The organism is Streptomyces sp. NPDC005784 (assembly GCF_042871525.1).
Classification (GTDB): Bacteria; Actinomycetota; Actinomycetes; order Streptomycetales; family Streptomycetaceae; genus Streptomyces.
Genome location: NZ_JBIAIQ010000024.1, coordinates 1 through 112,771 on the forward strand (window position 1 = coordinate 1; position 112,771 = coordinate 112,771).

Consider the following 112,771-nt stretch of genomic DNA (forward strand, 5'->3'; position numbering starts at 1 on the left):
AAACGCCCGGTTACATTCCGAACCCGGAAGCTAAGCCTCACAGCGCCGATGGTACTGCAGGGGGGACCCTGTGGGAGAGTAGGACGCCGCCGAACTAAAATTAGAGCTCCGGCTCTTGGGAATTATTTCCCGAGAGCCGGAGCTTTTTTGTTTTCTACCAATTTTTCTGATGGCGTCCCTCCCTTGCCTCCCCCTCTGCGCTGTGGTGCCGGGGCTGCGGGTATGGTCAGGGGGCATCGTTGGCTCGTTTCCCACAGGAGGCCCCCGGGTGGAGGTCCAGGAGACCCGTGTTCAGACGGACCGGGTCCTCACCATCCCGAACATCCTCAGCATGGCGCGTCTCCTCGGCGTACCCATCTTCCTGTGGTTGATCCTCAGGCCGGAGTTCGGCGGTCCCAAGAGTGACGGCTGGGCGCTGCTCGTCCTCATGCTGAGCGGTATCACCGACTATCTGGACGGGAAGCTCGCCCGGCGCTGGAACCAGATCAGCAGCCTCGGCCGGCTGCTGGATCCCGCGGCCGACCGGCTCTACATCCTGTCGACGCTTGTCGGACTCACCTGGCGCGAGATTCTTCCGATCTGGCTGACGGCGGCGCTTCTCGCACGCGAGCTGGTTCTGCTGGTCATGGTGTGGATCCTCCGACGTCACGGCTATCCGCCCCCGCAGGTGAACTTCCTCGGGAAGGCAGCCACCTTCAACCTGATGTATGCCTTCCCGTTGTTGCTGCTCAGCGACGCGAGCGGCTGGATCGCGACAGTGGGCGCTATTTTCGGATGGGCGTTCGCCGGATGGGGTACAACCCTGTATTGGTGGGCAGGAGTCCTCTACGTGGTGCAGGTCCGCCGGTTGGTCCGGGCGGACACCATGGCCGATTGAGCTCGGCCCGATTGGGCGGCTGTTGTGCCCCGATGGCCCGCGCTCGAAATCTGCGGGACAATCAGGACGGGTGAAGTCGGCTGCACCGTCGTCTCTTCAAGGAGGACGCTTCCGACATGAAGGCCGTCGTGATGGCCGGAGGCGAAGGCACACGCCTTCGCCCAATGACCTCAAGCATGCCCAAGCCGCTCCTGCCGGTGGTGAACCGCCCGATCATGGAGCATGTGCTCAGGCTGCTCAAAAGGCATGGGCTCAACGAGACCGTCGTCACTGTCCAGTTCCTGGCCTCGATGGTCAAGAACTACTTCGGTGACGGTGAAGAGCTCGGCATGGAGCTCACCTATGCCAATGAGGAGAAGCCACTCGGTACCGCCGGGAGCGTCAAGAACGCCGAAGAGGCGTTGAAGGACGATGCTTTCCTCGTGATCTCCGGTGATGCTCTCACCGACTTCGATCTCACCGAACTCATCAACTTCCACAAGGAGAAGGGCGCGCTCGTCACCGTCTGTCTGACGCGCGTCCCCAATCCGCTGGAATTCGGCATCACCATCGTGGACGAAGAGGGCAAGGTCGAGCGCTTCCTGGAGAAGCCGACCTGGGGCCAGGTCTTCTCGGACACCGTGAACACCGGTATCTACGTCATGGAGCCCGAGGTCTTCGACTATGTCGAGGCCGATGTCTCCGTCGACTGGTCCGGCGACGTCTTCCCCCAGCTGATGAAGGAAGGCAAGCCCATCTACGGCTATATCGCCGAGGGCTACTGGGAGGACGTCGGCACTCACGAGAGTTATGTGAAGGCCCAGGCCGACGTCCTCGAGGGCAAGGTCGACGTCGAACTCGACGGGTTCGAGATCTCCCCGGGCGTCTGGGTGGCCGAGGGTGCGGAAGTGCATCCCGACGCCGTACTGCGCGGGCCGCTTTACATCGGTGACTACGCCAAGGTCGAGGCGAACGCCGAGATCCGCGAACACACCGTCGTCGGCTCCAACGTCGTCGTCAAGAACGGCGCGTTCCTCCACCGGGCCGTCGTGCACGACAACGTGTACATCGGTCAGCACAGCAATCTGCGCGGCTGCGTGGTCGGAAAGAACACCGACATCATGCGCGCCGCTCGCATCGAGGACGGCGCGGTGATCGGCGACGAATGCCTCGTCGGTGAAGAATCGATCATTCAGGGCAACGTCCGCGTCTATCCGTTCAAGACCATCGAGGCCGGCGCCTTCGTCAACACCTCGGTGATCTGGGAGTCGCGCGGTCAGGCCCACCTCTTCGGCGCCCGTGGTGTCTCCGGGATCCTGAACGTCGAGATCACCCCGGAACTGGTCGTGCGCCTGGCGGGGGCCTATGCGACGACCCTCAAGAAGGGTTCCACCGTCACCACGGCCCGCGACCACTCCCGAGGTGCCCGCGCGTTGAAGCGAGCGGTGATCTCTGCGTTGCAGACCAGCGCCATCGACGTACGCGACCTGGAGAACGTACCGCTGCCCGTGGCCCGGCAGCAGACGGCTCGGGGCAGTGCGGGCGGAATCATGATCCGGACGACACCCGGAGTGCCCGACTCCGTCGACATCATGTTCTTCGACGGGCAGGGTGCCGACCTGTCGCAGGGCGGGCAGCGGAAGCTGGACCGGGTCTTCGCGCGGCAGGAGTACCGGCGCGCGTTCCCCGGCGAGATCGGGGACCTGCACTTCCCCGCCAGCGTCTTCGACTCGTACACGGGATCGCTGCTGCGGAACGTCGACACCACCGGGATCGCGGATTCCGGGCTCAAGGTGGTCGTCGACGCCTCCAACGGCAGTGCCGGACTGGTGCTGCCCAGCCTGCTGGGCAAGCTCGGTGTGGACTCCCTGGTCATCAACCCCGGTCTCGACGAGTCCAGGCCGACCGAGACGGCGGAGACGCGGCGGGCCGGCCTGGTGAGGCTGGGCGAGATCGTCGCGTCCGCGCGGGCCGCGTTCGGAGTGCGCTTCGACCCGGTGGGCGAGCGGCTCTCGCTCGTCGACGAGAAGGGGCGGATCGTCGAGGACGACCGGGCCCTTCTCGTCATGCTCGACCTGGTGGCCGCCGAGCGGCGCAGTGGGCGAGTGGCGCTGCCGGTCACCACCACACGGATCGCCGAGCAGGTGGCGGCGTACCACGGCACGCAGGTGGAGTGGACGACGACGTCGCCGGACGACCTGACGCGGGTCGGCCGCGAGGAGACGACGATCTTCGGCGGCGACGCACGCGGCGGCTTCATCATTCCCGAGTTCAGCGGCGTCTTCGACGGCGCGGCCGCGTTCGTACGGCTCATCGGTCTCGTCGCGCGGACGCAGCTCACGCTCAGCCAGATTGACGCACGGATTCCGCGGGCGCATGTCCTCAAGCGGGACCTCGCCACTCCGTGGGCGGTGAAGGGGCTGGTGATGCGCCGGGTCGTGGAGGAGGCGGGAGACCGCTTCGTGGACACGACGGACGGCGTACGGGTCGTGGAGACGGACGGGCGTTGGGTGATGGTGCTCCCGGACCCCGCCGAGGCCGTCACCCATCTGTGGGCGGAGGGCCCGGACGACGCCTCCGCGGAGGCTCTGCTCGACGAGTGGGCGGCCGTGGTGGACAGCGCCGGCCGCTGAAACGATCTTCACCCGTGCGTGTCGGACAAGTGTCCCCAAGGGGGCCTGTCCGGCACGTTGGTGGGGCCATTCGGAGGTAGCACCCGCGACGTGCGACGATGTGCGGCATGCCGCAGCAGCCCCCCGTTCGGAGCAGCGCTCCGCGCCCCCCGCGCCCGGACGCCTCCATGTCGCTGCTCACCAACGTCATGGATCACAGCCTCGACGAGGGGTACGCCGAGGCTGCCGCCCGCAGGGAGGCAGACGGCGTCGGCGGCATGCCGAAGACGGTCCGGGCCAAGCTGGGTCTTGCCGCGGGTCTGGTGCTCGCCGCGCTCGTGGTCACCGTGGGAGCGGCGAACGCTCGGCTGGCGGCCCCCGTCGTCGCCAAGGAGCGCCAGGAGCTCATCGACCGCATCGAGCGCGAGACGACGGCCGCGGACAAGCTGGAGACCGGCGTCGACACCCTGCGCGCCGATGTGAGCGCCCGCCAGCGTGTGGCGCTGAAGAAGGACGGCGGCGGTGAGCAGGCCGACCTGGTGAGCATTCTGTCGGGTGCCACCGATGTGCACGGACCGGGCGTGAAGCTCGTCGTGAACGACGCGAAGGAAGCCAGCACGGGCGGTGACGGCACCAATCCGCGGGAGACCTCGGGATTCTCCGACACCGGGCGGGTGCGGGACCGTGACATGCAGCGCGTGGTCAACGGCCTGTGGGAGTCGGGCGCCGAGGCCATCTCCGTCAATGGACAGCGGCTGACCGCTCTGTCGGCCATCAGGGCCGCGGGTGACGCGATACTGGTCGACAACAAGCCGCTGGTGCCGCCGTACACGGTGCTCGCGGTGGGGGACGGCCAGCGGCTCAGCACCAGGTTCCAGAACAGCGCCGACGGGCTCTATCTGCATGCCCTCCAGGAGAACTACGGCATCAGGACGAGCATTTCCGCCGAGGGCGACGTCCGGTTGTCCGCCGCACCGAGTGTGATCGTACGTACAGCAGAGCCGAGCACAGAGAAGGGCACACCGTGATCGCCGTACTGGGCCTCGTCGTGGGAGTCGTGGCTGGATTGTTGGTCCGGCCCGAGGTTCCGGCGGTTGTCGAGCCTTACCTTCCGATCGCCGTCGTGGCGGCGCTCGACGCCGTGTTCGGCGGTCTGCGCGCGATGCTCGACGGCATCTTCGACGACAAGGTCTTCGTGGTCTCGTTCCTGTCGAACGTGGTCGTCGCCGCGCTGATCGTTTTCCTGGGTGACAAGTTGGGTGTGGGTGCCCAGCTGTCCACGGGTGTCGTGGTCGTCCTCGGCATCCGGATCTTCTCCAATGCCGCGGCGATCCGTCGGCACGTGTTCCGGGCGTGAGGCCGATGAGCAACGAGAACGAAGAAGAAGCGCCCGAGAACCCGCTGCGCGAAGAGCTGCCGGAAGAGGTCCCCGCGGCCGCGCGGGAGCCCGAACCGGAGACGGCCGACGAGAACGTCGAGACGCCGCCGTCCGGCCGTCAGAGGCTGGTCAAGGGGTTGTGGCCGCCGCGGGTGTCGCGTGCCCAATTCATCGTCGCGGTGCTGCTGTTCGGCCTCGGCTTCGGCCTGGCCGTACAGGTGGCGTCCAACAGCGACGGCGACAGCGCGCTGCGCGGCGCGCGTCAGGAAGATCTCGTGCGCATTCTCGATGAACTCGACAGCCGGACTCAGCGTCTTGAGGACGAGAAGCAGGGTCTCGAGGATCAGCGCACCGAGCTGGAGAACAGTTCGAACCAGGCCGAGGAGGCCCGCAAGCAGACGGTCGAGAAGGAGAAGCAACTCGGCATTCTGGCGGGCACCGTGGCCGCTCAGGGCCCCGGCATCACCCTGACGATCGACGACGCGAAGGGGACGGTCAAGGCGGACATGCTGCTCGACGCGATCCAGGAGCTGCGCGCCGCCGGCGCGGAGGCGATCCAGGTGAACGGCGTGCGCGTGGTCGCCGGGACGTATCTGGCCGACTCCGGAAGCGGAGTGAAGGTCGACGGGAACAAGATCACCCAGCCTTATCGTTTCAAAGTCATCGGCAAGCCGCAGGACCTGGAGCCGGCGCTGAACATTCCGGGAGGCGTGGTGCAGACACTGGAGAAGGAGCAGGCCACCGTCACGGTGGACCGCTCGACGAAGATCGTCGTCGATGCCTTGCGACCGGCGGAGCGGCCTGACTACGCTCAGTCGTCCTCCCGGTGAACGGCAGTCGCATGGGGGTCGCCGGGCGAGGGCAGGAGGTTGCGGGGGGTCGGCGCACCGAATGGGTGGTGCGTGGTGGAAACTGTCTGGTGGATACGGACGTTGTGAGGATGTCCGGGTCGACCGGTGTGTTCAATCAGGGTTCGTCCTGCCCCACGGGCGGGTCTGTTTCGGTCAAGGGGAATCGCCCGTGAAGTTGTTTGCGAAGTTGTTCGGCAAGAGCACGCGAGAGGACAGTGGCGACAACGCGACTGCCCGTCACCGTGCACCGCGCCAGGGAGACGCGGAGGCCCAGAGCGGCGACCGCCCGCTGTTCCGGGACCAGGTCACCGGTCCCGGTGGTCAGGGCGCGTCGTCTGTTGACCCTGCCCAGCCGGGCCGCATAGGTTTCGGGGAACCGTCAGCCTCAAGCACGGGTGGAGGGTTCGCCTCCGATCCGTATGCGTCCCATGCCCCTGGTGGGCAGCCGCGGCAGGAGGATCCGTCCATGTCGGCCCAGGTGTGTACGAGGTGCGGGAACCGCAACGCGGAGAACAGCCGGTTCTGTTCCAACTGCGGTGCGCCGCTGCGGGGCGGACCGGAGCGTCCGTCGGAGCAGACGTCCACGATCTCCATCTCCGGCATCGAGGCGTACGACGCCGAGGTGACGGGTCAGACGCCCTCGCCGATGCTCTCCCCGGAGGCTCAGGCGGCGGTCGACGCGCTGCCGGTCGGCTCGGCGCTCCTGGTGGTGCGACGTGGCCCCAACTCGGGCAGCCGCTTCCTGCTGGACGGTGAGCTGACCACGGCCGGGCGTCATCCGCAGAGCGACATCTTCCTCGACGACGTGACGGTGTCGCGTCGGCACGTGGAGTTCCGTCGTGTCGCGGACGGTTCGTTCACGGTCGCGGATGTCGGCAGCCTGAACGGCACGTACGTCAACCGGGAGCGGATCGACCAGGTCCCGCTGTCGAACGGTGACGAGGTGCAGATCGGCAAGTACCGGCTGGTGTTCTACGCGAGCCAGCAGGGCATCTGACCCTCCCCCAACTCCGTCCGGGGGGACACCGAGGGAATGTCCATGCTTCAAACACCGAGCGGCGGTGCCGGCGGCGGTACCGCCGCCGCGGACAGTGGGCTGATGAGCATCGGCGCGGTGCTGAGCGTGCTGCGCGACGAGTTCCCCGAAGTCACCATCTCCAAGATCAGGTTCCTGGAGTCGGAGGGGCTCGTCGAGCCGCTGCGGACCCCTTCGGGGTACCGCAAGTTCAGCGCGAACGATGTCGAACGCCTCGGCCACGTCCTGAGGATGCAGCGTGACCACTACCTCCCGCTGAAGGTGATCCGCGAGCACCTGGACGCCCTGGCGCGCGGTGAGCAGGTGCGGCTGCCCTCCGTGGGCCGCCAGCGCGACGCGGGTGAGGGAGAACCCCTCGGGGGGCTCTACGGCGAGCCCGAGGGGCCCACGGCGGCCCGGGTGGGCCGCGCCGAGCTGCTGGCCGCCGCGGAGATCGGTGAGCAGCAGCTCCAGGAGTGGGAGTCGTACGGACTGATCGGCCCGTTGCCCGACGGTGTCTACGACGCCGAGGCGGTGACCGTCGCCGCGCTCGTCGTCGAGCTGGGACGCTTCGGGATCGAGCCGCGCCATCTGCGGGCGATGAAGGCCGCGGCGGAGCGTGACGCGGGACTGGTGGACCAGGTGGTCGCCCCGCTGCGGCGCCACCGCAATCCGCAGACCCGGGCGCACGCGGAGGCACGCACGAAGGAACTCGCGGGCCTCACGGTGAAGCTGCACGCGGCGCTCGTACAGACCGCGCTGGGAGTGCGGCTGCGCTGATCCCGAGTACCGGCGCAGGCTGTGGATCGTCCACCCGTTCTGTGCCCGACTACCCAAACGTCCCGGGCACGGCCTAGGGTTGCTGTGTGAACGAGCTCGATGTCGTAGGTGTCCGGGTCGAGATGCCCTCCAACCAACCGATCGTGCTTCTGCGTGAAGTGGGAGGCGACCGCTACCTCCCCATCTGGATCGGACCGGGGGAGGCGACGGCGATCGCCTTCGCCCAGCAGGGCATGGCCCCCGCACGACCGCTGACCCACGACCTGTTCAAGGACGTGCTGGAGGCCGTCGGCCAGGAGCTCACCGAAGTGCGCATCACGGACCTGCGCGAGGGCGTCTTCTACGCCGAGCTCGTCTTCGCCAGCGGGGTCGAGGTGAGTGCCAGGCCGTCCGACGCCATAGCGCTGGCCCTGCGCACCGGAACGCCGATCTACGGCAGTGACGGGGTGCTCGACGACGCGGGTATCGCGATCCCGGACGAGCAGGAGGACGAGGTGGAGAAGTTCCGCGAGTTCCTCGACCAGATCTCGCCGGAGGACTTCGGCACCAACAGCCAGTGACGCGGGCGGAGGGCCGCTCCGGGCGGCATTTGCCTGCGGCGAGTGTGGTGTGCCGCGGCCCGCGCCGAGAGCATTCGGCTAGCCTTTCCCCGCGGTAGGGCACGGGAAACCACCCTTAGGGTGATTATCACTCGGCGTGCCGAGTGTGGCGATCGTTGACGCGCCCCTGGTGACTGCCTACCGTCGAGAAGGCAGGTCAAGGACGGAGGTCGGCGTGAGAAGCAGCGGCGACGGTACGGCTGGGGGTGCTCCCGGACGCGGTCCGGGGGAGAGTGGCCCGTACCCTCCCCCAAGCTCTCGGCTCGGCTCGAGCGGGGGGTACCCCCAGCATGGCGGCGCGGCCGAGCACGTTGCGCGGCGGCCGACAGCAGTGCCCGGTGAGGGAGGGGCTGTTCCCGAAGAGGTCGGTTACCGAGGGCCCACGGCGTGCGCCGCCGCGGGCATCACCTACCGGCAGCTGGACTACTGGGCGCGGACCGGACTGGTCGAGCCCAGTGTGCGTCCCGCCTACGGGTCGGGGACGCAGCGCCTGTACAGCTTCAGGGACGTGGTGGTCCTGAAGATCGTCAAGCGGTTCCTCGACACCGGGGTGTCGCTGCAGAACATCCGCACCACGGTCCAGCACCTGAAGGAGCGCGGCTTCCAGGACCTGGGGCGCATGACGCTGATGAGCGACGGCGCGACGGTCTACGAGTGCACCTCGCCCGACGAGGTGCACGCGCTGCTGCAGGGCGGCCAGGGTGTCTTCGGCATCGCCGTGGGCGTGGTGTGGCGGGACGTCGAGGGCGCCCTGTCGCAGTTGCACGGAGAGCGCGTGGACACCGGTGAGACGCTCCTCGGGCACAATCCCGCCGACGAGCTGGCGCGCAGGCGCAACCGCGCGGTGTGACGCGCGGCTTTCGATGACGTGATGCCCCGGCGTGCCGGGGCATTGTCAGTGGCGTAGGGCAGCATCGGAGATGTGAGAACCGCGCCCACGATCCTGCATCTCGACATGGATGCCTTCTTCGCCTCGGCGGAGCAGGCGTCCAAGCCGAGCCTGCGCGGGAAAGCCGTCGTCGTGGGCGGACTCGGACCCCGTGGAGTGGTCGCCACCGCTTCGTACGAGGCGCGCGTCTTCGGGGTGAACTCGGCGATGCCCATGGCCCAGGCCCGCAGGCGCGCACCGAACGCCGCCTATCTCGTGCCCCGCTTCGGGCTCTACCGTGAGGTCAGCGAGCAGGTGATGGGGCTGCTGAAGGCCCTGTCGCCGCTGGTGGAGCCGCTGAGCCTGGACGAGGCGTTCGTGGACCTGGAGGCGGGCGGGACGGCCTGGGACGACGCCTCGGCGCGGCTGGCCGGCGCCAAGCTGCGCGCGGACATCCGGGCGGTCACGGGGCTCACGGGGTCGGTGGGGCTCGCCGCCTCCAAGATGCTGGCGAAGATCGCCTCGGAGCAGGCCAAGCCCGACGGTCTCGTACTGATCGAGCCGGGCACCGAGCGTGCGCTGCTGGGGCCGATGCCGGTGCGGACGCTGCCGGGTGTGGGACCGGCCACCGGCGACCATCTGCGGCGGGCCGGCATCACCACGGTCGAGGAGCTCGCCGAGGCGGGCGAGGACGAGCTCGTACGGCTGCTGGGGAACGCTCATGGGCGCGCGCTGTTCGCGATGGCGCTGGCCCACGACGAGCGGCCCGTGGTGGCCGAGCGGGAGACCAAGTCGGTGTCGGTCGAGGACACGTACGACGTGGACATCCACGACCGCGTCCGGGTGGAGCTGGAGGTGCAGCGGCTCGCGGACCGGTGTGTGCGGCGGCTGCGCCGGGCCGGGCTGTCGGGGCGGACCATCGTGCTGAAGGTGCGCAGGTACGACTTCTCGACGCTGACCCGGTCCGAGACGCTGCGCGGGCCCACGGACGATCCCGGCGTCGTCCGGGAGGCCGCAGCCCGGCTCCTGGAGGGCGTGGACACGACCGGAGGCGTGCGCCTGCTGGGGGTCGGCGTCTCCGGGCTCGCCGACTACACGCAGGAGGACCTGTTCGCGCAGGCGCAGGCCGCTGCCGTGGGGGAGCCGGCGGCCGAGGAGCGTTCCGCGGACGAGCCGGCCGAAGAGGCCGCCCCGGAGACACCGCCCGCGGAGCGGCGGTGGCCCTCCGGGCACGACGTGCGGCATGCCGAGTTCGGGCACGGATGGGTGCAGGGGAGCGGGCTGGGACGGGTCACGGTGCGGTTCGAGACGCCCTGGTCCGACCCCGGCCGGGTGCGGACCTTCCGGACGGACGATCCGCAGCTGGAACCGGCGGACCCGCTGCCCCTGGTGGAGCGAAGACCCGAGGACGCCGACGCGTTCCCGGCGGGTCCCGGGCCGTCGGGGTCACAAACCGCGACGCAGGGTCCGCGCGTGGGTCCGGACCCACGCGCGGGCGGGGACCCGGAAACGGGCCGAGACCTGGACACGAGTGCCGGCCCGGACCGGGACGTGGGCCCGGACCGGGACGTGGGCCTGGGCCCGGACGCGGGTGCAGGGGCTGAACCGGCCGTCCGGGAAGCTCAGGTGTCCTCCGTGCCCGCGAGCCGGCCGAAGTCCCGGTCCGGCGGCGGCGGAGGGGACGCCACGTCGAGACCGTAGTGGTGGTAGAGCTGGAGTTCCTGTTCGGGGGAAAGGTGACGCCCGACGCCGAAGTCGGGGGCGTCCTTGATCAGCGCCCGGTCGAAGGGGATGCGCAGGGTCCCCTCGACGATCTCGCTGGGCTCCAGGGGCACGAAGGCATCCCTGCTGAACAGCCCCGTGCGTATGGCCGCCCACTCCGGGACACCGGTGGCGTCGTCGAGATAGACCTCGTCGATCGTGCCGATCTTGGTGCCGTTGCTGTCGAACGCCTTGCGGCCGATCAGGTTGCGCGGATCGATGTCGGTCTGCACGGTCCCTCCAGTGGTCGCAAACTCATCCGTAAGTACTACAAAAGAGCACATTTGTGAAGGCGGCCACTCGAAGGCTGATGTCTTGTCCTCGCTGGTAGGCTGGCAGACGGCTGCTGATCCCGTGCGGGAGAGTCCTCCAGATTTCACCGGAGGCGCCGAAGGAGCAAATCCTCCCCGGAATCTCTCAGGCTCACGTACCGCACGGACGAGGTCACTCTGGAAAGCAGGGCGGGTGCCGTTGGCCTCCGCTCTCACCGACGGTGAAAGCCGGACCGTCCGTTGACGATCCGGTGAAACTCTCAGGTTGAGATGACAGAGGGGGAGGCCGTCGGGGTACCCGTGCCGGGGTGCCCCTCGAAGGTCGCGTCAGACCAGGAGGCCTCCGCCATGACAGCCCCTCGTATTCCGCTTTCCGAGCTCGAACAGGGCATTCCCTTCGAGCAGCGCCACATCGGGCCCGACTCCGAAGCGCGGGCCAAGATGCTCGCGCAGGTCGGATACGGCTCGCTCGACGAGCTGACGGCCGCCGCGGTGCCGGACGTGATCAAGAACGCCGAGGCCCTGAAGCTGCCGGCCGCGCGCACCGAGGCCGAGGTACTGGCCGAGCTCCGCTCCCTCGCGGACCGCAACGAGGTGCTCGGCTCGATGATCGGCCTCGGTTACTACGGCACGTTCACGCCGCCGGTGATCCTGCGCAACGTCATGGAGAACCCGGCCTGGTACACCGCGTACACGCCGTACCAGCCGGAGATCTCGCAGGGCCGTCTCGAGGCGCTGCTGAACTTCCAGACCGTCGTCGCCGAGCTGACCGGACTGCCGACCTCCGGCGCCTCCCTCCTCGACGAGGGCACCGCCGCCGCCGAGGCGATGGCGCTGTCCCGCCGCATGGGCAAGAACAAGAAGGGCCTCTTCCTGGTCGACGCGGACGCGCTGCCGCAGACGATCGCCGTCATAGAGACCCGCGCCGAGCCGACCGGTGTCGAGATCGTCGTCGCCGACCTCGCCGAAGGCATCCCGGCCGATCTCGCCGGGCGCGAGATCAATGGCGTGCTGATCCAGTACCCGGGCGCCTCCGGTGCCGTACGCGACATCAAGCCGATCGTCGAGCAGGCGCACGAGCTGGGCGCGGTCGTCACCGTCGCCGCCGACCTGCTCGCCCTGACCCTGCTGACCTCGCCCGGCGAGCTCGACGCGGACATCGCGGTCGGTACGACGCAGCGCTTCGGTGTGCCGATGGGCTTCGGCGGCCCGCACGCCGGTTACATGGCGGTGCGCGAGAAGTTCGCGCGCAGCCTCCCCGGCCGGCTGGTCGGTGTGTCCGTGGACGCCGACGGGCACAAGGCGTACCGCCTCGCCCTGCAGACGCGTGAGCAGCACATCCGCCGTGAGAAGGCGACCAGCAACATCTGCACCGCTCAGGTGCTGCTCGCCGTGATGGCCGGCATGTACGCCGTCTACCACGGTCCGGACGGCCTGCGGACCATCGCACGGCGTACCCACCGCTACGCCACCGTCCTGGCCGCGGGTCTCACCGCCGGCGGCGTCGAGGTCGTGCACGGCGCGTACTTCGACACGCTCACCGTGCGGGTCCCGGGCCGTGCCGCCGCGATCGTGGCCGCCGCCCGCGACAACGGCGTCAACCTCCACCCCGTCGACGCCGACCAGGTGTCGATCTCGTGCGACGAGACGACCACGCGCGAGCAGCTCGCCGCCGTGTGGACCGCGTTCGGTGTCGAGGGCGACGTCGAGGCGCTGGACGCGAGTGCCGAGGACACCCTGCCGGCCGCGCTGCTGCGCACCGACGAGTACCTCACGCACCCCGTCTTCCACCAGCACCGCTCCGAGACCGCGATGCTGCGCTACCTGCGCAAGCTCTCCGACCGCGACTACGCGCTCGACCGCGGCATGATCCCGCTGGGCTCCTGCACCATGAAGCTCAACGCGACCACCGAGATGGAGCCGGTCACCTGGCCCGAGTTCGGGCAGATGCACCCCTTCGCGCCCGCCGAGCAGGCGCGGGGCTATCTGACGCTCATCCATGAGTTGGAGGACCAGCTCGCCGAGGTCACCGGCTACGACAAGGTGTCGCTCCAGCCCAACGCCGGTTCGCAGGGCGAGCTGGCCGGTCTGCTGGCCGTCCGCGGCTACCACCGCGCCAACGGTGACGACCAGCGCACCGTCTGCCTCATCCCGTCCTCCGCGCACGGCACCAACGCCGCCAGCGCCGTGATGGCCGGCATGAAGGTCGTCGTGGTGAAGACCGCGGACGACGGCGAGATCGACGTCGCGGACCTGCGCGCCAAGATCGAGCAGTACCGCGACGAACTGTCGGTGCTGATGATCACGTACCCCTCGACGCACGGTGTGTTCGAGGAGCACGTCGCCGACATCTGCGCCCAGGTGCACGAGGCAGGCGGCCAGGTCTACGTCGACGGTGCCAACCTCAACGCCCTGGTGGGCCTCGCCAAGCCGGGTCACTTCGGCGGCGACGTCTCGCACCTCAACCTGCACAAGACCTTCTGCATCCCGCACGGCGGCGGCGGCCCCGGCGTCGGCCCGGTCGGTGTGCGCGCACACCTGGCGCCGTACCTGCCGAACCACCCGCTCCAGCCCGAGGCCGGTCCCGAGACCGGTGTCGGCCCGATATCGGCCGCTCCCTGGGGCTCCGCGGGCATCCTGCCCATCTCCTGGTCGTACGTCCGGCTGATGGGCGGCGAGGGCCTCAAGCGCGCCACGCAGGTGGCCGTGCTCTCCGCCAACTACATCGCCAAGCGCCTGGAGCCGCACTACCCGGTGCTGTACACCGGACCCGGCGGCCTGGTCGCGCACGAGTGCATCATCGACCTGCGCCCGCTCACCAAGGCGACCGGCGTGAGCGTCGACGACATCGCCAAGCGGCTCATCGACTACGGCTTCCACGCGCCGACGATGTCGTTCCCGGTGGCCGGCACGCTGATGATCGAGCCGACCGAGTCCGAGGACCTCGGGGAGATCGACCGGTTCTGCGACGCGATGATCGCGATCCGCGCGGAGATCGAGAAGGTCGGCAGCGGCGAGTGGTCGGTGGACGACAACCCGCTGCGCGGGGCGCCGCACACGGCCGCCGCGCTCGGCGGCGACTGGGAGCACCCGTACAGCCGCGAGGAGGCCGTCTTCCCGGCCGGTGTCTCGGCCGCCGACAAGTACTGGCCGCCGGTGCGCCGCATCGACCAGGCGTACGGCGACCGGAACCTCGTCTGCTCCTGCCCGCCGCTGGACGCCTACGAGGACTGATCAGCGCTCGGCACGTGGACGCCTACGGGGAGTGATCACCCTGGGACATGCGTCGGGGCCGGTTCGGAGAGTACGTCTCCGGGCCGGCCCCTCGTGTGTCTGGGCGGCCTGTCACGGCCGCCCGGGTCGTGCGGCTCAGGCGGCCGTCATCACCGGCGCGCCGCCCAACGGGCGGTGCGGGGCGATGATCTGGCCGTCCGGCAGGAGCTCACCGGTGTCCTCGAAGAGCAGAACGCCGTTGCACAGCAGGCTCCATCCCTGCTCCGGGTGGTGCGCCACAAGGCGGGCGGACTCCCGGTCGGCTGATTCGGCTGACGGACACGGTGGCTGGTGCTGGCACATGGATGGGATCTTTCGCTGGGTCGAGATGTGAGTGATGGGTGTGGTGTCTGTCTTGCGGCTTGAAGCACTCATGGCCGCCCCCCGTTGATGTGTGGTCTGGAACCCAGTGTTGCCCCACGGGCGCCAATCCGCAGGGATTTGAGGGCACCACTTCTCACAGGTTGATGACGCATCACCCGCGCGGAGGGTTCACCCCAACTGCGCCGTCCTTTCGGGTGGTTCGAGGTGGCCGAATGGGGCTAGTCAGGTCGGGCCCGGAGCGCGTTTCCCCTCGTACGAGCGCTGCATGGCCCTAACGAGCGAGCTGCTCTCCAGGTCGGCGAAAGCGCCGTGCCCCGCGGCCGGGGGCACGGCTGCGGGGCACGACTACGAGGCGCGGACGCGGAGGATCAGGCGGGTGAGCCGAGAAGTGGTGCCGGGGTGACCCGGTGGGTGAGGACCGGCAGCAATTCGGCGACACGGTACGGACGGTGCGCGGCGATGCCGGGCGGTGCGGGTGCGAGCGGGACCAGGAGGTCGGTGGCGGCCGGATGGCCGGTGGCGCCGTCCGCCGTGCAGTCGCCGTGCAGCCATAGGGTCAGCATGTAGAGCTCGGGCACGGACAACAGGCGTGCCTGGTAAGGCTGTTGCATATTCTCGGCCTGCCGCAGGGCGCGTTCCGTCGCGGTGATGTAGGGGCCCTCGAAGAAGCGTGAGAAGGCCCACCCGTCCGGGGTCAGCATGGTGTCGGCGGCGGCCACGGCACGGTCGCCGCAACGGATCAGGAAACGCCACCCGGCGAGCCGGGTGGCGGAGGCGCCCGCGGGAGTGATGCGATCCAGGACGTGGACGGGCAGCGGGAGTTCGGGGGTGGCAGGACCCTGCGCCAGGCGCAGGGACGGGGTACGGGCTTCGCGGACAGCGGTGGGGGAACCGAGTGCCGTGAGAACGGTGCGCAGGGCGGGCGCGGGAGCCGGGGGTACGTGCAGCGGCATGGTGGGTCGCCTCTCATTCGACAGGCACAGTGGCGCGAGGGCGGGGGCGGACGGCGCTGTCAGCTCTCGGGTCAGAGGGGCGAGGGGTCTGGATCTGCCGACAGGGTGTCGCCTGCCGTCGTCACCGTGACGACAGGACCTAGGACCGCGAGCGCCAACTCTCTGCCTCGGTAGCGGAGTTTATACGACGCGTGTTCAGGCTTTGTTTCGTCTAGTCGTCCCGAATACGAAGAACAAGGCGCTATTCGGTCGATGAAACGAGGGATTCATCCCGGTTCTGCGCGGTCGAACCGCGGTGACCTCGGAATACTTCGCCGGAGCGGTCGGCCGATTCTCGTCGGCATTTTTCACGAGATCATGTCGGGCGCCAAACTTGCTCAATGCTCCATGCCCGGTGAATGTGCCCGGGGCCGATGTCCAGACTAGCGGTCGAAGAGCGCGCGCGGGACGTTATGGATCGCGTTGCCTGGGCATCATCCACCGTGACCCGGGACGCCAGGGCCGGAGCGTCGGCCTGCCCATCCGAGGAGGGACACTTCGATGGGGGAGAAGGTCGTGGCAGGGACGTTCGGCCTGTCCGATCGGCAGCGCTACCGCGACAAGCTCCGACAGTGTCTGACGGGGCTGGAGCGACTGCTGGAGGAGAAGCGGTTCGACCGCCCGAAGAACCTGATGGGGCTGGAGATCGAATTGAATCTCGCAGGGCCCGACGGCATGCCCAGAATGATGAATGGGCAAGTACTCGAAAGGATTGCGAGCCGCGATTTCCAAACAGAACTCGCCATGTTCAACCTGGAAGTCAACATCGCCCCACACCGATTGGGCGGCCGGGTATTCGACCGGCTCGCCGAGGAGATCCGCACCTCGCTCGCGTATGCCCATCGGAAAGCCAGCGAGGTCGACGCCGGAATCGTGATGATCGGCATCCTGCCGACGCTCGCCCAGGACGATCTGGTGTCCTCGAATCTCTCGGACGTCGACCGCTACACGCTGCTCAACGATCAGATCGTGGCCGCGCGCGGAGAGGATTTCGAACTCGACATCGACGGTGTGGAGCGTTTGGTCTGCAGGTCGGGATCCATCGCGCCCGAAGCCGCCTGCACCTCCGTGCAGTTGCACCTCCAGGTCACACCGGGCCGGTTCGCGGATGTGTGGAACGCGGCGCAGGCGGTCGTCGCCCCGCAGATCGCGGTCGGGGCCAACTCGCCGTTCCTGTTCGGACATGAGCTCTGGAGGGAGTCGCGGCCCCCGCTGTTCCAGCAGTCCACCGACACACGGCCGCCGGAGCTGCAGGCGCAAGGAGTCCGACCGCGCACCTGGTTCGGCGAGCGGTGGATCTCCTCGGCGTACGACCTCTTCGAGGAGAACCTGCGGTTCTTCCCGCCCCTGCTCCCCATCTGCGACGAGGAGGACCCGCTCGGAGTCCTCGACGCCGGGGGCGTACCCAAGCTCGCCGAGCTGGTGCTGCACAACGGCACGGTGTACCGCTGGAACCGGCCCGTGTACGGCATCGCCGACGGCGTCCCGCATCTGCGCGTCGAGAACCGGGTGCTGCCCGCCGGCCCGACCGTCACCGATGTCATCGCCAACGCCGCCTTCTACTACGGGCTGATCCGCGCGCTCGCCGAGGAGCCGCGTCCCGTGTGGACGCGGCTGTCCTTCGAGGCGGCCGCCGCCAACTTCGACGCGGCCTGCCGGTACGGCATCGACGCACGCCTGGAGTGGCCGCGGCGCGGCCGCTACGGCGGGACCACGCAGGTCGACGCCGCGAACCTGGTCCGCGACGAGCTGCTGCCGCTCGCCGCCGCCGGGCTGGACGCGTGGGGCGTCGAGCCCGCCGACCGGGACCTCTACCTGGGCGTGATCGAGGACCGGTGCCGGCTGCGCGTCAACGGCGCGACCTGGCAGGCGGCCACCTTCCACCGGGCCCTGGAGAAGGGACTCGGCCGCGATGCCGCGCTGGCCGCGACGACGAGGCGCTACGGCGAGCTGATGCATCTCGGGGAGCCGGTGCACACCTGGCCGGTGGGACTGCCGGAGCCGGTTCCGCTGGGGTGACGCCCGGCGGTTACGGTCAGTTCGGGTTGACCGCGCCTGCGGCTGTGATCGCCTTGAGCATCGCCGCGTGGATCTGTGAGGGCTCGTTGACCCGCTGGCCGGAGCCGCCGGTCGCCCTGGCGATCTGATCGACCTCCCGTCGGTCGCTGTCGGGGCCCACCGCGATGGCGATCAGGGGCACCGGGCGTTCCGGGTCGGCCAGTTTCTGCAGCTCGGCGACGAGATCGGACCGGGAGATGCTGCCGGGGTCCTGGTTGACTCCGTCCGTGAGGACGACCAGCGCGTTGAACCGGCCCTTCGCGTAGGAGGCGACGGCCGCCTTGTACGCGGCGAGTGTGGTGTCGTACAGACCGGTTTCCCCGTGCGGGACCGGCTTCAGGGATCGGAAGGCCGCGGACAGCTTCTCGCGCTGGGTGCGGGAGCCCTTGGCGTTGCCGAGCCGCTCGGTCGGTACGAGGACGCGGTAGTCCTTGTCGCCGTCGAGTTTCGTGGAGAACTTCCACAGCCCGATCTCGTCCTCCGGGGTGAACGTGGCGAGCGCCTGGAGCAGCGACTTCTTGGTGACGTCCATGCGGGACTGATCGCTGCCCGGCAGCGTCTCGGCCATGGAGGAGGAGGCGTCGACGACGGTGGTGATCCGGGCGCTCTCCACCGTGATCGTCCACATGCCGAGGGCTTCCTGGACCGCTTCCTTCGACGTGTGGTCGACCAGGATGCGCGCGTACGGCTGCGGGGCCCTCCCGCCGGCCTCGGTGACCAGCGCGGCCGACGGGCTCTCGGCGTCCGTGCGGAAACCGAACACCCGCAGGAACTGCCGGGGTGCCGCCTCTCCGAGCAACGTCATGAACCGCAGGGCCGCACGGCTCTTGTCCGTGCCCAGCCCCGGCGCGTCGACCAGCGTGTACGGGTAGTCGAGCAGCGGCGCGCCGTCCTTGGGGTAGAAGAGGTCGAGGTCGTTACCGCCGTCCGCCGAGGTGTTGTGGGCGAACGCAGCCTGCTCGGAGAGGATCAGGGCCTGATTGCGCCCGGGGTTGTCCTGCCCGGATCCGGAGAAGTCGGGGGGCAGGGTGTCCAGGAGCTGGGTGTCGCTGTCGGAGGTGCGCCGCGAGAGCGCCTTGGCCATGGCGGCCGCCCGGACGTCACCGTCCTTGACCCGGGAGGCGGCCGCGCTGATCCGGGCGAGCGCGAGCAGTCCCGTCGAGCTGCGGGCGGGATCGACCGCGCCCAGCTCGATCTTCTTGTCCCGTATCGCCTCCCCGGCCAACTCGGTCCAGGTGTACGTCTTCCCGGGCCAGCCCAGCGCTTTGGCGGCCGACGGGACCACGGCGACGCCGACCGGCGAGGAGGCGACGTTGCCCAGGCTGGTGACCTGCGTGGCGGTGGTGGTCTCGCCGACCCGCTCCACCCATGCGTCCGAGTCCGGCACCCACACCTGCACGTCGGACTTGCTGCCCGACCGGAGCGCGGCGGCGACCTGGTACGACTCGCGCGCGGTCACGCTGACGTCGAGGCAGCGGCCGTCGGAGGTGACGTTCTTCGCGCGGGCGTCCTCGGCGGCGGCCCTGAGCGCGGGCGCGATGTCCGGCGAGGCGGCCACCTCGATGTGGACGGCGTCGTCCTGGCACGAGCCTTCGAAGGAGAGCAGGCCTCCACGGAGGGCGGCGGCGGTGCCTCCGGCCACGGTGAGGACGAGTGCCGTCGCGAGGGCCAGATTGCGGCGGCGTGCGCGGAGCCGGGGGTCGGCGGAGCCCGCCCGTGGCGCGTCGGGCAAGCTGTGACGTCCCATGACGGTGAGGTCCTCCCAGGTGAGCCCGAGCCGTGAGACAGCCGTAGAACAGGCAAAGGGGGAGGTGCGCCCCGTATGGCGCCCGCCCCCCGACGGCCTGTCGCGCACGATCTTCGTAACTTCTTTCGAGACCCTAGCGGGGCGGCGACGGGGATGCGGCGGGATTACCCAACTGGAGGCGGGAGTGCAGGTGGAGGCGGGATCGGTGGCCGATTCCTTTCCGAAGGAGAGGCTGACACGACGGATTCTCCGGGACGAGACGCTGCTCGTCCTGGCGCTGTCGCTCGGCGCGAGCGGAGTGTCCGCGCTGATCAGTTTTGTCGGATCGGTGACGAAACCGGGTGGTCTCAAGGACCAGGCGGCCACCCTGAACGCCTCGGCGGCGCCGGGCCGGCCCTGGCTCGATCTGGCCTGGCAGCTCTTCGGTATCGCGTCGGCTCTGGTGCCTGTCGCGCTCGTCGCGCACTTGCTGATGCGCGAGGGCAAGGGGATGCGTGTGATCGGTTTCGACCGTACGCGTCCCTGGCCGGACCTCGGACGCGGGGCCATGGTCGCGGCGGTGATCGGCAGTACGGGAATCGCCTTCTACCTGGCGGCGCGTGCGTTCGGCGCCAACCTCACGGTGGTGCCCGAGGCGTTGCCGGACGTCTGGTGGAAGTTCCCGGTGCTGATCCTCTCGGCCGTACAGAACGCGGTGCTGGAGGAGGTCATCGTCGTCGGGTATCTGCTGCGCCGACTCGGGCAGTTGGGCTGGACGCCGGGGACCGCGCTGGTGGCGAGTGCGGTGCTGCGCGGCTCGTACCACCTCTACCAGGGCATCGGTGGCTTCGTCGGCAACATGGTGATGGGCGTGGTCTTCGTCTATCTGTACCGGCGTTGGGGCCGCGTCGGGCCGCTCGTGGTCGCGCACTCGCTGCTCGACATCGGGGCTTTCGTGGGGTACGCGCTGCTCGCCGGGAAGGTGGGATGGCTCCCGACGGCGTGAGTGGCGCTCGCGACCACTGAACGGCGCGGGCTGACGATGAAGGGGCGTACGACCATCTCGTACGCCCCTTTCGCGTGCTGCCGTGCGAGTCCGTGGTCTTCCTTACGTGAGCAGTTCGCCCTCGATGACCGTGACCGCGTGCCCCGAGAGAAGGGTGCGGTCGCCGCGCACCTCGGTGCGGACCAGGCCGGAGCGAGGGGAGGCCTGCAGGCCGGTGAGGGCGGGGCGGCCGAGGCGCTCGGACCAGAACGGTGCGAGGGCCGTGTGGGCGCTGCCGGTGACCGGGTCCTCGTCGATGCCGACGTTCGGGAAGAAGCAGCGGGAGACGAAGTCGTAGCCCCGGGTGGGATCTTCGGCGCGGGCTGTCGCGATGATGCCGCGCTCGGAGTAGCGGGCGAGCGCCCTGTGGTCCGGGGCGAGACCGCGGACCGTCTTCTCGTCGGCGACCTCGACCAGCAGGTCGCCGGTGTTCGGGCCGGTGTCGAGAGTGGAGAGCGGCTCGGCGCCGAGTGCCTCGGCGACACCGTCGGGGGTCTCGACCGGGGTGAGCGGCGCTGTCGGGAAGTCCAGGGTGATCGAGCCGTCGGCGGTGGGGGTGGCGATGAGGACTCCGCTGCGCGTGGCGAAGCGCACCGGACCCTTGTGGGCGCCCGTGCTGCGCAGGACGTGCGCTGCCGCGAGGGTCGCGTGACCGCACAGGGCGACCTCGGTGGCGGGGGTGAACCAGCGCAGCGCCCAGTCGGCCTCGCCGTCTTCGGGAAGACGGTGGGTGAACGCCGTTTCCGCGTGGTTGACCTCCATGGCCACGTTCTGGAGCCAGGCATCGTCCGGGAAGGAGTCGAGGAGGAGGACCCCTGCCGGGTTGCCGGCGAAGGGGCGGTCGGTGAAGGCGTCGACGATACGAATGCGCATGCCCCGACGCTAGCGGTCCCGGGAAGCCACGGGCCAAGGCCAATCCGGGGGATCTGGCCCCTTGTCGGCGCGGGCGGGCGGCACGGGCGCCACGGGTGCCCCCTACGTCTCCCGCTGTATCCGGCGGTACGGGTGGCGCGGCGGGACGGGGGCCGGATCGTGGGAGCGGGGGAGTGGGTCGCCTTCTCGAAGAGGGTTGTCAAGCGAGTGCTTCCGATATATCGTTGACGCATCGCGACCGATCAACGATGGAATGGAGTGATTGCGATGCGTTCCCGTGGAGAAGACTTCGGATACGAGCACGAACACGGACATGGACACCACGGCGGACCCGGCCATCGAGGTCGGGGCGGCTTCGAGGGGCTGCGGGGGGCTTTCGGGCCCTTCGGGCCGGGTGGTCCCGGCGGCCCCGGCTTCGGTGGACCCGGCTTCGGCCCGGGTCCCTGGGGCGGGCGCGGCGGCCGGGGCGGACCGCGGGGGAGGGCGCGGCGCGGTGACGTGCGTGCGTCGATCCTCGCGCTGCTCAAGGACCGGCCCATGCATGGTTACGAGATGATCCAGGAGATCGCCGAGCGCAGCGGCGGGGCATGGAAGCCCAGTCCGGGTTCGGTGTACCCGACCCTTCAGCTGCTGGAGGACGAGGGCCTGATCGCCAGCGAGGCCGAGGGCGGCAAGAAGCTGTTCTCGCTCACCGAGTCCGGCCGCAGCGCGGCCGACGAGGGTCCCGACGCGCCTTGGGAAGAGGCCGGGCGCGGGGTCGACTGGGAGTCGCTGCAGGAGATCCGGCAGGCCGGATTCGGTCTCATGGAGGCCTTCGGCCAGGTCTGGAAGACCGGCAGCAAGGGCCAGCGCGACAAGGCGCTGGCGGTCATCAACGAAGCCCGCAAGAAGCTGTACCTGATCCTCGCCGACGAGGACTGACGGCGTGCTGTGGTATCTGCCGGCGCCTCGCGGAAGTGTTTCCGCGGGGCGCCTTTCCGCATACGGAGCGCCGGGCGCCGCCTCGTGCGACGCGGGGACGCGCGGGGCTCAGACCACCAGCCCGGCCAGCTTGCGCAGCGACTCGTCGAGGGCGGCCGTCGCCGAGTCCTTCAGCTTGCCGGCCATCAACGAGACGGCCGCACCCGTGAACTCCCCGTCGATGCGCACCGATGTGGCGTCGCCGTCGGGGGTGAGTGTGTAGCGCGTGGAGACGATCACCGACATCGGGCCCTTGCCGCGGATGGCCAGGGTGCGGCCGGACTCCAGTTCCTCGATGGTCCAGGTGACCTCGGCCGGGAAGCCCATGAGCTTCATGTTCTCCGCGAAGGTGCCGCCCACTTCGAGCTTCTCCGGGCCGCCCTTCGGGAAGTTGGCGTGCGTCGCGTTCCACTCGCCGTAGGCGGACCAGTCCGTGAGCTGGGTCCAGATCTTCTCCGCGGGCGCCTCGATACGTGCTTCCGCGCTGACTTCGGCCATGCGACCACCCCTTCGTGTCGGGCGCTGCGCCCGGCGCAGCTACGGTGTCGCGGAACGTAGCCCCAGGCTCTGGAACATTCAATACTGATGAACCGTCAGGAATTGTGGAGGGGGCTGACGGGGGTGAGCACCGGGACGGGGAACGGGTCGCGCGCAGCCGCGGGGGTCCGAGGGGCGGCCGCGCGCCGAGGTTCGACGGGCAGTCGCGCGCCGAGGTCCGACGGGCGGGCGCCGGCGCGGTGCGGTCGGCCGAGGGGGCGCGAGGCAAGGCGGCGCGCGCCTCAGGGGGAAATCGGCGCGAAGTCATCCGTAAGGAGGAGAACCCGCACAGGGATGCCCACCCTGTGTCGGACCTGAAGATGCTGCCCGCCGTGGATGACCCGGCGCCACGAGGCTGATGGGGTGGAGGTTGTGCCATCCCGTATCCCCCAGCAGTCCGGTGCCGTGAGCGGCCCGAACCATCCAGGCATCGATGCCGGACTCAGCGCAGAACTCGCCTCGGTGGTCTCCGGTGCGCGCCGAAGAGCGCTGCGCGACGGGGACCGGCAGATCGACACGGCCCATCTGCTGCACTCCCTGCTGGAGTCCGACCCCGAGGTGCGCGCCGTCTTCGACGGCGGACCGCAGGTCGCCCGGCTGCTCGGCTACCTCGTGCAGCGCAGCATCGGTTACGGACTCCGCTGGCAGAGCGCCGTCGAGGACTCGGGCGCCGGGCCGGTGGTGGCCGGCGGGAGATGGTCCCCGGTGGCGGCCGGTGCCATGGAGGAGGCGTACGAGCGCGCCGTGCTGCGGGGCGACGAGCGGGCCTGTGGTCTCGACCTGCTCGCGGCGCTCGTCGCCGATCCCCGGTCGCGGGCCGTCGAGGTCCTCGGACGCGCCGGTGTCGAGCTCCCGCCGCTGCTGGAGCGGATCGAGAGCGGCTGCGAGGAGTGCGTGAGCGGCGGCGACGCGGGCTGCTGACGTCCCGGAGGGTGCCCTGGAGCAGGCGTGCCGGAGCGGGAGCGGACGTGCCGGAGGGGTGCGCGGACGCCTGGACGCCGTGTTCCGTTGTGCGGTCCGGCGGTCGTTGTCGAGGGCAGGTGCCGGAGTCCAGTCGTTGAGACAGGTGTCATCGGGGGTGACGGTCATGTCGTCGCCTGTCATCATGTGCCGGTGCATACGTCTCAGGGGAGTCAGGGCAACCACGGAAGAGGCGTCGGGCTGGGCCTGGCGCTCGTGTCGGCGGTCGCCTTCGGTGGATCGGGTGTCGCGGCCAAGCCGCTGATCGAGGCGGGGCTCGACCCGCTCCACGTGGTGTGGCTGCGGGTCGCGGGCGCCGCCCTCGTCATGCTGCCGCTCGCCGTGCGGCACCGGGCGCTGGTGAAGCGACGCCCCGCGCTGCTCGCCGGGTTCGGACTCCTCGGTGTGGCCGGTGTCCAGGCCTTCTACTTCGCCGCGATCTCCCGCATCCCCGTCGGCGTCGCCCTCCTCGTGGAATACCTCGCCCCCGCGCTGGTGCTCGGCTGGGTGCGCTTCGTGCAGCGCCGGCCCGTCTCGCGCGGCGCGGCCCTCGGTGTCGTCCTCGCGGTCGGCGGACTCGCCTGCGTGGTGGAGGTGTGGTCGGGGCTGAGCTTCGATGTAGTCGGACTCCTGCTCGCGCTGGGGGCCGCCTGCTGCCAGGTCGGCTACTTCGTCCTGTCCGACCAGGGCAGTGACGCGGGGGACGAGGCGCCCGACCCGCTGGGCGTGATCGCGTACGGGCTGCTCGTCGGCACCCTCGTGCTGACCGCGGTCGCGCGCCCCTGGACCATGGACTGGTCCGTCCTCGGCGGCAGCGCGGACATGAACGGAACGTCCGTGCCCGCCTCGCTGCTCCTCGGTTGGATCGTCCTCATCGCCACCGTCGTCGCGTACGTCACCGGAGTGCTCTCCGTGCGCAGGCTCTCCCCGCCGGTCGCGGGCGTCGTGGCCTGTCTCGAAGCGGTGATCGCCACCGTCCTGGCCTGGGTGCTGCTGGGCGAACACCTCTCGGCGCCGCAGATCGTCGGCGGCGCGGTGGTCCTGTTCGGTGCGTTCATCGCGCAGTCGTCGGCCCCGGCGAAGCCCTCGCAGGAGCCGGTCGCGAGTGGGTCGAACGACGCCGAAAGGGAGTTGTCGGCCCGCGGAACGGCCGTCTAAGGTGCTGATCATGCCTGTGACGCTCGTTCTTCCGCCTCCGGCCGCCTGAGGCGGGCGTACCGGAACACCGGCCCGGCCCCAGCGCCGGGCGGAACGGCGCTGCCCGCAGAAGAAGTCCGAGGACCTTCCCGTACGCCCCTGCCCTCGTGCACGGGCTGCGACGCGGTCCCTTCCTGAACTTCTGACTTCTGCGGATCTGCGGAGAGAACACGTGTCGAACACCGCTGTCGGCCTGCCCGTCGGGCGAGGCCTGCTCTATCTGATCGTCGCGGGTGCCGCCTGGGGCACCGCGGGCGCCGCCGCGTCACTGGTCTACCGGGCCAGTGACATGGGACCGATCGCCCTGTCCTTCTGGCGCTGCGCGGGCGGACTCGCCCTGCTCCTCGCCATACGCCTGCGCCTCGCCGTACGCCTGCGCCCTCGCCCGAGCCTTCGGCCCGGCCGGCGCGCGGGCCGCCCCGCCGTGCGGGAGCCGCTCGGCCACAAAGCCCTGCGGATCGGTCTGACCGGCCTCGGGCTGGCTCTTTTCCAGACCGCCTACTTCGCGGCGGTCGAGGCGACCGGCCTCGCGGTGGCGACCGTCGTCACCCTGGGCGCCGGGCCGGTGCTCATCGCGCTCGGCGCCCGGCTGGCCATGGGGGAGCGGCTCGGCCGGGGCGGGAGCGCCGCCGTCGTCGGGGCGCTTACCGGACTCGGCGTGCTGGTCCTGGGCGGCGAGGGTGCCACCGTGCGCCCCTGGGGTGTCGTGCTCGCGGTCCTCTCCGCGGCCGGATACTCCGCGATGGCGCTGCTCACCCGCTGGTGGGGGCGCGACGGCCGCGTGGACGGGTCCGGTACGACGGTGTGGACGTTCGCCGTCACCACCGTCTGCCTGCTGCCGTTCGGGCTCGCCGAGGGGCTGATCCCGCACGCCGCGCAACCGTCCCATGTGCTGGCCCTGCTGGCGTACATCGCCGCCGTCCCCACAGCGCTGGCCTACGCCCTCTTCTTCGCCGGCGCCGCCGTCGTCCGCTCCGCGACCGTGTCCGTGATCATGCTCCTGGAGCCGGTCAGCGCGGCCGCGCTCGCCGTCGGCCTGCTCGGCGAGCGGCTCACCCTGCCGACGCTCGCCGGCACCCTGCTCATGCTCGGCTCGGTCGCCGGCCTCGCGGTGGCGGAGGCACGTGCCGCGGGGGCCGAACGGCGCGCGGCGCCCGAGGAGGCGCTTCTCGTGTGAGGCGGTAGGGAGTGGCGGTGCTCGGGTGGGTGCGACCCAAGAGGGCGGTGGCGCTCGGGTGGCGAAGCACCGGCGCCGGTCCGAGCAGGGGCCGGTGCTCGTCCGGGGTGCCGGTACGTGGCCGTGCCGGCCGGGTGCGGGTCCGTGCGGACCCGCAACCGGTTCATCCGCTCGCGGCCTGGTCCAAGTCCCGGTCCAAGCCCCGGTCCACGCCCTGGTCCACGGTCAGGTCCGGGCAAAGGTCGGCTCGGGCTCTCACCGCGACGTCAGGTAGCCGGGGAGTTCGATGCCCGGGGCCAGGTCCTCCGCCGGGACCGGGGCGCCGTGTCCCTTGGTCAGGGGGACCACGCCGGTCCAGTGGGGGAGGGCGAGATCCTCGGGTTCGTCGTTCGGGCCGCCGGTGCGCAGCTTCGCGGAGACCTCGTCCAGATCCAGGCTGATCACGGCGGTGGCCGCGAGTTCCTTGGCGTTGGCGGGGCGGGAGTCGCCCGATCGGCCGGGGACGACCTGGTCGACCAGCGCGTCCAGTGCCAGGCGCTTCTCGTCGGGGTCCGTCACCTGGTGGGCGATGCCGTGCACGACCACGGAGCGGTAGTTCATCGAGTGGTGGAAGGCCGAGCGGGCCAGCACCAGTCCGTCGACATGGGTGACGGTCAGGCACACGGCCAGCCCGGGATCGGCCTGGCCGGTCATCCGCAGCGGGCGCGAACCCGTCGAGCCGTGCACGTAGAGCCGCTCGCCGACCCGTGCGTAGAGCGTGGGCAGAACGATCGGCGCGCCGTCGCGGACGAAGCCGAGGTGGCAGACGTACCCCTCGTCGAGTATCGAGTGCACCAGCTCGTGGTCGTACGCGGCGCGTTCCTTGGAGCGGGTGGGAACAGTGCGGTCGGTCGGGGTGTAGGCAGCGGACCCCGTCGTCCTCGGCTGGGTGCTCGTCTCCGGCATTGCCTTCTCCATTGCACTAGTGCATAATCTCTTTTGTGCTAGGAGAGTATCGGATCGAAGGGCGTCGCGCAGCCGACATTGCCGCCAGCGTCGAGCGGGCGGTGGGGTCGGGGGACCTGGAGCCAGGTCAACTGCTGCCGCCGATGCGGGAGTTGGCCGAAGAGCTCGGGGTCAACGCGAATACGGTCGCGGCCGCCTATCGCACCCTGCGCGAGCGCGGGGTCATCGAGACCGCCGGCCGACGGGGCAGCCGGGTGCGCCCCAAGCCGGCCACCACGGGGCGTGAGTACCTTCGCGTCGAGGTGCCCGAGGGCGTGCAGGACATGGGCGAGGGCAATCCCGATCCCGCCCTGCTGCCCGCACTCTCCGACGCCTTCGCGGCAGCGGCCCGGCAGTCCGACCGGCATCCCGTGCAGTACGGGGAGGACGCCGTCGAACCGGAGCTGGAGCGCCTCGCCCGCGCCGGCCTCGACGCGGACGGAGTTCCCGAGGGGCCCGTCGTCGTCACCTCCGGATCACTCGACGCCATCGAGCGCGTCCTGATGGTGCATCTCAGACCCGGCGACGCGGTGGCCGTCGAGGACCCCGGCTGGGGCAGCCTGTTCGACCTCGTCCCGGCGCTCGGGCTGCGGACGGTCGGGGTCGGTGTCGACGACGAGGGTCCGCTTCCCGCGGACGTACGGCGGGCGCTGGCGGCCGGGGCGCGGGCCCTGATCGTCACCGACCGGGCGCAGAATCCCACCGGTGCCGCGGTCACGGCCCCGCGCGCGCGTGCCCTGCGTTCCGTGCTGCGGGAGTACCCGGGGACCCTGCTCATCGAGGACGACCACGGCCACCAGATCGTCGACCTGCCCCTGCATCCCCTCGCCGGCGTCACGCACAGCTGGGCCTTCGTGCGCTCCGTCGCCAAGGCGTACGGGCCCGATCTCCGGCTCGCCGTGCTCACCGGCGACCCCGTCACCGTCGACCGCGTGCACGGGCGGCAGCGGCTCGGGCCCGGCTGGGTGAGCCGCCTGCTCCAGAAGGCAGTGGTCCACCTGTGGGCCTCCGGCACGGTCGACGTCGGTGCCGTCGCGGCCGCGTACGGGGCGCGCCGTGACGCGCTGATCGACGCCTTGAAGGCGCGCGGTGTCGACGCGTACGGGCGCAGCGGGATGAACGTGTGGATCCCCGTCCCGGACGAAACCGGTGCTGTCTCCCGGCTGTTGCACGCCGGCTGGGCGGTCGCGCCCGGCGCCCGCTTCAGGATGAACGCGCCCCCGGGCATCCGGATCACCGTCTCGACGCTTCGGCCCGAGGACACCGAGCCGCTCGCGGACGCCGTTGCTTCAGCCGTGGGACCGGCGCCCGCACGCCGCTACGTCTGAGGTGCCGCCGCCGTCGGAGCCCGGACGGCGGCTGTCGTGGGGCCCGTACGGCGGATGGCGTGCGGGCCTGTCGGCGGGTGTCGTGCGGGCCGGGACGGCTGGTGCCGTCGGCGTCAGCGGCGCGGCTTCGCCTGGGTGAGGGCCGCGCCCGCGAGGACGATCACCGCGCCGACCGGCGTCGACCAGGCCAGCGACTCGCCGAGAATCGCGACTCCGGCGGCGGTGGCGATGACCGGGATGAAGTACGTGACCATCTGGGCCGTCGTCGGGCCGACCTCGGCGACGATGCCGTACTGGACGAGCATGGCCAGACCGGTGCCGAGGGCCCCCAGGGCGGCGATCGCGAGCAGCGGCACCCACGCGACATGGCTCGGAAACGTGGTGAACAGCGGGGTGACGAGAGCCAGTTGGGCGGTGGCCAGGAGCAGTTGGGCGCCGGTCATCGACAGATGCGAGTGGCCGGTGCCGGCCAGGGTCCGGCGGACGTATATCCAGCCGACCGGGTAGCTCAGCGAGGCCAGCAGGGCCATCGCCGTGCCCGTGGCGTCCAGGCCGTGGAAGCCCTGCCAGACACCGAGGACCGTCAGGACGCCGAGGAAGCCGAGGCCGAGGCCGGCCACTCTGAGCCGGGTCGGCCGGTCCTCGGAGAGGGCGACCAGGGACAGGGCCATGCCCCACAGTGGTGACGTCGCGTTGCAGATGCCCGCGAGCGTGGAGGGGATGGTCAGCTCGGAGTAGGCGAAAAGGGAGAAGGGCAGCGCGTTCAGCAGGAAGGCCGCGACCGCGAGGTGTCCCCACGTCCGCGCGCCGCGCGGCAGCCGCTCCCGCTTCACCGCCATCGCCGCCGCGAGCACCGCGGTCCCGAACAGCAGGCGCCCGAAGGTGACCTGGAACGGCGCGTAGCCCTCCGTGCCGACCTTGATGAGCAGGAAGCTGAAGCCCCAGATCAGTGAGAGGACGCCGAAGCGGATCCGCCAGTCGAGGGCGGTGCGGCGGCGGGGTGCGACGCCGGTCGGCGTGACGGGGCGTGGGGAGGCGACGGTGGTCATGGGGTCAAGAATGAGGCAGAACAATCTCGTAGCACAAGCGAGAATATTCAAGCGATATCTCGTAGCATTGCTTACATGTTGAATCTGGAGCGGCTGCGCACCCTCGACGCCCTGGCCCGGCACGGCTCGGTGAGCGGCGCGGCCGAAGGACTGCACGTGACCACCTCGGCCGTCTCCCAGCAGATGTCGAAGCTGGAGCGCGAGGTGGGACAGCAGCTGCTGGCCAAGAACGGCAGGGGAGTGCGTCTGACCGACGCCGGGCAGCTCCTCGCCGAGCACGCGGCGCGGATCCTGTCCCAGGTCGAGCTCGCTCAGTCCGACCTGGAGGCCCAGCGCGGTCAGGTGGTCGGCGAGCTGCGGTTGTCCGCGTTCCCGACCGCGGCGCGCGGACTGTTTCCGGCGGCGCTCGCCGAGCTGCGCGCCGACCACCCCGGACTGCGGGTGCGCTCCAGTGAGCTGGAGCCGGAGGCCGGGGTCGCGGGAGTGGTGCGCGGGGACCTGGACCTGGCGGTCGTGCTCGACTGGTACAACAAGCCGATGCCGCTGCCCGACGGTCTGGTGAAGGCGTCGATCCTCGACGACCCGGCCGATGTGGCGATGCCGGCCGGCCATCGGCTCGCGGGCCGCGCCGAGGTGGACCTTGGGGACTTCGCCGACGACGAGTGGATCACCTGGGGCGAGGGCGAGTTCTGCCACGAGTGGCTGATGTTCACGCTGCGCTCCCAGGGCGTCGAACCGCACATCGGGCACCGTGCCGGAGAGACGCACACCCAGCTCGGACTCGTCGCCGCCGGGCTCGGCGTGTGCGTGGCCCCGCTCCTCGGCCGCCGTCCGATGCCCGAAGGAGTTGTCACGGTTCCGGTCCATCAGCGTGTGCGCCGCCATGTCTACGTCGTGTGGCGGGCCGACGCCGACCGCCGGCCGTCGATCAGGGCGGCGGTGGACGCCTTGCGCAGGGCCGGTGAGGCCGTCGAGTAAGGGGCCGGGAAGGGCGTGCCGCACCCCGCGTGTCCGCCGTGATCGACCGAACAGGTCCTACATCGGGGGGAGCTTGCGGAAGTCCCACGAGGCGATCGCGTCCGGTGTCAGCCGCATCCAGGCGTGCCGGCCGTCGTGCGGCATCTCCTCCAGGCCGAAGTTCTTGCGGGCGAACAGGGTCTCCGGGACGTCGAGTTCGGCGCACAGTTCCCCGGTGCGCGGGAACTCGCCGACGAACTCCACCGTGCCGGACAGCTCGACGCCCCGCAACTCCCCGTACTCCTCACCGGAGTCGATCACCACCGCGACCCGCGGGTCGTTCCGCAGCTGCACCCAGCGCTTGCTGCGCACCACCGAGTACAACCACAGCGAGGTGCCGTCCCAGGTGAACCAGAGAGCACTCACATGCGGGACTCCGTCCTTCGACACGGAGGCGACGCGGCAGGTGCGCTGGGTGGTGAGGAACTCGTCCAGCTCACCGGGGGTCATCATGATCTTCCGGCCTCTGCGCTGAGTGACGGCCATACGGGCCCCTCTTCTTCTGTGTATCGGCTCTGTCCGTGCCGAGCTGTGTCGGCGGCCCGCCCCGGGCCGCTCCTCGTGCCGGCCGTGTCCAGGGCCGGCACGCGAGGCCGGTCCGTTCCGTACCCGGCCAAGGGTTCCTGTAAAGGTTTCTGACGTTCCGTCAGGAAAGCATGAGGCGTCTTCCGTCCTCACGCAATGGTCGTTACGCTCGCCCGTCCGACCCGCGACGACAAGGAGAGCCATGCCGTCGTTCGAGCAACTCAGTGAACTCCTCGACCCCGTCGGCACGGTACTGCTCACCGTGGAGTGCCAACAGGGCGTCGTGGGCCAGGACAGCGCGCTGCCCGAACTCGCCAAGGAAGCACGGTCGTCCGGAGCGCTCACCCGTGTCGCCCGGCTGGTCGCCGCCGCGCACGAGAGCGGGGTGCAGGTGATCCACGCGGTCGCCGAGCGCCGCCCGGACGGCCGAGGTGCGAACCACAACGCCCGGCTGTTCCGGGCGGCCGAACGGCTGCCCGTGCAGCAGCTGACCGGGACGACGGCGGTGCGGATCGCGCCGCCCATCGAGGTCGCCGAGGAGGACTTCGTCGTACGCCGGCTGCACGGTCTGTCGCCGATCGCGGGCACCGACGTCGACCCGCTGCTGCGCAACCTGGGCTGCCGCACCCTCGTCGTGACCGGAGTCTCGGCCAACATCGCCATCCCCAACGCCGTGTTCGACGCCGTTAACCGCGGCTACACCGTCGTCGTGCCCGCGGACGCCATCGCGGGGGTGCCCTCCGAGTACACCCCCGCGATGGTCCGCAACACGCTCGCGCTGGTCGCCACGATCACGACCACCGACGACGTGCTCGCCTGCTTCAAGCGACGACGACGCTGACGCTCCGAGCGGTCAGCGGTCAGGCGAGCTTGATCGAGTCCCCGTCGACGGTGATCTTGGCGGCGGCCAGCGCGCTCGTCGCGGGCCCCTTCTTCACACTTCCGTCGGTCGCGGAGAACTGGCTGTTGTGGCAGGGACAGGTGATGACACCGTTCGAGATGTCCTTGACCGCACAGCCCTGGTGGGTGCACTTGGACGAGAAGGCCTTGAAGGTGCCCGCCGTCGGCTGGGTCACCACGACGCCCTTGTCGGCGAAGACCTTGCCACCGCCCTCCGGGATGTCGCCGGTCTTGGCGAGTTCCGTGCCGGCCGCGTTCCCGGCGGCGCCGTTGTCACCGCCGCCCGAGGTCCCGCCGCTCGCGCCGTTGCCGGAGCCCACGGTGTTGGAGGCCTTGTCGTCCGCCCCGCACGCGGTCAGCGCGACGGCGAGCCCTGTCGCGCCGACCGCCGCCACGACGGTGCGCCGGGCCGGTGCCTGTGCGGGGTGAAGCGATTCGCTGGTCATGCTGGCTTTCCCTTCAGCGGACATGATCTGGATCTGCTCAGAGGTACGGTCCGGCCGTGCGCGCTGTTCAGGGAATGGAGACTTCTTGACCGGATCGACAGCGTTCCGACAGCCGAGCCGCCGCGATCACGATCCGCCGCGGCCGCAGATCCCGGGGAACGCTCCGGCCGCCGCCCCCGGGTTGCGTCCGTCGGGCGGGACCATCCCAGTAACCTGGGGCGATGCTCAAGGAAGTGAACGCCACCCGCTACATCACGCCCTTGCGTGAGGGCGGCTCGCTGCCGGGACTCGTCGAGGCCGACGACCTCGGGACGTACGTCATGAAGTTCACCGGCGCCGGACAGGGGCGCAAGACGCTCGTCGCGGAGGTCGTCTGCGGTGAACTCGCCCGCCGGCTCGGCCTGCGGGTGCCCGGCCTGGTGACGATCGGCCTCGACCCGGTCCTCGGGCTCGGCGAACCGGACCAGGAGGTCCAGGACCTGCTGAAGTCGAGCGGCGGCCCGAACCTCGGGATGGACTTCCTCTCCCGCGCCATCGGCTTCGACCCGCTCGCCTTCGAGGTGAGCGCCGAGGACGCCGGCCGGATCGTCTGGTTCGACGCGCTGGTCAACAACGTCGACCGCTCCTGGCGCAACCCCAACCTGCTGATGTGGCAGGGCGACCTGTGGCTCATCGACCACGGCGCCACGATGATCTGGCATCACCACTGGCCCGGCGCGGAAGCTTCCGCCGCCAAGCCGTACGACATCTCCGACCACGCGCTCGCCCCCTTCGGGCCGGACATCGCCTCGGCCGCCGCCGAGCTGGCCCCACTGGTCACCGAGGACCTGCTTGCCGAGGTCACCGCCGAGATCCCCGAGGCCTGGCTGGCGGGCGAGCCCGGCTTCGACTCGGTGGAGGCGCTGCGGCGCGCCTACGCACGGCCGCTGCTGGCACGCGCCGGCGTCATCCACGAGCGGATCAAGGGCCTCGACGGCATCGACGGCATCAAGGGGGACAGGTGAGCGAGCGGGACGTCTTCGAGTACGCGCTGCTGCGCGTGGTGCCGCGGGTCGAGCGCGGCGAGTGCTTCAACGCGGGCGTGCTGGTGTACTGCCGCGCCCACTCGTTCGTCGCGGCCCGTACCCAGCTGGACGAGAACAAGCTGTTCGCGCTCGACCCGGACGCGGACGTGGTGGGCGTACGGGCCGCGCTGCGCGCTGTCGAAGGTGTCTGCGCCGGAGGAAATGCCGCTGGTCAAGCGGCGAACGACGACGCCGGACGACGTTTTCGCTGGCTGATCGCGCCGCGCTCGACGGTGGTCCAGCCGGGTCCCGTGCACACCGGCCTGACCGCCGATCCGCAGGCCGAGACGGAGCGGTTGCTCCAGCTCCTGGTCAGGTAATGGATCACATGCGCGCGGTGTGCCGTTGACACCGGGTGCCAGGGCTTCTAGCGTCACGTCTGCTGAAGGTACTAAGCGGTCGCTCACTGGACGGGCGTACCGTGTGAGCCGCGGGTCTTCCGGGACCTCCGAAGACTCCGCAAGGGTGTCGAGACAGCTTGGCCGGGCTTGGGCCGGCTTTTCCAAGGGCGAGGAGAACCAGCAATGTCCACCACTGAGCAGCGTGTCGCCGTAGTCACCGGTGCCGCGCGCGGCATCGGCGCCGCGACCGCCGTACGACTGGCCGCGGAGGGCCGCGCCGTCGCGGTGATCGACCTCGACGAGGCCGCGTGCAAGGACACCGTGGAGAAGATCACCGCGGCCGGCGGCAGGGCCCTCGCGGTCGGCTGCGACGTCTCCGACGAGGCCCAGGTGGAGGCCGCCGTCGCACGGATCGCCGAGGAGCTGGGCGCGCCGACCATCCTGGTGAACAACGCGGGCGTCCTCCGCGACAACCTGCTGTTCAAGATGAGCGCGTCCGACTGGGACACCGTCATGAACGTGCACCTGCGCGGCGCCTTCCTGATGGCGAAGGCCTGCCAGAAGCACATGGTCGACGCCAAGTTCGGCCGTATCGTCAACCTGTCCTCGTCCTCGGCGCTGGGCAACCGCGGCCAGGCCAACTACTCCACCGCCAAGGCCGGTCTCCAGGGCCTCACCAAGACCCTGGCCATCGAGCTCGGCAAGTTCGGCGTGACCGCGAACGCCGTGGCGCCCGGCTTCATCGTCACCGACATGACCGCCGCCACCGCCGCCCGCGTCGGGATGGACTTCGACGACTTCCAGGCCGCGGCCGCCACCCAGATCCCCGTGCAGCGCGTCGGCAACCCCGACGACATCGCCAACAGCATCGCCTTCTTCACCGGCGAGGCCGCCGGATTCGTCTCCGGCCAGGTGCTGTACGTGGCCGGCGGACCGCTCAACTAGGCACGGGGGAAACGCACATGACAACGCTCCCCGAACTCTCGGGCAAGGTCGCGCTCATCACGGGCGCGAGCCGCGGCATCGGCTACGGCGTCGCGGAGGCCCTGGTCGCCCGCGGCGACCGGGTCTGCATCACCGGCCGCAACGAGGACGCCCTCAAGGAGGCCGTCGAGACGCTCGGCGCCGACCGCGTCATCGCCGTGGCCGGCAAGGCTCACGACGAGGCCCACCAGGCCGTCGCCGTGGAGCGCACGATGGAGGCCTTCGGCCGCGTCGACTTCCTGGTCAACAACGCCGGTACGAACCCGGTGTTCGGGCCGATCGCCGAGCTGGACCTCAATGTCGCGCGCAAGGTCTTCGAGACCAACGTCGTCTCCGCGCTCGGCTTCGCCCAGCAGACCTGGAAGGCCTGGCAGAGCGAGAACGGCGGCGCGATCGTCAACATCGCCTCGGTCGCCGGCCTCGCGCCCTCGCCGTTCATCGGCGCCTACGGCATCAGCAAGGCCGCGATGATCAACCTGACCGTGCAGCTGGCGCACGAGTTCGCGCCCAAGGTGCGGGTCAACGCCATCGCGCCCGCCGTGGTGAAGACGAGGTTTGCGGCCGCACTCTACGAGGGCCGTGAGGCGGAGGCCGCCGCGGCCTACCCGCTCGGCCGGCTCGGCGTGCCCTCCGACATCGGCGGAGCCGCCGCGTTCCTGACCTCGCGGCAGTCGGACTGGGTCACCGGTCAGACGCTCGTGGTCGACGGCGGGATGTTCCTCAACGCCGGAGTCGAATGACATGAGGGCCGGTCGGACGTTCCCCGCGCGCGGGGAACGTCCGACCGGCCTTTTGTCGGTAGTCGACAAGCAGCCTGCCCGCGCCGAGCGACGCGGGGTCGGATTTTCGGAGCGTCGACGCTTTCACAGAACTCTGACAACGTAGTCACAAACGTGCTGATCAAGTGCCCTGCCGGGAACACGGTTCCCCCGGCGGGGCACTGCGGTATGGTCTCCCGACCCTTGGTACGGCGGATCGAGGAGCGTGCGCGTGTTCAACCGGAACCGATGCCTGCGACAGTTGGCGGCGATCACGTCCATAACCCTGGTGGCCGGGTGCGGCGTTCTCTCCTCGGGATCGCCGGCCGACAAGGGGCCGATCGTGGTGGGCACCACGAGCGCCCCCAGCACCCTGGACCCGGCCGCTTCCTGGGACGGCTCGTGGGAGTTGTTCCGCAACATCTACCAGACGCTGCTGGGCTATCCGACCGGCTCGGTCACGCCGCAGCCCGACGCCGCCGAGAAGTGCAGGTTCACGGATGGAACCAATCGCGCCTACCGCTGCGAACTGCGTCCGGACATGAAGTTCTCCGACGGGGACCCCCTCGACGCGTCGGCCGTCAAGTACTCCATCGACCGGATCAGGAGGATCGGGGTACGCGGCGGCCCGGCCGGTCTGCTCGGCAGCCTCGACCGGGTCCAGGTGCTGGGCAGGCGCGAGATCGTCTTCCACCTCAACAAGCCGGACGCCACCTTCCCGTTCGTCCTGGCCACGCCGGCGATGTCGATCGTCGACCCCGACGACTACCCCGCCGACGCCCTGCGCAAGGACACCAAGGTCTTCGGCTCCGGGCCCTACAGCCTGCGCTCCTACACGGAGGGCAAGCAGGCCGAACTCGTCAGGAACGACCACTACGACGGCTTCGCAGAGCGCAAGAACAGCGCGGTGACGATCCGTTACTTCCAGGACTCGGCCCAGCTGGTCGGGGCCCTGAAGGACAAGAAGATCGACGTCACCTACCGCGGCCTCGCCGCCTCGGACATCGTCGCCCTCCAGGGTCACGGGACCCAGAAGGACATCCAGCTCATCGACGGCGCGGGCACGGAGATCAGTTACCTGGTCTTCAACCCGAAGGACCCGTGGGCCGGGAAGCCCGCCGTCCGCAAGGCGATCGCCCAGATCGTCGACCGGTCGGCCATCGCGCACAAGGTCTACCGGGACACCGTCGACCCGCTCTACTCGATGGTCCCCGCGGGCCTGACCGGGCACACCACCGACTACTTCGACCAGTACGGCAGCCCCAGCCCGTCCAAGGCCCGCAAGATCCTGCTCGACGCGGGCATCAACGGGCGTGTCCCGCTCACCCTTTGGTACACGACCGACCGCTACGGCTCCGAGACCGCCCCGGAGTTCCGCGAACTCAAGAGCCAGCTCGACGGCTCCGGCCTGTTCGACGTCACGCTCAAGAGCCGCCCCTGGAAGACGTACGAAGCGGGCTACCGCGGCGGCGAGTACCCGGTGTTCGGCCGCGGCTGGTTCCCCGACTTCCCTGACGCCGACAACTTCATCGCACCCTTCGTGGGCGAGCAGAACGCTCTCGGGACGCCCTATCCGGCCCCGCGGATCACCGACAACCTGCTGCCCGAGTCGCGCAGTGTGAGCGATCGCGGGGCGGTGGTCAAGGAGTTCGAGGAGGCCCAGCAGATCCTCGTCGACGACGCCCGGCTGCTGCCCCTGTGGCAGGGCAGGCAGTTCGTGGCCGCGAACGAGGAGATCTCCGGCGGCGAGCGGGCACTGGACCCGTCGACGATCATGACGATGTGGGAGCTGGACCGCAAACCGAGCTGGTAGCGGGCCCGGTACCGGCTGCCGCAAGAACCCCGGTCGCCGGTCGGCGGCGCGCCGTGGGGGCACACGGTACCGGGCATACGGCCTCGACGCGGGCCACGAACCGATTGTCAGTGGTCGACGGTAGGTTCTGTGGTCTGGAAGTCATCGCACATCGAAGGAAGTTGACGTGACCGATATCGCCATGCTGCCCGAGTCCTGGCGCGGCGTCCTGGGCGAGGAGCTGCAGCAGCCCTACTTCAAGGAACTCACCGAGTTCGTCGAGGAGGAGCGCGCGAAGGGTCCCGTCTACCCTCCGCGGGAGGAGGTCTTCGCCGCGCTCGACGCCACGCCGTACGAGCGGGTGAAGGTACTGGTTCTCGGTCAGGACCCGTACCACGGCGAGGGGCAGGGGCACGGTCTGTGCTTCTCGGTCCGTCCCGGAGTGAAGACCCCGCCGTCACTGCGGAACATCTACAAGGAGATGAAGGAGGAGCTGGGCACCCCGATCCCGGACAACGGCTATCTGATGCCGTGGGCCGAGCAGGGCGTGCTGCTGCTCAACGCGGTGCTGACCGTGCGCTCCGGCGAGGCGAACTCGCACAAGGGCAAGGGCTGGGAGAAGTTCACGGACGCGGTCATCCGCGCGGTGGCCGACCGCCCCGACCCGGCGGTCTTCGTGCTGTGGGGCAACTACGCGCAGAAGAAGCTTCCGCTGATCGACGAGGAGCGGCATGTGGTGGTGAAGGGGGCGCACCCCTCGCCGCTGTCCGCGAAGAAGTTCTTCGGCTCGCGTCCGTTCACGCAGATCAACGAGGCCGTGGCGGCCCAGGGCCATGAGCCGATCGACTGGCGCATCCCGGACCTGGGCTGAGCGCCGAGCCGCTGGGCGGGACCGTCACCGGCCTGGCCCAGCGGCGTTCGGGGGCGCCTGAGCGGGATTGTCAGTGGCTCCGGTTAGCGTCGTGAGGGACAGCGACGATCCTGGAGGACGCGGTGGCGGAGCAACAGGAGCAGGCGGCGCCGGACGCCATGATGACCCGGATCGGACAGGCCGTCATGCTGCACCACGCCGGTGACCGCGAGGAGGCCCGCGGCCGCTTCCTGGGTCTGTGGGGGGAGATCGGCGAAGGCGGCGACGCCCTGCACCGCTGCACGCTGGCGCACTACATGGCCGACACCCAGGACGACCCCGCGGACGAACTCGCCTGGGACCTGCGGGCTCTGGCGGCGGCCGAGGAGCTCACCGGCGGCCGGGTCGCCGAGTCCCATCAGTCCCTTGCGGTACGCGCGTTCTACCCCTCGCTGCATCTGAACCTCGCCGCCGACTACGCGAAGCTCGGCCGCTCGGAGGCCGCCCGCACTCATCTGCGCCGGGCCCGCGGCGCGGTCGGCGCCCTCGCGGACGACAGATACGGGGACGGTGTCCGCGCGGCGATCGGCCGCCTGGAGCTGAGGCTCCAGGAGACCGGCACCTCGGCGGAGGCCGGCCGCCCCGACCGCTTCGGCGGCCCCGGGGGCGAGACACTGGGACCGCCCAGACAGCGGCCCTGATCTCCTGTCTCGCCGGGGCGGCAGGTGGCGGGGCCTTGAGCCTTGTCCCGCCGGGGTGGCAGTTGGTGCGGTCCTGGGCCTCGTCCCGCCGGGGCGGCATGTGGTGCGGCCTTGAGCGTTGTCCCGCCGGGCGGTAGTTGGTGCCGTCCTGGGCCCCGACTTGCCGGGCACGGGGCGCGGTCCCGAGCCCTGTCGTGCCGGGCGCGCGACACGGGGCGCCGGGTCCCCGGTGTGCGTGCGCCCCGAGCCGGGGCGCACCGCGCCGTCAGTTTCCGTACGCCTTCCCACAGATGACCGACTCCGGGCTGCCCACGTTCCAGCCCCCGTACTGCCTGCCGAGGGCGCACAAGTCCGAACGCTTCGGCATGGCGGGGGCGCCGGGCGGGCCGGCGACACGGGGTTTCGCGTGCCGCGGTTCTGGATGCGGGGCCGGGCGGTAGTGCCGCGGAGGGGCCGGGGGTGCCACCGCCCGCGGTGGGGGAGCCGACCGGTGCCGGGTCGCCGTGTCGGGTGAGGGCTGGTGCGAGGCACCTACGCGCTCCAGCGCCTCCCTGGCCGGTGCCTGCACGATCTGGGACCCCCCTTTGCTGTCCGGATGCGGCGCGGCGCGCCCGGACGGGGCGGAAGGGGAGCCGGAGGCGGGCGGCCGCTGGACGGTCACACAGCCGGAGAGGGCGGTGACTGCCACGGCGACCAGGAGCGTTGCGGTCGTCGTCGTTCGATACACCCGCGCAACTCTGCTGGTTCCGGAAGGCTATTGGGGAGCGGAGAAGTTCAAGATGCCCCGCACGGGTGATCCTTCCGCTCCTCCGGCGGGCACGAACATCGGTGAGCTGACACGCTGCCGGGTGCGCCGGGTGCGCCGGGTGCGCCGGGTGCGCCGGGTGCGCCGGGTGCGCCGGGTGCGCCGGGTACGTCGGGTACGTCGGGTACGTCGGGTACGCCGGGTACGCCGGGTACGCCGGGTACGCCGGGTACGCCGGGTACGCCGGGTACGCCGGGTACGCCGGGTACATCGTTCCGGCCGGGGTGGCGGCCTGCCTCCGCGGGGGTGGCCCACCACACCCAACCGGCACGGGCCGCCGACCAGGCCGCCCACTCGGGGGACCGGGGACCCCGGACAAGGCGCCCCATCGCCCGTAAGGCCCTCTGGGGCGGCCCGGACGAACGGAAGAGCGACCGCGCCGTGATCGCCCTGAGCGGCACGGCGATCACGGCCTTGTCCGAGGCGGGGCCGGCGCTTTTCCCGCGGAGCTCCGACGGAATCGCCGAGGGGCGGCCGCCGCAGCGGCCGTATGCTTCCGACGGGACCCGCGTCGGCGACTGAAGGAGACCCTTGTGAAGGTCGGCTGCATCGGACTCGGCGACATCGCGCAGAAGGCGTATCTGCCGGTGCTCGGAGTGCGGCCCGAGATCGAACTGCATCTGCAGACGCGGACGCCCGCCACGCTCGACCGGGTCGCCGACAGCCTTCACCTGCCTCGGGCCCAGCGGCACACCGACCTGGCGGACCTGCTGGCCCAGGACCTCGACGCGGCGTTCGTGCACGCGGCCACCGTCGCCCACCCGGAGATCGTCGCGCGTCTGCTGGAGGCGGGCGTACCGACGTACGTCGACAAGCCGCTCGCGTACGAGCTGGCCGAATCGGAGCGGCTGGTCCGGCTCGCGGAGGAGCGGAACGTCAGCCTCGCGGTCGGCTTCAACCGGCGTCTCGCGCCCGGATACGCACAGTGCATCGAACATCCGCGCGAGCTGATCCTGATGCAGAAGAACCGCACAGGGCTGCCCGAGGAACCCCGCACCATGGTCCTCGACGACTTCATCCACGTCGTCGACACCCTGCGCTTCCTGGTGCCGGGTCCGGTCGACGACGTGACGGTGCGGGCCCGTGCCGAGGACGGGCTGCTGCACCATGTAGTGCTCCAGCTCGCCGGAGACGGATTCACGGCACTCGGTGTGATGAACCGGCTGAGCGGCTCGAACGAGGAGATCCTCGAAGTCTCGGGCCAGGACACCAAGCGTCAGGTGGTCAATCTCGCCGAGGTGATCGACCACAAGGGGCAGCCGACCGTGCGACGGCGCGGCGACTGGGTGCCGGTGGCCAGACAGCGCGGTATCGAGCAGGCGGTCCTCGCGTTCCTCGACGCCGTGCGCGCGGGAAAGGTGCTCAGCGCCCGGGACGCGCTGGCGACTCACGAGTTGTGCGAGCGGGTGGTGCGAGCGGTCGAGGAGCGGTCCGCCGCAGTCTGAAGGTGCGCGCGCCCTCCGTCACGCAGAGCGCCGCCATCACCAGCAGCGCGCCGTGCACCGGCCAGTCGCCGAACCGGACGTACGGCGTGACACCCCGGGCCAGCGGCACCTCGTAGACCATCGCGCTGCTCGCGTCGGTGCCGAGCCAGGAGCCGATGCGCTCGCCGCTCGGGCCGTAGACGGCGGATACGCCGGTGAGGGTCGCGTGCACCATGGAGCGGCCGGTCTCGGCGGCGCGCAGCGCGGCGAGAGAGGCATGCTGCTCGGGCGCCCAGCTGTGCTGGAACGTCGACGTCGAGGACTGGGCCACCAGCACTTCGGCGCCGTCCTGGGCGAGGTGGCGGCTCATGTCGGGGAACGCCGTCTCGAAGCAGATCATGGGGCCGACGCGCAGCCCGTGCCCGACGTTCATCACCACCTGCTCGGTGCCCCGACGGCGGTCCTCGCCCGCGGCCTTGCCGACGGAGGTGGCCCAGCCGAGCAGGGAGCGCGCGGGAACGTACTCGCCGAAGGGGACCAGCCGCATCTTGTCGTAGCGGTCGCCGGTCGGACCGTGCGGCCCCACCAGGACCGAGCTCTTGTAGATGCCGGGCCGGTCGGAGCGGTGCGCGTCGACGTTGACCAGGATGTCGGCGCCGACCTCGTGGGACAGCGTCGCGATGCGGTGCGCCAGATCGGGCCGGTCGGCCAGGTCGAAGCCGACACTGCTCTCGCCCCAGACGACCAGGTCGGCGCCCTGCCCCGCGAGTTCCCGGGTCAGCGCCTCCTCGCGCGCGAAGCGCTTGTCGCCGCTCGTGCTGCCGTCCACGACACCGGGCTGCACGACCGCGATCCGCACCCGGCCGTCGACCTCCGGGCGCGGCGACCACGCCCAGGCCGCCGAGGTGGCGGCGGCCGTCGCGACCAGTCCGGCCACTGCGGGCATTCGGGATTCACGCACCGAGACCAGCACGGCGACCGCGACGTTGACCGCCACCACCAGGAAGCTGAGCAGCCACACCCCGCCGACCGAGGCCAGCCGCAGCGCGGGCTCCACCTGCCACTGGCTCGATCCGAGTAGACCCCAGGGACCGCCCAAGCCCTGCCAGGACCGGACGAGTTCGACCATCAGCCACCCCGACGGCAGGACGAGGAGGGCGGCGCCGACCTGGCCCGGTGACGGCACCCCGGCCAGGAACCGCCGGACGAGCCAGCCCCACGGGGCCCACAGCGCGCCGAGCAGTGCCGCTATGACCACCGTGAAGACATTCAGGCTCGGCAGCAGCCAGTGGTGTACGGCCAGTATGAAACCGAACCCGCCGAGCCAGCCGTCGTACGCGGCACGCCTGCCCGTGGGGGCCGAGCGGGCCAGCAGGATCCAGGGCACCAGCGCCACGTACGCGAACCACCACCAGGACGGGGCGGGGAAGGCGAACACGGGCAGCGCGCCCGCCAGCGCGGCGACGACACCGCGCCGCCAGGGGGAGACCAGCCATGGGCCGAACGCACGGTCGGGCCTTTTCATCCTTCGCCTCCCTGCCCCGAGGTCTCTCCAGTGTGCGCGTCGGCGGCGATCTCCGACAGGGGGCACGGAGATCGGGAGGGGGCGCGTCGGCAGGGAAGCGCCCCAAGTCCTGGAGGTGGTTCCGGAACGGTCCCGGAGGCGGTTCCGGAACGCGCCGGATCGGTGGGGGAGTCGACCGGGTGGCTCAGGGGTTCGCGGGCGCGTGCCGGGGCTGTGCCATCCGGCGCCACTTCTCCTCGACGACGACCTGGCGCAGCCGCCAGCCGTCGGCGGTTCGCAGCAGGCCGAAGGCGTATCGACCGCCGCACACGAGGTCGGGCGTGGTGGAATCGCCGTCCTGCCCGGCGAACCGCATCGGATTGATGTAGTCCGCCTGTACCTCGGCCGTGTCGCCGGTGTCCTGATCCAGGACGCCGAACCGCACACGACGGTTGACGATCAGATGCTGGCGCATCGCGAACAGTTCCAGACTCTGCGAAAGCCACCCGGCGACGTTGTCGGCGTCGCCCTCGACGCCGCCGGCCGAGCGGTAGTCGGCGCGGCCTTTCGGCGTGAACAGCCCCCGGTACGCCTCCCAGTCGCCGTCGTCCACTGCCACCGCGTACGCGGTGACGATCTCGTCCACGGCGAACCGGTCCAGCACGGTCGCGAGCTCCACACGCTGCGTCATCGGCTCAGTGTTGGCCACAGCGCTTGCCACGCCAAGAGGCTGTGCGGGGATATTCGGTGTCCGGCAGGGTTCGATTCGGCATCGGTCAGCACGGTCCGGGCGGTCCGGGCGGTCCGGGCGGTCTCGTGGGGTGAGGCGGAACCCGTACGCGGGCGAGCCGCTCTTGGAAGTCCGAGACGTCATGCCGAGGCCGGCGCGGATCTGAGATCGTTGGGGATCCATGATCGACCGTGGACGACCTGTCCACGGGGATCCGATCGGGAGGGGTTCCCACCCCTGTCGATCACCCCCGCTCATGCGTCGGTGACCCGTCCGCCACTCCAGGAGGCTCTTATGGCGCGCCCTGTCACGATCGTCACGGGTGGCAGCCGGGGGATCGGCGCCGCGACCTGTACACGCCTGGCGGCGGACGGGCACGACGTCGTCGTCGGTTACGTGAGCGACGGCGAGGCCGCAGAGCGGACCGCGACCGCCGTCCGCGCTGCCGGGGCACGCTGCGCCACGGTACGGGTGGACACCTCCGACGAGACCGACGTCGAGCGGCTCTTCGACACGGCCGCGGACCTGTTGGGGCAGGTGACGGGGCTGGTGAACAACGCCGGGGTGACCGGACCGCTCGGGCGGCTCGCGGACGCCGACCCCGCGGATCTGCGACGCGTGATCGAAGTCAACCTGCTCGGCACGCTCCTGTGTTCGCGTCGCGCCGCCCGGTCCATGGCCGCCCTGGGAGGCGGCGCCATCGTGAATGTGTCCTCGGCGGCCGCCACGCTCGGCAGTCCCGGCGAATTCGTGCACTACGCGGCGAGCAAGGCGGCCGTCGACGCGCTGACCACGGGACTGGCCAAGGAACTCGGCCCCGACGGCATCCGGGTCAACGCCGTCGCGCCCGGCATGATCGACACCGAGATGCACGCGACCATGGGTGACCCGGGCCGCGCCGAACGTGCCGCCTCGTCGATTCCACTGCGCCGCGTCGGCGGCGCGAAGGAAATTGCCGCGGCCATCGCGTGGTTGATGTCGCCCGAAGCGTCGTACACGACGGGGGCGGTGCTACGGGTGTCCGGCGGGCGGTGAGCCGGTGCGCGCCGGAATCGCGAACGGTCCTACGCCGCCTCGATGATCTCGCCGCGTATCGCCTCGGCCCACTTCACCACCAACAACTCGTACTCCGCCCGCTCCTGTGCGGACAGGGAGCCGCCTGTCCGCGTCCACAGGGAGCGGATCTGTTCGTTCAGCGCGGCGGCAGACCGCACGGAACCAGGCGGAGTGACATCGGGGGACATGCGCACCAGCCTAGGCGCAAGGACTGACACTGCGCTACCGGGCCGCTACTCAAGCCGTATGCGCTTCGTCACGCGAATCCGGCCGATGCTCAGTTGCGCGCCGAACTCCCTTTCCAGCGGCCTCAGTTGTCGTGGACGGCGCCGCATCGACCGGATGGACGGAAACGCTCACGGGACTGGCGCGAGCTGCGCGGAACGGATGGGGAACACCTTGGCCGAACCGGCGGGCCCCGTTCTGCGAGAACGTCCCGGGAGGTGCACCCGCCGAGTGGATCGGCGGGCGTGATCACTGGCCCGACGCCGTCGCCTTCGTCCCGCTTTCGTCCAGCCTTCGAAGGCCGCCGGAGGAAGCCGCCGGAGGAAGCCGACGAAGGAGAGGGCCGAGGGTGGGTCGCACCGCTCGGTCTGCCGGACCCGCTTGCCGTGGATGACCGCGGACGTGTCGGACCGGGCACCTCCCGGAGTCGTGGTCGAGCGGATCCTCGGGCGGCGAAGCGATGGGGAACCGCGCGGACCCGTCCCTGTCCGCAACCATGCGAGACAGCGTCGAGCGCACACTCGAAAGCCCCCGGGAGCGCTCCGGGGGCTGAGGTTCTGTCGCGGGCTCAACCGTTCGGCCCGCGCGGCTCCGCCCTCTCCGCCCAGACCCGCGCCGCGAGCGCATCAGCCTCGTCCTGCGGGATACCCGCCTTCACGAGGATGATCCCGCGGCTGCCGTCGGGAAACTTCACACTGCGCGCTTCAGTGCCCAAGCGACCCAGCATCGGCTCCTTCGGCATGCTCCACCTCCAGTCGGGGAGACCACGCTAAGACGCCCCGGCGCAGTCCGCAGAAGTGTTCGGCCAGACGGCCTACGGCGCCTTCGATCCCCGCTCGTCGAAATCCGCTTGGTCGATCCCGGCTCCGGCGGGAAGGTCCGCGTCATCCCGGGCGACGAGGACCGGCCCGACGGAGACCGCGAACGGGCCACCGCCACGCGAGAGGAGACGACGTGAGCAGCCGTCCGACCGCAGCCGACGTGTTCGGCCCGCCGGATCCGCACGCTGACGTCCTCGCCCGCCATGCGACCCGAAGCGCCCACTCCGTGCCGCTGGTGTCGACCTCCACGTACATGTGCCGTGTGCGTACGACCACGGTGCCCGTCTTGGTGCCCGGCGTCGTTGCCCCAGGTGATCGTCCAACCGTGGTGGTCGGTCGCCGGCCCGATTCCGATCCGGGCTCGGTCCCGGTCAGGTCCAGGCTCGGCCCGATTCCGATCCAGGCTCGGCCCGGCCCAGATCCGAGCTCGGGCAGGGGCAGGGGCAGGGGCAGGGGCAGGCGCAGATCCGGGTCCGGTCACGGGCAGGTGTGATCCGGGTCCGTTCAGGGACCGGGTGCGATCCGGTTTCGGGCAGGGACCGGGTGCCGTCCAGGTTCGGTCGAGGTGCGATGTCGCCTGATGGCACGGTGACCGGGGTGTTGACCGGCCGCCCGGCCGCCGCTTACGTTGCAGCGGCAGGGAAAGCGCTTGCTGCCACCGTTCGCGTCCGTTCGGCGATACGCGTCCGTCCGGTGGAGCCATGCGCTGGCCGACGTCTGACATCACGTCCGATGGAGCGCTGATCAGGTAGATGACCCTGTCCCGTACCGCAACAGCCCCCCAGGCCGCTACGAGCCGCGCCGCGAACACCCCTCTCGACGGTCGTCGCATCAGAGTCGCCGTCGTCGGCGCGGGCGCCATCGCGCGCGGGAGTCATCACCCCGCACTCGCCCGGCTCGCGGAGGAGGGCGAGACGGAGATCGTCGCCGCGGTGGACATCGCCGAGGGCGCGGTCCGGGAGTTCTGCGCCGAGGCGGGCATTCCACACGCGTACACCGATCTGGACCGGATGCTCGGGGAACAGCGGCCCGATCTGGTCGCCGTCTGCACCCCGCCCACCCTCCACCGGGAGCAGTCCGTCGCCGCGTTGCGGGCGGGCGCGTGGGTGTGGTGCGAGAAGCCGCCCGTGCCGACGCTCGCCGACTTCGACGCCGTCGAGGCCGCTGAGGGCACGGACGGCGGGCCGTACGCCGCGATCGTCTTCCAGCACCGCTTCGGCTCGGGCGCCCGGCATGTTCGGCGCCTGATCGCGGAGCGGGCGATGGGCCGGCCGCTCGTCGCGCACTGCCAGACCACCTGGTACCGCAACGCCGACTACTACGCCGTCCCCTGGCGCGGCCGCTGGGCGACCGAGGGCGGCGGGCCCGCGATGGGACACGGCATCCACCAGATGGATCTGCTGTTGGACCTGCTGGGGCCGTGGACCGAGGTGCGCGCGATGACCGGTCGTCTGGTGCACGACGTGGAGACGGAGGACGTCTCGACCGCCCTGGTCCGCTTCGCGAACGGCGCCCTGGCGACCGTCGTCAACAGTGTGCTGAGTCCCGACGAGGTCAGCCGCATCCGCGTCGACTGCGAGCGCGCCACCGTCGAGCTGACCCATCTGTACGGCCACAGCAACGACGACTGGCGGATCACTCCCGTGCCCGATGTCCCGGAGGCGGACGTCGCGGCCTGGCGGGATTTCGGCGCGGACGTGCCCAGTTCGCACCTCGCGCAGCTACGGGAGCTCGTCGCGAGCATGCGGGCGGGCGAACGGCCGCGCAGCAGCGGTGCCGACGGGCGGACCAGCCTGGAACTGATCACCGCGCTCTACAAGTCGGCGTTCACGGACACGACCGTCCGCGCGGGGGAGATCGGTCCGGGAGACCCGTACTACACGGCACTGCACGGCGGCGCGCCCGGCTGGGCACCCGCCGGGCCCGAGTCGGCGGCGCCCGAGGTGCCCGAGGTGCCCGAGGTGCCCGAGGCGCCCGCAGCGGCAGGTGCGGAGGTCCGGGCATGAGCGAGCAGCCGGAGTCCGGCCTGCGGATCGTCCACACGCACGGGGAGCGCATCGCGATCAATGAAGTCTCCACCGGCGTCGAGCTGTTGAACTACGTCTACCGACCCGAGGCCGCCTGGGAGTCACCGAAGCCGTATCTGCATCCGCTGCGGACGCTGGCCGGCAACGTCGTCACGGACTACCGCCCGAACGACCACCGCTGGCACAAGGGCCTCCAGATGACGGCCTCGCATCTCTCCGGACAGAACCTGTGGGGCGGCAACACCTACGTCCACGGACAGGGATATCTCGAACTCCCGGAGCGTGTCGGGTCGATGGCGCACGTCGCCTTCGACGAGGTCGCCGCGGACGGCGGTGGCGCGGTCATCGCCGAACGGCTCACCTGGCATCCGTACGACGGCGAGCTGTGGGCCGACGAGCGGCGCCGCGTCGAGGTCCACGACGTCGATCCCGGGGCGGGCTCCTGGGAGCTGACCTGGAGCTCCGCGATCACCAACCGCCGCGAGGAGCCCCTGCGCTTCGGCAGTCCGATGACCGCGGGGCGCGAGATGGCCGGCTATACGGGCCTGTTCTGGCGCGGACCGCGCGCCTTCCGGGACGGGCTGGTCATCGGACCTGACTCCGAAGGACCCGGGCTGATGGGGCGCCAGGCACCCTGGCTCGCGTACTCGGCTGAGCACGACGGCTCCGACGGTCACGCCACCCTCGTCTTCGCGCACGCGCCCGAGAACGACCACACCGGGTCGCGGGGCGCCCACCCGGCCCACTGGTTCGTACGCAACGAACCCTTCGCCGCTGTCGCCCCGTCCCTGGCCTTCTTCGACGAACTGGAACTCGCGCCCGGCGACACCCTCACCCGCCGCTACCGGGTCGTCGTCGCCGAAGGGGCCTGGGAACGCGAGGACGTCGTCAAGTATCTGGCGGAGCACCCCTGGTGAGTGCAGCGACTCCTGGCTTCCCCGGGCTCCCGGGAGCCGTCGCCGTGTCGCATCTGCGGGTGTACGACTGGCCCGCAGCTGATGGTGTGTGCGGCGGAACTCCCCATCTCCACCTGACCTGTTCGGAGGCGTACGTCGTCACCGGCGGACGCGGCTCGGTCCAGACGCTCACGGCATCGGGGTACGAGGTGACGCCGCTCGTGCCCGGCACGGTCGCCTGGTTCACCCCGGGCACGATCCACCGCCTCGTCAACGGGCAGGATCTGCGCATCACCGTGCTCATGCAGAACAGCGGCCTGCCGGAGGCGGGCGACGCGGTCATCACCCTGCCCCCGGAGTACCTGACCGATCCAGGGACCTACGCGGCGGCCACCGTCGTCCCGGCGGACGCCCCCGAGGGGGAGCAGGCGCGCTTCGCCCGTGCCCGGCGCGATCTCGCCCTGGAGGGGTATCGCGCGTTGCGCGACGCGGACGGACCCGCGCCGCTCGCGGCGTTCCACCGGGCCGCCGCGGCCCTGGTGCGGCCACGCCTCACGGAGTGGCGCGAACGGTGGCGGCGCGGCGCCGAGGCCGCCGCCGCGGCGACGGGGGACCAGCTCGACCGGCTGGAGCGGGGAGACGGGTCACATCTCGCCGCCGCCGTCGTGCGAGCCGAACGGCCTTCCGCGCGGGGCCGGTTCGGAATGTGCGGACGGCTCGATGTCTACGAGACGGCCGACTAGGTCGTACCATCGCCTGCCGCCTGCCGCCTGCCGCCTGCCGCCTGCCGCCTGCCGCCTGCCGCCTGCCGCCTGCCGCCTGCCGCCTGCGGCCTGCGGCCTGCCGCCTGCCGCCTGCCGCCTGCCGCCTGCCGCCTGCCGCCTGCGGCGCCCGTCTCCGCGTCCGCGTCCGCGTCCCCGTGTCGGCGATTACGCCGCCACGGGTCCCGTCACCGTCCAGCCCGGGGCCTGGGGGTGGGCGGTGAGGGCCTCGTGTTCGACTTGCTCTCCGCATTCCTGGCAGACCACCTGGGGGACCAGCTCGTGGCCACAGGTGTGCTCCAGCACCATGGGCCGGAAGCCGCCCTCCTGGAGGTGCCGGTCGCCCCAGGCCATGAGCGTCAGCAGGACGGGTTGCAGCTCCAGACCTGCCTGCGTGGGCCGGTACTCGTAGCGCTTGGGGCGGTCGCTGTACTCCGCCTTCTCCAGCAGCCCGGCGTCGACGAGGCGCTTCAGCCGGGTCGTCAGCACGTCGCGAGGGGCGCCGGTGTTGCGTACGAGCTGGTCGAAGCGTGTGGCGCCGAGCGACACCTCGCGCAGGACCAGCAGGGAGTACTTCTCGCCGACGAGGGCGAGTGTCGCGGCGATCGAGCAGGGGCGGGGGTCCTTCATGCCGTCAGTCTACGAGGGTGGGTTGGATGTTCCAACTCACTGGGTTACTCTTGGGTCACTTGGTGGGTTGGGAAATCAAACTCACTGGGTTCGAAGGCCGGACCCGCCCGGTCGCCGGTTCCCCGACCTCAGAGACCTGAGAGGCATCCCATGCGTGACGCCGTGATCGTCGAAGCCGTACGCACCCCCGTGGGCAAGGGCAAGCCGAACGGCTCCCTCGCCCACGTCCACCCCGTGGAACTCCTCGCCCACACGCTCCGCGCGCTCGTCGAGCGCTCTGGGATCGACCCGGCGCTGATCGACGACGTCATCGGCGGCACCGTCGACCAGGTCGGCGAGCAGGCCATGAACACCACCCGGTACGCCGTGCTCTCCGCGGGTTTCCCCGAGGCGGTCCCGGCGACCACGGTGGACCGCCAGTGCGGCTCCTCGCAGCAGGCCGTGCACTTCGCCGCGCAGGGCGTCATGTCGGGGGCGTACGACATGGTCGTGGCCTGCGGTGTGGAATCGATGAGTCGGGTGCCGATGTGGTCCAACGTGCCGGCGGGCGCGGACCCCTTCGGGCCAGGGGTCGCCGAGCGCTACCCGGAGGGTCTGGTGCCGCAGGGCATCAGTGCCGAGCTCATCGCCGCCAAGTGGGGCATCACCCGCGAGCGGATGGACACCTTCGCCGTCGGCTCGCACCAGAAGGCGGCACTGGCGTGGAGCGGCGGTCTGTTCGACGCCGAGGTCGCGCCCCCGGAGGGCGTCAGCCGGGACGAGAGCGTCCGCCCGGGCAGCACCCCCGAGATACTCGCCGGGCTGAAGCCCGCGTACTACGACCCGGGCTTCGCCGAGCGCTTCCCGCAGATCGACTGGTCGGTCACGGCCGGGAACGCGAGCCCGGTCAACGACGGCGCGTCCGCCGTGCTCATCACGTCGAGCGAGACCGCCGCCCGCCTCGGACTGCGGCCCATCGCCCGGCTGCACAGCTTCGCGGTCACCGGATCCGACCCGCTGCTGATGCTCACAGGCGTCATCCCCGCCACCGAGAAGGTGCTGCGCAAGGCCGGGCTGGACCTCGGCGACATCGACCTCTTCGAGGTGAACGAGGCCTTCGCCGCCGTCGTCCTGGCCTGGCAGCAGGAGACGGGCGCCGACCTGGCCAAGGTCAACGTGCACGGCGGGGCCATCGCGATAGGCCACCCGCTGGGCGCGAGCGGCACCCGGCTCACCACGACCCTCGTCCACGCGATGCGCGCCCGCGGGGCCCGCTACGCGCTGCAGACGATGTGCGAGGCGGGCGGACTGGCCAACGCGATGATCCTGGAGGCCGTGCGCCCGTAGCGGCCGCACCATTCTGGAGGCGTGCGTCCGTGGCGCCCGCAGATCTTGGAGGCCGTGCGTCCGTGGCGGCCGCGGATCCCGGAAGCCTCGCGTCTGTAGCGGCCGGAGATCCTGGGCTGTGCGGCCGTGGCGCTGCCGGGCCTCAGTGACCGCGCAGGTGGTGGCGCTTGCGCCAGGCCACCACCGTTCCGACCACGGCGGGGACCGTGATCAAGGCCATCGCGATCAGGAAGGCCGGGGACGTTGGGGAAGACGCGCGGGCCCCGGCGACGGCGTACGCGGCGGTGTTCGGGATCGAGCCGAGCGCCGTCGCGACCAGGAAGGGCAGCCAGCCCATGCGGGAGACGGCCGCGCAGTAGTTGGCGGCCCAGAACGGCACGCCGGGGAACAGCCGGGCCACCATCATCGAGCGGAAGCCGTGCCGGCTGAGCTGACCGTCCGCCGCCTTCAGCCAGCGGGCCCGCAGCAGCGACCGCAGCGCGGCCTGTCCGAGGATCCGGCCGAGCCCGAAGGCGACACCGGCGCCGAGCACCGTGCCCACCAGCGCGGTGCCCAGGCCCAGTTGAGAGCCGAACAGGGCGCCGGCCGCCAGGTTGAGCAGGGGTCGGGGCATGAAGGCGACCGTGCACAGCCCGTACGCCACGGCGAACGCGACGGCCGCCGCGGCGCCGCCGAGCTGGGGTGGCCAGCCGTCGGCGAGCAGCCGCTGCGGGTCGAAGAGCAGCACGCTCGACGCGGCGGCCGCGAGCAGCACGACCAGCAGGGAGAGCCGCGACCACGGCGAGAGCAGCGCTCTCAGGCAGCGGGCGCCCGGGCCGGTGCGTGCGGCGGTCGGGACCGCGGGTGCGGCGACGGTGATCTCCGAGGCGACGACCAGGTCGGTGGCGACGGTGAGCTCCGTGGCGGCGGCCTGGGGAGTGGCCGTGGCGGTGCCCCCAGAGCGGGTGGTGGCATCGAGCATCCGGTGACACTAGCCGACGCATGTGTGTGATCGCCGTATGGTTCGTCTCATGGGCGTCACAGCTTCCGGAACGTCAGGTGCGCGGTTCGAGGTGCCGGACAGCGTCCTCGCGGACACCGTTCTGGAACGGCTCACGACCGTCTACCCGGCGGCCGCCGACCCTCACCGGGCCGCGTCGATGCGCGCGTACATGAAGGACATCGCCCCGTTCCTCGGACTGACGACCCCCGAGCGCCGCGCCCTGTCCCGCACCGTGCTCCTGGACACCGCCCGTCCCGAGGAGGCGGACTGCACGGCGCTCGCGCTGCGCTGCTGGCGGCTGCCGGAACGCGAGTACCAGTACTTCGCCGTCGACTACCTGCGCCGCCACGTGGCGCGCCTGTCGTCGGGGTTCCTGCCGGTCGCCCGGCACCTGGTCTCCACCGTCTCCTGGTGGGACACGGTCGACGCGCTCGCCGCGCATGTGGTGGGAGGCCTGGTGGCCGCCGACCCGCGACTGCGCACCGCCATGGACGCCTGGATCGAGGACGACGATCTGTGGGTCGCCCGTACGGCGCTGCTCCATCAGCTCCGCCACAAGGAGGCCACCGACACAGGGCGCCTCTTCGCGTACTGCGTGCGCCAGTCGGGCCATCCCGATTTCTTCATCCGCAAGGCCATCGGATGGTGTCTGCGCGAATACGCCAAGACCGACCCGCGGGCGGTACGGGACTTCGTCGCCGCGGAGCGGGCGAGGCTCGCGCCGCTGTCCGTGCGCGAGGCCCTCAAGAACATCAGCCCCTGAGCCCCTGAGCCCCTGAGCCCCTGAGCCCCTGAGCCCCTGAGCCCCTGAGCCCCTGAGCCCCTGAGCCCCTGAGGCCCTGAGGCCTGCGACCCTGAGACCACGGACGCCCCCGGACCCTGCGGGCTCCCGACGCGCCGCTCGCACTGACTGCACCACGCGCACCACGCGCACCACCCGCACTACCCCCACCACCCGCACCACACCGGTCCACAGGGCACCGAAAACCATTCGACGTGGGCAGACGCGTCGGCAATGATCTCCTCATGTTCCGGTACGCCTTCCTCCTCGCAGCATCCGCAGTCGCGGGTGCGCCGAAGGCTGCCGTCCCGATCATCACGGCAGCCGTCGACGGCGCCCGAAGCTGACCCTTCCCGGATTGTCCGGCGGACCCCGCAGGGGGAGGGTCGGTAACTCCTGGGGGTCCCCGTCCCGGCCCGTACGCGCCGGGGCCATCACTCAGCTCCGCTGACACTGAAGAGGCTTCGAGGTACAGCCATGCCCAAGACGGCTTACGTGCGCACCAAACCGCACCTGAACATCGGCACCATGGGTCACGTCGACCACGGCAAGACCACCCTGACCGCAGCCATCACCAAGGTCCTCGCCGAGCGCGGCTCCGGCACCTTCGTCCCGTTCGACCGGATCGACCGCGCGCCGGAGGAGGCCGCCCGCGGCATCACCATCAACATCGCGCACGTCGAGTACGAGACCGACACCCGGCACTACGCGCACGTGGACATGCCGGGCCACGCCGACTACGTCAAGAACATGGTCACGGGCGCGGCCCAGCTCGACGGGGCGATCCTCGTCGTGTCCGCGCTGGACGGGATCATGCCGCAGACCGCCGAACACGTGCTGCTCGCCCGGCAGGTGGGCGTCGACCACATCGTCGTCGCCCTCAACAAGGCCGACGCGGGGGACGAGGAGCTCGCCGACCTCGTGGAGTTGGAGGTCCGCGAGCTGCTCTCCGCGCAGGGCTACGGGGGCGACTCGGTTCCCGTCGTGCGGGTGTCCGGCCTCAAGGCCCTTGAGGGGGACCCCCGGTGGACGGCGGCGATCGACGCGCTGCTCGACGCGGTGGACACCTACGTGCCGATGCCCGAGCGCTATCTCGACGCGCCGTTCCTTATGCCCGTCGAGAACGTGCTCACCATCACCGGACGCGGAACGGTCGTCACCGGTGCCGTGGAGCGCGGCACGATCCACGTCGGCGACCGCGTCGAGGTGCTCGGCGCCGGCGTCGACACGGTGGTCACCGGCCTGGAGACCTTCGGCAAGCCCATGGAGGAGGCGCAGGCCGGCGACAACGTGGCGCTTCTGCTGCGCGGTGTGCCCCGCGACGCGGTCCGTCGCGGGCACATCGTCGCCGCGCCCGGCAGTGTCGTACCCAGCAGCCGTTTCACGGCGCAGGTGTACGTCCTGTCGACGCGCGAGGGCGGCCGTACGACAGCGGTCTCCACCGGGTACCGGCCGCAGTTCTACATCCGCACCGCGGACGTGGTCGGCGACGTCGACCTCGGCGAGCGGGCGGTCGCCCGGCCCGGCGACACCGTCACCATGACGGTCGAGCTCGGCCGGGAGGTGCCGCTGGAGCCGGGCCTCGGCTTCGCGATCCGCGAGGGCGGCCGGACGGTCGGCGCCGGGACGGTGACGTCGGTCGGCTGACCTCCGGCCCGATAGGCAGGCCGGCTGTCCTCCGGCCCGGTCAGCTGGTCGGCTGTCCTCCGGCCGGTACAGCGACGCGGGCGCCTGCCATGACATGGTGGGCGCCCGTTCGCGTCGTCGCCGGTGCCGCACAATGGAGCCGTGGACGAGCCGATACCCGTGACGCGGGCCGTGGATCACGGGACCGCCAAGCTGATGCCCGACGTGGACCGCGAGCGGGCGTGGCTGCTGACGGTGGACGGGGCACCCCAGTCGTACGTCGACCTGGACGAGCCGACGCATCTGGAGTTCGAGTACACGCGGCGCCTCGGGCATGTGCTGGACACGGTCACGGAACCGGGGCGCGCCCTGGACGTGCTGCACCTCGGCGGCGGGGCGCTGACTCTGCCCCGCTACGTCGCGGCCACCCGGCCCGGTTCGCGGCAGGACGTGGTGGAGGCGGACCAGGGTCTGCTGGCCATGATCGGCGAGTGTCTGCCGGTGCCCGGCGGCGTCGGCATCGAGCTGCACTGTGCCGACGCCCGCACCTGGATCGAAGCCGCCGCCCCCGACTCCGCGGACATCCTGATCGCGGACGTCTTCGGCGGCTCGCGCGTACCGGCGCATCTGACATCCACCACCTACGCGAGCGCCGCCGAGCGCGTGCTGCGCCCCGACGGCGTTTACCTCGCCAACCTCGCGGACGCCGCGCCCTTCGCCTTTCTCCGCTCCCAACTCGCCACGTTCTCCGCGGTGTTCGAGGAAATCGCCCTGATCGCCGAACCCGGCGTGCTGCGCGGCCGACGCTTCGGCAACGCGGTGCTCGTGGCCTCCCACCGCCCGCTCGACACGGCCGCCCTGGCCCGTCGCACCGCCGCCGACGCCTTTCCCGCGCGCGTCGAACACGGCCCCGGGCTGCGGGACTTCATCGGCGGTGCCGCTCCGGTGCGCGACGAGAACGCGGTTCCGTCACCCGAGCCGCCCGGCGGGTCCTTCGGCATCGGGTGACGCGGTTTCCGCTTCTTCCTCGGAGTGCGGGTTCTTCAGGTCTGGCAGCCGCAGCCCGACGCGGACTTGGCCTCCGCGACGGTGACACGGGGGTCGGCGGAGGTTTCGGCCGGTGTGCAGCAGGCGCCGACGCCGCAGCACGCGTCTGCCGACCCGGTCGCGGGGGATGTCCGCGCCTCGGTCCGGGGTTTGGTGGCGCGGACGATGGCGGAGTGCATGCCGTCGGCCACGGGGTGCGTGGGGGTGATCTCGACGTTCACGAACCCTGCCGCCTCAAGGCCTTCGCGGTACTCGGCGAAGGACAGGGCGCCGGCGATGCAGCCGACGTGGTCGCCGCGCTCCGCGCGCTGCCGGGGTGTCAGGTCGTCGTCGGCGACCACGTCCGAGACGCCGATCCGGCCGCCCGGCGTCAGGACGCGGAACGTCTCCGCGAACACCGCCGTCTTGTCGGTCGACAGGTTGATCACACAGTTGGAGATCACCACGTCGATGGTGGCGGCGGGGAGCGGGATGGCCTCGATGGTGCCCTTGAGGAACTCGACGTTGGTCGCGCCCGCCTTCCTGGTGTTGGACAGGGCGAGTTCGAGCATCTCCTCGGTCATGTCGAGGCCGTACGCCTTGCCCGTGGGGCCGACGCGGCGGGCGGGCAGCAGGACGTCGATGCCACCGCCGGAGCCGAGATCGAGGACACGCTCGCCCTCGTGGAGATCGGCCACGGCGGTCGGGTTGCCGCAGCCCAGTGAGGCGGCGACGGCCTCGGCGGGCAGGGCGTCGCGCTCGTCGGACGCGTAGAGGGTCGAACCGAAGTTCTCGTCCACCTCGACCGGCTGCGGCCCGCAACACGCGGTGCCACCCTCGGTCACCTTCATGGCCGCGGCGGCATACCACCGGCGAACGGTCTCGCGCAGTTCTGTGGACTGATCACTCATGACTCACTCCTCAAGCACGGGGCACGTCAGGCCCCGGACCGGCTTGTATTGACGTTCATTGATGTAAGCTTGCGCCTTGGATCGAAGAACGTCAACATAGAGGCATGTCGAAACAAAAACTTGAGGTGATCGGCCAGGAGGCGGACGGCGCCTGCTGCACGGGACTGGCCTCCGCCCCGCTGGCCGAAGATCAGGCCGTCGAACTGGCGGAAGGCGTTCAAGGCGCTCGGCGACCCGGTACGGCTGCGGCTGCTCTCGATGATCGCTTCGCGGGAGGGCGGCGAGGTGTGCGTGTGTGAGCTGACACCCGCGTTCGAGCTGTCGCAGCCGACGATCTCCCACCATCTCAAGCAGCTCCGCCAGGCCGGACTCATCGACTGCGAGCGGCGTGGCACCTGGGTCTACTAACTGGGCGCTGCCTGGCGCCCTGGACAGGCTGGGCGCGTTCCTGACCACTCCTGAGCCCGTCGCGGTGGCCGCGTGAACGCTTCACTCGGACGGCGGGCCGCGGCCGAGCTGGTGGGGACGGCCGCACTGGTCGCGGTTGTGGTCGGCTCCGGCATCCAGGCGACGCTGCTGTCACAGGACGTCGGCGTGCAGCTGCTCGCCAACTCGCTCGCCACCGTCTTCGGCCTGGCCGTGCTGATCACGTTGCTCGGTCCGGTCTCCGGGGCCCACTTCAACCCGGCCGTCACCCTGGCCGCCTGGTTCACCGGGCGCAACAGCGGCGACGGAATGACCGCACGTGAAGCAGCCGCGTACGTCCCTGCTCAGATCGTCGGCGCGATCGTCGGCGCGGTCCTGGCCGACGCGATGTTCGCCCAACCGCTCGTGAAGTGGTCCACGCGCGACCGCTCCGCCGGTCACCTGTGGCTCGGCGAGATCGTGGCGACGGCCGGGCTCATCCTCCTGGTCTTCGGCCTGACCCGTACCGATCGCGCCCGCCTCGCATCAGCGGCGGTGGCCTCCTACATCGGGGCCGCGTACTGGTTCACGTCCTCCACGTCGTTCGCGAACCCGGCGGTGACCATCGGCCGGACCTTCACCGACACGTTCGCGGGCATCGCCCCGGCCTCCGTCGCTCCGTTCATCGTCGCGCAGCTGGTCGGTGCCGCTGTCGGCGTGGCCCTGCTGGCTGCCGTGTTCGGCCGCCCCGCATCCGCTCGGACGGACGCAGACCGCCCCCACGACGAGGCCGAACTCGCCCCGTCCGCACCCTGAACCCACCTTCTCCCCGGAAGAAAAGACACCTGCCATGAGCACCGCCACCCTGCGCCCGTCCGTGCTGTTCGTCTGCGTCCACAACGCCGGGCGGTCCCAGATGGCCGCCGCGTTCCTCACCCACCTCGCCGGCGAGCGGGTCGAAGTCCGCTCGGCGGGCTCCGCACCCGCCGACACGGTCAACCCGGCGGTCGTCGACGCGATGAAGGAAGCCGGCATCGACATCTCCGCCGAGACGCCGAAGGTGCTGACCACGGAAGTCGTACAGGCATCCGACGTCGTGATCACCATGGGGTGCGGCGACACGTGCCCGGTCTTCCCGGGCAAGCGGTACCTCGACTGGCAACTCGACGACCCGGCCGGACAGGGCGTCGCCGCGGTCCGGCCGATCCGGGACGAGATCGAGCGGCGCATCCGCGCTCTGGTGACCGAACTGGCCGAACTGCCCGAACTGACCGACTGAGCGATCCGCCCTACCGAGCCACGCCGACCGCTGCTCCACCCCGTCGGGGCCTCCGAACCGCCCCGTCGGGGCCTCGGGCCCCTGCTCACCCGGCCTGGAAGGTCTCCAGGAGGCCGGAGCCCCGCGCCTCGGTCCCGGGCTCAGGAACCCGTCGGGTCGCCATGCAGTCGTACCGTGCTGAGGATCCTTTGCACGGTCGCGTCCTGGATCTCGCCCGAGACGCCCTTCGCGCTGTAGAGCGTCCAGGACACGAAGTCGCCCGCCGAGTTCTTGAAGGCGAACGTGGTCGCCTTGCCGTCGGAGTCGCACTTGCCCTTCTTGACGACGCCCGAGGAATACGTCGTCGCGACGCTGCCCTTGACGCCAGAGGCCGTGGTGTACGCCTGGGGCTTGCCGATCTTCAGCAGTTTCTTCGAGGCGTCCTTCTGGTCGGTGTAGCCGCCGAAGACCCACCACGCCGAATCATTGCGCGCCACGTCGTCGGCGTTCTTGGCACCGCTCTGGCCCTTGGTGCCCGCGGCGGCCAGTGCCGAGTCGCTCGTGTGGCCGTCCTTGTCGTCGTCCGACGTGCACCACTTCTCCTTGAGGAACGCGGGCGCGGACATGCCGATGAGCACGGCGCCGTCGCCCTTCTTGTCGTCCTCGAAGCCGATGAAGGTGCCGGGCGTCTTGACATCCCAGTCCGCCGGTACGTCGAAGGCGGTGCCCCACTTGGGGTTCACCACCACCTTCCAGCCGGCGATCGTCGCCTTCTCCTCGTCGCCGCCGCGCGGGTTGTCGTCACTCCCGCTCCCGCTCGCGCTCGGCGCCGCAGAGGCGGACGCCTTCGGGGACTTGGACGTGTCGGCGCCGGCCTTGTCGTCCTTGTCGCCACCGCCCAGGACGAGGAATCCGGTGACTCCGGCGGCGATCACGACCACCAAGGCCGCGACGATCGCGGTGATCTTCGTCTTGTTGCCGCCACCCCCACCGCCGCCGGGCGCCTGGGGCGCGCCGAGGGCATCCGACGGGGCTCCCCACGGCTGCTGTCCCGGCTGCGGTCCGTACGGGCCCGGCTGCTGCGGATACCCCGGCTGCTGGTATCCGGGCTGCTGGTACGGATTCGGCTGCTGGTACCCCGGCTGCTGGTACCCCGGCTGCTGGTACGGGTTCTGGTCCTGCGGGTTCTGCTCGCCCCCGGGCGGCTGCTGTCCTGGCCACATGGCCGTTAACGATAGAGGGGCTTGTGACCCGAGTGCCACGGCGGTCCCCGAAACGACCGTGCCGCCAAACCACTTGCCCCATTGATCCCGGCTCGGGGCGGCCCCGCATGATCCCGGCTCGGAATCCAACTGCCCCTGACTCAGGCCCCCGTCGGGTCACCGTGCAGACGTACGGTGCTCAGGATCTTCAGGATGGTCGCGTCGGGGATCTCGTCCTGCACGCCGGTGGCTCCGTAGAGGTTCCACGCCACATAGTCGCCCACGGAGTTCTTGAACCCGAACGTGACGGCCTTGCCGTCGCTCGCGCACTTCCCCTTCTGGGGAGTGTTCTTGGACCTGGCCCAGGCGATGCTGCCCGTGACGCCCGACTTCGTGGTGTACGGCTTGGCCTTCTTGTCGAAGGTGAGGCTCTTCTTGTCCGGCTGGGTGTAGCCGCCGAACACCCACCAGGGGACCTGGTTCACGGCGACCTCGTCGGTGCTCTTCGCTCCGCTCGCGCCCTTGGTGCCCGCGGCGCCGAGCGCGGTGTCCTCGGTACGGCCGTCCCTGTTGTCGTCGGACGAGCACCACTTGGACTTGAAGTAGGCGGGTGCCGACATCACGATCAGCGGCTTGTCGTCGGCCTTCGCGTTCTTCTTCTCGAACCCGACCGACGTGCCCGGCGAGGCCACCTCCCAGTCCGCGGGGACGTCGAAGGCCGTGCCCCACCTGGGATTGACGACGACCTTCCAGCCGGCGATCGTCGGCTGCTCGCCCGCACCGCCGCGCGGGTCGCCGTCGGAGGGCGACGCGCTCGGGTCCTTCGGCGCGCTCGTGGTGGGGTTCGCGTCCTTGCCCTTGTCGCCGCCGTCGGCCTTGTCGTCCTTGCCGCCGCCGAGCAGGAGGGCACCGGTCACCCCGGCGGCCACGACCACGGCGCCGGCCGCCACGATCGCGATCACCTTGGTCCGGGTGCCGTTCCCGCGCGGCGGCTCGGGCGCGCCCGCGGGAGCCGGCGCACCCCACGGCTGCTGTCCCGGCTGCGGTCCGTACGGGCCCGGCTGCTGCGGATACCCCGGCTGCTGATAGGGGTTCGGCTGCTGGTACCCCGGCTGCTGGTAGGGGTTCTGGTCCTGCGGGTTCTGCTCGCCTCCGGGCGGCTGCTGTCCTGGCCACATGGGCAGTCACGTTAGTGGCGCCCGTGAAACGTTTCTGTCACCGCGTCTCGTCAGGCCTGTACCGGAGTGTGGCTCCGCCCGCACCGCTGATCGACTTCGGCGCCGGGCACCGGGGCTGGTCAAGACTTGCTACCCATGGGTAACATCGCGCTATGAGCGCAGACCAGATGACGATCGGCGAGATGCTCGCCGCGACCGTGCCGATGGCCCGGACCCTGAACCTCGAGTTCGTGGAGACCACTCCGGAGAAGGCCGTCGTGGCGCTCCCGGACCAGGGCGACTTCCACAACCACGTCGGCGGACCGCACGCCGGGGCCATGTTCACGCTGGGGGAGTCGGCGAGCGGGGCGATCGTTCTCGCCGCCTTCGGGGACCAGCTCTCCCGGGCCGTGCCGCTCGCGGTCAGCGCCGAGATCGCGTACAAGAAGCTCGCCATGGGCCCCGTCACGGCCACCGCGACGCTCGGGCGGCCTGCCGCCGACGTCGTCGCCGAACTCGACGCCGGCCGGCGTCCCGAGTTCCCGGTCGCCATTGCGATCCAGCGTGCTGACGGTGCCGTGACCGGCGAGATGACCGTTGTCTGGACGCTCCGCCCGAACGGCTGAGACCCGCCTCGCGCGTAGGGCCCTGACGGGGGAGTACGACCCGATCGGGGCCCTCGGCCGCTACGCCGGGGCCCGCGCCGATGCCGGCCTCCCGACCCGCCCCGGCCTTGGTGCCGAGCCGGGTGCCCACCCGACCCGCGCCCCGCCCCTGCTCCCGCCCTCGCCCTCGCCCTCGCCCTCGCCCCGACCTTGGCGTCGAGCCGGGCGGCGACCTCTGCCCCGACCGGGCGGCGACGCATGCCGCGACCGGGCGGCGACGCATGCCGCGACCGGGTGCCCACCCGTGCCGAGGCCGGGGCCGACCCGTGCCGCGGCCGGGTGCCGTCCCGCGCCCCGGCCCCGGTCAGCCGCGCGGCACCCGTACGCTCACCGTCTGTGTGACCCGGGTGCAGAGCTGTTGCCGGTCGTCCTCGATGTCGCACTCCACGACCGCCGTGTCGCGCCCCACCCGCAGCACGCGGGCCTTCGCGTACGCGGCTCCCTCGCGCACGGGCCGCAGGAAATGGGTGGTTGAGGTGGTGGTGGCGGGAACGGCGCCCGCGGGGCCGTTCAGCGCGGCGCACACCGCCGAGGCGACGTCGGCCAGGCCCATCAGCGCGCCCCCGTGCAACCCGCCGCCCACGGTGGACAGTTCGTGCACGAAGTCGAGTTCGGCGTGCACTCCCTCGGCCGACAGGGCGGTGAAGCGCACGCCCAGCGTCCTGGCGTAGGGGGCCATGGCGTAGATGTCTTCGGCGGTGACGGTCACAGCAAGCTCCTTGTGGGAGAGGTGGGGCGGAAGTCGATGATCCGTTCTATCAACTCCCTTGACGGCAAGGGGAGTTCCAGGACCGGAGAGCGTGTATGCGATCCCGGTCGTTCGCCCCGGAATCGGGGGCCGCGCCCCGGGCCACCACGCAGGACGCCAATCGTGCGGCGAACACAATGAGTCGTTCAGCTCACTGCCACTGCCCGGCCATGGCAGGTCAGCACCGTGCCCCCTGACCCCAATCTTGCTCACCTGGAGGGCACATGAGCACGGCAGGACAGCAGAACGGGCCGGGCAGACGGGCGTTGCTGCGCGCCGCGGTCGCCGTACCGGCGGCCGGCGCGGCGACAGCGGCATTCGAGACGACCCCGGCGCGGGCCGCGACCACAGGTCAGGGAGGCCGGTTCGACACCGAGAGCCCGCGCTTCGCGCTGGCCGTCCTTCCCGACACGCAGTACCTCTTCGACGCCGACAGCGCGGACCCGGCCCCGCTGCGCGAGACCTTCCGCTACCTCGTGGCGGAGCGGGCCGAGGCGAACATCGCGTTCATGACGCACCTCGGCGATGTCACCGAACACGGCACCGAGGACGAGATCGGACGCGCCGCCGACACCTTCCGCACCCTCCACGGCAAGGTTCCCTACAGCGTCCTGGCCGGCAACCACGACATCCCGTCCTCGACGGACGACCAGCGGGGACACACGGCCTACCTCGCCGCGTTCGGCCCCGAGCGCTACGCCTCCATGCCCACCTTCCGCGGCGCCTCTCCCGACGGCTACAACAGCTACCACGTGCTGCGCGCGGGCGGCCGGGAGTGGCTGGTGCTCGCCCTGGACTGGCGGGTGTCGGACAAGGGGCTGCGCTGGGCGCAGGGCGTCCTGGACGCCCACCCCACGCTTCCCGCCGTGCTCACCACGCACGACATCGCGTGGTCGGACGACGACGGCAAGGCCCAGCTCTCGGACAACGGCAAGCGCCTGTGGGACGGTCTCGTCCGGGGCAACGACCAGATCTTCCTCGCCCTCGGCGGCCACTACTGGCCGCCCGGGTGCACGGTCCTGTCCAACGACGCAGACAACGATGTCCACGTCCACATCACCAACTACCAGGACCGCTACTACGGCGGCGCCGGGATGATCCGCACCTACTCCTTCGACCTGGTCCGGGGCGTCATCGACGTCGAGACGTTCGCGCCGTGGTTCCTCGCCCGCGACCCCGAGAAGCGGTCGCCGCTGGAGGCCGAGACCATCGAACTGACCGGCCCCGTCGACCGGTTCAGCCTGAGCGTCGACTTCGACGAACGCTTCAAGGGCTTCGCGCCCGTCGTCCCGCCGAAGCCGCGCCCCGCCTCCGCCGCGATGCCGCGGGGCACGGTGGCGTACTGGCGTTTCGACGGCTCCGGGACGGCCCCGGGCGCTTCCGTCGCGGACGGCACAGTCGTACGGGACCTCACGGGCCACGGGAACGACCTGACCGTGAGCCGGCTGCACGCGAGCGGCCCGGCCGTCCTCACCTGGTCGGGGGACCACCATCCCGGTCAACCCGCCCACGCCAGCCTCCACTTCGACGGCGGCAAGAGCCCCGACCGCGGCGCCATCCTGACGACGGGCGCCCAAGCCGCCCTGAACAGTGCGAAGTTCACCCGCGGCTACACCATCGAGACGTTCATCAGGCTGCCCGACCCCTTCGAGGGCGACCACGCCTGGATGGGCATCCTGAGCTGGGAGGGCCGCAACGGCGACGCGGGCAAGACGACCGGCTGGTCCACGCTGGAGCCCACCTGCAGCCTCAATCTGTCGCCGGAGCGGTTCCTGCAGTTCGTCGTCTATCCGTCACAGCAGGACGCCGACCCGACCTCTTGGAGCCACGCCCTCCCTGTGGGCCGCTGGACCCATGTAGCCGTCGTCAACGACGGTCGCCGCACCGTGCTGTACGTCGACGGTTCGAAGATCGCCCGCAATCCCACGCAGCCGTCCACGGGGATCGCGACGCTCGGCAAGCCCTTCGTCATCGGTGCCACCCAGTTCGACGAGAACTTCGGGCAGGGCTTCTACGGCTGGATCGGCGACACCCGCATCGTCGACCACGCCCTGCCCGTACGGGACTTCCTCACGCCCTTCGCCTAGGCACCGGCCCCCGATCAGGGTCTCTGGCCAAGGCGCCCGGCCGGTCCGGCAGTTCGGGCCGGACCGGCCGGGCGTCCGGGGGAGTACCCCTTGGCATGGGGGAGCGCACGGGCACCCCTGGCGACTGCCCGGGGGGACCGGAGCCGGGTCAGTACTTGAGCTTGAGGAGGATGCGGGCCAGCTCTTCCAGTTCGGCCGGCTCCAGCTTCTCCGTCAGGGCGGGTGCGAGGGCCTCGCGGCGGGCCCGGTCCGCACGTTCGAAGAGGTCCCGGCCCTCCTCGGTGATGGTCACCTCGACGGACCGGGCGTCGGTGGCCGAGGGGGCGCGGGTGACCAGGCCCCGCGACTGGAGCGCGTCGATGACCCGGGAGACCTGGCTGCGGCTGATCAGCGCGCAGGAACCCAGATCGGTGGCCGACAGGGGGCCGTCCTGGTGGTAGAGCCAGAGCAGCACCTCGAACCAGGACGCCGGCAGCCGGAAATCGTGTTCCAGGCGGGCGTTCGCCCGTGCGGTGAGGGCGGTGCCCACTCCCACGATGCGGTAGTACGCCTGGTCCTCTACCGCCAGCTCCGCCTGCTTCAGCCTGATCTCCGTCACGACACGAGTCTACCCAGTTGCGTGCGTGCACACGCAACTCTAATATGTGTGTGTACACGCAATCATGGAGGCCTTGTCATGAAGATCGCCCTTGTCACCGGTACGTCCACCGGCATCGGTCTGGAGACCGCCGTCCTCGCCGAACAGGCCGGCTACACGGTCGTCGCGACCATGCGGGACACCGGCAAGGCCGGCCCGCTGCGCGAGCGGCTGCCCGGTGTCGACGTCCGGCAGCTCGACGTCACCGACCCCGACTCGGTCGCCGACTGTGTCGAAGCGGTGATCGCCGAGTACGGACGGCTGGACGCCCTGATCAACAACGCGGGCGCCGGGCACGTCGGCACCATCGAGCTGGAGAGCGTCGACGATGTCCGTGACGTGATGGAGGTCAACTTCTTCGGCGTCGTCCAGGTGACCAAGGCCGCGCTGCCGCATCTGCGCGCCTCCCAGGGCTGTCTGATCACGGTCACGAGCGTCGGCGGTGTGGTCGGCCAGCCGTTCAACGAGGCCTACTGCGCCGCCAAGTTCGCCGTCGAGGGCTGGATGGAAAGCCTCGCCCCGGTCGTCGGCAGGCTCGGCGTCGCGGTCAGCGTGATCGAGCCCGGCGCGGTGGCCACCGAGTTCGTCGCCAACGTCCGCGCCGACCGCGACATCGAGGCACTCGTCGCCGGCGCGGGTGTCTACCGGCCGGTGATCGGCGCCTATCTCGACCGCACCGCGAAGTCGTTCTCCGCGGCCCAGAGCGCACGCGAATGCGCGGAGGTCGTCGTCGCGGCCCTGACGGCCGACGCGCCCCGGTTCCGCTATCAGAGCTCCGAGTGGGCGGCAGGCTTCACGGGCGTCAAGCTCGCCGACGCCGACGGCTCGGCCGTGCAGGACCTCACCACGTCCTGGCTGGCGGAGTGACCACCTGTTCCCTTCCGGCCCTCCATGCCCGACCCTGACCTACGGGTGGTGCGCGCGCACCGCCTGTAGGACACGGCCAGGCGCCGGGACCGGGACCGAGGAGTGCGAGCGTGGGCGTACGCGGGCGGAGCGCCGTTCTGGTGACCGGTGGCAGCGGGTTCGTCGGGAGCCACCTGGTGAGGCGGCTGCTGGAGCGGGGCTACCGGGTCCACACCACCGTACGAACGACCGCGAACGCGGCGAAGGTGCGGCCGCTCCGGGAGATGCGGGAGGCGTTTCCCGGCAGGCTTGAGCTGTTCGAGGCGGATCTGCTGGCCGACGGGTCCTTCGACGCGGCGATGAGCGGCTGCGGCGTGGTCTTCCACGTGGCGTCGCCGTTCCTGATGCCGGAGAAGATCAAGGACGGGCGCCGGGACATGGTCGACCCGGCCCTGCTCGGCACCCGCAACGTGCTCGCGGGTGTGGAACGGACACCGACGGTCGAGAAGGTCGTCCTCACCTCCACCGTCGGCGCCATCTTCGGCGACTACATCGACGTCCGGAGCATGGACGGCGGTGTCCTGTCGGAGAAGTACTTCAACACCACCAGCACCGTCGAGAACAACCCGTACCACTACGCGAAGACGCTCGCGGAACGCGCGGCGTGGGAGGCGGAGGCGGCCCAGGACCGCTGGCGTCTGGTGTCCGTCAACCCCGGCCTGATCCTCGGCCCGTCCCTCACCCCCGCGTCGGAATCCGGCAGCCTCTTCCTGCTGGAGGAACTGTTCAAGGGCTACTTCTTCTACGGCGCACCCGATTTCAGCTTCACCACGGCGGACGTCCGCGAGGTCGCCGACGCGCACATCGCGGCGGCGGAGCACAGCGGCGCCAAGGGCCGCTACATCGTCGCGGCCGAGACGATGACGTCCTTCCACGACATGGCGCGCGTCATCCGCGGCCGGTATCCCCGCTCCCTCCGGCTGCCCCGCACCGCGCTCCCGCACTGGCCGGTCCGCATCCTGGGTCCGGCGTTCGGACTGACCCAGGACTACATCCGCAAACACCTCGGCATCCGGTTCCCCGTGGACAACAGCCGGAGCGTGCGGGAACTGGGGATCACCTACCGCCCGGTGGAGGAGACCCTCCTCGACCACTACGAGACCTGGCGTCGCCGGACGTGACAAGCCGCACGTCCCGGCCGCCGTTCAGGGTGACCGGGTAGGCTTCCCGGCGGGCGCCCCGGGGAAACGCATCCCGGATGATCACGCGAAACACGGTCGCCCGGTCACACACACCGAAACGGGAGGAACCGGCGTTGCACGTCCAGGACTGGCTCGAGACGGTGCCCGCGGTCAGTATCTACGCGCTCGTGGCCCTGGTCATCGGCCTCGAGAGCCTGGGCATCCCGTTGCCCGGAGAGATCGTCCTGGTCTCGGCGGCGCTGCTGTCCTCGCAGCACGGCGGCATCAACCCGGTCGTCCTCGGCGCGTGCGCCAGCCTCGGAGCGATCGTCGGCGACTCCATCGGATACGCCATCGGCCGCAAGGGCGGACGCCCGCTGCTCGCCTGGCTCGGCGCGAAGTTCCCCAGACACTTCGGCGAAGCCCATGTCGCCACGGCCGAGCGCTCCTTCCAGAAGTGGGGCATGTGGGCCGTCTTCTTCGGCCGCTTCATCGCCCTGCTGCGGATCTTCGCGGGCCCGCTCGCCGGTGTGCTGCGGATGCCGTACTGGAAGTTCCTGATCGCCAACGTCCTCGGCGGCATCATCTGGGCCGGCGGCACCACCGCGGTCATCTACTACGTCGGTGTCGTCGCCGAGTCCTGGCTGAAGCGCTTCTCGTGGCTCGGCCTGGTCGCCGCAGTGCTCATCGGTGTCGCCTCGATGCTGATCGTCCGCCGCAAGGCGAAGAAGACGGCGACGGAGCACGGCGCGGCGGAGCCGGAGCCGGTCCCCGCCGCCGAGTAGAGCGGCTGCTCGGACCTACTCGTGGATCTCGCGGTGCGCCTTCGCCAGTTCCACGTAGAAGACGCCGTTCAGTGAAAGACCCTCGCGCTCCTCGTCGGTCAGCGGACGCTTGACCTTCGCGGGGACACCCGCGACGAGTGAGCCCGGCGGGACCGTCATCCCCTGGGGCACCAGCGCCTGCGCGGCCACCAGCGAGCCGGCCCCGATCACGGCCCCGTTGAGCACCGTGGCACCCATGCCGATCAGACAGTCGTCCTCCACGGTGGCGCCGTGCAGGACGGCGTTGTGGCCGATCGAGACGCGCTCCCCGACGGTGATGGGGAAACCGGGGTCCACATGCAGGGTGCAGTTGTCCTGCACATTGCTGCCGGCGCCGATGACGATCGGGCCGGCGTCGGCGCGCAGCACCGCGCCGTACCAGACACTCGCGCCGGCGTGCAGCGTGACGTCCCCGATGACCACGGAGGTGGGCGACACGAACGCCTCCTGGTCCACCTGCGGATCCTTGCCGCCGATCCCCTTGATCAGCGCCTGCTGAGTCGTCACCGTGTCACCGTCTCGTCTTCTCGTGGTCCGGTCCTTCTGAGTACACCGGCACCGTATGCCATCGCTCCGCGCCCCCGGTGGGGCGAAGATCACAGCAGTGCGGCCGCATCGGCGTGGTCCGCTCTGAGTAACGTGAGCGGGTGTCCAGGAGCAAGAACACGTTCTCATCATGGCGGCGACGCCTCGCGCAGCGCGCCGTCCACGCGGGCTGGGCCTGGGTTCAGCGCGCGGGCGCGGTCTCGGCCGAGCGGCCGGGACGGTTCCGCTTCGGTGCCATGGGAGAGAACACCAGACTGGCCTTCCCGCTGGGCACGGTCTTCGGTGAACCCTGGATCCACCTCGGCTCGTACTGCATCGTCGCCGAGCAGGTCACGCTGACCGCGGGCCTGATGCCCGATCTCGACCTCGGTGCCGACCCGATCCTGCGCATCGGGGACGGCGTCGTGCTCGGCCGCGGCAGCCATGTCATCGCCGACACGACGGTCACGATCGGCAACGACTGCTACTTCGGGCCCTATGTGTATGTCACGTCCACCAACCACTCGTACGACGATCCGCACGAGCCCATCGGCAAGCAGTGGCCGCGGATGGAGCCCGTGGAGATCGGGCCCGGCTGCTGGATCGGGACCGGAGCGGTGATCCTTCCCGGCGCGCGGATCGGACGGAACGTCGTGGTCGCCGCCGGTGCGGTGGTACGCGGTTCGGTGCCGGACCACTCCGTCGTCGCCGGGGCGCCCGCGCGGGTCGTCCGGCGCTGGGACCCGGTGGACGGCTGGCAGCCGCCGCTGCGCACACCGCCGCCGGTGCCGATTCCCGACGGGGTGACCCCGGAGCAGTTGCTGGCGCTGTCGGAACTGGACGAGGAGACGGTCGCGCGGCTCGCGGAGCTGGACCTCGACGCGCGCGACGCCGCCGAGGACGTACACGCGCCGTCGGGGGACATCCGCGCCGAGTCCTGAACCGAGCCGGACCCGGGCCTTCGGCCGCGGGCGGGTGGTCTGTCGCCGGGGTGGGACGGGCTCGGGCCTTCGCCCCGGGGTGGGCGGTTCGTCGTTCGGGGTGGGCCGGGTCCGTCCTCCGGGGTGGGCCGGTCCGTCGGCCGGAGCCGGCTGAGCCGGTCGCCAGCAGCACCGTGCCGACCAGTGCCAGCGCCGCTCCGGCGGCCCGCACCGCGCGCAGCTGAGCCGGCTCAGCCGGTCGCCAGCAGAACTGTGCCGACCAGCGCCAGCGCCGCTCCGGCGGCCTGCACCGCGCGCAGCCGTTCCCTGAGGACACCGCGTGCGGCCAGGGCGGTGACCACCGGGTAGAGCGAGGCGAGGACGGCGGCGACGGTGACCGGGCCGTGCTGGGCGGCGACAGAGTAGGTGCCGTTGGCCGCGACGTCGGCGAGACCGACGAAGGCGAGCGCGGGCAGGGAGACCCAGGGGAAGCCGCCCTCGGGAAGGGCCGGGGCGCCGCGCCGAACGGAGACGGCCAGGGCCGCGCCACCGGTGACGACATTGGTCACGCGCTGCACGAACAGCGCCAGGAAGAGTCCGGTGACCGACGACGACGCCTCCGCGATCAGCGCGAACACCGTGCCGAAGCCGGCGGCCGCGATGAGCGTCAGGAGGATCGCCTGCCGCTGCACGGGGGCGCCCCGCAGCTGGGGTCCGCCCGCGAGGACGACACCCGCCACGGCGACCGCGATGCCCGCGATCTGCAGCAGCCCCGGGCGCTCCCCGAGGAACAGACCGACGCCGATGGGGACGGCCACGGCCAGCGAGCCGAGGGGGGAGACCACGCCCATCGGTCCGAGCGCGAGCGCCTTGTAGAAGGAGAGCAGCGCGACCGGACCCACCAGTCCCGCGGCGACCGCGAACCACAGCTGCGGCCCCGCCGCGCTCCAGCCGCCGGTGGCCAGCACGATCGCGCCGAGGACCACCGCCGCGATCGACTGGGAGGCGACGACCACCGTGAGGGCGGGCGCGCGCCGGGTCAGCAGACCTCCGCCGAAGTCGGCCAGGCCCCACAGGAGGCTGGTGGCCAGGGCGAAGAGTGCTGTCACGGGGTGCCTCGCAGTACAGTTCGGTGGACGATCAGGTGCACCATACGATAGTTCACCTGATTGAACTCTGTCATTCAAAATATTGGACGGAATGTGTCGGATCTCGACCTGCTGACTCAATCCCTGGCGCGCAATGTGAAGCGCTGGCGCACCGAGCGCGGCTTCACCCTGGAGGCGCTCGCCGCTCGCGCCGGAGTCAGCCGCGGCATGCTCATCCAGATCGAGCAGGCCAGGACCAATCCCAGCCTGGGTACCGTCGTCAAGATCGGCGACGCGCTGGGCGTCAGCATCACCACCCTCCTCGACTACGAGCAGGGGCCCAAGGTCCGGATCGTCCCCGCAGACCAGGCCGTACGGCTGTGGCACACCGAAGCGGGCAGCTACAACCGGCTGCTGGCCGGCACCGAGGCGCCCGGCCCGCTGGAGATGTGGGACTGGCGGCTCATGCCCGGCGAAGGCAGCCCCTCCGACCCGCATCCGACCGGCACCGTCGAACTCGTGCACGTCATCGCGGGCGACATGACCCTCACCGTCGACGGCGTCGAGCACCTCGTCCCCGAGGGGGCGAGCGCGTCGTTCGAGGCCAACACCCCCCACACGTACGCCAACAAGGGCGAGGTCCCGGTCGAGATGGTCATGGCCGTGTCGGTCCCGCTCGTGCACTGAAGCCCCTGGCGGGCCGGTCCCGATCCGTGCGCTGAAGTCCTTGGCGGGCCGGTCCCGATTCCTGCACCGAAGTGCGTGGCGAGGGCCCGTCCGGATTCGTGCGGCGAAGCCCGCCGGCCGGCCGGTCCGGAATCGTGTGCCGACGGCCTTCGGCGGGTCGATTCCGCCGTGCGTGGAAGACCCCGGCGGGGTGGGTCCGCACGGCTGTTAGCGTGCCGTCATGCGCGCACCCATCGGACACTTCGACCACGCCGTCCCCGCCCCCGACTGCCTGGACGAACTCACCCGCCCCGTCGCCGACGCCGTGCGCGGCTGGCGCGGCGGCACCCCCGTCGAGCAGATCGTCTACGTCGAGACGAACCCCGAGTGGGCCGACACCGCCACCTTCGTCGAGCACTACGGCAAGGAACTGCTCGACCAGTCCGCCAACTGCGTGGTCGTCGCGGCCAAGCGCGGCGGCCGGACCACGCTCGCCGCGTGCATCGTCCTGTCCACCACGCGCGTCGACGTGAACGGTGCCGTACGACGTCAACTGGATGCCAGAAAGGCCTCGTTCGCCCCGATGGACACCGCGACCGGCGAGACCGGCATGGAGTACGGCGGCATCACCCCCGTCGGACTCCCGGACGACTGGCCGGTGTTGGTGGACGCGGCCGTCGTCGAGCTGCCGTACGTGCTCGTGGGCAGTGGCCGTCGGCGCGGCAAACTCCTCGTACCGGGCAAGGCGTTCGCGGAACTGCCGAACGCGGTGGTGATGGAGGGGCTGGGCATCGCCTGACGTTCCACGCCGGTCGTGAACCGTCCGCCCTCCACGGGATCCGTTCTCGTCGACGGGTCGGAGTCCGACGGGGATTCGTTCCTGCCGGGGGTCGGTGGCCTGTTCAGGCGGCGGCGTGATGCGCGAGCGTCCGGTGCGGATCCGCCTCGCCGGCTGCCGGCGCCGGATCGGCGTGGACCAGGGCGGCGGTCAGCTTCGGGACGGCGTGCAGCAGGGCGTGTTCGGCCTCCACCGCGATGTCGTGGGCCCGGCGCACGGTCGCCTCGCCGTCCACCACGACCGCCACCTCCGCGCGCAACCGGTGCCCGATCCAGCGCATCCGCAGTTCGCCCACGTCACGCACCCCCGCGACCTCCCGCAACGCGCGCTCGGCGCGGTCGACCAACTCCGGCTCCACGGCGTCCATCACGCGCCGGAAGACCTCCCGGGCGGCATCCCGCAGCACCAGCACGATCGCGGCGGTGATCGCCAACCCGACCAGCGGGTCGGCCAGTTGCCATCCGAGGGCCGCGCCGCCCGCGCCCACCAGCACCGCGAGTGAGGTGAATCCGTCGGTACGGGCGTGGAGTCCGTCCGCGACCAGTGCGGCGGAGCCGATCTCACGCCCTACGCGGATGCGGTGCCGGGCGACCCACTCGTTGCCGGCGAAGCCGATGAGCGCGGCGACCGCGACTGCGGGGAGGTGCCGCACAGGCTGCGGATCGAGCAGCCGGCCGACCGCCACCCAGGCAGCGAAGGCGGCGGACGCGGCGATCGTCAGCACGATCACGATGCCCGCGAGGTCCTCCGCCCGCCCGTAGCCGTAGGTGAAGCGCCGGGTCGCCGCACGGCGGCCCAGCACGAAGGCGACCCCGAGCGGCAGGGCCGTCAGCGCGTCGGCCGCGTTGTGCACGGTGTCGCCGAGCAGCGCGACCGACCCCGACAGCAGGACAACGGCCGCCTGCGCCAGGGCCGTTGTGCCGAGGACCGCCAGGGAGACCCACAGCGCCCGCATGCCCCGGGCCGACGACTCCAGCGCGGAGTCGAGCTTGTCGGCCGTTTCGTGGGAGTGGGGGGTGAGGAGATGACGCAGTCGGCTCCCGAGGCCGCGCGGATGGCTGTGACCCCGCGGATGGGAACCGGGGTGAGGGTGCGGCCGACCGGGGGAGTGGGCGTGAGGGTGCGCTTGTGTGTGCCCGTGCCCGTGCCGGTCCCCGTGTTCTTCGTGCCCGTGGCCGGGACCGTTGTGGTGACCGTGCCGAGCGCCGTCTTCGTCCCTGTTCCCGTCCGCGTCCGCGTCTGCGTCCCTGTCCCTGTTCCCGTGCCAGTGCCCGTTTCCGTGCCCGTTTCCGTGCCCGGGACCGTTCCCGTTCCCGTCCCTGTGCCCGGGATCGTGGCCGACTTCGTGCTCGTGGCCCAGCCCGTCGGCGTGCTCGCGCCCATGGCCCGGTCGGTCGGTGCCCTCTTGCCGGTCGTTCACGTTCGTCCCCTTCCGTGCGCGGGAGTGGACGCGCGGGTGTCCACGACGCCATTATGTGCGTATGAGCGCACGCATGCACCTATCACCTGCACATGATGCGCACCCGCGCACCCCCGGCGAGGAACAGTTCGCGCTCGCCGCCGAACTCCTCGCCCTCCTCGGTGATCGCACCCGCCTCGCGCTGCTGCATGCCCTGACCGGCGGCGAGGCCGATGTCACGACGCTGACCGAGGTTTGCGGGGCGGCCCGTCCGGCCGTCAGCCAGCACCTGGCCCGGCTCCGTCTCGCCGGGCTCGTGAACACGAGGAAGGAAGGGCGCAGGGTGATCTACTCGCTCGGGGACGGGCATCTGCGCCGGGTGGTCGACGAGGCGCTGAGCCTGGCCGACCACCGGTTGTCGGACCGCCCGACGCACGACTGAGGCCACCGTGCGGGGGCTCCGGGCGGGTGCTGGAGCCGATGTGCGGGCGAGCCCCCGCCACCTGGGGGCGACATGCAGTCGAGTCCGTGTGCACCCGGGTCGGCATGCGGTCGAGCCCGTGTGTCCCTGGGGCGACATGCGGTCGACTCCGCGTGCACCCGGATTGGGTGTGCGGTCACTCCGCGTGCACCTGGTGTGCGCGGTCGGTCCGTGTGTCCCCGGGTTGGCGTGCGGTCGAGTCCGCGTGCGTCCGGGGTGACGTGCGGTCGAGCCGGTGCCGTGGGCGACGCTGTCAGTGCGCGGCCACGCGGTCGCCCGTGGGTGCCGCGTCGTCCTCGCTCTCCTCACCCTCTTCCAGCAGGTTCGCCGCCGCGCCCACGATGCTCGGGTCGGGGCTGCCGACGACCTCCTCGTCCTTGTCGGCGTAGGCGAAGCGGGCCAGGACGCTGCGCATGGCCTCGACGCGGGCCCGCTTCTTGTCGTTGCTCTTCACCACGGTCCAGGGCGCCTGCTCGGTGTCCGTCTCGCGGAACATGGCGACCTTGGCCGCCGTGTAGTCGTCCCAGAGGTCCAGCGAGGCCAGGTCCATGGGGCTCAGTTTCCACTGCCGTACCGGGTCGACCTGGCGGATCGTGAAGCGGGTGCGTTGCTCACTCTGGGAGACCGAGAACCAGAACTTGATCAGGTCCACGCCGTCGTCGACGAGCATCCGCTCGAACGCGGGCGCCTGCCGCATGAAGCGCCGGTACTCGTCGTCCGTGCAGAAGCCCATCACGCGCTCCACCCCGGCGCGGTTGTACCAGGACCGGTCGAACATCACGATCTCGCCCGCGGTCGGTAGATGCTCCACGTACCGCTGGAAGTACCACTGCCCGCGCTCCCGTTCGGTCGGCTTCTCCAGCGCCACCACACGGGCGCCGCGCGGGTTGAGATGTTCGGTGAACCGCTTGATCGTGCCGCCCTTGCCGGCCGCGTCGCGCTCCTCGAAGACGACGACGAGCCGACGTCCGGTCACCTTGATCCAGCTCTGCAGCTTCAGCAGCTCGATCTGCTGGAGCCGCTTGTGCCACTCGTACTCCTTGCGCTCCATGCGCTGCTCGTACGGGTAGTTCTCCCGCCAGGTGTCCACCGGGCTGCCGTCCGGCCGGATCAGTACGGGGTCGTCGTGGTCGGAGTAGTCCACCCGCATACCTGCCAGCAGTTCCGTCATCCGGCCCTCCTTTTCCCGTGCTCCGATTGTCCGTCGATCGGCCTGTTCCCGCCGTTTCAGTGGAATTGCGGCACGATCAGATAGATGCCGTACGCCACCACGGCCGCGCAGCCGAGGAAGCAGAGCGTGGCCTGGGCGAACCCCAGGGTGTCGCCGCCGGTGCCGTCGTCCCGCGCGGCCTCGACGCGGGCGAGGCCCAGCACGCCGAGGGCGAAGACGACGACCGCTGCCACGGTGACTCCGACGCTGACCGCGGCGACCTCGCCGAGTGCTGTCCAGTCGAGATGCATCTTCGGAACCCTCCTTCGCTCAGGCGGCCGTGCCGACGCCGGCCGGCGTCGCGGTACGGACGGTGACCTCGTGGTGCTCGTTGACGTTCGAGGCGTGCACCGGGTTGCGGCGCGAGGCGGCGACGATGAACGAGGCGACAGCCATCGCGACGAGCGCGATCACCACGGTGCCGAAGGTCCCGCCGTGCTTCACCACGCTCGCCGACACCCCGCCGACCAGCGCGGCGGCCGGCAGCGTGACAAGCCAGGCGACCGCCATACGGCCCGCGGTTCCCCAGCGCACCTCGGCCAGTTTCCTGCCCAGTCCTGCGCCGAGGATGCCGCCCGAGCAGACCTGCGTGGTGGAGAGCGCGAACCCCCGGTGGGCGGAGGTGAGAATCACCGTCGTGGCGGCCGCTTCGGCCGCGAAGCCCTGCGGCGACCGGATGTCGGTGAGCCCCTTGCCCATGGTCCGGATGATCCGCCAGCCACCCAGATAGGTGCCGAGCCCGATGGCGAGCCCCGCCGACGCGATGACCCACACCGGCGGACCGGCGTCATGGCCGAGCGCGCCCGCCGAGATCAGCGTCAGCGTGATGACGCCCATCGTCTTCTGCGCGTCGTTCGTGCCGTGCGCCAGCGACACCAGGGAGGCCGAGGCGATCTGCCCGAGCCGGAAGCCCTTGGTCACCGACTTCTCGCGGGCGCGGGCGGTGATCCGGTACGCGAGATAGGTGGCCAGCAGCGCGGCGACACCGGCCACGATCGGCGAGGCCACCGCCGGGATCAGGATCTTCTCGGCCACCTTGTCGAAGTGCACGCCCTGCTCACCGGCGCCGACCCACACCGCGCCGATGAGTCCGCCGAACAGGGCGTGCGAAGAACTGGAGGGTAGCCCGAGCAGCCAGGTCAGCAGGTTCCACAGGATCGCCCCGATCAGGCCCGCGAAGATCATGCCCGGAGTGACGAGCGTGTCGTCGACGATTCCGCCGGAGATCGTCTTGGCGACCTCGGTGGACAGGAACGCACCGCCCACGTTCAGAACACCGCTGATGAGGACCGCAGTTCGCGGTTTGAGGGCCCCGGTCGCGATGGACGTGGCCATCGCGTTCGCCGTGTCGTGGAAGCCGTTGGTGAAATCGAAGGCCAGAGCCGTGACGATGACGACCGCCACGAGGAACGTGATGTGGTCCATCTCCCGATGGAAGCAATCGGAGGCGTACGGCGGGAGAACCGGAGACGAAGGCGACGCGTGCCCGAGTCGAGCTGAACACCCGTTTACGTGCGTATCGGACAACCTCCCGTCGACATACATCATTTGATGATCCGTCAAACCGCTTGCCCGTACGGTGCCGTGCGGATGACGATGGCGATCGTGCCGACTTTCGCCGCCGCCGACGGGAACCGACTCGCCCATCACACGAGGGGTGAGGGCGAACCGCTCCTCTGCCTGCCCGGCGGACCGATGCGCGCCTCCGCCTACCTCGGAGACCTCGGCGGGCTGACGCGACACCGCCGGCTGTGCGTGCTCGATCTGCGGGGCACCGGCGACTCGGCGCTCCCGGCCGACACTGCGACGTATCGCTGCGACCGGCAGGTCGACGACGTCGAGGCGTTCCGCGCGCACCTCCGGCTCGACCGGGTCGATCTCCTCGCCCATTCGGCGGGCGGCGACCTCGCGCTCCTCTACGCCGTCCGCCACCCGCGGCGCGTCCGCACCCTCACCCTGGTCACCGGACGGGCGCGGGCCCTCGGCGTCGACTTCACCGCGGAGCACCGCGCGGAGGGTGCGGCGCGGCGCGCGGCGGAACCGTGGTTCGAGAGCGCGCACGAGGCGTACGGGCGGATCTGGGCCGGCACCGCGTCCGACGCCGACTTCGACGTGGCCACGCCGTTCTTCTACGGGCGTTGGGACGCGGCGGCGATGGCGCATGCCGCGACCGACGTGGAGCAGACCAACGAGAAGGCCGCCGATCGCTACGCGGCCCCCGATGCCTTCAGGCCCGCCGAGGCCCGTGCGGTCGCGGCCGCCTGGGACACGCGCGTTCTGCTCGTCGCGGGCGAGCTGGACAGCGGCCCGCTGCCACGTGTCGCCGCCGCCGTCGCGGACCTGTTCCCCCGGGCCGAACTGGCCGTCCTGCCGGGCTGCGGCCACTTCCCCTGGCTCGACGCCCCCAAGGCCTTCCGGGAGACGGTCGCGGGCTTTCTCGACCGGGCGGACAGCCGGGAAGACGACCGGCGGGACGACGCGGAGGATCCCCCGTGGGACGGCGGGGAAGACGATCGGCGGGACGACGGGGAGGCTGACCGGCGGGACGGTTCGGATGACGACCGGCGGGACGATGCCGAGGATCCCCCGTGGGACGGCGGGGAAGACGACCGGCGGGACGACGGGGAGGCTGACCGGCGGGACGGCCGGGAAGGGGATGGGCGGGACCGGCCGAGGGCTTGACGGTTCGGACCGATCGTCGGGGTTCCGCCCGAGTTCACTTCAGTCTCAGGTCGATGTATTCCGCGGTCTCTCCTGGAAGGACGTAGCGCTCGATCTCCACGAAGCCGTGTCGCCGGGCGAAGCGCAGTCCGTCCTCGTTGGCCGCGAGGACGACCGTCTCGATCACCTCGGCGCCCAACGCGCGTGCCTGCTCCAGACCGCGCGCGTACAGCTCCTCGCCGAAGCCCTGTCCGCGGTGTTCGGCGAGCACTCGCGCGATCACGGTCGCCGTCGCGCCGTCGTCGGTGGGCGGACGCACGGTCGTGCAGCCCACCAGGACGTCGCCGAGATAGGCGACCTCCAGGCGGTTGCGCCGGACGCGCTCGCGCACGTCGTCGAGCGACATGGCGGCGGGGGGCACGATCACGTTGTGCACGTGCCGCCAGTCCGCGAGGCGGGCCTCGTCGTCCGGCGCTTCGATGCGAAGGATGGACACCGGAGCAGCAAACCCGTACGGGCCCACGGCGTCAACAGCCTGTGCCCGGGCCCCTCTTGAGCCGGGCCCCTCTTGAGCCGGGCCCCTCTTGAGCCGGGCCCCTCTTGAGCCGGGCCCCTCTTGAGCCGGGCCGCCGGACCGGGTCGGTTGGCGCAGCCCGCAGCCCGCAGCCCGCAGCCCGCAGCCCGCAGCCCGCAGCTCGCAGCCCGCAGCCCGCAGGCCTGGACGCTCGGAGGTCCGGGCGGCGCAGACCCGTCGCTTCAGCCGAGTCGCGGGATCTCGATGGCCGGGCAGCGGTCCATCACCATGTCGAGCCCGGCGGCGCGCGTCCGGTCGTACGCGGCCTCGTCGATGACGTCGAGCTGGAACCAGACGGCCTTGGCGCCGACCGCGACGGCCTCGTCCGCGACCGCCCCGGCGAGGTCGCTGTTGACGAAGACGTCGACGACATCGACGTCGAAGGGGATGTCCGCGAGGGACGCGTACCCCTGCTCGCTGTGGACCGTCTCGGCCTTCGGGTGCACCGGCACGATCCGCTTGCCGTAGCGCTGGAGGACGTCGGCGACGCCGTGGGCCGCGCGGCGCTCGTTCGACGAGAGTCCGACGATCGCCCAGGTGTCACCCCGCTCGGTGAGGATCTTGCGGATCGTCTCTGAGTCGCCGTACACGCTCGGCCTCCATGGGAATCAGTCGGTGCCTGTCATGCGCAACAACAGTGGGCGGAGCGCGGTGATTCCTCTCGGCCGCCGTTGACTCCGTCGCAGTCGACTCAGTCGCCGTCGACGACGAAGGGCGGTGGTCAATGGTCGAGTGCCCGCTCCGCCGCCCGGTCCGGCGCGCGGTCCGCCGCCCGCTCCGCCGCGTTGCCGGGGGAGGTGTTCGCCGTGGTGCCGTGCTTCCCGTGTGCTCGCAGGTGGTCGAGCAGCAGACGGTTCAGCGTCTCGGGTGCCTCCTCGGGGATCCAGTGGCTGACGCCCGGGAGGATCTCGAACCGGTACGGCCCGTTCACCCACCGCCCGGTGTCCTGCGCGGGAGCCGGGCCGAACGCGGTGTCCTCGGTGCTCCAGGCGTACAGAGTGGGGACCTCGATGACGCCGATCGCGCCGTCGGGGCGGCCGGACCGGTACCAGTTCAGTGCCGCGGTGAGGGCGCCCGGCCGGGACAGGTGCCGGACGTAGGCGTCGGCGCCGGCCTGCGGCACCTTTCCCGCGTAGAGCTTGCGAAGCAGCTCGGCATCGTCGGCCAGCATGCGATCCTCGGTCGCGGGCGTCTCGCGCCAGTCGCGCATGTAGTGGGACCGCGCGCGCTGATCCTCGTCGGTGCGCAGAGCGTCGGCGAGAGCGCCGGGGTGCGGGGTCGAGACGACCGTCAGGGTGCGGACGCGGCCCGGATGGGCGGCGGCGGTCCACCATGCCACCGCGCCTCCCCAGTCGTGACCGACCAGGTCGAACGTCGACCAGCCCAGTGCCTCCGTGATCGCGACGACATCGTCGACCAGGATGCTGATGCGGTAGTCCTCGGGCCGCTCCGGGCGCACCCGAGGGGAGTATCCACGCTGGTCGGGCGCCACCACGCGGTAGCCCTGCGCGGCCAACGCCGTGATCTGCCGTCGCCATACCAGCCCGGTCTGGGGGAAACCGTGCAGCAGCAGGACCGGGCGGCCCTCGGGCGGACCTGCCGCGATGGCGTCGAACACGCCCGCGGCGGTGGAGATGCTCAGCTGGGCCACGATCCACTCCCTCAAACCGACTGGTCGGTCAGCCTTCAGGCAGCGGAAGGGGGTTGTCAAGGTCGCGCTGTTCACGTACCCCGGCCCGGGCTTCGCTCCGCTGCCCGGCGCCCCGGCCGCGGTGACCGGGCCGGCTACGCGGTGATTCCCAGCAGCTCGGCGTTGCGGTCGCCCGGACCGCCAGCCCACCCCTCCTGGACGCCGGCCCGCATGCCCTCGGCGAGCCCGGGAGCGTTGTAGGCCAGCTCCCGGTACAGCGAGGCGAGACCGGTCGCCGACAGGTCGGAGAAGTCGGCGGAGGTGCGGTGCGGGGCGGCGGACTCGACGAGGGTGGTGAACAGGGACACCGTCCCGTCGCCGTTGTCGGCGAGTTCGAGCAGGCGGGCGTGGTGCGGATAGTCCACGTGGGAGGCGGTGTTGACCTCCCAGAAGGAGCGGGCGGGTGTCGGGTGCGCGTGCGGGGCGACGCGGTTGACGTGGCTGTGGCCGTTGACCCAGGCCACCACGTTCGGGAAGCGGGAGAGCAGGGCGATGACCTCGGCTCCGTCGTGACGCGGTTCGTCGGTGCGCGCGGCGTCGGGGCGGCGGGTCATGCTCGGACTGTGGTGGTGGCTGAACACCAGGATGTGGGCGTCGTCGGCGCCGGGATCGCGCACGAGGCGGCCGTCGGCGTCGTAGGACCGCGAACTGTGTGCGCTCAGGGTCCGCTCCAGCCACCGGAGTTGTTCGGTGCCGAGCGAGCCCTCGTAGTGGCCGCTGCGGTACGTCGTGTCGATGCTGACGCCGACGACGTTCTCCGCGATCCGGAAGGAGTAGTACAAGCGGTCGCCGTCCAGATGGTCCGGCGAGTAACCGTGTCCGACCGGGCCCGCACCCGTGTACGCGGGGTCGAGATGGGCGGCCAGGTAGTCGTGCGGGGTGCACAGCCGGCGTCGCTCGTCGGGGGTCACGTGCCGTGCCCCTGCCGCGTGCCGGCGCAGGATGGCGGTGAGGACCGCGCTCTTGGGGTCGTCCCCGGTCCGCAGCGCGTTCGCGTAGGCGGCCGCGTCCGCGTCCGGCACCGAGAGAAGCTTGCGGGAGCCGACGGCGATGTCGCCGAGCGCGGGCGAGAGACAGCCGCCGGGCAGGGCGTCGTGGTTGCCGGCCGTGGAGTACCAGGGGATCCGCAGCCCCGGGCTGGTCACCGGCCGGGTCGCGGCGGCGAGGAAGCCGGGGATCACGGGCAGGCCGCGCCGCTTGTCCAGATCGCGAACGGTCGCGTCGCCGGGGTGCCAGAAGAGGGGCAGGCCGGAGTTCTGGACGCCTTCGTACGCGGTCGGGTCACCGGTGTTCGGTGTGATCCGGCCGCCGCTCATCAGCGTCAGGAACCACTCCAGCTCGATCGCCGCGTTGTTGTCGAGGTTGTCGCCGGTCGTCATCACGAACGCCGGCGGCAGTCCGGTGTGCGGGCCCGTGCGGAGCGCGTTCACCTGCTCCACGAGCGACACCGCGCCCGCGACCGTCAGGGCTTCCTGCGGCCGCCATGCGGTCGCCGACCGCGCCCGCAGGAACTCGGTGCGCAGCGGGTTCTGCACGTCGGCGAGGTGCAGATCGGCGAACTGGACGAAGCAGGCGAGCGGGGTGCGCCGGTCCTCGCGCCCGGGGCGGGCGGCCGCCAGCTCCTCGCGTACGACGACCGGCCAGCCGGGACCGGAGAGCAGCCGCCGGTAGCTGCCGGGGCGGGCGGGGCCGCCGAGACGGGCGGTCGTCTCCAGCGTGGTGACCGCAGTGCGCGTTGCGGCTGGGCGGGCGGCCCGGGCGGGGCGCGGTTCGGACGCGTGATGCCGCTGGCGGGGCAACAACGCCCCCGCCGTGCCCGCTACGCCGGCCGCGACGGCGGCGCCCGAGGCGAGCAGAAGACGACGACGGCCGATGGCGGACGTGGGTTCGGTCCCGGTCATGGGGCAGCCCTCCGGTGCCTCCGAGTGACTCACTGAGCGGAACCACTCATTCAGGCCTCGGTGGCCCACCGTGTGGCGCGGCCGTGAACGCCGCGTGATGACTTGCGGAAGCCGGTGGGAGTCCGTGCTCGGCGCCGGGGTCAACCTGCCGGGCGCGTGGCCCCCGCAGACTCGGACAGGCATCCCGAAGCGCGGGCGCATGTCCGGAACGGCCCCCACCTCCCCACACCCGGCCGTACGTCCGCCTAGGCTCACCTCGTGCTCCGTATCCTCGACGCCCGCACGGGCGAACCCATCGACGCAGCCCTCGCCCGCCGCGGCCTGGTCCGCGTCCACGCGCACCTGCCCGGGTTCGACATCACGGGCCTGCGGGTGCTCGTGGTCGCCGACGTCCTGGTGCGCGCCCTGGAGATCGGCGGCAACCCCGTCTGGGCGACGCTGACTTCGGCGCCCGACCCGGCGGACACTGTGGACAGGGCGGATCCCGAGAACCGGACAGCCCCATCGGACGCATCGGCCCCATCGCATCCGGCAGACCCTTGGGGTGAGGCGGGACTCCGGGCGCGTGCCACCGAACTCGGAATCCGGCCGTTCGAGGTTCACCGCGAGACGGAGCCGGGACCGGCGGCGACGCGGACCGTCGACGTCCTCGTTCCGGGGGCCGCGGGGACGGACGGGCCGCGCGTCGAGGTGGCGCCCGTCGACACCGGGAGCGGTCCCGCGGCCCTTCCCGGGGATCCCACCGCGCTGCGGCTGGCTCTGCTGGCGCGGCGCCGGGACCTGCCCCTGCGCCTCGACGCGGACGCCCTGGCGGAGGCCGAGGGCACGCTCAAGGGCTGGCGCGCCGCCGTCGCCGGATGGGCCACCCGACCCTCCAAGCCGGTCCCCGAGGACGTACGCCTGCGGTTGCGCGCCGCCTGGGAGGACGACCTGGACGTCCTTGCCGTGCTGGATGTGCTGCGGTGGGTGGAGACGTCGGACGTCGCCGAGGGCGCCCGCTTCGAGACGTACGCCTATGCCGACCGGCTGCTCGGCCTCGAACTCACCCGCGAGATCGGGGCGTCGCTGTGAACGAGCGCGCCGCCGCGGGCCCGAGGCGAAGACTGGTCGTCCTGCGGCACGCCAAGTCCGCCTGGCCCGACGGCGTGCCCGACCATGAACGGCCGCTCGCGACACGCGGCCGTCGCGACGCCCCCGCCGCCGGCCGCGTCATGGCGGGAGCCGATCTGCTGCCGGACCTCGCGCTGTGTTCGACCGCCGTACGCGCCAGGGAGACCTGGGAGTTGGCGGCCGAGCAGTGGGGCACCCCGCCGCCCGTACGGCTCGATGAGCGGCTGTACGCGGCCGACGTACCGGAGTTGCTGGAAGCCGTGCGCGAAGTCCCGGAACACGTACGGACCTTGCTGCTGGTCGGGCACAACCCGGGACTTGAGGAACTGGTCCTCGAACTGGCCGGGGACGGCCTCGACGACACGTTGGACCAGGTCCGGACGAAGTTCCCGACCTCGGCCGTCGCGGTCCTGGTCTGGCACGGCAGTGCCTGGCACGAACTCGGGCCAGGTGACGCGCTGTTGACGGACCTCGTCGTGCCGAGGGGCAAGAAGGAGTGAATCCCGGCCGACGCGAGCCCGGCGCCGACCCTCCGGGCCGCATGCGGAAGGGTGGAGCACCCCGCGGGTGACGGCCCGCTTGCGCCGTCACCCAAGGACGAGGTTGCGCCGTGGGAGGACACCGACCTGACCCGCGTGGCTCGCGGGAGCGCGCGCTGCCCGCCGCGGGCGGTGCGTGAACGCGGGCCCGGACGCCGCGGGCGGTGACATGATCGCGGGCCCGGACGCCGCCGCGGTCCTGGCCCGTCGGCCACACGGGCGGGCGGGCAGAGCCTGATCGTGGGTCCGGGCATCGTCCCGGTCCTGGCCCGTCGGGCACGCGCGCGTGCGGTGCATGATCGTGAGCTCGGGCGTCCTCCCGGTCCTGGCTCGTCGGGCGCGCGTGCGGGCAGCGCATACGCTGGCGTGATGCAGGACGAGTACCGCACAGTGGCCCACGCGGGCGTGCACGAGACCGAGATCAACCGCTCCCGATTCCTGTGCGCCCTCGCCCCGGCCGCCACCGAGCGGGAGGCCCAGGACTTCATCGCCGCCGTCAGGAAGGAGCACGCGGACGCCACGCACAACTGCTTCGCGTACGTCATCGGCGCCGAGGCCGCCGTGCAGAAGGCGAGCGACGACGGCGAACCGGGCGGCACCGCGGGCGTCCCCATGCTCCAGATGCTGCTGCGCCGGGACATGCGGTACGTGGTCGCTGTGGTCACCCGCTACTACGGCGGGGTCAAGCTGGGCGCCGGCGGACTGATCAGGGCGTACGGCGGCTCGGTGGGCGAGGCGCTGGACGCGCTCGGCACGATCACCCGACGTCGGTTCCGGCTGGCCACGGTGACCGTCGACCACCAGCGGGCCGGCAAGGTGCAGAACGATCTGCGGTCCACCGGTCGCGAGGTACGTGATGTGCGTTACGGAGAGGTGGTCACGATCGAGATCGGGCTGCCGGACGCCGATGTGGAGGCCTTCCGGGCGTGGTTGGCCGACGCGACCGCGGGGACGGCCGATTTCGAGCTGGGCGGAGAGGCCTACGGCGACGCATGACAATCCGGGCAATCCATTACTAATGGGCGAATTCCTATGATGGTCATGGCGGGCCGATACGGGAGTAACCGCCCGTGATGTCAGACCCGGCCGTTACCCTTCGGGGATCATGAGGCTCCTGCACACTTCCGACTGGCATCTGGGCCGGGCGTTCCACCGGGTGAACATGCTCGGCGCCCAGTCCGACTTCATCGGCCATCTCGTCACGACCGCGCGCGAGCGTGGGGTCGACGCGGTGGTCGTCTCGGGAGACGTGTACGACCGTGCCGTCCCGCCACTGGCCGCGGTCCAGCTCTTCGACGACGCCCTGCACCGGCTGGCCGACCTCGGCGTGCCCACCGTGATGATCTCCGGGAACCACGACTCGGCGCGCAGGCTCGGCGTCGGCGCCGGACTCATCGGGCGGGCGGGCGTCCACCTGCGGACCGACCCGGCGGCGTGCGGCACCCCCGTGGTACTGCCCGACGCGCACGGCGACGTCGCCTTCTACGGCCTGCCCTATCTCGAACCCGCCCTGGTGAAGGACGAGTTCGGGGTGGAGAAGGCGGCCCACGAAGCCGTGCTGGCCGCCGCCATGGACAGGGTCCGAGCCGACCTCGCCACCCGCGCGCCGGGCACCCGCTCCGTCGTCCTCGCCCACGCCTTCGTGACCGGCGGAGAGGCGAGCGACAGCGAGCGGGACATCACCGTCGGCGGCGTGGCCTCCGTGCCCGCCGGAGTCTTCGACGGCGTCGACTACACCGCACTCGGCCACCTGCACGGCAGCCAGATCATCGCCGAGCGCGTCCGCTACTCGGGCTCTCCGCTGCCGTACTCCTTCTCGGAGGTCGGCCACCGCAAGAGCATGTGGCTCGTGGACCTCGGCCCCGACGGCTCCCTGACCACGGAGCGGATCGACTGTCCCGTGCCCCGCCCGCTCGCCCGCCTCCGCGGACACCTGGAAGACCTCCTCGCCGACTCGGAGCTGGAGCGCCACACGGGCGCCTGGATCGAGGCGACCCTCACCGACCCGGTGCGGCCGGCCGACCCCATGGCGCGGCTGGCCGACCGCTTCCCGCACACACTGAGCCTCGTCTTCGACCCCGAACGCTCTCCACACGCCCCGGACGTCTCGTACGCCCGCCGGCTCGCGGGCCGCACCGAAGAGCAGATCGCCGAGGACTTCGTGGCCCATGTGCGCGGCGCGGGCCCCGACAGCCACGAACGGGCCGTGCTCCGGGACGCGTTCGACGCCGTCCGCGCCGACGAGACCGTACGGGAGACCGCCCGGTGACATCACGCCCGCCGCGCACCCACGGGGCCGCCCGCACGGAGACCGAGGGAGACCGATGAGGCTGCACCGCCTGGACATCACCGCCTTCGGCCCGTTCGGCGGCGCCCAGCAGGTCGATTTCGACGAGCTGTCCGCCGCCGGGCTCTTCCTGCTGCACGGACCGACCGGCGCGGGCAAGACCTCCGTCCTCGACGCCGTCTGCTTCGCGCTGTACGGAGCGGTTCCCGGTGCCCGGCAGAGCGGTCAGGGCCTCGGTCTGCGCAGCGACCACGCGGCACCCGCGACCCGCACCGAGATCCGCCTCGAACTCACCGTCGCCGGACGCCGGTTGGAAGTGACCCGGCAGCCGCCGTGGGAGCGCGCCAAGAGGCGCGGCACGGGCACCACGACCGAGAAGGCGCAGAGCTGGCTGCGCGAGTACGACTCCTCGGCGGGCTCCTGGAAGGACCTCAGCCGCTCCCACCAGGAGATCGGCGAGGAGATCACCCAACTGCTCGGCATGAGCCGCGAGCAGTTCTGCCAGGTCGTGCTGCTGCCCCAGGGAGACTTCGCGCGCTTCCTGCGGGCCGACGCCGAGGCCCGCGGCAAGCTGCTCGGCCGGCTCTTCGACACCCACCGCTTCGCCGAGGTCGAAAAGCGCCTCGCGGAGAGGCGGCGCGCCGCCGAGGCAGAAGTGCGCGCCGGTGACGCCGTGTTGCTGGCCGACGCGAACCGGATGCACCAGGAGGCGGGGACCACCGTCGAGGAGCCGCTGCCCGACCTCGCGCCCGGCGATCCGGGCCTCGCCGAGTCCGTGCTCTCCTGGGCCGCGGTGGCCCGCAGCGCCGCTCGCGAGGGGTTGACCATCGCCCACTGCGCTCGCAGGGCCGCCGAATCGGCGCAGGCCGCCGCAGACCGCGCGCTCGACGACGTACGCGAAGTGGACCGGTTGCAGCGCCGGTTCACCGAGGCGCAGGAGCGCGCCGCGCATCTGGAGGAGCGCGCCGACGGCCACCGGGACGACCGGACGCGAATGGAGCGAGCGCGCAAGGCCGAGGCGGTGGCCCCCGCACTCGACCTGCGCGATTCCGTCGAGGCGGAGCATCGGCGCGCGGCCGCCGAGGAGACACACGCGCGTGCCGCCCTGCCGGAGGCTTTCGTCGGCGCCGGAGCGCCCGGTCTCGCGGCCGCCGCACGCAAGGCCGCCGAAGAAGTGGGAGGGCTGGAGTCGGCGCGCCGTTCGGAGCGGCGCCTCGGTGAACTCGGCACGGAGCGCGCCTCCTTGGACCGCCAGGAGCGCGCCGACGAGGACGTCCTTCAGGACACCGAGAGCTGGCTGGCAGGCTGGGAGGACACCCGCGCGGGCGTCGAGGCGCGGATCGACTCCGCGCAGGAGGCCGCGGCGCGCGCTGAACAGCTCGCCGTCCAGCGCGAACCGGCGTTCAAGCGGCTCGCCGCGGCCCGCCTGCGCGACGAGTTGGCCCGGGACACCGAGAACGCCCACGCGCGCAGCCTCGCCGCCCGCGAGCACGCGACGGAGGCGCACGCCCGCTGGCTCGACCTGAAGGAGAAGCGCCTCCAGGGCATCGCCGCCGAACTCGCCGCCGGGCTGGTGGACGGCGAGTCCTGCGCCGTGTGCGGCGCCACCGAACACCCCGCGCCCGCCCGGAAGATCGCCGGTCACGTCGACCGCGAGACGGAGGAGCGGGCCCTCAGCGCCTACCGGCACGCCGACGAGGAGCGCGCCGAGGCCGAGCGCCGGCTCGGAGTCGTACGCGAGGCACTGGCCGCCGCGACGGCCGAGGCGAGTGACGCGCCGACGCGGCAACTCGCGGAAGAGGCCGAGGAGTTGGAGCGTCTGCACATCGAGGCCCGCGCCGTTGCCTCCGGGCTGCATGCCGCGCGCGAGGCCCGCGAGCAGGCCGAGCGGGAACACGAGCGGCGGCTGGCCTCCCAACAGGAGGCCGCCCGCCGGGTCGCCTCACGGGCCTCGCTCCGGGATTCCCTCGACCGCGAGAAGGCTTCGCTGGAAGGGCAGTTGGAGCAGGCGCGCGGCACTGCCGGGAGTGTGTCCGAGCGGGCCGCGCAGCTGGAGCGGCAGGTCGCGCTGCTCACCGAGGCCGCGGACCGCGTTCGAACGGCCGAGGACACTACGCGGCGCCTCAAGGAAGCCGACGCGCGTCTCGCCGACGCGGCCTTCCGCGCCGGGTTCGAGACTCCGCAGGCGGCGGCCGCCGCGCTGCTCGACGACGCGGCCCACCGCGATCTCCAACGACAGCTCGACGCCTGGCAGTTGGAGGAGTCAGCGGTGCGCGCCGTGCTCGCCGAGGCCGATACCACGGCCGCGGCACGGCGCCCGCCCGTCGATCTGCGGGCCGCCGAGCGGACGGCCGAGTCCGCCGCCCGGCGCCTGCGGGAGACCGCGTCCGCGCAGGACGCGGCGGCCCGGCGCTGCGCGGAGCTGGACGTGCTCTCCACCCGTGCGACCAGAGGAGTCCACCGGCTCGCCCCGCTGCGCGAGGAGTACGACCGGGTGGCCCGGCTCGCCGGTCTGGCGGCCGGCACGTCGGCGGACAACGAACGCAAGATGCGCCTGGAGTCGTACGTCCTCGCCGCCCGTCTGGAGCAGGTCGCCGCCGCCGCGACCGTGCGCCTACAGCGGATGTCCTCGGGGCGCTACACCCTGGTGCACTCCGACGGCCGTGCGGGCCGCGGACGCAGCGGGCTCGGACTGCATGTCGTGGACGCCTGGACCGGACGGGAGCGCGACACGGCGACGCTCTCCGGGGGCGAGACCTTCTTCGCCTCCCTCGCCCTGGCCCTCGGCCTCGCGGACGTCGTCACCGACGAGGCCGGCGGGGTACGGCTCGACACGCTCTTCATCGACGAGGGCTTCGGCAGCCTCGACGACCAGACCCTCGACGAGGTGCTCGACGTCCTCGACTCGCTGCGCGAACGCGACCGCAGCGTCGGCATCGTCAGCCACGTCGCCGACCTGCGCCGCCGCATCCACGCACAGCTGGAGGTCGTGAAGGGGAGAACGGGGTCGGTCGTACGGCAGCGGGGCGCCGAGGACTGAGCCATGTGCCCGCGTGCCTGGGTGCCTTGGTGTCCGGGTGCCGGCGCCCGAACCGGGACGGTCCGGAGCTCCCGTCGCGGTCTCGGGGCGGTCTCAGTGGCCCAGTGGGCGGCGCGGCAGCGGTGAGGAGTAGACGACGCTCGTCGTCACCGAGCCCAGCGTGCCGATCTTGCCGGACACCGTCTCCAGGTGGCCCATCGAGCGCGCGGCGACCTTGATGACGAAGCAGTCGTCGCCCGTGACATGGTGCGCCTCCAGGATCTCGGGCGTGACCTCGACGAGGTCGTGGAACGGCTTGTAGTTGCCGTTCGGATACCTGAGCCGGACGAACGCCAGGATCGGCAGTCCCAGGCTCTCGGGGTCGACGACAGCCGCGTACCCCTGTATGACGCCCGCCTCCTCCAGGCGGCGCACCCGCTCGGTGACCGCGCTCGCGGACATGGAGACGGCCCGTGCCAGCTCGGCGAAGCTGGACCGGCCCTCGCGCTGGAGGACGTCGAGAATGCGCCAGTCGGTGGCGTCCGGGGAATACGCGGTCATCCGTGATGAATACCAGGAGAATCCCCGGCTGATCAAGAGCGTTGCCGTGGATCGTCACTTCAGGACGGAGATCGACAGACGTAGATTTCTGGTCAGGAAGTCCCGCGGGATTCGGTGCGGAGCGGCACCGGGGTGGCAATGGCGGCACCGGTCCGGCGGGACTACGGAGCAAGGAAAGGCCAGACCATGACTGCGACTGCCGATGGCATCACGACCCGCACGGTGACCGGTTCCGTGTCGACCACGAGTACCCCCGGGGCGGGCAAGGTGACCGGTTCCGTGCCGACCACGACCACCGCCGGGGCGGACACGGCGACCGGTCCCGCGTCGACCACGACCACCGCCGGGGCGGACACGGCGACCGGTTCCGTGGTCGGTTCAGTGACGGTGGCGAACCCCGTTCTGCGGGTGGCGCCGGCGTCCCCTGCCGCGGCCGCCGCCTACTTCGGCGCGAGTCTCGCGTTCCACGCGGACGTGTCCGACGTGGCAGCCGCCCTCGCCGCCGACGGCGACCCCGGGTTCGTCGTCCTCGACTCCCGCTCCACCGCCTCGTGGGACCAGGGCCACATCCCCGGCGCGGTCCACCTGCCCACCGCGCTGATCCCCGAGCAGGCCGAGCAGCTCCTCGACAAGTCGGTGCCGGTCGTGACCTATTGCTGGGGCCCCGGATGCAATGGCGCGACCCGCGCGGCCCTCGCCCTCGCCGAACTCGGCTTCCAGGTCAAGGAGATGCTCGGCGGATTCGAGTACTGGGCGCGCGAGGGCTTCGAGTTCGAGACCTGGGAGGGGCGCGAGCGCCCCGCCGCGGACCCGCTGACGGCGCCCGTGGACGCGGCGGACTGCGGCTGCTGACTCCGGGGAACGGGGGATCGCGCCGACGGCCTCGGCACCCGCCTTTCGCGCCGATGTCCCCCTCCGGCCTCCTGGGGATGCCTGCCGTACGGGGGCGGACGGGTGCCGTGTAACTTCTGCGCATGCCAAGATACGCGGACCCTGGTGCGGTCCAGTGGGTGGAGTCGGGCGGCGGGCCGCTCATAGCGATTCCGGAAGTGGTGCTCCCGTTCTGGTCGGGGGCGGACGGCGACGACATGTCCTGCGACTACGACCGGTCCTGTGACGTCGACGGGTTCATCGGCCTCCTGCCCGTGGGCGACACCTGGGCCCTGGTCCTCGGCGACGATCCCGCCTCGACCACCTACCTCCCCGAGCACGGCATCTTCGTACGCTGGTGCGCCGCCGAGTCCGAGGACGAACTGCTCTCCCTCGTCCCGGCTGCGCTGGCGGAGGCCGTGTGGGAGCCGGAGGTGCAGTGGAACGTGCCCGGCCCCGTCGTCCTCTTCGACGCCGCCTGGCCGGGCACCGCCTCCGAGGGCACGGACCACCTGAGGGTGGCGCTCGAACCGGGCCGGTACGGGGTCCGCGCCGCCCGCGTCGAACCGGGACCCGAGACATGGGTCGGTTTGGTACAGCTGCGTCGGCTGACGGCCTGATCCCCTTCGGGGACTGGCCTCGGGGCGCTCTGACAACCGGGCGCCCTGACAACCCGGTGCCCTGGCAACGGAACGGGGTCGTTTGATTGTGGGCGCCCCGACAAGGGGCGCGGCGGCCGGAAGCCGACCGCCGCGCGGAGCCGTCAGAGCCGGGACAGCTCGTCCACCAGGTCGTCCAGGCCCAGGGAACCCTGGGACAGGGCGGCCATGTGCCAGGCTTTGGCGTCGAAGGCATCACCGTGGCGCTTCTTCGCGTTCTCACGGCCCAGCAGCCAGGCCCGCTCGCCGAGCTTGTAGCCGATGGCCTGGCCGGGCATCGTGAGATAGCGGGTCAGCTCGCTCTCCACGAAGTCGGCCGGGCGGCTGCTGTGCGAGCCGAAGAACTCCTGCGCGAGCTCCGGAGTCCAGCGCTCACCCGGGTGGAAGGGCGCGTCGGCCGGGATCTCCAGCTCCAGGTGCATGCCGATGTCGACGATGACCCGGGCGGCACGCATCATCTGCGCGTCGAGGTAGCCGAGGCGCTGCTCCGCGTCGGTGAGGAAGCCGAGCTCGTCCATCAGGCGCTCCGCGTACAGCGCCCAGCCCTCGCAGTTGGCGCTGACCTGGCCGACGGTGGCCTGGTAGCGGGACAGGTCGTCTACGACGTACGCCCACTGCGCGAGCTGGAGGTGATGCCCGGGCACGCCCTCGTGGTACCAGGTCGAGACGAGGTCGTAGACGGGGAAGCGGGTCTGCCCCATCGTGGGCAGCCAGGTACGGCCCGGCCGCGAGAAGTCCTGCGACGGGGCGGTGTAGTACGGGGCCGCGGCGCTGCCGGGCGGGGCGATGCGGGACTCCACCTTCCGTACCGGCTCGGCGAGTTCGAAGTGCGTGCCGTCCAGAGCCGTGATCGCCTCGTCCATCAGCCCCTGGAGCCAACTCTGGACCTCGTCGACGCCCTCGATGTGCCGGCCGTGCTCGTCGAGGTGCGCGAGCGCCACCCAGGGAGTCGCCGCGCCGGGCAGGATCTTCTCGGCCTCGGTCCTCATCTCGGCGAGGAGACGGTGGTACTCGGCCCAGCCGTACGCGTACGCCTCGTCGAGGTCGAGATCCGTACCGTTGAAGTAGCGCGCCAGCCGTGCGTACCGCTCGTGGCCCACCGTGTTCGGCGCGCCCTCGATCGTGGGCGCGTACACCTCGCGCATCCAGTCCCGCAGGGCGACCAGCGCCTCCGTCGCGGTACGGGCCGCCGCGTCCAGTTCCTCGCGCGCGGAGTCGGGGCCCGCCGAGACGAAGTCCTCGAACCAGCCGCGGCCCTGTCCGTCCGTGTCCGACCACTCGGTGAGCTGGTCGATGAACGTCGCGGTCGGGCGCGGTCCCGCGTACAGCTTGCGGTCGAGCCCGAGCGCCAGGGACTCCCGATAGCCCGCGAGCGCGGCCGGTACCGCGCGCAGCCGCTCGGCGACCGTGGCCCAGTCCTCGTCGGTCTCCGTCGGCGTCAGGGTGAAGACCTGCCGCACACTGTGGGCCGCCGTGTGCAGATTGCCGACCGACCGCAGGCCCTCGCCCGCGTCGTGGACCGCGAGCGCGGCGGTGAGCCGCTCACGCAGCAGCCGGGCACAACGGCGCTCGATGTCACGTTCCGCGCCTGGCTGCCGCTCCGCCGCGTCCAGCCGCGCGAGTGTCACCCGCGCCAGCTCGGCGACGGCGTCCTGGCCGGCGGGCGAGGTGTCGGGGAGCCTGCTGTGACTCTCCTTCACACCGAGGTAGGTGCCGAGAACCGGGTCGAGGGCGATGAGCTCGTCGACGTACGCGTCGGCGACCTCGCGGGGCAGCGGGTTCTTCGTCTCTGACATGCGCACATCCTCATACGAGGACGGGCGCCGCGTCAGCACGGCCAACCGGGCTATTTCACCGCATCAGCCGGATTTGGCCGGGGCCGATGTGCCCGGCGCCGCGGGCGGCAGCAAGGGGCCGCAGTCCCACTGCTGGAATATCAACCGCGTCTCGACCCGCGCCACTTCACGCTGCGAGGTGAACTCGTCGAGCACCAGTCGCTGCAGATCCGCCGCGTCCGCGACCGCGACATGGACGAGGTAGTCGTCGGGACCCGTGAGGTGGAAGACGGTCCGGGACTCCGGCAGCAGCCTGATCCGGTCCACGAACGGTCCCACCAGCTCGCGGCGGTGCGGCCGGACCTGGACGGACAGCAGCGCCTCGAGACCCCGGCCGAGCTTCGCCGGGTCCAGCCGCAACTGATGGCCGAGAATCACCCCTGCCCGCCGCAGTCGGGTCACCCGGTCGAGGCAGGTCGAGGGCGCGACCCCGACCTGCGCGGCGAGATCGCGGTACGTCGTCCGTGCGTCGTTCTGCAACAGCCGCAACAGATGAAGATCCACCGGATCGAGTACGACGGAATCGGCCATGGCGCGAACGTAACACGGGATGTGGCGCCCGAACCCCGCCCGGTGTTCAGGATTCCGCCCATGGACTCCGTTGTGTACGACACCAAGGGCGCGCATGACGCGCAGGACGACCTGAGCGGAAACGGCCAGGTCTTCGCGGCTCCGACCAGGGCACTCGCCACGGAGGCCGTGCACGCCGGCCGGGAGGATCTGGCGGCTCTGGGGCTGCACGCGGCCCCGATCGACCTGTCCACCACCTACCCGTCGTACGACAGCCGTGGTGAGGCCGCCCGGATCGACGCCTTCGCGGCCGACGGCGCCGAGCCCGAGGGCCCGCCCGTCTACGCCCGCCTCGGCAACCCGACCGTCGCCCGTTTCGAGACCGCCCTCGCCCGCCTCGAAGGCACCGAGAGCGCGGTCGCCTTCGCGAGCGGCATGGCCGCGCTGAGCGCCGTCCTCCTCGTCCGCAACGCGATGGGGCTGCGCCATGTCGTCGCCGTACGTCCCCTGTACGGCTGCAGCGACCACCTCCTCACGGCCGGGCTGCTCGGCACCGAGGTCACCTGGGTCGACCCGGCCGGCATCGCCGACGCGCTGCGTCCCGACACGGGCCTCGTGATGGTCGAGTCCCCGGCCAACCCGACGCTCGCCGAGCTCGACCTCCGGGCCGTGGTCCACTCCTGTGGTTCGGTCCCGCTCCTCGCCGACAACACCTTCGCCACGCCCGTGCTCCAGCGCCCCGCCGAACAGGGCGCGCGCCTGATCCTGCACAGCGCCACCAAGTACCTGGGCGGCCACGGGGACGTGATGGCCGGGGTCGTCGCGTGCGACGAGGAGTTCGCCCGGAAGCTGCGCCAAGTGCGGTTCGCGACCGGTGGTGTCCTGCATCCGCTGGCCGGCTATCTGCTCCTGCGGGGACTGTCGACCCTGCCGGTCCGGGTCCGGGCCGCGTCCTCGAACGCCGCGGAACTCGCCCGTCGGCTCGCCGCCGATCCGCGCGTCGCCCGCGTCCACTATCCGCGCATCGGTGGCGCCATGATCGCCTTCGAGGTGCACGGCGACCCGCACGACGTGATCGCCGGAGTCCGGCTGATCACCCCCGCCGTCAGTCTCGGCAGCGTCGACAGCCTCATCCAGCACCCGGCTTCCATCAGCCACCGCATAGTCCCCACGGCGGACCGTCAGGACGCAGGCGTCAGCGACCGCCTGCTGCGCCTGTCGGTAGGCCTGGAGGACGTGGACGACCTGTGGTCCGACCTGGAGGGGGCACTGGGGTTCACCAGCGGGGGGTGAGGGGCCGGGGAGCGCCCGGCGGCGCCTCGGCGGTACCGGGCGGTGCCGACAGCGCCTCGCGACACCAGCGGCACCGGCACTGCTAGCGGTACCAGCAGGCCAGCAGTGTCAGCAGTGCTTGGCTGTGGTCGACGGTGCCTGGCCGCGCCGACGGCGGCTGCGGGGCCGGCATTCCCCGGCGGTTTCTGGTGAGCCACGGTCAGCCCAGCGCCGCTGTGGACGTGGTTTCGCCGATCAGCTGGTACCCGGGGTACAGCGTCGGTCGGCCGGCACCCGCGGGTCTCGCGTCGGGCGGACCGGCTGACCCAGCTTCTCGGGCCGGTCCGTCGCCACCAGGCTTCTCGCGCCGATCTGCCGGCACCCGGGGCCCTCGCGGCAGGCAGACCGCCGCCACCCGGCGTTCCTGCGCCGGGCGGAGCGGCTGACCGGTGGGGCGCCGCGGCGCGGAATGGCGGGTGGCGGAGCGGACGGTCCGCGAACCCGTCCGCTCGGAGGCCCGGGCCTGCGAAGGGGCGGGCCTGCGAACGGGCGGGCCCGCTGGCCGGCCGACCGGCCCTCCGGCCGACCGGCCCTCCGGCCGACCGGCCCTCCGGCCGACCGGACCGCGGGCTCGACCGGACCGCGGGCCCGAGTTATCGGGGTCGGTTAGTCCCGACGGGCCCACGTTCCGTGCTGTGCGTGGCCCTGGCTCTGGTCGTACGGCGGACGGGAGCTCGCCGGAGTCGCGTCCAGGCGGGCGGTGATGACCAGGGTGCCCTCCTCGATCTGGTAGTCGAGCGGGAGGCCGAGGCTGCGCATGGCGGCCACCATGCCGGTGTTGGACGCCTGCGTGACGGCGTACACGCTCTCGCAGCCGGCCTCGACGGCCATCGTCACCAGGCGGCCGAGCAGTTCGACGCCGATACCGCGCCGCTGCCAGTCGTCCTCGACGAGCAGCGCGACCTCCGTCTCGTCGCCGTCCCAGAGGAGATGGCCGAGCCCGACGATCCTGCCGGATGCCGTCTGTACGGCGAGGGTGCGCCCGAAACTGGGGCTGAGCAGGTGGTTCAGGTACCGGTCCGCGTCCCCGACGGGGCCGTGGTACCGCATGCTCAGCGTGCGCGGCGAGCAGCGCTCGTGCATCGCCTTGGCGGCCTCGACGTCGGAGGCGTCGGCGCGCCGTACCGTGATCGCGTTGCCCTGGGGCAGTGTCAGCATGTCCTGCCCGCCCGGAATACGCGGACCGAGCCGCGCGTCCAGCTCGACCAGAGCCCGCGCCCGGGCGAACTCGGTCGGCGTGAACGGCAGATACGGCCGCTCCACCGTGATCACCCCGCCCTCCGGCGCGCGCAGCCGCATCACCGTGTCCTCGAGCGCCCCCTCCACAGGAGCCCCTTCCGCCGCCCGGCCGGAGACGGGAGAGGTTGCGGGCAGCGAGCGGATCGTGCACCGGCCGAGCAACTGCCGTAGCGCGAGGGGAAGTTCGGAGGCGTCGAGGGCAGTGCGGGTGGCCAGGCCGAGCACCCGGGTCGGCGCGTCCACCAGATCGTGGGCGTCGGCCCGCTCGATCCAGGTCGCGGTGCCGCCCGCCTGGGCCACGTTACGGGTGATCTCGGACGTGGCCAGTTCGGCGGGTGCGCGCAGCAGGAACTCGTCGACCGTCCCGTCCGCCAGCGGGTGCGTCTGGAGGCTCAGGATGTCGACCTGGCGCTGTGCGAGCGCCGTGCACAGTGCGGCGAGCGAACCCGGCGCATCCTTGACCGTCGTACGCATCCGCCACAGCACGGTGGCCTCCACACCGGCCACCGGTGCGGCGGTTCCCGCCCCCTCTGCGGCAAGCCCGCCCGCTCGACCGTCCGAGGGCGGCCGGGCGCCGGGATCGCTCGTCGGCGGCGCGTGACCGTGGTGCCGTGCCCACCATGTGTGGAATCCGGCCGTGGCGACCAGGATCACCGCGGAGATGAGCAGCAGCGCGGCACCGTCCGGCCCGTGCCCGATCAGATTGGCCACACCGTCCGCGACCGCTACGGCCGTGAACAGTGCGGCGAGTTCGACGATGTCCCGTCGCCAGTGGTGGACGGGCCGTCCGTGCTTCGCACGCGTCACATCAGACATGTCTGGAGTCATACAGTCACTGTGAAGGAACGGTGTTGCGTGATCACGAACGGCTTGTGACTGATCGGTTAAGTGTCGTTCTGCCCTTTTTGCAGTTCTTTTTACGGGTCATTTGCCTCGAACGCGCGAGCGGGCTGCTCACCTGGTCAGGTGCCGCCCGGTATCTGATCGCCTTGCGCCAGGGGTGTGGCGGCCCTACGTCAGGCGGCGGCCTCCTGCGTCAGCGCCGTCCGTAGCCGCCGGGCCTGCGTCACCACCTTGGACGAGCCGCGCCGCCCGGCGGTCCCGGCGAGATGCGCGAGATCACCGCGCGCCCCGGACCGCTCGGCACAGTCGGCGGCGACGGCCAGCAGCTCACCGAGCCCCCGCACCGGTCCGCCACTCGCGCCGTCCGCGGTGAGGTCGGCCAGCAGGCCCGGCAGCAGGTCGCGCAGCACCGACCAGACGGTGGCGTACGCGCCCGTGGCCGCCGCCGTGCGTATGGACTCGGCCAGCCGGGACGGCTTCAGCGCTCCCCTGCTCACCAGCTCCCCGATGTCCGCGCCGAGCCGCCCGGCGTCGAGCTGCCCCCGCGCGGCGAGGACCAGCAGGGCGTCCACCGCGGCGAGCCGGTCCTCGGGATGCCGGGCCCCGAGCCCGTACGCCACGCACAGATGCAGTGCTTCGCCGGCCTCACCGTCGGCCTCGGCGAGGAGCGGCAGTATCGCGGCGTCCGTGCGACCGTCCTCCACCGCGGCCGTGCTGATGTCGCGCAGCAGCCGCGCCGCCACGAGCTCCCGCCGTCCCGGTACCACGGCCGGCCAGTGCTGCAGGTCCCTGACGCCCCAGTGCCGGCAGTACCCGCGGTCCTTGAACACCGCGAAGGGGCGTCCCAGATGCCGGAACTCCGGGGGAAACAGGCCCTGTATCTCTTCGAGTTCACCCAGTTCCACCAGGATGCGGACGCCTGAGGTCCGTCGGCGGCTCTCCGGGAGCAGCGGCCCTTCGGCGGCGAGCCACTGGGCCAGCCGGTACCCCTCGGGGCTGCCGAGAGACCGGGCCCGCGCGGCGGCTGTCGTCTTCGCAGGGTCGTCGCGCCGTACCCGCAGCAGCGCCTGCGCGAAGTCGGCGGCGCCCGGCCGGGCGTCGAGCCGACGGTACTCGGTGAGGCGGGCCACCAGCTCGTCGGGCTCCAGCAGCCCGGTGTCCCAGGTGGGAGTGGCCAGCAGTAACGGCATCGGGTCGGCGCGGAGCCGGTAGGCCACCTCCCACAGGCGCGCCTCGAACGCGCGGGACAGAGCACTGTGGTGGCAGTTCCCACTTGTCGTGCCCTGCTGCACCGCAGCATGGAGCGTGTCCATGCCGACCTGCTCGAACAGGGCCGCAAGGACGACTTCGAGACCCTGTGGCGAATCACGGTAGTGCCTGCCCGCGTTCGAGTGCCGCGGATCGCCGTCCCCCCACCAGAATCGCGCGACCACGGGGCCGAGGGCCTCCAGCAGAGCTTCCCGGTCGCGGTGGGCGTGGCGGACCAGGCCGTCCAGGGTGCGCTCGAACACGGCGACGCCACCACCGGAGGCAAGCAGCGCGCTGACCTCCTCGGCCAGTTCGGCCACCGAGTCAGGTGCCGTCGCCAGCCGTGCGCGCTCCGGAACGGGCGGCAGCACCTCTTCCTGGACCACCGAAGCGGGGCCGAGAGCCTCGATGCCGAGGAGCCGCTGCGCCCGCAGCCGCAACCCCGGGCTCAAGTCGTCGGTGAGCTCGGCGAGTCGATCCCGAGCGTCGCCGGAGTCGGGCAGTGCGGTGACATGGCGCTCCACCAGCTTCAGCGCACGCTCCTGCACCTCCGTGTCCTCGTGCCCGAAGGCTTCCGCCACCGCGGGCAGCAGCACATCCGCCGTGGACGGATCGCGCTTGAGGACCTTGCCCAGCAGGACGAGCTGGGCCCGTACCAGCTTCTTCTCGGTACGGAAGAGCACGCCCGAGGACATCTCGGCCAGCCGGCGGGACGTCAACTCGCCGTCCAGCGCGAGGGAGGCGAGCACGGACTGCGCGTGCCAGGCGACGGCCGGAATGGCCTGGCAGGCGAGCGCCGTCCAGTCGGCGGAGCGCTCGCGTTCCTCGTCACGCGTCGGGCCGAGGGACGACAACAGGCGCAGGAAAACCCGTTGGTCGGCGGGGACACCGCCGCGCAGCAGCCGGGCCACGCAGGCATCCACCAGGACCTCGCGGTCGAGGTTGCCCTCCTCGGCCAGTTCGGCGAGGGCGTTGTACCAGCTGCCAGGTCCGTCGCCGAACAGCCAGGCGATCCGCCCCGTGACCTCCATCGATTCGAAAAGGGCGGCGATCATCCGGGGCAGGTGCGGCTCCTTGCGCAGTCGCTGCACCACGGTGCCTCCGCTGTGCCACGAAGCACCGATGTGCTCGAACCAGCCCTGCACATAGGCGTCGGTCGTCGGAACCTCGCAGCCGGACAGCCCCACCAGTCCCGACAGCAGGGCGAACGGGAGCCGGGACGTGATCGGCCGGCCGGCGAGCCGGTACGTCAGGTCGGCGAGCCAGCCGGACTCGCGGTCGCCCAGCACATGGAGGAGGGCACCGGGGGAGGCCTGGGACCAGCGCATGTCGGCCGCGGCGATCCAGGTCGCCGCCCCTGCGGCGCCCGTGTGACAAGCGGCTCCCGCCGCGTGGAGCGCGGGATAGGCCACTCGGGATTCCGCGTTCCACGGCGCGGTCCGCAACTCCTTGCGGAGCTCCTTCAACGCGGGCAGGCAGGCGCGGCGTTCGCCGTCGGTCATCCCGTCCAGGAGACCGGCGGCCTCGACCGTCTGCCCCGCCCGTACCGCATTCAACAGTGCTTCGCCGCTCATCGCACATCGCCCCCGTCGACCGGAACTTCCAGAAATTCTTCGCGTCGTCCGCCGACCGGAGCCGGACTGTCCCCGTGCTCGGCCCGAGCGCCCCGCCGCACCATCCGCACGGCGAGGGCGTGCTTGCACGGCCCGCGTCCGCCCCGGTACTTCGCCCACCACAGGCAGGAACAGCTCAGCGTTCCCGCGTCGTCGCGGACCCGGTGCACATGTCCGTCGTCGGCCGTCACCGTGCCGATGGCACCGTCCAGTGTCACCGCCCCCGCAGAGACCAGCGCACGGGCCGACCGAAGGCGCGGATTGTGCCGCTCGACCCGCCCCGCGTCGTAGGGCAGTTCGCGGTGGAAGTACGCGGCTTCCGCGGTGTCGTACCCCACGCGCCCCGAGGTGCCCAGCCGGATGAGGGCGGCCCTCACCCGCTCGGCCGGCAGACCGGAGGCGGCGGCCAGGTCACCCACGTCGACGCGCGGCTCCCAGGCCAGGAGCACCGCGATCAGCTCCGCGTCCTCGCCGGCCTCGTCGGTGGCGAGGGCGTCCAGTACCCCGCCCTCCCCGGAGAAGCCGCGGGAGGCGTCCGGCGACAGCGTGAGCGTGAGCCGCATGCCGGGCAGGACGGCTTCCCAGGCGCCGGCCGCGACGGCTTCGCCGGTGACCGGTGGGCCGTACACCCGCAGAGCCGTCGCATGGCGCAGCACCCGCTGGAGCGCGATCAGCCGGTCGGGGCCGGGCAGACACACCGCCCCCGGAACCGGCCGGGTCGTCGGACGCAGTCCCCGGCCCGCCGGCGCCACCCACTGCGGACCGCCCGACATCCCGCGCGCGGTGCCGCGCGGCAGGGAGCGCAGGAACCGCACCGCCTCCGCCGCGGGCAGCTCGGCCCGCAGATCGAACCCGGCCGCTATCACCTGGGCCTCGGCGAATCCCCGCAGCCAGCGGTCCGGCAACGGCACCTTCTTCTCCACGACCGGTCCGTCCAGCGTGGTCACGGCCATCTCGTAGGGGCCGACGCGAAGGTGCAGCGGATCGTCCGTGCCGATGCGTGAAAGGGCCTCGCGCAGCGGGTTGTTGACGTCGACGTTGGTCGTCCCGTGCCCGATCTCGTCGCCGTCGAGGCCCGCTGTCAGGACGTCCAGACGCGCGTACACCCCGCCGCAGCCGGAGAAGGACTCGAACCGGAGCCGGTCGCCGTTGCCCGTGACCACCGGGTCCAGCGAGGCGCGCAGCTGCGGCTGGTAGTAGCGCGCCGCCGCGACATCGGCCACCGCCAGCAGACCCGCCGCCGCCACTTGAGGTGACGTCAGAAAGCCCGCGAAGAACCGCGGATGGTCCTCGATCCCCGTGGGCGTCGCGCCCCGCGAGGTCTCAAGTCCCAGGCGCCGTCCGTCCGGTGCGGACTCCAGCGCGGAGGGTCGGGTGTAGGCCACGGCCTGCAACGATCGCGTCATGGGAAAACCGTAGAGGCGACCACTGACAATCGCCTCTGACCTGCGACGACTTGCTCGTCAGGTCACTTCGGCGGCGGGCCCGCCGGGCCGCGCGCCGGGGACGGCCCCGGGGCGCGGCCCGGCGGTTCGAGTACGGTCTACTGCCCTGCGCGCCCCGGCTGGAGCACCTGTGTGAACAGCACGGTCCCGTCCTGTTCACGCAGCCGCACCGTCAGCTCGCCGCTGTCGCCGTCGATGTCGACCTCGCCGAAGAACTGGTAGCCGCCGGCGGGCGAGACGTTCGAGGCGACGGGAGCCTTCACGAACACCCGCTCCGGACCGAACGTGTTGTCCAGCGTGCTCGCCGGGAAGGCACCGGCGTTGAGCGGACCGGAGACGAACTCCCAGAACGGCTCGAAGTCGGTGAAGGCGGCCCGCGACGGCTGGTAGTGCTGCGCCGAGGTGTGGTGCACATCGGCGGTCAGCCACACGGTGCCCGTGATCCGCCGGTGCTTGATGAACCGAAGCAGCTCGGCCAGCTGCAGCTCACGTCCGAGGGGCAGGCCCGGGTCGCCCTGCGCGACGGCCTCGATGTTCGGCTTTCCTTCGGTCGTGTCCGGCACGACGAGGCCGAGCGGCATGTCCGCGGCGATCACCTTCCACACGGCACGCGAGCGCGACAGCTCATGCTTCAGCCACTCGAGCTGTTCGGCGCCGAGGATGCCCTGCGGGTCCGTGGTCTGGTTGTCCGGGGAGTTGGCGTTGCGGTAGGTGCGCATGTCGAGGACGAACACGTCCAGGAGCGGCCCGTGGCGCACGACCCGGTGCACACGGCCGTCCCGGTCGCCGGGCCGCAGCGTAGAGACGGGGAAGTACTCGCTGAACGCGCGTCGGGCCCGGGCCGCCAGGACGTCGACGCTCTTCTCGGTGTAGCGCGTGTCCGTGGTCGCGATGACCTCACCCGGGTACCAGTTGTTGCGCACCTCGTGGTCGTCCCACTGGATGACGGAGGGCACCTGGGCGTTGAACCGTTTGAGGTTCTCGTCGAGCAGGTTGTAGCGGAAGTTGCCGCGGAACTCCGCCAGCGACTCGGCGACCTTGGACTTCTCCTCGGTCGTGATGTTCCGCCATGTGCTGCCGTCGGGGAGCGCGGCGGTCGCGGCGATCGGGCCGTCCGCGTAGATTTTGTCACCGCTGCACAGGAAGAAGTCGGGGTCGAGCCGGGCCATCGCGTCGTAGATGCGGTAGCCGCCGATGTCCGGGTTGATGCCCCAGCCCTGCCCCGCCAGGTCGCCCGACCACAGGAAGCGCACGCCGCCGCGCCGCCCGTGCGGAGTCGTACGGAACGTCCCGCTCACCGGCTCGCCGGTGCGCCGGGGGTCGTCGGGGTCGGCGAGCAGGACACGGTAGTGGATCTGTTCGCCGGAGGGCAGTCCGCGCAACCGGGTGGTCCCCGTGAAGTCCGTGTCCGGGCCCAGCAGCGGACCCTGCCATCTGTGGGGGTTGCGGAACGACTCGGTGGCCGAGGTCTCCACGATCATCCGGGCCGGGCGGTCGGACCGGACCCACACGAGGCCGGAGTCGGCGGTCACGTCGCCCGCCTGGACACCCCAGCCGGCCTTCGGCCTGCCGGACAGGGCGAACGCCGGTGCCGAACCGAGCGCGGTGGGCAGAGCCAGTGCCGCCGACGCGGCCAGGGAGCCGCGCAGCACGCTGCGGCGACCGGGAAAGGAGCTGAGCGGACGGTGCGACATGGATACGCCTCCGGGGACGGATTCGGCCAGTGTGCAGTGCCACAACTACTGGTGCGCCGCAGCGCACACGGAAACCGCGGGTGAACAACTGACCCTGGGAAGTGGGGGATTGCCGCGCAACTTCGGGGTTGGACCGGGTTGGCGGGGCGGTGTGGGGCGGTGAGTGGCTCGGCTGGACCCGGTGGACTCGGACTGTCCAGGTCCCGCCCGGGCCCCGGCTCCGCCCCGCCCGGGCCCCGGCTCCGCCCCGCCCGGGCCCCGGCTCCGCCCCGCCCGGGCCCCGGCTCCGCCCCGCCCAGGCCCCGGCTCCGCCCCCGGCCCGGAGTGGGTGCCTCCGGGCGACGCGCGCAGGTGAGGGTGCTTCAGGGCGCCGGGGACCCGTCATGGGCACCTTGTTCGCGCACGGCGTGCGCCATCAGCCGCACGCCGTCGCGTATCCGCGCGGGCGGCAGATGGGCGTACCCCAGCACCAGCCGTACACCGTCCACGGCCGTCTCTCCGTAGTGTGCCGAGGCCCGGACCGCCACCCCGGCCGCCGCGGCCCGTGCCAGGAAGCGGTCCTGTGGCCCGTACCGGTCGGGGAGCGCGGCGACGACGTGCAGGCCCGCCGCGATCCCGGAGACCTTCGAGCCGGGAAAGTGTTCCTCCAGGACCGCGACCAGGAGGTCGCGTCGCTCCCGGTAGGCGCGTTGGCAGCGGCGCAGCTGACGGTCGTAGTCGCCGCGCTCGACGAAACGGGCCAGAAGCGCCTGGTCCAGGACCGGGTTGCCGAGGTCCATGGTGCGTTTGCGTTCGACGACCTCCTCGACGTGGGACGCGGGGACGAGCAGCCAGCCGAGCCGCAGCCCCGGAGCGAGCGATTTGCTGACCGAGCCCGTGTACGCGACATGCTCGGGATCGAGCCCCTGGAGGGCACCCACCGGGGCACGGTCGTAGCGGAATTCGCCGTCGTAGTCGTCCTCGATCACCAGCCCGTCCACGGACCGGGCCCAGTCGAGGAGCTCCGTGCGGCGCCGCGCCGAGTACGCGATCCCCGTGGGGAACTGGTGGGCGGGCGTCGTCACCACGGCGCGTACGCCGGAGGCATTGAGGGGAGCCATGGCAAGACCCTCGCCGTCCAGCGGCAGCGCTACGGTGCCGATGCCGGCCGAGGCGAACAGCGAGCCGTGTTCCGGACTTCCCGGATTCTCGACGCCCACGCCGGGCGCCCCGCGCGCGTGGAGCACGAATCCGAGCAGCGTCATCGCCTGCGCGACCCCGGAGACCACGATGACGTGTTCCGGGTCCGCGACCACGCCCCGGCGGCGAACGAGCAGTTCGGCGAGGGCCGTCCGCAGCCTCGGCAGACCGCGCGGATCCGGGTAGCCCATCGCCTGGTGGGGCAGTTCGGCCAGTACTCCGCGATGCGCGGCGGCCCACGCGGCGCGCGGAAAGAGGGACAGGTCGGGGGTTCCCGGCACGAAGTCGGCCCGTACTCCGGTCGGCCGTGGGGCGAGGTCACGCGCGCGTGGACCGATTGCGCGGACCGCGCCGCCCACCCAGGTACCGGCACCGCGGTCACTGCGCAGATACCCTTCCGCCGTCAATTGCTCGTACGCCTCCGTGACCAGCCCCCGCGACACGCCGAGATCACCGGCCAGCTCACGGCTGGAGGGCAGCCGGGTGCCGGCAGCGAGCCGCCCGGAACGGACCGCCTCGCGCAGCGCGGCCTGCAGCGTCCGTCCACGCGCGCGTGCCGGCGCCGCCGCGGCGGGCAGGAGCAGCTCCCAGGCGGCCGACCAGGGTGCCGCGCCCGCTGGATCGGGAGTCGGCGGGCCGCCTCGATTGGTCCCCGATGACGTCATGGAAGTGGACCTTAAACCGGACCGCCTCCCTTCATAGCGTCACCGTCATGAACGCCACCACCACCCGGGGAGCACTGCTCGCCGCCCTCGCCTGCGTCCTCGTCGGAGGTTCCTTCACCGCCAACAGCGTCCTTGGCCACTACCCGTACGCGGGCGGCCAGTTCCTGCGCTACGGCCTCGCCTGTGTCCTTCTGCTGCCCCTCCTCGGCCGGGGCGGCGCCGCCCCGCTGCGGCGGCTCACCATCCGCCAGTGGGGGCGCCTCGTGCTGATCGCGGCCGTCGGCATGGTCGGCTTCAACCTCGCGGTGCTCGCCGCCGAGCGCACGGCCGAACCGGCGGTCCCCGGCGTATTCGTGGGCTGCGCCCCGGTCGTCGTGGCCGTGCTCGTGCCTCTTCAGGAGGGTCGTCGTCCACAACGCCGGCTTCTGTACGGTGCGTTGCTCGTCGCCCTGGGCGCCTTCGCCGTTCAGGGGTGGGGCCGCACAAACGGGGCCGGGATCGCCTACTCCGTGGGCGCGCTGGCCGGGGAAGCCGGGTTCGCCGTACTGGCCGTACCGGTACTGCGCCCCCTCGGGCCACGGCTGCTGTCGGCCACCGTGTGCGGGATCGCCGCGGCCGAGTCGGCGGTGGCCGGGGTGATCACCGGCCGCGGAGCGTGGCTGCGCGTGCCGGACGCCACCGAGGCGACCGCGCTGCTGTGGCAGGCGGCGGTCGTCACGGTCGTCGGCTTCGTCTGCTGGTACATGGGCGTGCAGCGCATCGGCGCGGAGCGCGCCACGCTCTTCTCCGGCCTCGTCCCCGTCGCCGCCGCCTGCACCGCGCCGCTCGTGGGCACAGGCACCTACGGGGCCGCGCAGGCCGCGGGAAGTGCCCTCGTAGGCGCCGGAGTCGCCCTCGGGTCGGGCGTGTTGAGCCTTGTGTTCGGACGCGGTTCACGGGCTGCCGCCGAGGACCCCTCAGCTGCTGCCGTCGAGGATGACGCGGGCTACGAGCGCCGGGTCGTCGTTCATCGGGACGTGGCCGCAGCCGGGCAGCCGCACAAGCCGTGCCCGCGGAATGATCTGCTTGGCCCGGACGCCCTGGCGGCGCATCAGCAGCCGGTCGCGGGTGCCCCAGGCCACCGTGACGGGAAGCGCCGGGATGCCGTCCGTGAACTGGACGTTCGTGCCCGCCCGGAGGGTCTCGGTGAATCCCTCGGCGTGGGCGAGCGCGAGTGTCTCGGCGACGACCGCGTCCGCTGAACGGCGGCCGGGCCGGGCGTAGATGGTGCTGGTCAGCACCGTCCGTCCGGCCGCCGAGCGGGAGAGCCGCTCGATGACCGGGACCGGCATGCGCCGGGCCGCCGCTCGCATGGCGATCAGCAGACCGAAGGCGTAGCGCCGCTCCACCGGTGACCAGAAACCGGCGGGCGAGAGCGCCGTGACGGACCGTACGAGCTTCTCGCGGCCCAGTTCCAGGGCCAGCAGCCCGCCGAGCGAGTTGCCGGCGACATGCGGCCGCTCGATCTCCAGCGCCTCGCACAGCGCGCCGAGGACGGGCACCACCGTCGACAGGTCGTGGGTGAGCCCTTCGGGCAGCGCCGGGGACTCGCCGAAGCCGGGAAGGTCCACGGCAATGACGTCGCGTTCGGCCGCGAGGATGGGGATGACCGGGTCCCAGGCCTGCCGGTGGTGGCCGATCCCGTGCAGCAGGAGCAACGGTTCACCGGTGCCCACGCGCGCGTAGGACAGGGTGACCGCCCTCGGGCCGCGCGGGGAGGGGAGGCTGACGGTGACCGTGTCGGGCATGGGACTGCTCCTCGTCTGGACGCCGTGACGAACCAACTCGTAGACAGCTTGTCAGCAACTGCTACCGACGGGTAGCCCCAGTCGTCACGAACCGTACGTCAGGATCCGTTCGGCGCGGATCGGGCAGTCGGGCCCAGGCGGCCGAGGGTCGGGCAACCGAGGACCGGGAGCCGAGGACCGGGCGGGTAAGGATCGGGCGGGTAAGAATCGGGCGGGCAAGGACGGGCGACCGGGGACCCGGATGCCCGTACCTCGCCCCGGCCGCCGGCCCGCAGCTCCCCGCACCCGTCATCCCGCACCCGTCATCCCGCACCCGTCATCCCGCGCCCGTCATCCCGCCCCCGTCGGCCGCTCCCGGCCCTAGCGCGCCCTGTGCACCTCCACGTTGAAATCCGCGTGCCCGATGCCCTGGAACAGGCTCAGCCACAGCGGCAGATACATTTCCGCGGCCCGTGCCGTCCGGATGCCCCCGAGGTCGAGCACGCGGTGCGCCGGCCAGCCGAACTCGCCCAGCAGCGCCGTCACCCGCTCCTTGGCGCCCTCGTCGTCACCGGAGACGAAGATCTGGTGCTCGCCAGGCACCCTGGCGGGGTCGACCATCACTTGACAGTTCACGGTGTTGAGGCTCTTCACCACGCGGGCCTGCGGGAACGCGCGCTGGATCTGCTCGCCCACGCTGTCCGACCCGACGGGAGAGAGCCGCAATTCGCCGTCCTCGAACGCCATGGGGTTGGAGACGTCCAGCAGCACCTTGCCGTCCAGGTTCTCCTCGCCGGCCGACCGCAGCACGTCGAGAGCGACCCGCCCGCCCACAGCGTTCACGACGACCTCGCCGAAGGCCGCGGCATCCGCGAACGTGCCGTGACGGGCCGTGGGACCCGCACCGCCGGCCCACTCGACGGCCGCCGCGTTGTCCTTCGTGCGCGAACCCAGACAGACCTCGTGGCCCCGTTCGACCAGCTTGCCGGCAAGCGTGCGCCCCACGTCGCCCGTGCCCAGTACCCCGTATCGCATCGTCGTTCCTCCCGTGTCGAGACCGCGGGCCGGCGCCGGCCCGCCGTCATTGTGCTCCGGGGCGGCGATTTCGCCTGGACACGAAGGAAGGTGTCGGGTGGGATGGTGCGGTGGCTATCGACACCGCGACCGATGTGTTCGAAGAACATCGCCCCGTACTGATGGGTGTGGCGTACCGCATGCTCGGTCGGGTGGCCGACGCGGAGGACGTCGTCCAGGAAGCGTGGCTGCGCTGGTCCGCCGACGACCGGTCGGACGTGCGTGAACCGCGCGGCTACCTGGTCCGCGTCACCACCCGGCTCGCCATCGACCGACTGCGCCAGGTGCAGTCGCGCCATGAGTCGTACGTCGGACCATGGCTCCCTGAACCGTACGTCACCGACTTCGCCGACACCGTCCCGGACAGCGCCGAACGGACCGTCCTCGCGGACTCCGTCTCCCTCGCCGTCCTCGTCGTCCTGGAGTCCCTCTCACCCCTGGAACGCGCGGTGTTCGTCCTGAGGGAGGCGTTCGGCTATCCGTATGCCGACATCGCCACCGTCCTCGAACGGGGCGAACCGGCGGTACGTCAACTCGCCGGGCGGGCACGCAAGCACGTGGAGGAACGACGGCCGCGCTACGAGGTCGACCCGGCCGAACGCCGTGACCTCACCGAGCGGTTCCTCGCCGCGGCGGGCGAGGGCGATCTCGAGGGACTCATGTCCCTGCTGGCGCCGCAGGCGCGGCTCATCGGCGACAGCGGAGGCCTGGCCCAGGCGCCGCTGCGGGTCCTCGACTCCGCCGACAAGGTCGGCCGCTTCGTCATCGGCGTCGCCAGGAAGGGGGTACCCGGCCTGTCGTTCCGCTTCCTCGAGGTCAACGGCGGTGTCGCGGTGCTCGCTCTGTCGGAAGGCAAGCCGGACAGCATCATCCAGCTGGACGTCGCGGACGGTCGCATCCAGTGCGTCTACATCGTGCGCAACCCGGAGAAGCTGGTGGCGCTTTCCACTGACTGACCCCTCCCGAACGCCTCGGTCCGGGGCGCCGCAGGACAGCGAAAGCCCCCGTCTTTGGACGGGGGCTTTCGGCGTTGTGTCACGGACGTCGCCCAGTGAGAACAACCCGTGAACGCTCCGCGCCAGGGCGCCCGTGCAATCCACAAGGGATCGAGGATTGGTCTTGACCAAGGGTGGGGGCGGCCCTATCGTCGCAGGGATAGTGAGGAACCTTTAATAAACAAGGGCGCTAAAACGCCGCCGGGCCACGGCGATTGCGGAGGACAGGGTGGGGACCACGCAGTTGGAATCGGTGCCGGAACCTAAGTACTGGCATCTCAAGACCGTGCTCAGTGAAGCACTGGACTCCGAATTCACCGTGGGCGAGATCCTGCCCAATGAACGTGATCTGGCGGCCCGCTTCGGTGTCGCTCGGGCCACTCTGCGCCAGGCGCTCGAGCAGCTCGAACTGGAAGGCCGACTGCAGCGCCGTCGTGGCGTGGGCACCACGGTCGCGCCGCCGCGTATGGGTGTGGCCGTCGGAACCGAAAAGCACGTGTGGCCGGGGGCGCCGGGCGACGCCTGGCATGCCGCGGACTGCACCGTGGCGGCACCGCCGGCGTCGGTGACCGGCATCCTGGAGACCGCCGCCGGCGAGCTGGTGCACATGGTGCGCCGTTCCCGGGTGACGCACGGTCAGCCCGTCGCCGCCGAACTCCTGTACATTCCGGCGTCCTCGGTTCCGGACCTGTCGGCGATCGACGCGCCCTCGGGTGCCGCACGCGCGCGTGCCGTGCTGCGGGAGCTTCAGCGCCTGGAACTGGAAGGCCAGGACCGTGCCGTCGAGCTCGGCTCGGCCCGCGCGGACGACGCCAAGGAGCTCGACCGCCTTCCCGGAGCGCCCGTTCTCGTCGTCACGACCCGGTTCTTCACCGAGGGGCGCACCGCCGCGGTGTCCGTGGCGACGTACCGCGCGGACACCTGTCGGCTCACGTTCGGTGACTCCGGCGGCGTGGAGATCCACCACGACCCGCAGCGTCGCGCTTCCTGACCCTTCCCGCCCGGACCGCCGCGCCCTTCGCGGCGCGACCCGGACGACACCCGGCGCGCCCCGGAACACTCCGGGGCGCGCCGTTTTTTCGCAGTTGTTGTAGCGGTAGCTGAAGCCGCCGCGTCGCTGTCGTGTCAGCGGCGCGCCGTCACGGTCCCCTCCACCGCGAACAGCTGTTCCTCCACGTGGTCGAGGGCCAGTCGCAGCGCCCCCGTCGCCACGGCCGCTTCCCCCAGCATGGAGAGGGCCACCTTGGGCGGGCGCAGGCAGTAGCGCGCCAACTCCCGCCGCAGTGGCTCCAGTACACCGTCCAGACCGGCCGCCCAGCCGCCGATGACGACCAGCTCCGGATCGAGGGCGAGGACCAGGGCGGCCACGTCGTGCACCAGCCGCTGGATGAAGCGGTCGACCGCCGCACGCGCCCGCTGGTCGCCGCCCTTGGCCAGCGCGAACACCTTGGCGACCGCCTGTTCGTCGAGCGGGTGCAGCGGCTCGTCCGTGGTCGACAGCAGCGTCTCGGGAGTGACGTCGCGGCCCAGCAGATGCAGGGCGCCGATCTCACCGGCCGCCCCTCCGTACCCCCGGTGCAGCCGCCCGCCGATCAGCGAGCCGGCGCCCGGACTCAGCCCCGCCAGGACGAACACGACGTCGTCGGACTCGGTCGCCGAACCCTTCCAGTGCTCGGCGACCGCCGCCGCGTTGGCGTCGTTCTCCACGAGCACCGGGCACTTGAAGGAACGGCTCAGCCGCTCGCCCAGCGGCAGGCCCGTCCACTCCGGCAGCGCCGTACCCAGGCGTACGGTGCCGTCCGCCTCCACGATGCCGGGGCTTCCCACGCCCACCGCCCGCAGCGAGCTACGGGCGACACCGGCCCTGCGCAGCAGTTCGGCGACCGCCACCCGAAGCCGTTCCAGGCGCTCATCGGCGGACGCAGTCTCGTCCACGTCCTTGGCCATCGCGCCCATCACGCGCCCGTCCAGGTCAGCGAGGAGCGCCGCGACGCGGTGCGGGCCGATCTCCAGGCCCAGCAGATGACCCGCCTCGGCCCGGAAGCGGAACCTGCGTGCCGGACGCCCCTGGCGCCGTGTGGCGCCCTCCTCGGCGGCCTTCTCGACGACGAGCCCGTTCTCGATCAGCCCCTCGACGACCCCTTCGACCGTCGGGCGTGACAATCCGGTCACCCGGGTGATCTCGGTGAGGGTCGCGCAGTCCGTGGCACGCAAGGCGTGCAGCACCACCGCGGAATTGATCCGTCGCAGCAGAGAGGGGTCCCCGCCGGTCAACCGCCCCAACGTCCGTCCTCCCAGCTTGTACGCGTGTTGGCCGGATCGTACTCGTCGCGGGGAACCCCGGCGAGGGCCGGGGACCCTTTCCCTCCCACGGATCGCTGTCAGCCCGGTGCCACGAACCCCGACTCGTAGGCCGCGATGACCGCCTGGGTACGGTCCCGGGCCCCCAGCTTCGCCAGTACGGCGCTGACATGCGACTTGACCGTCTCCGTCCCGACGATCAGCCGCGTGGCGATCTCGGCGTTCGACATCCCCCGGGTCATCAGCCGCAGCACGTCCGCCTCGCGCTCGGTCAGCGCGGCCCGCTCCATGGCCGCACGCGCCGCCGGATTCCCCCGCTCTCCCCGTATTCGGCCGCCAACTGCCGTACGGAGGCGGGGAACAGCAGGGACTCGCCCTCGGCCACCAGACGTACCGCGTGCACGATCTCCGCCGGCCGCGCCCGCTTGAGGAGAAATCCGTCGGCACCCGCGCGCAGCGCCTCGTAGACGTACTCGTCGTTCTCGAACGTCGTCACGACGAGGATCTTCGGCGGATCGGTGACGGTCCGCAGCACCGCGCGGGTGGCCTCGATACCGTCCATCAGGGGCATCCGGACGTCCATGGCGACCACATCCGGCCGCAACTGCCGGACCAGCGGGATCACCGCGGCACCGTCGGCCGCCTCACCGACGACCTCGATGTCGGGCTGCGCCTCCAGAACGGCGCGCAGCCCCGCGCGCACCAGGGGTTCGTCGTCGACGAGGAGAACGGTGACCGGCATCCGGCCAGCCTAGATCAACTCAACGGCAGCTCTGCATGCACCTGCCAGTCACCCTGGTGCGGGCCCGTCCGGGCGCTGCCGCCGAGCAGCGCGGCCCGCTCCCGTATGCCGCGCAGGCCGCTGCCTCTTCCGGGCCCCGTTATGCCGTCCGGCAGCGGATTGCGCACCTCCAGGGCGAGCGCGCCGTCCCTGACCTCGATACGGATCCGCACCGGGACGCTCCCGGCGTGCCGCAGCACATTGGTGAGCGACTCCTGGAGGATGCGGTAGCCCTCTCTGGACACCGGACCGGGCACGGTCTCGAGCGGGCCCGTCACCTCGGCGTCCACCTTGGCTCCCGATATGCGCGCCGACTCCAGCAGCCGGTCGGCGTCGGTCAGCGTAGGACGGCTGCTCACGGGACGCTGCGCCTCGCGCAGCACTCCCAGCACCCGCTCCAGGTCCTCCAACGCGGCCCGTCCGGTCTCCTCGATCGCGACCAGGGCGCGGCCGGTGAAAGCCGGGTCGCCGGCCGCCCGCGCGGCGCCGGCCTGCACCACCGCGACCGTGAGCGCGTGTCCGATGGAGTCGTGGAGCTCACGGGCGATGCGGTTGCGCTCCAGGAGTTGTTCGGTGCGCTCCTCCAAGGCGGCGAGCCGCTCGGTGGCGGAGGGACCGAGGAGCCGCCGCGCCAGCGCGGTGGTCAGCTCGCCGAGGCCGACCACCGCGCCGTACAGGACGAGCAGGGGCAGCGGGACGAGCAGCGCGCAGCTCCAGTGCGGGTCCAGGAGCCTCACCACGGGGTCGTTGGACGGCCAGTAGCCAAGGGCCGCCCTGGTGAGATCGACGGCGAACATGGGCAGCCAGACGGTGACCATGGAGGTCGCCACGCTCAGCAACATGCGCGCTTCCAGCCAGAGCACGGTCCGCCACCGGTCCCGTCGGCCGGCCGAAGGAGCGACCGAGAACGCCGTGTCCTCGCCACTTCGCTCGCCCGGCGCCAGCATGAACCGTGCCTGCACGCCCTCGCCCCGTCGCACGGCCGGGATCAGCCCCAGCGGAATGAGCATCAGCGCGGGCACCCACGGCCTCGTACTGTCGATGAACAGCCACACGCTGACGAACAGCATCGGCACCCACAGGTGCAGCAAACGCGTGTACGTCGTCCCCCACAGCAGCGGGCGCAGAAAGCGGGCCATCGCGTCATCGTGCCAGTCGGCACTGACAACGGACCTCCCCCGGGCGGGGGAGCGGGCCGCCACCCGTGGGGGAGGCGCGGACCGGTCGGCCGCGGCCACGCTGGGTCCATGACCAGCATCGACGTCCAAGACCTGACCAAGGAGTACGGCAGCAAGCGCGCCGTGGACCGCCTGACCTTCAGTGTTCTCCCGGGCCGCGTCACCGGATTCCTCGGCCCGAACGGCGCCGGGAAGTCCACCACCATGCGGCTCGTGCTGGGCCTGGACCGGCCCACGTCCGGCACCGCCACCATCGGGGGCCGCGCCTACGCCGGCCTCGACGAGCCGCTCCGGACGGTGGGCGCCCTGCTCGACGCCGGCGCCGCGCACGGATCGCGGACCGCCCGGGACCATCTGCGGGCTCTGGCCGCCACCAACCGCATCCCCGAACGCCGGGTGGACGAGGTGCTGGAGGAGACGGGGCTCGCCCCGGTGGCCCGGCGCCGGGTGAAGACGTACTCCCTGGGCATGCGTCAGCGGCTGGGAATCGCGGCCGCGCTCCTCGGCGACCCGCCCGTGGTGCTCCTGGACGAACCGTCGAACGGGCTCGATCCGGAAGGGATCATCTGGATCCGGGAGCTGCTGCGCCGCCTGGCACGGGAGGGGCGCACCGTCCTCGTCTCCAGCCACCTCATGAACGAGACCGCGTCCTTCGCCGACCAGCTCGTCGTCCTCGGCCGC

The 112,771-nt window shown here is 71.4% G+C and carries 102 protein-coding genes, 1 rRNA gene, 3 pseudogenes and 1 riboswitch (1 of these 107 cut by a window edge); of the genes and pseudogenes, 62 read left to right on the forward strand and 44 right to left on the reverse strand.

Annotation, left to right across the window (positions count from 1 at the left end):
- The 11 genes from rrf to ACFYR3_RS30205 form a co-directional block, all read left to right on the forward strand.
- Positions 1 to 95: ribosomal RNA gene (gene rrf / locus ACFYR3_RS30155) — 5S ribosomal RNA — on the forward strand; the annotation flags it as partial.
- Positions 96 to 268: 173 nt separating this feature from the next.
- Entirely contained in the window at positions 269 to 877 is a 609-nt protein-coding gene (locus ACFYR3_RS30160) for a CDP-alcohol phosphatidyltransferase family protein (RefSeq protein ID WP_355856705.1), read from the forward strand.
- 116 nt (positions 878 to 993) lie between these two features.
- Positions 994 to 3,489: a mannose-1-phosphate guanyltransferase gene (locus tag ACFYR3_RS30165; RefSeq protein ID WP_355856702.1), complete on the forward strand. Its 2,496-nt coding sequence runs from the start codon at positions 994 to 996 to the stop codon at positions 3,487 to 3,489.
- A 107-nt stretch (positions 3,490 to 3,596) separates the two neighbouring features.
- A complete protein-coding gene (locus tag ACFYR3_RS30170; protein WP_389285218.1) occupies positions 3,597 to 4,496 on the forward strand; it encodes a DUF881 domain-containing protein in 900 nt (299 codons plus the stop codon).
- Entirely contained in the window at positions 4,493 to 4,825 is a 333-nt protein-coding gene (locus ACFYR3_RS30175) for a small basic family protein (protein ID WP_003988855.1), read from the forward strand. Before ACFYR3_RS30170 ends, ACFYR3_RS30175 begins: the two co-directional genes overlap by 4 nt.
- Positions 4,826 to 4,830: 5 nt before the next feature.
- A complete protein-coding gene (locus ACFYR3_RS30180; protein WP_389285219.1) occupies positions 4,831 to 5,676 on the forward strand; it encodes a DUF881 domain-containing protein in 846 nt (281 codons plus the stop codon).
- Positions 5,677 to 5,737: 61 nt separating this feature from the next.
- Positions 5,738 to 6,694 carry an FHA domain-containing protein gene (locus ACFYR3_RS30185; RefSeq protein WP_355856693.1) on the forward strand — a complete coding sequence of 319 codons (957 nt, stop codon included), beginning with the start codon at positions 5,738 to 5,740 and terminating at the stop codon, positions 6,692 to 6,694.
- A gap of 42 nt (positions 6,695 to 6,736) precedes the next feature.
- Complete coding sequence (locus ACFYR3_RS30190; protein WP_389285220.1) at positions 6,737 to 7,492, forward strand: MerR family transcriptional regulator; 756 nt, start codon at positions 6,737 to 6,739, stop codon at positions 7,490 to 7,492.
- Between the two features lie 86 nt (positions 7,493 to 7,578).
- On the forward strand, positions 7,579 to 8,052 hold the full coding sequence (locus ACFYR3_RS30195) for a bifunctional nuclease family protein (protein ID WP_006123076.1): 474 nt from the start codon (positions 7,579 to 7,581) through the stop codon (positions 8,050 to 8,052).
- A gap of 214 nt (positions 8,053 to 8,266) precedes the next feature.
- The gene (locus ACFYR3_RS30200; protein WP_389285221.1) at positions 8,267 to 8,941 is read left to right on the forward strand and encodes a MerR family transcriptional regulator; all 675 of its coding nucleotides are present in this window, start codon (positions 8,267 to 8,269) and stop codon (positions 8,939 to 8,941) included.
- 72 nt (positions 8,942 to 9,013) lie between these two features.
- The gene (locus tag ACFYR3_RS30205; RefSeq protein ID WP_389285222.1) at positions 9,014 to 10,660 is read left to right on the forward strand and encodes a DNA polymerase IV; all 1,647 of its coding nucleotides are present in this window, start codon (positions 9,014 to 9,016) and stop codon (positions 10,658 to 10,660) included.
- On the opposite strand, the gene ACFYR3_RS30210 is transcribed toward ACFYR3_RS30205, so the two are convergent.
- On the reverse strand, positions 10,582 to 10,953 hold the full coding sequence (locus ACFYR3_RS30210; protein WP_355856682.1) for a PRC-barrel domain-containing protein: 372 nt from the start codon (positions 10,951 to 10,953) through the stop codon (positions 10,582 to 10,584). The two genes, ACFYR3_RS30205 and ACFYR3_RS30210, sit on opposite strands and share 79 nt — an antisense overlap.
- Positions 10,954 to 11,067: 114 nt before the next feature.
- Positions 11,068 to 11,163: riboswitch (glycine riboswitch) on the forward strand.
- Between the two features lie 177 nt (positions 11,164 to 11,340).
- Between ACFYR3_RS30210 and gcvP the strand changes: the two genes are divergently transcribed.
- Positions 11,341 to 14,226, forward strand: coding sequence for an aminomethyl-transferring glycine dehydrogenase (gene gcvP / locus ACFYR3_RS30215; RefSeq protein WP_355856679.1), 2,886 nt, complete (start codon positions 11,341 to 11,343; stop codon positions 14,224 to 14,226).
- Positions 14,227 to 14,361: 135 nt separating this feature from the next.
- On the opposite strand, the gene ACFYR3_RS30220 is transcribed toward gcvP, so the two are convergent.
- Together ACFYR3_RS30220 and ACFYR3_RS30225 are read right to left on the reverse strand one after the other, a co-directional pair.
- Positions 14,362 to 14,568, reverse strand: a complete 207-nt coding sequence (locus tag ACFYR3_RS30220; protein WP_323178830.1) for a DUF5999 family protein — start codon at positions 14,566 to 14,568, stop codon at positions 14,362 to 14,364.
- Between the two features lie 389 nt (positions 14,569 to 14,957).
- The gene (locus tag ACFYR3_RS30225) at positions 14,958 to 15,542 is read right to left on the reverse strand and encodes a hypothetical protein (protein ID WP_355856675.1); all 585 of its coding nucleotides are present in this window, start codon (positions 15,540 to 15,542) and stop codon (positions 14,958 to 14,960) included.
- 540 nt (positions 15,543 to 16,082) lie between these two features.
- Between ACFYR3_RS30225 and ACFYR3_RS30230 the strand changes: the two genes are divergently transcribed.
- Positions 16,083 to 17,600, forward strand: coding sequence for a glutamate--cysteine ligase (locus ACFYR3_RS30230; protein WP_355856672.1), 1,518 nt, complete (start codon positions 16,083 to 16,085; stop codon positions 17,598 to 17,600).
- Between the two features lie 16 nt (positions 17,601 to 17,616).
- Here the strand turns inward: ACFYR3_RS30230 and ACFYR3_RS30235 are convergent, their stop codons facing one another.
- Positions 17,617 to 19,386, reverse strand: a complete 1,770-nt coding sequence (locus ACFYR3_RS30235) for a substrate-binding domain-containing protein (RefSeq protein ID WP_355856669.1) — start codon at positions 19,384 to 19,386, stop codon at positions 17,617 to 17,619.
- A gap of 184 nt (positions 19,387 to 19,570) precedes the next feature.
- Between ACFYR3_RS30235 and ACFYR3_RS30240 the strand changes: the two genes are divergently transcribed.
- Positions 19,571 to 20,371, forward strand: a complete 801-nt coding sequence (locus tag ACFYR3_RS30240) for a CPBP family intramembrane glutamic endopeptidase (protein WP_355856666.1) — start codon at positions 19,571 to 19,573, stop codon at positions 20,369 to 20,371.
- Between the two features lie 102 nt (positions 20,372 to 20,473).
- On the opposite strand, the gene ACFYR3_RS30245 is transcribed toward ACFYR3_RS30240, so the two are convergent.
- Positions 20,474 to 21,283: a PhzF family phenazine biosynthesis protein gene (locus ACFYR3_RS30245; RefSeq protein WP_389285223.1), complete on the reverse strand. Its 810-nt coding sequence runs from the start codon at positions 21,281 to 21,283 to the stop codon at positions 20,474 to 20,476.
- Between the two features lie 267 nt (positions 21,284 to 21,550).
- Between ACFYR3_RS30245 and ACFYR3_RS30250 the strand changes: the two genes are divergently transcribed.
- On the forward strand, positions 21,551 to 22,204 hold the full coding sequence (locus ACFYR3_RS30250) for a PadR family transcriptional regulator (protein WP_355856660.1): 654 nt from the start codon (positions 21,551 to 21,553) through the stop codon (positions 22,202 to 22,204).
- Between the two features lie 108 nt (positions 22,205 to 22,312).
- On the opposite strand, the gene ACFYR3_RS30255 is transcribed toward ACFYR3_RS30250, so the two are convergent.
- On the reverse strand, positions 22,313 to 22,741 hold the full coding sequence (locus tag ACFYR3_RS30255; RefSeq protein WP_355856657.1) for an SRPBCC family protein: 429 nt from the start codon (positions 22,739 to 22,741) through the stop codon (positions 22,313 to 22,315).
- A gap of 411 nt (positions 22,742 to 23,152) precedes the next feature.
- Here ACFYR3_RS30255 and ACFYR3_RS30260 point away from each other — a divergent pair, with 411 nt between their 5' ends.
- From ACFYR3_RS30260 to ACFYR3_RS30270, 3 genes are all read left to right on the forward strand, one after another.
- Positions 23,153 to 23,701, forward strand: a complete 549-nt coding sequence (locus ACFYR3_RS30260) for a Clp protease N-terminal domain-containing protein (RefSeq protein WP_355856708.1) — start codon at positions 23,153 to 23,155, stop codon at positions 23,699 to 23,701.
- A 186-nt stretch (positions 23,702 to 23,887) separates the two neighbouring features.
- A complete protein-coding gene (locus tag ACFYR3_RS30265) occupies positions 23,888 to 24,898 on the forward strand; it encodes an EamA family transporter (protein ID WP_355856654.1) in 1,011 nt (336 codons plus the stop codon).
- Positions 24,899 to 25,109: 211 nt separating this feature from the next.
- On the forward strand, positions 25,110 to 26,114 hold the full coding sequence (locus ACFYR3_RS30270) for a DMT family transporter (protein WP_389285224.1): 1,005 nt from the start codon (positions 25,110 to 25,112) through the stop codon (positions 26,112 to 26,114).
- Positions 26,115 to 26,369: 255 nt separating this feature from the next.
- Here ACFYR3_RS30270 and ACFYR3_RS30275 read toward each other — a convergent pair whose 3' ends face one another.
- A complete protein-coding gene (locus ACFYR3_RS30275; protein ID WP_355856648.1) occupies positions 26,370 to 27,059 on the reverse strand; it encodes a pyridoxamine 5'-phosphate oxidase family protein in 690 nt (229 codons plus the stop codon).
- A gap of 35 nt (positions 27,060 to 27,094) precedes the next feature.
- On the opposite strand from ACFYR3_RS30275, the gene ACFYR3_RS30280 reads away from it, so the two are divergent.
- Positions 27,095 to 28,426, forward strand: a complete 1,332-nt coding sequence (locus tag ACFYR3_RS30280) for an aminotransferase class I/II-fold pyridoxal phosphate-dependent enzyme (protein WP_389285225.1) — start codon at positions 27,095 to 27,097, stop codon at positions 28,424 to 28,426.
- A 113-nt stretch (positions 28,427 to 28,539) separates the two neighbouring features.
- Here the strand turns inward: ACFYR3_RS30280 and ACFYR3_RS30285 are convergent, their stop codons facing one another.
- Positions 28,540 to 29,475 (reverse strand): DMT family transporter, encoded by a 936-nt coding sequence (locus ACFYR3_RS30285; RefSeq protein ID WP_356786052.1) that lies wholly within the window; start codon positions 29,473 to 29,475, stop codon positions 28,540 to 28,542.
- A 75-nt stretch (positions 29,476 to 29,550) separates the two neighbouring features.
- Here ACFYR3_RS30285 and ACFYR3_RS30290 point away from each other — a divergent pair, with 75 nt between their 5' ends.
- Positions 29,551 to 30,453, forward strand: a complete 903-nt coding sequence (locus ACFYR3_RS30290) for a LysR family transcriptional regulator (RefSeq protein ID WP_355856639.1) — start codon at positions 29,551 to 29,553, stop codon at positions 30,451 to 30,453.
- A 57-nt stretch (positions 30,454 to 30,510) separates the two neighbouring features.
- On the opposite strand, the gene ACFYR3_RS30295 is transcribed toward ACFYR3_RS30290, so the two are convergent.
- The gene (locus ACFYR3_RS30295) at positions 30,511 to 30,978 is read right to left on the reverse strand and encodes a pyridoxamine 5'-phosphate oxidase family protein (protein ID WP_081223215.1); all 468 of its coding nucleotides are present in this window, start codon (positions 30,976 to 30,978) and stop codon (positions 30,511 to 30,513) included.
- A 241-nt stretch (positions 30,979 to 31,219) separates the two neighbouring features.
- Between ACFYR3_RS30295 and ACFYR3_RS30300 the strand changes: the two genes are divergently transcribed.
- Positions 31,220 to 31,858: a cysteine hydrolase gene (locus ACFYR3_RS30300; protein ID WP_355856636.1), complete on the forward strand. Its 639-nt coding sequence runs from the start codon at positions 31,220 to 31,222 to the stop codon at positions 31,856 to 31,858.
- 19 nt (positions 31,859 to 31,877) lie between these two features.
- Here ACFYR3_RS30300 and ACFYR3_RS30305 read toward each other — a convergent pair whose 3' ends face one another.
- Positions 31,878 to 32,363 (reverse strand): Rieske (2Fe-2S) protein, encoded by a 486-nt coding sequence (locus ACFYR3_RS30305; protein ID WP_355856633.1) that lies wholly within the window; start codon positions 32,361 to 32,363, stop codon positions 31,878 to 31,880.
- A 221-nt stretch (positions 32,364 to 32,584) separates the two neighbouring features.
- Between ACFYR3_RS30305 and ACFYR3_RS30310 the strand changes: the two genes are divergently transcribed.
- The 8 genes from ACFYR3_RS30310 (at position 32,585) to ACFYR3_RS30345 (ending at position 41,103) form a co-directional block, all read left to right on the forward strand.
- A complete protein-coding gene (locus tag ACFYR3_RS30310; RefSeq protein WP_355856630.1) occupies positions 32,585 to 33,367 on the forward strand; it encodes a HipA family kinase in 783 nt (260 codons plus the stop codon).
- Complete coding sequence (locus tag ACFYR3_RS30315; protein WP_355856627.1) at positions 33,364 to 33,747, forward strand: DUF3037 domain-containing protein; 384 nt, start codon at positions 33,364 to 33,366, stop codon at positions 33,745 to 33,747. Before ACFYR3_RS30310 ends, ACFYR3_RS30315 begins: the two co-directional genes overlap by 4 nt.
- Before the next feature lie 204 nt (positions 33,748 to 33,951).
- Positions 33,952 to 34,713, forward strand: coding sequence for a 3-oxoacyl-ACP reductase FabG (fabG, locus tag ACFYR3_RS30320; RefSeq protein WP_355856624.1), 762 nt, complete (start codon positions 33,952 to 33,954; stop codon positions 34,711 to 34,713).
- A gap of 17 nt (positions 34,714 to 34,730) precedes the next feature.
- Positions 34,731 to 35,492 (forward strand): SDR family oxidoreductase, encoded by a 762-nt coding sequence (locus ACFYR3_RS30325; protein WP_355856621.1) that lies wholly within the window; start codon positions 34,731 to 34,733, stop codon positions 35,490 to 35,492.
- 250 nt (positions 35,493 to 35,742) lie between these two features.
- Complete coding sequence (locus tag ACFYR3_RS30330; protein ID WP_355838363.1) at positions 35,743 to 37,323, forward strand: ABC transporter substrate-binding protein; 1,581 nt, start codon at positions 35,743 to 35,745, stop codon at positions 37,321 to 37,323.
- Positions 37,324 to 37,489: 166 nt separating this feature from the next.
- Positions 37,490 to 38,173, forward strand: a complete 684-nt coding sequence (locus tag ACFYR3_RS30335; protein ID WP_351133963.1) for a uracil-DNA glycosylase — start codon at positions 37,490 to 37,492, stop codon at positions 38,171 to 38,173.
- A 122-nt stretch (positions 38,174 to 38,295) separates the two neighbouring features.
- On the forward strand, positions 38,296 to 38,853 hold the full coding sequence (locus ACFYR3_RS30340) for a hypothetical protein (protein WP_356782477.1): 558 nt from the start codon (positions 38,296 to 38,298) through the stop codon (positions 38,851 to 38,853).
- Positions 38,854 to 40,191: 1,338 nt separating this feature from the next.
- Entirely contained in the window at positions 40,192 to 41,103 is a 912-nt protein-coding gene (locus tag ACFYR3_RS30345; protein ID WP_355838369.1) for a Gfo/Idh/MocA family oxidoreductase, read from the forward strand.
- Here the strand turns inward: ACFYR3_RS30345 and lnt are convergent.
- Entirely contained in the window at positions 41,021 to 42,607 is a 1,587-nt protein-coding gene (gene lnt, locus ACFYR3_RS30350; protein WP_355838372.1) for an apolipoprotein N-acyltransferase, read from the reverse strand. The genes ACFYR3_RS30345 and lnt overlap by 83 nt on opposite strands.
- 184 nt (positions 42,608 to 42,791) lie before the next feature.
- Positions 42,792 to 43,277 (reverse strand): nuclear transport factor 2 family protein, encoded by a 486-nt coding sequence (locus ACFYR3_RS30355; protein WP_355838375.1) that lies wholly within the window; start codon positions 43,275 to 43,277, stop codon positions 42,792 to 42,794.
- Positions 43,278 to 43,610: 333 nt separating this feature from the next.
- Between ACFYR3_RS30355 and ACFYR3_RS30360 the strand changes: the two genes are divergently transcribed.
- The gene (locus ACFYR3_RS30360) at positions 43,611 to 44,351 is read left to right on the forward strand and encodes a glucose 1-dehydrogenase (RefSeq protein ID WP_355838378.1); all 741 of its coding nucleotides are present in this window, start codon (positions 43,611 to 43,613) and stop codon (positions 44,349 to 44,351) included.
- Between the two features lie 29 nt (positions 44,352 to 44,380).
- On the opposite strand, the gene ACFYR3_RS30365 is transcribed toward ACFYR3_RS30360, so the two are convergent.
- Together ACFYR3_RS30365 and ACFYR3_RS30370 are read right to left on the reverse strand one after the other, a co-directional pair.
- Positions 44,381 to 44,560 (reverse strand): hypothetical protein, encoded by a 180-nt coding sequence (locus ACFYR3_RS30365; protein WP_355838380.1) that lies wholly within the window; start codon positions 44,558 to 44,560, stop codon positions 44,381 to 44,383.
- Between the two features lie 605 nt (positions 44,561 to 45,165).
- Complete coding sequence (locus ACFYR3_RS30370; RefSeq protein WP_356782474.1) at positions 45,166 to 45,339, reverse strand: hypothetical protein; 174 nt, start codon at positions 45,337 to 45,339, stop codon at positions 45,166 to 45,168.
- Between the two features lie 831 nt (positions 45,340 to 46,170).
- Between ACFYR3_RS30370 and ACFYR3_RS30375 the strand changes: the two genes are divergently transcribed.
- Genes ACFYR3_RS30375 through ACFYR3_RS30385 form a run of 3 tightly spaced genes read left to right on the forward strand, consistent with a single transcriptional unit; the run spans position 46,171 to position 49,084 of the window.
- Positions 46,171 to 47,424, forward strand: coding sequence for a Gfo/Idh/MocA family protein (locus ACFYR3_RS30375; protein WP_389285226.1), 1,254 nt, complete (start codon positions 46,171 to 46,173; stop codon positions 47,422 to 47,424).
- Positions 47,421 to 48,362: a PmoA family protein gene (locus ACFYR3_RS30380; protein ID WP_389285227.1), complete on the forward strand. Its 942-nt coding sequence runs from the start codon at positions 47,421 to 47,423 to the stop codon at positions 48,360 to 48,362. Before ACFYR3_RS30375 ends, ACFYR3_RS30380 begins: the two co-directional genes overlap by 4 nt.
- On the forward strand, positions 48,356 to 49,084 hold the full coding sequence (locus tag ACFYR3_RS30385; protein WP_389285252.1) for a cupin domain-containing protein: 729 nt from the start codon (positions 48,356 to 48,358) through the stop codon (positions 49,082 to 49,084). Before ACFYR3_RS30380 ends, ACFYR3_RS30385 begins: the two co-directional genes overlap by 7 nt.
- Before the next feature lie 186 nt (positions 49,085 to 49,270).
- Here ACFYR3_RS30385 and ACFYR3_RS30390 read toward each other — a convergent pair whose 3' ends face one another.
- Positions 49,271 to 49,732: a helix-turn-helix domain-containing protein gene (locus ACFYR3_RS30390; RefSeq protein ID WP_355838392.1), complete on the reverse strand. Its 462-nt coding sequence runs from the start codon at positions 49,730 to 49,732 to the stop codon at positions 49,271 to 49,273.
- 150 nt (positions 49,733 to 49,882) lie between these two features.
- On the opposite strand from ACFYR3_RS30390, the gene ACFYR3_RS30395 reads away from it, so the two are divergent.
- Positions 49,883 to 51,058 (forward strand): thiolase family protein, encoded by a 1,176-nt coding sequence (locus ACFYR3_RS30395; RefSeq protein ID WP_355838395.1) that lies wholly within the window; start codon positions 49,883 to 49,885, stop codon positions 51,056 to 51,058.
- 142 nt (positions 51,059 to 51,200) lie between these two features.
- On the opposite strand, the gene ACFYR3_RS30400 is transcribed toward ACFYR3_RS30395, so the two are convergent.
- Positions 51,201 to 52,019, reverse strand: a complete 819-nt coding sequence (locus ACFYR3_RS30400; RefSeq protein WP_389285228.1) for a TVP38/TMEM64 family protein — start codon at positions 52,017 to 52,019, stop codon at positions 51,201 to 51,203.
- 49 nt (positions 52,020 to 52,068) lie between these two features.
- On the opposite strand from ACFYR3_RS30400, the gene ACFYR3_RS30405 reads away from it, so the two are divergent.
- The 3 genes from ACFYR3_RS30405 (at position 52,069) to ACFYR3_RS30415 (ending at position 55,455) form a co-directional block, all read left to right on the forward strand.
- Positions 52,069 to 52,803 (forward strand): DNA alkylation repair protein, encoded by a 735-nt coding sequence (locus ACFYR3_RS30405; RefSeq protein WP_355838401.1) that lies wholly within the window; start codon positions 52,069 to 52,071, stop codon positions 52,801 to 52,803.
- A 495-nt stretch (positions 52,804 to 53,298) separates the two neighbouring features.
- Complete coding sequence (tuf, locus tag ACFYR3_RS30410; RefSeq protein ID WP_355838404.1) at positions 53,299 to 54,468, forward strand: elongation factor Tu; 1,170 nt, start codon at positions 53,299 to 53,301, stop codon at positions 54,466 to 54,468.
- A gap of 141 nt (positions 54,469 to 54,609) precedes the next feature.
- The gene (locus ACFYR3_RS30415) at positions 54,610 to 55,455 is read left to right on the forward strand and encodes a spermidine synthase (RefSeq protein ID WP_389285229.1); all 846 of its coding nucleotides are present in this window, start codon (positions 54,610 to 54,612) and stop codon (positions 55,453 to 55,455) included.
- Positions 55,456 to 55,490: 35 nt separating this feature from the next.
- Here the strand turns inward: ACFYR3_RS30415 and arsM are convergent, their stop codons facing one another.
- Positions 55,491 to 56,384: an arsenite methyltransferase gene (arsM, locus tag ACFYR3_RS30420; RefSeq protein ID WP_355838410.1), complete on the reverse strand. Its 894-nt coding sequence runs from the start codon at positions 56,382 to 56,384 to the stop codon at positions 55,491 to 55,493.
- 104 nt (positions 56,385 to 56,488) lie between these two features.
- On the opposite strand from arsM, the pseudogene ACFYR3_RS30425 reads away from it, so the two are divergent.
- From ACFYR3_RS30425 to ACFYR3_RS30435, 3 genes and pseudogenes are all read left to right on the forward strand, one after another.
- Positions 56,489 to 56,868: pseudogene (locus ACFYR3_RS30425) on the forward strand (ArsR/SmtB family transcription factor).
- Positions 56,865 to 57,605, forward strand: a complete 741-nt coding sequence (locus tag ACFYR3_RS30430; RefSeq protein WP_355838413.1) for an MIP/aquaporin family protein — start codon at positions 56,865 to 56,867, stop codon at positions 57,603 to 57,605. The pseudogene ACFYR3_RS30425 and the gene ACFYR3_RS30430 overlap by 4 nt, the downstream one beginning before the upstream one ends.
- Before the next feature lie 34 nt (positions 57,606 to 57,639).
- Positions 57,640 to 58,068 (forward strand): arsenate reductase ArsC, encoded by a 429-nt coding sequence (locus tag ACFYR3_RS30435; protein WP_389285230.1) that lies wholly within the window; start codon positions 57,640 to 57,642, stop codon positions 58,066 to 58,068.
- A gap of 140 nt (positions 58,069 to 58,208) precedes the next feature.
- Here the strand turns inward: ACFYR3_RS30435 and ACFYR3_RS30440 are convergent, their stop codons facing one another.
- On the reverse strand, positions 58,209 to 59,270 hold the full coding sequence (locus tag ACFYR3_RS30440) for a hypothetical protein (RefSeq protein WP_389285231.1): 1,062 nt from the start codon (positions 59,268 to 59,270) through the stop codon (positions 58,209 to 58,211).
- A 140-nt stretch (positions 59,271 to 59,410) separates the two neighbouring features.
- Positions 59,411 to 60,427 carry a hypothetical protein gene (locus ACFYR3_RS30445; protein ID WP_389285232.1) on the reverse strand — a complete coding sequence of 339 codons (1,017 nt, stop codon included), beginning with the start codon at positions 60,425 to 60,427 and terminating at the stop codon, positions 59,411 to 59,413.
- Positions 60,428 to 60,579: 152 nt separating this feature from the next.
- Here ACFYR3_RS30445 and ACFYR3_RS30450 point away from each other — a divergent pair, with 152 nt between their 5' ends.
- Complete coding sequence (locus ACFYR3_RS30450; protein ID WP_266756182.1) at positions 60,580 to 61,032, forward strand: DUF4442 domain-containing protein; 453 nt, start codon at positions 60,580 to 60,582, stop codon at positions 61,030 to 61,032.
- Positions 61,033 to 61,375: 343 nt separating this feature from the next.
- Here the strand turns inward: ACFYR3_RS30450 and ACFYR3_RS30455 are convergent, their stop codons facing one another.
- On the reverse strand, positions 61,376 to 61,780 hold the full coding sequence (locus tag ACFYR3_RS30455) for a PaaI family thioesterase (RefSeq protein WP_355838425.1): 405 nt from the start codon (positions 61,778 to 61,780) through the stop codon (positions 61,376 to 61,378).
- A 263-nt stretch (positions 61,781 to 62,043) separates the two neighbouring features.
- Here ACFYR3_RS30455 and ACFYR3_RS30460 point away from each other — a divergent pair, with 263 nt between their 5' ends.
- The gene (locus tag ACFYR3_RS30460; protein WP_355838428.1) at positions 62,044 to 63,906 is read left to right on the forward strand and encodes a LamG-like jellyroll fold domain-containing protein; all 1,863 of its coding nucleotides are present in this window, start codon (positions 62,044 to 62,046) and stop codon (positions 63,904 to 63,906) included.
- 148 nt (positions 63,907 to 64,054) lie between these two features.
- Here the strand turns inward: ACFYR3_RS30460 and ACFYR3_RS30465 are convergent, their stop codons facing one another.
- Complete coding sequence (locus ACFYR3_RS30465; RefSeq protein WP_355838431.1) at positions 64,055 to 64,504, reverse strand: MarR family transcriptional regulator; 450 nt, start codon at positions 64,502 to 64,504, stop codon at positions 64,055 to 64,057.
- 78 nt (positions 64,505 to 64,582) lie between these two features.
- Here ACFYR3_RS30465 and ACFYR3_RS30470 point away from each other — a divergent pair, with 78 nt between their 5' ends.
- The 3 genes from ACFYR3_RS30470 to ACFYR3_RS30480 all read left to right on the forward strand — a co-directional run bounded on the left by ACFYR3_RS30470 (position 64,583) and on the right by ACFYR3_RS30480 (position 67,355).
- On the forward strand, positions 64,583 to 65,410 hold the full coding sequence (locus tag ACFYR3_RS30470; RefSeq protein ID WP_389285233.1) for an SDR family oxidoreductase: 828 nt from the start codon (positions 64,583 to 64,585) through the stop codon (positions 65,408 to 65,410).
- Positions 65,411 to 65,520: 110 nt separating this feature from the next.
- Complete coding sequence (locus ACFYR3_RS30475) at positions 65,521 to 66,570, forward strand: NAD-dependent epimerase/dehydratase family protein (protein ID WP_355838436.1); 1,050 nt, start codon at positions 65,521 to 65,523, stop codon at positions 66,568 to 66,570.
- A 134-nt stretch (positions 66,571 to 66,704) separates the two neighbouring features.
- A complete protein-coding gene (locus ACFYR3_RS30480; protein WP_355838439.1) occupies positions 66,705 to 67,355 on the forward strand; it encodes a DedA family protein in 651 nt (216 codons plus the stop codon).
- A gap of 15 nt (positions 67,356 to 67,370) precedes the next feature.
- Here ACFYR3_RS30480 and ACFYR3_RS30485 read toward each other — a convergent pair whose 3' ends face one another.
- Positions 67,371 to 67,901, reverse strand: a complete 531-nt coding sequence (locus ACFYR3_RS30485; protein WP_355838442.1) for a gamma carbonic anhydrase family protein — start codon at positions 67,899 to 67,901, stop codon at positions 67,371 to 67,373.
- Between the two features lie 140 nt (positions 67,902 to 68,041).
- Here ACFYR3_RS30485 and ACFYR3_RS30490 point away from each other — a divergent pair, with 140 nt between their 5' ends.
- Positions 68,042 to 68,860 carry an acyltransferase gene (locus ACFYR3_RS30490; protein WP_355838445.1) on the forward strand — a complete coding sequence of 273 codons (819 nt, stop codon included), beginning with the start codon at positions 68,042 to 68,044 and terminating at the stop codon, positions 68,858 to 68,860.
- A 230-nt stretch (positions 68,861 to 69,090) separates the two neighbouring features.
- Here ACFYR3_RS30490 and ACFYR3_RS30495 read toward each other — a convergent pair whose 3' ends face one another.
- Entirely contained in the window at positions 69,091 to 69,948 is an 858-nt protein-coding gene (locus tag ACFYR3_RS30495; protein ID WP_355838447.1) for an EamA family transporter, read from the reverse strand.
- Between the two features lie 93 nt (positions 69,949 to 70,041).
- On the opposite strand from ACFYR3_RS30495, the gene ACFYR3_RS30500 reads away from it, so the two are divergent.
- Positions 70,042 to 70,614 (forward strand): XRE family transcriptional regulator, encoded by a 573-nt coding sequence (locus ACFYR3_RS30500; RefSeq protein ID WP_355838450.1) that lies wholly within the window; start codon positions 70,042 to 70,044, stop codon positions 70,612 to 70,614.
- 220 nt (positions 70,615 to 70,834) lie between these two features.
- Positions 70,835 to 71,392 carry a YbaK/EbsC family protein gene (locus tag ACFYR3_RS30505; protein ID WP_355838453.1) on the forward strand — a complete coding sequence of 186 codons (558 nt, stop codon included), beginning with the start codon at positions 70,835 to 70,837 and terminating at the stop codon, positions 71,390 to 71,392.
- Between the two features lie 103 nt (positions 71,393 to 71,495).
- Here ACFYR3_RS30505 and ACFYR3_RS30510 read toward each other — a convergent pair whose 3' ends face one another.
- The gene (locus ACFYR3_RS30510) at positions 71,496 to 72,851 is read right to left on the reverse strand and encodes a cation diffusion facilitator family transporter (protein WP_389285234.1); all 1,356 of its coding nucleotides are present in this window, start codon (positions 72,849 to 72,851) and stop codon (positions 71,496 to 71,498) included.
- 61 nt (positions 72,852 to 72,912) lie between these two features.
- Here ACFYR3_RS30510 and ACFYR3_RS30515 point away from each other — a divergent pair, with 61 nt between their 5' ends.
- Positions 72,913 to 73,272 carry a metalloregulator ArsR/SmtB family transcription factor gene (locus ACFYR3_RS30515; RefSeq protein ID WP_355838457.1) on the forward strand — a complete coding sequence of 120 codons (360 nt, stop codon included), beginning with the start codon at positions 72,913 to 72,915 and terminating at the stop codon, positions 73,270 to 73,272.
- A 292-nt stretch (positions 73,273 to 73,564) separates the two neighbouring features.
- Here the strand turns inward: ACFYR3_RS30515 and ppk2 are convergent, their stop codons facing one another.
- Genes ppk2 through ACFYR3_RS30530 form a run of 3 tightly spaced genes read right to left on the reverse strand, consistent with a single transcriptional unit; the run spans position 73,565 to position 75,946 of the window.
- Positions 73,565 to 74,482 carry a polyphosphate kinase 2 gene (gene ppk2 / locus ACFYR3_RS30520; protein WP_389285235.1) on the reverse strand — a complete coding sequence of 306 codons (918 nt, stop codon included), beginning with the start codon at positions 74,480 to 74,482 and terminating at the stop codon, positions 73,565 to 73,567.
- Between the two features lie 56 nt (positions 74,483 to 74,538).
- Complete coding sequence (locus ACFYR3_RS30525; RefSeq protein WP_355838463.1) at positions 74,539 to 74,772, reverse strand: hypothetical protein; 234 nt, start codon at positions 74,770 to 74,772, stop codon at positions 74,539 to 74,541.
- Positions 74,773 to 74,791: 19 nt separating this feature from the next.
- The gene (locus tag ACFYR3_RS30530; RefSeq protein WP_389285236.1) at positions 74,792 to 75,946 is read right to left on the reverse strand and encodes an anion permease; all 1,155 of its coding nucleotides are present in this window, start codon (positions 75,944 to 75,946) and stop codon (positions 74,792 to 74,794) included.
- A gap of 165 nt (positions 75,947 to 76,111) precedes the next feature.
- Between ACFYR3_RS30530 and ACFYR3_RS30535 the strand changes: the two genes are divergently transcribed.
- Positions 76,112 to 77,203 carry an alpha/beta hydrolase gene (locus ACFYR3_RS30535; RefSeq protein WP_355838469.1) on the forward strand — a complete coding sequence of 364 codons (1,092 nt, stop codon included), beginning with the start codon at positions 76,112 to 76,114 and terminating at the stop codon, positions 77,201 to 77,203.
- Positions 77,204 to 77,237: 34 nt separating this feature from the next.
- On the opposite strand, the gene ACFYR3_RS30540 is transcribed toward ACFYR3_RS30535, so the two are convergent.
- From ACFYR3_RS30540 to ACFYR3_RS30555, 4 genes are all read right to left on the reverse strand, one after another.
- Positions 77,238 to 77,678, reverse strand: a complete 441-nt coding sequence (locus ACFYR3_RS30540) for a GNAT family N-acetyltransferase (protein ID WP_355838472.1) — start codon at positions 77,676 to 77,678, stop codon at positions 77,238 to 77,240.
- A 260-nt stretch (positions 77,679 to 77,938) separates the two neighbouring features.
- Complete coding sequence (locus ACFYR3_RS30545) at positions 77,939 to 78,346, reverse strand: CoA-binding protein (RefSeq protein WP_389285237.1); 408 nt, start codon at positions 78,344 to 78,346, stop codon at positions 77,939 to 77,941.
- Between the two features lie 131 nt (positions 78,347 to 78,477).
- The gene (locus tag ACFYR3_RS30550; RefSeq protein ID WP_389285253.1) at positions 78,478 to 79,398 is read right to left on the reverse strand and encodes an alpha/beta fold hydrolase; all 921 of its coding nucleotides are present in this window, start codon (positions 79,396 to 79,398) and stop codon (positions 78,478 to 78,480) included.
- Positions 79,399 to 79,541: 143 nt separating this feature from the next.
- Positions 79,542 to 81,347: a TIGR03767 family metallophosphoesterase gene (locus tag ACFYR3_RS30555; RefSeq protein ID WP_355838481.1), complete on the reverse strand. Its 1,806-nt coding sequence runs from the start codon at positions 81,345 to 81,347 to the stop codon at positions 79,542 to 79,544.
- A 258-nt stretch (positions 81,348 to 81,605) separates the two neighbouring features.
- On the opposite strand from ACFYR3_RS30555, the gene ACFYR3_RS30560 reads away from it, so the two are divergent.
- The 5 genes from ACFYR3_RS30560 to ACFYR3_RS30580 all read left to right on the forward strand — a co-directional run bounded on the left by ACFYR3_RS30560 (position 81,606) and on the right by ACFYR3_RS30580 (position 88,323).
- A complete protein-coding gene (locus ACFYR3_RS30560) occupies positions 81,606 to 82,418 on the forward strand; it encodes a hypothetical protein (RefSeq protein ID WP_389285238.1) in 813 nt (270 codons plus the stop codon).
- Complete coding sequence (locus ACFYR3_RS30565; RefSeq protein ID WP_355838486.1) at positions 82,415 to 82,957, forward strand: histidine phosphatase family protein; 543 nt, start codon at positions 82,415 to 82,417, stop codon at positions 82,955 to 82,957. The genes ACFYR3_RS30560 and ACFYR3_RS30565 overlap by 4 nt, the downstream gene beginning before the upstream one ends.
- Positions 82,958 to 83,365: 408 nt before the next feature.
- Positions 83,366 to 83,992, forward strand: a complete 627-nt coding sequence (locus ACFYR3_RS30570) for a YigZ family protein (RefSeq protein WP_355838489.1) — start codon at positions 83,366 to 83,368, stop codon at positions 83,990 to 83,992.
- A gap of 109 nt (positions 83,993 to 84,101) precedes the next feature.
- Complete coding sequence (locus tag ACFYR3_RS30575; RefSeq protein WP_355838492.1) at positions 84,102 to 85,265, forward strand: exonuclease SbcCD subunit D; 1,164 nt, start codon at positions 84,102 to 84,104, stop codon at positions 85,263 to 85,265.
- A gap of 55 nt (positions 85,266 to 85,320) precedes the next feature.
- Positions 85,321 to 88,323 (forward strand): AAA family ATPase, encoded by a 3,003-nt coding sequence (locus tag ACFYR3_RS30580; protein WP_389285239.1) that lies wholly within the window; start codon positions 85,321 to 85,323, stop codon positions 88,321 to 88,323.
- Positions 88,324 to 88,416: 93 nt separating this feature from the next.
- Here ACFYR3_RS30580 and ACFYR3_RS30585 read toward each other — a convergent pair whose 3' ends face one another.
- Positions 88,417 to 88,863 carry an Lrp/AsnC family transcriptional regulator gene (locus ACFYR3_RS30585; RefSeq protein WP_261704188.1) on the reverse strand — a complete coding sequence of 149 codons (447 nt, stop codon included), beginning with the start codon at positions 88,861 to 88,863 and terminating at the stop codon, positions 88,417 to 88,419.
- Positions 88,864 to 89,232: 369 nt separating this feature from the next.
- On the opposite strand from ACFYR3_RS30585, the gene ACFYR3_RS30590 reads away from it, so the two are divergent.
- Both ACFYR3_RS30590 and ACFYR3_RS30595 read left to right on the forward strand, forming a co-directional pair.
- Complete coding sequence (locus ACFYR3_RS30590) at positions 89,233 to 89,715, forward strand: rhodanese-like domain-containing protein (RefSeq protein ID WP_355839286.1); 483 nt, start codon at positions 89,233 to 89,235, stop codon at positions 89,713 to 89,715.
- Between the two features lie 122 nt (positions 89,716 to 89,837).
- Entirely contained in the window at positions 89,838 to 90,353 is a 516-nt protein-coding gene (locus tag ACFYR3_RS30595; RefSeq protein ID WP_355838498.1) for an immunity 21 family protein, read from the forward strand.
- Between the two features lie 143 nt (positions 90,354 to 90,496).
- On the opposite strand, the gene ACFYR3_RS30600 is transcribed toward ACFYR3_RS30595, so the two are convergent.
- Both ACFYR3_RS30600 and ACFYR3_RS30605 read right to left on the reverse strand, forming a co-directional pair.
- Positions 90,497 to 92,188 carry a DUF885 domain-containing protein gene (locus ACFYR3_RS30600; protein WP_356782445.1) on the reverse strand — a complete coding sequence of 564 codons (1,692 nt, stop codon included), beginning with the start codon at positions 92,186 to 92,188 and terminating at the stop codon, positions 90,497 to 90,499.
- Between the two features lie 63 nt (positions 92,189 to 92,251).
- Entirely contained in the window at positions 92,252 to 92,758 is a 507-nt protein-coding gene (locus ACFYR3_RS30605) for an Lrp/AsnC family transcriptional regulator (protein ID WP_355838504.1), read from the reverse strand.
- Here ACFYR3_RS30605 and ACFYR3_RS30610 point away from each other — a divergent pair.
- The gene (locus ACFYR3_RS30610; protein ID WP_389285240.1) at positions 92,720 to 94,030 is read left to right on the forward strand and encodes a trans-sulfuration enzyme family protein; all 1,311 of its coding nucleotides are present in this window, start codon (positions 92,720 to 92,722) and stop codon (positions 94,028 to 94,030) included. The genes ACFYR3_RS30605 and ACFYR3_RS30610 overlap by 39 nt on opposite strands.
- A gap of 645 nt (positions 94,031 to 94,675) precedes the next feature.
- On the opposite strand, the gene ACFYR3_RS30615 is transcribed toward ACFYR3_RS30610, so the two are convergent.
- The 5 genes from ACFYR3_RS30615 to ACFYR3_RS30635 form a co-directional block, all read right to left on the reverse strand.
- Positions 94,676 to 96,124: a GNAT family N-acetyltransferase gene (locus ACFYR3_RS30615; protein WP_355838510.1), complete on the reverse strand. Its 1,449-nt coding sequence runs from the start codon at positions 96,122 to 96,124 to the stop codon at positions 94,676 to 94,678.
- Positions 96,125 to 96,324: 200 nt separating this feature from the next.
- On the reverse strand, positions 96,325 to 98,973 hold the full coding sequence (locus tag ACFYR3_RS30620; protein ID WP_389285241.1) for a DUF6493 family protein: 2,649 nt from the start codon (positions 98,971 to 98,973) through the stop codon (positions 96,325 to 96,327).
- Positions 98,970 to 100,418, reverse strand: coding sequence for an SWIM zinc finger family protein (locus ACFYR3_RS30625; protein ID WP_389285242.1), 1,449 nt, complete (start codon positions 100,416 to 100,418; stop codon positions 98,970 to 98,972). The genes ACFYR3_RS30620 and ACFYR3_RS30625 overlap by 4 nt, the downstream gene beginning before the upstream one ends.
- 137 nt (positions 100,419 to 100,555) lie before the next feature.
- A complete protein-coding gene (locus ACFYR3_RS30630) occupies positions 100,556 to 102,151 on the reverse strand; it encodes an alkaline phosphatase D family protein (protein WP_389285243.1) in 1,596 nt (531 codons plus the stop codon).
- 362 nt (positions 102,152 to 102,513) lie between these two features.
- Positions 102,514 to 103,995 carry a PLP-dependent aminotransferase family protein gene (locus ACFYR3_RS30635; protein ID WP_355838520.1) on the reverse strand — a complete coding sequence of 494 codons (1,482 nt, stop codon included), beginning with the start codon at positions 103,993 to 103,995 and terminating at the stop codon, positions 102,514 to 102,516.
- Between the two features lie 47 nt (positions 103,996 to 104,042).
- On the opposite strand from ACFYR3_RS30635, the pseudogene ACFYR3_RS30640 reads away from it, so the two are divergent.
- Positions 104,043 to 104,831, forward strand: a pseudogene (locus ACFYR3_RS30640) (DMT family transporter); the annotation flags it as partial.
- Positions 104,832 to 104,951: 120 nt separating this feature from the next.
- Here the strand turns inward: ACFYR3_RS30640 and ACFYR3_RS30645 are convergent.
- Both ACFYR3_RS30645 and ACFYR3_RS30650 read right to left on the reverse strand, forming a co-directional pair.
- Complete coding sequence (locus ACFYR3_RS30645) at positions 104,952 to 105,782, reverse strand: alpha/beta fold hydrolase (RefSeq protein WP_355838523.1); 831 nt, start codon at positions 105,780 to 105,782, stop codon at positions 104,952 to 104,954.
- Positions 105,783 to 106,142: 360 nt separating this feature from the next.
- Positions 106,143 to 106,796, reverse strand: coding sequence for an NAD(P)-binding domain-containing protein (locus tag ACFYR3_RS30650; RefSeq protein ID WP_355838526.1), 654 nt, complete (start codon positions 106,794 to 106,796; stop codon positions 106,143 to 106,145).
- A gap of 110 nt (positions 106,797 to 106,906) precedes the next feature.
- Between ACFYR3_RS30650 and ACFYR3_RS30655 the strand changes: the two genes are divergently transcribed.
- Positions 106,907 to 107,791 (forward strand): RNA polymerase sigma-70 factor, encoded by an 885-nt coding sequence (locus tag ACFYR3_RS30655; protein WP_355838528.1) that lies wholly within the window; start codon positions 106,907 to 106,909, stop codon positions 107,789 to 107,791.
- A 268-nt stretch (positions 107,792 to 108,059) separates the two neighbouring features.
- Positions 108,060 to 108,821, forward strand: coding sequence for a GntR family transcriptional regulator (locus tag ACFYR3_RS30660; RefSeq protein WP_355838531.1), 762 nt, complete (start codon positions 108,060 to 108,062; stop codon positions 108,819 to 108,821).
- Between the two features lie 134 nt (positions 108,822 to 108,955).
- Here the strand turns inward: ACFYR3_RS30660 and ACFYR3_RS30665 are convergent, their stop codons facing one another.
- The 3 genes and pseudogenes from ACFYR3_RS30665 to ACFYR3_RS30675 form a co-directional block, all read right to left on the reverse strand.
- A complete protein-coding gene (locus ACFYR3_RS30665) occupies positions 108,956 to 110,113 on the reverse strand; it encodes an ROK family transcriptional regulator (RefSeq protein WP_355838534.1) in 1,158 nt (385 codons plus the stop codon).
- A gap of 98 nt (positions 110,114 to 110,211) precedes the next feature.
- Positions 110,212 to 110,873 (reverse strand): annotated as a pseudogene (locus ACFYR3_RS30670) (response regulator).
- Positions 110,874 to 110,887: 14 nt separating this feature from the next.
- A complete protein-coding gene (locus ACFYR3_RS30675) occupies positions 110,888 to 112,051 on the reverse strand; it encodes a sensor histidine kinase (protein WP_389285244.1) in 1,164 nt (387 codons plus the stop codon).
- Between the two features lie 108 nt (positions 112,052 to 112,159).
- Here ACFYR3_RS30675 and ACFYR3_RS30680 point away from each other — a divergent pair, with 108 nt between their 5' ends.
- Positions 112,160 to 112,771 carry the 5' portion of an ATP-binding cassette domain-containing protein gene (locus ACFYR3_RS30680; protein ID WP_389285245.1) on the forward strand. Its footprint extends 318 nt past the window's final position, so 612 of the gene's 930 nt are visible here — the first part of the coding sequence; the start codon lies at positions 112,160 to 112,162; its stop codon lies beyond the right edge, outside the window.

Bases quoted from the DNA above. Each gene is read 5' to 3' on its own strand.
- ACFYR3_RS30525 (WP_355838463.1), bottom strand. From the start codon at position 74,772: ATGCATCTCGACTGGACAGCACTCGGCGAGGTCGCCGCGGTCAGCGTC.
- ACFYR3_RS30620 (WP_389285241.1), bottom strand. From the start codon at position 98,973: ATGAGCGGCGAAGCACTGTTGAATGCGGTACGGGCGGGGCAGACGGTC.
- ACFYR3_RS30190 (WP_389285220.1), top strand. From the start codon at position 6,737: ATGCTTCAAACACCGAGCGGCGGTGCCGGCGGCGGTACCGCCGCCGCG.
- ACFYR3_RS30395 (WP_355838395.1), top strand. From the start codon at position 49,883: ATGCGTGACGCCGTGATCGTCGAAGCCGTACGCACCCCCGTGGGCAAG.
- fabG (WP_355856624.1), top strand. From the start codon at position 33,952: ATGTCCACCACTGAGCAGCGTGTCGCCGTAGTCACCGGTGCCGCGCGC.
- ACFYR3_RS30530 (WP_389285236.1), bottom strand. From the start codon at position 75,946: ATGGACCACATCACGTTCCTCGTGGCGGTCGTCATCGTCACGGCTCTG.
- ACFYR3_RS30290 (WP_355856639.1), top strand. From the start codon at position 29,551: ATGTTGAATCTGGAGCGGCTGCGCACCCTCGACGCCCTGGCCCGGCAC.
- ACFYR3_RS30585 (WP_261704188.1), bottom strand. From the start codon at position 88,863: ATGACCGCGTATTCCCCGGACGCCACCGACTGGCGCATTCTCGACGTC.
- lnt (WP_355838372.1), bottom strand. From the start codon at position 42,607: ATGAAAAGGCCCGACCGTGCGTTCGGCCCATGGCTGGTCTCCCCCTGG.
- ACFYR3_RS30445 (WP_389285232.1), bottom strand. From the start codon at position 60,427: ATGTGGCCAGGACAGCAGCCGCCCGGAGGCGAGCAGAACCCGCAGGAC.
- ACFYR3_RS30600 (WP_356782445.1), bottom strand. From the start codon at position 92,188: ATGTCAGAGACGAAGAACCCGCTGCCCCGCGAGGTCGCCGACGCGTAC.
- ACFYR3_RS30165 (WP_355856702.1), top strand. From the start codon at position 994: ATGAAGGCCGTCGTGATGGCCGGAGGCGAAGGCACACGCCTTCGCCCA.
- arsM (WP_355838410.1), bottom strand. From the start codon at position 56,384: ATGAGTGATCAGTCCACAGAACTGCGCGAGACCGTTCGCCGGTGGTAT.
- ACFYR3_RS30650 (WP_355838526.1), bottom strand. From the start codon at position 106,796: ATGCGATACGGGGTACTGGGCACGGGCGACGTGGGGCGCACGCTTGCC.
- ACFYR3_RS30675 (WP_389285244.1), bottom strand. From the start codon at position 112,051: ATGGCCCGCTTTCTGCGCCCGCTGCTGTGGGGGACGACGTACACGCGT.
- ACFYR3_RS30625 (WP_389285242.1), bottom strand. From the start codon at position 100,418: ATGACGCGATCGTTGCAGGCCGTGGCCTACACCCGACCCTCCGCGCTG.
- ACFYR3_RS30405 (WP_355838401.1), top strand. From the start codon at position 52,069: ATGGGCGTCACAGCTTCCGGAACGTCAGGTGCGCGGTTCGAGGTGCCG.
- ACFYR3_RS30580 (WP_389285239.1), top strand. From the start codon at position 85,321: ATGAGGCTGCACCGCCTGGACATCACCGCCTTCGGCCCGTTCGGCGGC.
- ACFYR3_RS30570 (WP_355838489.1), top strand. From the start codon at position 83,366: ATGCAGGACGAGTACCGCACAGTGGCCCACGCGGGCGTGCACGAGACC.
- ACFYR3_RS30380 (WP_389285227.1), top strand. From the start codon at position 47,421: ATGAGCGAGCAGCCGGAGTCCGGCCTGCGGATCGTCCACACGCACGGG.
- gcvP (WP_355856679.1), top strand. From the start codon at position 11,341: ATGACAGCCCCTCGTATTCCGCTTTCCGAGCTCGAACAGGGCATTCCC.
- ACFYR3_RS30225 (WP_355856675.1), bottom strand. From the start codon at position 15,542: ATGCCGCTGCACGTACCCCCGGCTCCCGCGCCCGCCCTGCGCACCGTT.
- ACFYR3_RS30305 (WP_355856633.1), bottom strand. From the start codon at position 32,363: ATGACCAGCGAATCGCTTCACCCCGCACAGGCACCGGCCCGGCGCACC.
- ACFYR3_RS30250 (WP_355856660.1), top strand. From the start codon at position 21,551: ATGCGTTCCCGTGGAGAAGACTTCGGATACGAGCACGAACACGGACAT.
- ACFYR3_RS30180 (WP_389285219.1), top strand. From the start codon at position 4,831: ATGAGCAACGAGAACGAAGAAGAAGCGCCCGAGAACCCGCTGCGCGAA.
- ACFYR3_RS30360 (WP_355838378.1), top strand. From the start codon at position 43,611: ATGGCGCGCCCTGTCACGATCGTCACGGGTGGCAGCCGGGGGATCGGC.
- ACFYR3_RS30535 (WP_355838469.1), top strand. From the start codon at position 76,112: ATGACGATGGCGATCGTGCCGACTTTCGCCGCCGCCGACGGGAACCGA.
- ACFYR3_RS30630 (WP_389285243.1), bottom strand. From the start codon at position 102,151: ATGTCGCACCGTCCGCTCAGCTCCTTTCCCGGTCGCCGCAGCGTGCTG.
- ACFYR3_RS30220 (WP_323178830.1), bottom strand. From the start codon at position 14,568: ATGTGCCAGCACCAGCCACCGTGTCCGTCAGCCGAATCAGCCGACCGG.
- ACFYR3_RS30230 (WP_355856672.1), top strand. From the start codon at position 16,083: ATGGGGGAGAAGGTCGTGGCAGGGACGTTCGGCCTGTCCGATCGGCAG.
- ACFYR3_RS30470 (WP_389285233.1), top strand. From the start codon at position 64,583: ATGAAGATCGCCCTTGTCACCGGTACGTCCACCGGCATCGGTCTGGAG.
- ACFYR3_RS30460 (WP_355838428.1), top strand. From the start codon at position 62,044: ATGAGCACGGCAGGACAGCAGAACGGGCCGGGCAGACGGGCGTTGCTG.
- ACFYR3_RS30635 (WP_355838520.1), bottom strand. From the start codon at position 103,995: ATGACGTCATCGGGGACCAATCGAGGCGGCCCGCCGACTCCCGATCCA.
- ACFYR3_RS30575 (WP_355838492.1), top strand. From the start codon at position 84,102: ATGAGGCTCCTGCACACTTCCGACTGGCATCTGGGCCGGGCGTTCCAC.
- ACFYR3_RS30285 (WP_356786052.1), bottom strand. From the start codon at position 29,475: ATGACCACCGTCGCCTCCCCACGCCCCGTCACGCCGACCGGCGTCGCA.
- ACFYR3_RS30610 (WP_389285240.1), top strand. From the start codon at position 92,720: ATGAAGATCCACCGGATCGAGTACGACGGAATCGGCCATGGCGCGAAC.
- ACFYR3_RS30515 (WP_355838457.1), top strand. From the start codon at position 72,913: ATGAGCGCACGCATGCACCTATCACCTGCACATGATGCGCACCCGCGC.
- ACFYR3_RS30185 (WP_355856693.1), top strand. From the start codon at position 5,738: ATGGGTGGTGCGTGGTGGAAACTGTCTGGTGGATACGGACGTTGTGAG.
- ACFYR3_RS30645 (WP_355838523.1), bottom strand. From the start codon at position 105,782: ATGCCCGACACGGTCACCGTCAGCCTCCCCTCCCCGCGCGGCCCGAGG.
- ACFYR3_RS30605 (WP_355838504.1), bottom strand. From the start codon at position 92,758: ATGGCCGATTCCGTCGTACTCGATCCGGTGGATCTTCATCTGTTGCGG.
- ACFYR3_RS30450 (WP_266756182.1), top strand. From the start codon at position 60,580: ATGAGCGCAGACCAGATGACGATCGGCGAGATGCTCGCCGCGACCGTG.
- ACFYR3_RS30555 (WP_355838481.1), bottom strand. From the start codon at position 81,347: ATGACCGGGACCGAACCCACGTCCGCCATCGGCCGTCGTCGTCTTCTG.
- ACFYR3_RS30295 (WP_081223215.1), bottom strand. From the start codon at position 30,978: ATGGCCGTCACTCAGCGCAGAGGCCGGAAGATCATGATGACCCCCGGT.
- ACFYR3_RS30310 (WP_355856630.1), top strand. From the start codon at position 32,585: ATGCTCAAGGAAGTGAACGCCACCCGCTACATCACGCCCTTGCGTGAG.
- ACFYR3_RS30435 (WP_389285230.1), top strand. From the start codon at position 57,640: ATGAGCACCGCCACCCTGCGCCCGTCCGTGCTGTTCGTCTGCGTCCAC.
- ACFYR3_RS30355 (WP_355838375.1), bottom strand. From the start codon at position 43,277: ATGACGCAGCGTGTGGAGCTCGCGACCGTGCTGGACCGGTTCGCCGTG.
- ACFYR3_RS30375 (WP_389285226.1), top strand. From the start codon at position 46,171: ATGACCCTGTCCCGTACCGCAACAGCCCCCCAGGCCGCTACGAGCCGC.
- ACFYR3_RS30390 (WP_355838392.1), bottom strand. From the start codon at position 49,732: ATGAAGGACCCCCGCCCCTGCTCGATCGCCGCGACACTCGCCCTCGTC.
- ACFYR3_RS30235 (WP_355856669.1), bottom strand. From the start codon at position 19,386: ATGGGACGTCACAGCTTGCCCGACGCGCCACGGGCGGGCTCCGCCGAC.
- ACFYR3_RS30505 (WP_355838453.1), top strand. From the start codon at position 70,835: ATGCGCGCACCCATCGGACACTTCGACCACGCCGTCCCCGCCCCCGAC.
- ACFYR3_RS30440 (WP_389285231.1), bottom strand. From the start codon at position 59,270: ATGTGGCCAGGACAGCAGCCGCCCGGGGGCGAGCAGAACCCGCAGGAC.
- ppk2 (WP_389285235.1), bottom strand. From the start codon at position 74,482: ATGACGGAACTGCTGGCAGGTATGCGGGTGGACTACTCCGACCACGAC.
- ACFYR3_RS30400 (WP_389285228.1), bottom strand. From the start codon at position 52,019: ATGCTCGATGCCACCACCCGCTCTGGGGGCACCGCCACGGCCACTCCC.
- ACFYR3_RS30275 (WP_355856648.1), bottom strand. From the start codon at position 27,059: ATGCCGGAGACGAGCACCCAGCCGAGGACGACGGGGTCCGCTGCCTAC.
- ACFYR3_RS30325 (WP_355856621.1), top strand. From the start codon at position 34,731: ATGACAACGCTCCCCGAACTCTCGGGCAAGGTCGCGCTCATCACGGGC.
- tuf (WP_355838404.1), top strand. From the start codon at position 53,299: ATGCCCAAGACGGCTTACGTGCGCACCAAACCGCACCTGAACATCGGC.
- ACFYR3_RS30170 (WP_389285218.1), top strand. From the start codon at position 3,597: ATGCCGCAGCAGCCCCCCGTTCGGAGCAGCGCTCCGCGCCCCCCGCGC.
- ACFYR3_RS30615 (WP_355838510.1), bottom strand. From the start codon at position 96,124: ATGTCTGATGTGACGCGTGCGAAGCACGGACGGCCCGTCCACCACTGG.
- ACFYR3_RS30245 (WP_389285223.1), bottom strand. From the start codon at position 21,283: ATGCGCATTCGTATCGTCGACGCCTTCACCGACCGCCCCTTCGCCGGC.
- ACFYR3_RS30255 (WP_355856657.1), bottom strand. From the start codon at position 22,741: ATGGCCGAAGTCAGCGCGGAAGCACGTATCGAGGCGCCCGCGGAGAAG.
- ACFYR3_RS30300 (WP_355856636.1), top strand. From the start codon at position 31,220: ATGCCGTCGTTCGAGCAACTCAGTGAACTCCTCGACCCCGTCGGCACG.
- ACFYR3_RS30365 (WP_355838380.1), bottom strand. From the start codon at position 44,560: ATGTCCCCCGATGTCACTCCGCCTGGTTCCGTGCGGTCTGCCGCCGCG.
- ACFYR3_RS30370 (WP_356782474.1), bottom strand. From the start codon at position 45,339: ATGCCGAAGGAGCCGATGCTGGGTCGCTTGGGCACTGAAGCGCGCAGT.
- ACFYR3_RS30595 (WP_355838498.1), top strand. From the start codon at position 89,838: ATGCCAAGATACGCGGACCCTGGTGCGGTCCAGTGGGTGGAGTCGGGC.